Below are 115,343 nucleotides of genomic sequence, written 5' to 3'. Positions count from 1 at the left end.
GACTGGCAGGTGGAAGGGCTGGAGGCACTGTCGCGCAAAGACTGGTACTTGCTGTTGGCCAACCATCAATCCTGGGCCGATATTCTGGTGCTGCAGAACCTGTTTAATCGCCGTATTCCTTTTCTGAAGTTTTTCCTGAAAAAAGAGCTGCTGTACGTGCCCTTTATGGGGCTGGCCTGGTGGGCGCTGGATTTCCCTTTTATGAAGCGCTACAGCAAGGCCGAGTTGGCAAGAAAACCAGAGCTGCAGGGCAAAGACATCGAAACCACCCGCAAGGCCTGCGCTAAATTCCGCTTTAAGCCGGTGACGGTGATGAACTTTGTCGAAGGCACCCGCTTTACCAAGGGGAAACACGACAAACAGCAATCGCCCTATCAGCATTTGCTGAAGCCTAAAGCCGGTGGCGTGGCTTTTGTGCTGGGCGCTATGGGCCAGCAACTGCATAAAATTCTTGATGTCACCATTCATTACCCGGAGCGGATCCCGACTTTCTGGGATTACATTTCCGGCGCCGTTCATGCTATAAGGGTGCAGGTACGGGTATTGCCCATTACCGAGCAGCTGCTCGGAGACTATCAGGACCCCGCGTTTCGCGCTTCTTTTCAGCAATGGGTCAATGAACTCTGGCAGTACAAAGATCAGCAATTGCAGCAAATGGCCGCAAAGCAGGAGCCCTGAGTCATGTCGACCTTACCAGCCTGGGTACTGGCCCCCATCAGTTTTGCTTTGTTCGCCTTAAATCTGGCGTTCTGGGGGAGCATTGTGCTGGTGCTCAGTCTGCTGCGTTTGCTGCCGCTGGCACCCTGGCAGCGCTTTTGTGGCAAGGTCGTGCACGGCTGCTACCATCAGTGGATTGGCATCAATACTTTTTTAATCAAGCTGGTAAATAATCTGGATTGGCAGGAGCAGCTGCCAGCAGAAGGCCTCAGTCACGAGCAATGGTATCTGATGATTGCCAACCATCAAAGCTGGCTGGATGTGGTGTTATTAATGCAATTTACCCATGGCCGGATGCCGCTGCCGAAGTTTTTCTTAAAAGAAGAGCTGCGCTGGGTGCCTTTTGTCGGCATTGGCGCTTGGGCATTGGATATGCCTTTTATGAAGCGTTACAGCCAGGCCTACCTGGCCAAGCATCCGGAGCTGAAAGGGCAGGATATCGACAGCACCAAACGTAGCTGTGAGAAGTTCCGCCACCAGCCGACCACCATCATCAACTTTGTTGAAGGCACCCGCTGCAGCAAAGCCAAACAGCAGCAAAAGCAAAGTCCGTTTACACATTTGCTGCCACCTAAAGCCGGAGGCATAGCCTTCACCCTGGCCAGCATGGGCGAGCAGTTTGATGCCATCCTCGATGTAACCCTGATTTACCCCGACAATCCGAAGCACATCGTGCTGGCGATGCTATCCGGTAAGTTAAAGCGGGTGGTGCTGCAGGTCGAGCGCTTGCCGGTTACCGAGCAGCTAATCGGTGATTATTTTCATGACGAGGCCTTTCGTCAGCAGTTCCAGCAGTGGCTCAACCAGCGCTGGCAGCGTAAAGACCAGTTGATCACCGACTTTCATCGCTCGGGTCAGTGCTTAACTACGCTGGCCGAGTCGCGCGCCGGCTCCGGTTAAGGCTTCAGTCGTTCGGCGCGCAGCATCAAATTTCGCGGTGTTTGCGTCATCTCACAGAAAGTCCCTACCTCCACTTGATAGCCTTGTTGCTCTAAGAACAAGGCTCTGTCGAACAGCAGCCAGAGTTCCAGCGGCCGCTGAAACAGATGCCGGACCAGCTCAATGCGGCGTACCAGTCGGGCATGTTGGCGCCCTTGCTCCAGAAAGCGGGAGAAATCCAGATCACCTGGCAGCGTCAGTTGATGCTGCTGCGCGGCCCAGGCAGCAAAGTCTTTAAACTGTTGGCTAAAAATCTGTTTGCTGACCGAGGCCAGTGGTCGGTAAGTTGCATCACCGGTCAGTGTTGCCCGCAGTGCCTGCCAGCTTAAACGCCACTCCACTTCCTGCTGCCTGAGCCTGGCAATGCGGGCACCGGCAGTGACCTGGCCTTGTACCGCCAGCTTTAAATCGTGCTGGCTCAACACCAGATCGTGCTGCTGCGCCAGCTGACTGAGAGGTTGATACCGTGGTGTCGGGATCAAATGGTAGCAGCAAGGTACCAGTTGCAGTTGCTGACAGCCCCGGCTGCTGGCCGAGCGCAACAGTTGCAGGTGCAGCTCGCCACAGGCATGCAGCGCCAGTACCTGATGTTCAGGTTGCAGCATCGCCAGGCCTTGTGCGGAGAGTGCATCGGCGGTAACAAAGCGCTGCGGTAGCTGGTACTGATCTGCCAGGGCCTGGCCTTGCTGGCACAAGGCCTCTTGCCACTCCAGGCTGAGCACCTGACGCCGTTGACTAAAAGCTAGCATCCGGCCCAAGTGGCCTTTGCCTGCGCACCACTCCACCACTTCAGCATTACTTTCTGGTACCAGCGCACAAAATTGCTGAATTTGGCCAATTTTGCGGCCGGGAATGCCATTGCTTAGCCAAAATGGTAGCTCAGGCTCTGGCCGTAACGCGCTAAAAGCAGGCAGTGGCGCTATGCTGGCAAGCTCAGGAAAAAGATCGGCGAAAAACTCACCTCTGGCTGCTGGATCGCTGTCGAGCGTGGCCACTTCTGCATCAGACAGGCTGGTCAGACGGCTGCTAAGTTCAGGCGCTTGCCAAGGCAACGCATTGCAGGCAAAAGGCATCAGTTGCCAATAGGCCTGATAACGGCTCAGCAGCTGATGCAGCTGAAGAAAATGAGCCTGATGCGACATAATGGGTCCTTGCGATTGGGGCGGCTTTGCCTGCAGCTAAGAACTGCATTATAGTGGCTGGAAAGATGCACTCAACCGGAATTGCCCTCGATGACCGAATTGGTTCGAATTCTTCATGTGGAAGATGATCCTTCCATTCAGCAAGTCGCAAAAATTGCCCTTGAGGCTGTGGGTGGCTTTGAGGTTTGCAGCTGCAGTGGCGGCCAGCAGGCACTGCAGCAATTCGCAGATTTTAGCCCGCAGCTGATCCTGCTGGATGTGATGATGCCGGGCATGGATGGGCCAGAAACGCTGCGCCAGTTGCAACAGCGCTTTGATTTAAGTGCGATCCCGGTGGTCTTTATGACGGCCAAGGTGCAAAGCCACGAAGTGCAATCCTACAAAGACCTGGGAGCGGTCGATGTGGTGGTTAAACCCTTCGACCCGATGACCTTATCGGATCGTATTCGTCAAATCTGGTCTGAATCATTCAAGTAGCATTTAAATCTCTTTGACTTTCCGTGTTTTTCATTTATAAAATCGCTCGCTTTTTATCATCTTTAAAAAAGGGAGCTTTACTATGATGCAAAAAATAACAATTTCGGTCTTAGCGTTCTGCGTATTGGGAGCTGCTCAGGCTGAGGAAGTTAAAAATTTTAGTGTGAGCGCAGTTTCTGCTGCGACAGTTTTATCCTACAAAGGTGGCGCCGATGATGACTTTAGTGGTTTTGGTGCCAGCTTTTTCTTTACCATTCATGATGATGGCAGCAAGCAGTGGGCTGGTCGTGCATCCTATGCTTACATGAGTCATGATAATTTTTCATCGGTTAGATTGCATGCAACGGATTTTAGTGCAGTCTGGGGCTCAAACTTGAACCGCGTTGGCTTTAAGTGGGGGATTGGTGGCGGTTTGTTTAATGATAAAGTATCTGGTCCTGCACGAAGCTTCACCTTTAATGGTCTGCAGTTAACCGGTGGTTTGGGCTATAACTGGGATAGCGTTAGCCTGGCACTTTGGATGAACTTACGTCCAGGCTCTGCCTACAAAGGCGATGGCTTTAAAGCAGAATCTGCTGCCAATGTAGGCCTGGAGCTGGGCTTCCGCTTTTAACGCCACAGCGGATTGAATGCTACCTGGTGATCAAGCCAGGTAGCAAAACCATTAATACAACAAGCTGTACAGCTTGCGCCGGTACTGGCTGGCAATCGCATCGCCTTTGGGTAAAGCAGCCAGGATATCCAGATACAGTTTCTTGCTTTCCGAAAAGTTTAAGTCCTGCTGCAAAATACCATAGAGCAGCTCCAGCGCTTCAGCCGAGCGTTTGACTTGCTGGTATTGCACTGCCAACTGCTCCTTTAACTGCATATCGTCCGGCGCTTTGGCCAGAGCGCTTTCAAGCGCCTGAATTTCCGGGGTATCGGCCGCCTCTTTAGTCAGGGTTAGCTTGGATTGGACGGCTTTAAAGTCAGCATTCTGATCCTGCAGTAGCACGGTCGCAAGCAAAGCTTCAGCTTGCTCCAGTTGGCCCAACTCGACCGCACAATCGGCCAGCAGCAATTTGATGTCCGGCCGCTCCGGTGCCAGTTGCAGGGCTTCACTTAGCAGTGGAAAGGCGTCTTGCTGTTTGGCCTCACTCAACAACGCCAAGGCTTGCTGCACCAGCTCGTCTTCTGGTTTGGGCAGGTAAGCCGCTAACTTGTCGTCCAACTCAGCGTCATTCAATGGTCCGGCAAAACCATCGACCGGTTGACCATCTTTGATGATTAAGGTGGTGGGCAGGGCCTGAATGCCGAATTGCATCGCCATTTGCTGCTGCTCATCGCAATTGACCCGTGCCAGTAGCAGCTGGCCGTTGGCCTTACCAATACGCTGGCTCAATTGCTGATCCAGTTGCAAGGATTCCTGGCTTTGCGCCGACCAGAATAAAAACACCACCGGTTGCTGCTGGGAGGCTGTTAGCAGCTCTCGGACATTGTCGATATTGACATCAAAAATCACACTGGTAGACACGGTTGTTCCTTGGTAACAGGCAATGACTTTACTATGAGGACAAGACCTGCATTTTACAAGGTCAGAGCCTGCCGCAATTGCTGGAAAAAACCAGCAAAAGGCATCGACATCGGGCCAGTGATCACGTACATTAAAGCCATACCCGTCGTCTTTCAAAATGCACGGGTGTTGGCTGCGCCTGTTCACCCCAATCACTTAGTACAGCTAAGCTCATGGGGATTCACAGGCTTGCCGCCTACGTGCATTTCGAAATCCATAGGGTAATACAGACGGCTTAAAACAATACAAGCAGCCGCAGCCGCCAACGAAGCGGCACCTCCAACCAGCCACGTTCAATAACAACTTTGCCGCCACAGGCAAGGTTAGACTCAATCGCCTGCTGCATGCAGGTCGTTTTGCTTTGCATTACACAGAACCAAAAGAGAATGAAGCGATGACAAGCCAGAATACCAAACCTGAGATGCTGTCTGGCGCCGCCATGGTAATCCGTGCCCTGGCCGATGAAGGGGTAGAGTACCTGTATGGCTACCCGGGTGGCGCTGTCCTGCATATTTACGATGCGCTGTTTCAGCAAAGCAAAGTCAAGCATGTGCTGGTGCGCCACGAACAGGCCGCGACCCATATGGCCGATGCGTACGCCCGTGCCAGTGGCAAAGCCGGCGTGGTACTGGTCACCTCTGGCCCTGGTGCCACCAATGCGGTGACCGGCATTGCTACTGCCTACATGGATTCGATCCCGATGGTGGTGCTGACCGGTCAGGTGATGAGTCACCTGATTGGTGAAGATGCTTTTCAGGAAACCGACATGCTGGGCATTTCCCGCCCCATTGTAAAACACAACATGTCGGTACGACGGCCGGAAGATATCCCCTACCTGATCAAAAAAGCCTTTTACATCGCGCAAAGTGGCCGGCCAGGCCCTGTGGTGCTGGATATTCCGAAAGACATGACCATGCCCAACGAGCGCTACCCATACCAGTATCCGGAGTCGATTAAGCTGCGTTCTTACAACCCGACCGCCGCTGGTCATCCGGGGCAAATCAAAAAAGCGGTCACTGCGTTATTAAAAGCCAAGCGGCCAGTCATTTATGCTGGCGGCGGGGTCATCATGGGCCAAGCAGCCGAAGAACTGACGGAGCTGGCGCGCAAGCTGAACTACCCGGTGACCAATACCCTGATGGGCCTGGGCGCTTACCCGGCCGCCGATCGGCAGTTCGTGGGCATGCTGGGCATGCACGGCAGCTACGAAGCCAACATGACCATGCACCATGCCGATGTGATTTTGGCGGTTGGTGCCCGTTTTGATGATCGGGTCACCAACAACACCAAAAAATTCTGCCCGGATGCCACCATCATCCATATCGATATCGATCCGGCCAGCATTTCCAAAACCATCAATGCCCATATTCCGATTGTTGGTCTGGTAAAACCGGTGCTGGCAGCCATGCTGGCACAGTTGGAGCAAAAGAAAGCCCAGCCGGACGCGCCTGCGCTGGCGACCTGGTGGCAGCAGATTGATGAGTGGCGCGCTGTGCATGGCGGTCGTTACGACAACGATACGCCAGTGTTAAAGCCTCAGGCGGTGATTGAGGCGGTCAGCCGCATTACCAAAGGCGAAGCCTATGTCACCAGCGATGTAGGGCAGCACCAGATGTTTGCCGCTCAGTATTATCAGTTCAACAAACCAAACCGTTGGATCAACTCGGGGGGCCTTGGCACCATGGGCTTTGGCTTGCCAGCCGCGATGGGCGTGAAGCTGAATTACCCCGATGCCGATGTGGTCTGTGTCACCGGCGAAGGCTCGATTCAGATGAACATTCAGGAGCTGTCCACCTGCAAGCAGTACGGCCTCGGTGTGAAAATCATCAACCTTAACAACGGTTACCTTGGGATGGTGAAGCAGTGGCAGGACATGAACTACGAGTCGCGCTATGCCAGCTCGTACATGGACTCGTTGCCGGACTTTGTCAAACTGGCTGAAGCTTACGGTCATGTCGGCATTCGGGTCACCAAACCGGAAGAGCTGCAGCCGGCGCTGGAGCGCGCCTTTGCCAGCAAGGATCAACTGGTGTTTTTAGACATTCATGTCGATCCAAAGGAGCATGTGTATCCCATGCAGGTTCCCGGTGGAGCCATCAATGAGATGTTCTTAAGCAAAACAAAGAGGACTTAATCATGCGACATATTATTTCTGTTTTGCTGGAAAACGAGCCGGGCTCATTGGCGCGGGTGGTGGGCCTGTTTGCGCAGCGGGGTTACAACATCGACTCGTTGACGGTAGCACCGACCGAGGATGCCACCATGTCGCGGCTGACGCTGGTGACCCATGGCAACGATCAGGTTATTGAGCAAATTACCAAGCAACTGCACAAGCTGATCGAGGTGGTGAAGCTGCAGGATTTAAGCGAAAGCGCCCATGTCGAGCGCGAGCTGATGCTGATTAAGGTTAAAGCCACTTCAGGCGAGCATCGCGATGAAGTCAAACGCTGCGCCGATATCTTCCGCGGCCAGATCATCGATGTCACCGCTAAAACCTACACCATTCAGGTGGTCGGTACTTCTGACAAGCTGGATGCCTTTATCGAGGCATTGAAAGGGGCCAGCATTATCGAGGTAGTGCGCTCCGGTGTTTCCGGCATTGCCAGGGGTGAGAAGACACTGGCGCTTTAACTGGTCGGGTGTGGTTTCGTTGGGCCGGCAGGATAGATGTGATCCCCGGCCTTTAATTAACTGCTTGTAACATTGTTTCATGATATTTTTAAATAAATAGTCTATGATGATGCCATCGATTATTTTTTGGTTGCATCAATGCTATGATTAGACAACTTCTGCCTATTGCTGCCCTGGTATTAACCGCTTGCAACAGCAGCAAAGACCCCGCTGAGCAAGTACAGATTACCTACACTGCCTATGGTGTGCCCCATATTGAAGCCAGCAGTTATCGTGGTTTGGGCTATGGTGTTGGCTACAGTCAGGCTGCTGAGAATCTATGCACCTTGTCTGAGCAGGTTTTGAAATTACAAGGCCAGCAGGCACGTTATTTTGGACCGGGTCCCAATCAACACTTTGTGCTGATGGATGTGGGTTACCGTGGACTGAATTTGCCAGAGATGGCGGCGGAGCGGTTAGCGGATTTGCCGGAAGATGCCCGGGCTGCTCTGAGCGGTTATGTTGCAGGCTTTAATCAACGTTTGAGTGAGTTTGACACTCCGGCAGCCTATCCCAGTCCTTGTCGGGGTGCCGACTGGGTGCAGCCAATTTCGGAGGTTGAGCTGTTGGCTTATCACATGGATCTGGCCCTGCTTGCCAGCAGCCGTAACTTTTTAACTGCCATGGCCGCTGCCCAGCCACCGGCAAGTGATGCAGGGATTGAGCTGGCCCTGAATCCATCGCAGCTGTTTAGTGCCAATGGCCTTGGCAGCAACGGCTGGGCATTGGGGGCTGAGCGCAGTGCTGGTGCCAAAGCCAGTTTGCTAGCCAATCCGCACTTTCCCTGGGACGGGGAGCTGCGCTTCTTCGAGCAACACCTGACCATTCCCGGCACCCTGGATGTAATCGGTGCCAGCATGATTGGCATGCCGGCGGTTTTGATTGGTTTTAACCAGCAGCTTGGCTGGACTCACACAGTGTCGCAGGGCAAGCGTTTTACCCTGTATCAACTGGAGTTGGAGCCCGGCAACCCGATGCGCTACCGTTATGGCGACGAGTACCGGGACATCACGCCACAACAGGTTTCCGTTGAGATTCTGCAAGCCGATGGCAGCCTGGTCAGTCATGAGCACACCCTGTACCACAGTCACTTTGGTCCTTTGGTCAATTTAGCCAGTCTGGATCCCAGCCTGGGCTGGACCAGCCAAAGTGCGGTGGCGATTAAAGACGCCAACCTTGGCAACAGCCGGATGCTGCAGCAGTGGCTGGCGCTGAATAAAGCCACTACTACCGCTGAATTCTTTGATGCCTTGGCGGAGCACCAGGGCATCCCTTGGGTCAATACCCTGCTGGCCAGCCGTGAAGGCACCGCCAGTTACGTTGATGCTTCTCAGGTACCGCGTTTACGCCCGGAAGCAGAGCAGGTGATGCGTCAGGCAATCAATGAGCCGCCACTTTCGGTTTTGTGGCAAGATGGTGCCGGTAGTTTGTTGTTGCCTGGCAATAACCCTGTGTTTGCCTGGGATGACAGCGGTGAGACCCGCACTCCTGGCCTGGTACCTCTGTCGGAAGCACCGAAGCTGACACGTAACGATTATGTGTTTAATGCCAACAGCAGCCACTGGCTTAGCCATCTCACGGAGCGGCTGGAAGGTTACAGCCTGGTGTACGGACCAGAGCAAAGCATTCGCAGCCCGCGGACCCGTTACAACGCCCTCTTACTGACAAGCCCTTTGGTCAGTGGCAACGATGGCCAGTTTGATCTGACGGCTTTGCAGCAGTTGCTGGATCACAATGGTTCCCTCTTTGGCCAGACGTTGCATCAACCGTTGTTGCAACGTTGTCAGGCCGCCCCTGTGCTGCAATTGGAAGAGGCGGTGGATTTGACGCCCGCTTGCCAGGCACTGGCACAATGGGATGGCCAGTATCAGCTAACCAGTCAGGGAGCGCTCATAATGCGTGAGTTTTTAGCTGAGTTTCGGGTACCTGGCCATCGGAAATTGGCCGATACCTTGTTTGCGGTACCCTTTGATCCTGCGCAGCCGGTAGAGACGCCAGCCGGGCTGGCGCCGGCGGTAGAGCCCGCCGAGCAGGACCCGGTTTTACTGGCACTGGCCTCAGCGCAGCTGCGCTTGCAACAAGCCAACATCAACCCGCAGGCGGCACTTGCCGATGTACAACACTTGGTGAAGGCCAGCGGTCAGCAGCCGATTTCGATGCATGGCGGCTATTCGTATGAAGGCGTCTTTAATATGGTGGAAGGGGTGGCACAATCACGCAGCACCTCGCGCCTGGTCACCATCGTCACCGGTCAAGCCCGGCCAGATCGTTCGCCTATGATGCAATTGGAGGACGGTGCATACGGTTACCGCACCAACTACGGTAGTAGCTATGTGCTGGCATTGCAGTTTACTGAGCAAGGCCCTCAAGCCAAGATGCTGCTGGCCTACAGCCAGTCACACGACCCTGAGTCGGTGCACTTTGATGATCAAACCCAGGCATTTAGCCAGCTGCAATGGCGGCCGGTGCTGTTTCGGGCTGAGGACATTGCCGCCAATCAGGTAAAGCAACTGCTGCTTACCTTGCCGCAGCAAGATACGCAATAGCAGGGGTTAGCCCAGCAACTTGCTGTACCACAACAAAAACAGCAGCGCGAAGCCAAGCAGATACAAGAGGCCGAGCCGGCTCCACCACACCAGCAGCGCCGGCAGTGGCTGGCTGCTGTGGCGGCGCATCAGCCGGTAATTCAGCCAGGCAAAGACTGGGGTGGTTAAAAAGGCCAGCGTCATGGCAAAGGTGAGCATGGGGCCAAGTGCTGAGCGAAAGAACAGCACAACCGCCATCCCGGCCAGCGCTTGCGCCAACAGCCAGCCCTGGTAGCTACGCCTTTGGCCACGCGGATGCCAACCAAGCAAAGTAAAAGATTCATTCAGGGTGCGGGCATAGCCATCCAATACCGTAATGGTGGTGCCAAACATGCACAAAAATGCAACCGCTGCCACCAAAGGCCTGGCCCAATCCCCGATGGTACTGCCATACATCCCAATCAATTGCTGAGCAAAGGCCGCCCCCGCCAGCGCAATGGGCTGATCGCTGCCGTATTGCACCAAGGCCCCCAAGGATACAAACACCAATGCCAGCGCAGCCGTCAGCCAGTAACCAAGGTTAAAATCAAACAGCCCTTGTTCCCGGCTGATTGGCTGCTGCCGCTGCTTGGCTGTGAGCCACAAGGAGTTAATGGCCGATATTTCTATCGGGGCTGGCATCCAACCCATCAGCGCCACTAAAAAACCCAGCATCGCCAGTTGCCAGGGGCTTGGTCCCTGAAAATCGGCGGGTGCCATGGCACCATTCAGCGCGGCGATGACGGCTGCCGTGATGGTGCCAAGCGTCAGCAAGACCATAATCAGCTTGGCGACTTTATCCAGCGCCCGGTAATGTCCCAGCAATAAAATCAGCAAACAAACAGCCAGAATCAGCCAGCAGAGCAAGGTTACTGAGACGGACCAGGGCAATGCATAGTGCAGCAAACTGGCAGTGAGCAGCAAAACGCCTGCGGTATTGACCACAGCCGCTATCAGATTCAGCACGATAAAGCTGTAAAAGTAACCGCGGCCTTTGCGCTGATAGCCTTGCAGCAAGCTTTCGCCCTGCTCCAGAGTGTACTGCACACCAAAGCGAAAAAAGGGGTATTTCAGCAGATTGACCAGCAAAATCAGCCCCAATAACTGCCAGCCAAAGAGTGCGCCAGCCTGGGTGGAAGCCACCAGATGCGAGCCACCAATCGCAGCGGTGGCCATCAGCAAGCCGGGGCCGAGAGCCGACATTTTGTGTTTGAGTGTCAAGAGCATAGCGCAGCAGTAATCTGATTTTAAAGAAAACATCTTAGCAGTATACCGGGCTGTACGTCAGTGGCATTTTCCAATCTTTCTGGCCTGACAAGGACTGTCGGATCCGTCATACTAAGGTCACTCAATCGAATCTAGGATCCCGCGATGGACGATGCTCAGCTTGATCAAAGCCTGTTGTTCGAAGTGATTGAAAATCAATTGGCCGATCGTTACCCGAAAGAAACCACTGAAACCCTGATGCGGCTGCAGCTGACCGGGCATAGCCGGGAGCAAGCCATTGAGCTGATTGCCTGCGCCCTGGCGCCTGAGATGGAAGCGGTGATTGAGCGCAAAGAGTCATTCAATCTGACCCGTTATTGCCAGCACCTGGCGCTGCTGCCCGATACCCCCTGGCTGGTATAACCCATTCTTTGTTCGCGTCAACCTGAGGTTGGCGCATTCCAGTTCCGCTGTCTATAGTTGTATAGCTACCTCACTACAATGTCTTGCACCCATGTTGGTGCGTCTAGAGTTACAAAAAACTGGTCGGGAGTCGTTATGATACGTTCAATTAAATTGGGCCTGCGCTCAGCTTTGGCATTTGGCCTGGTTGCCGCTTTGACACTGCTATTGGGAATCAATGCCATTATGCAGATGGAGCGGGTTGAGGGATACACTGAACAATTGGTGGCAGTCGACTTTCAGGCGGCCAATGAAGCAGGCAATTTACGCCGGGACCTGATGGCCCTGGTGATTCAGTCGCATCGTATTCGCACCGCGGAGGACGCTGCTGAGCTGCGGGACTTGATCGCAGAAGCAGAGACCTTGACCCAGCATTATCAGCGAGACAGTCAGCGTTTGGCGTCTTTGCTGCCAGATAACCAGGCGCAAGGGGCGCTTAGGACCGCAGATCAGCAATTTGAGCGCTACCAGAACAGCTTTCAGCAGCTGGTGCAGCATGTGCAAGCCGGTCGTGCTGCTGAGGCGCGGCAGCTGCAGACCGATGGTTTACGCGAGCAGGCGGATGATTTAATGGCTGCCATCGACACTCTGGTTGATCGTATTCTGGCCAATGCGGCAGCGACAGAGCACGAGGTTGAGCGAGTCTCCGATCAGGCACAACTGCTGTTAGGGCTTGGTCTGGTAATAGTCTTGCTGCTAAGCGGCCTTTTTGCCTGGTTGTACACCCGTAGTGTCACGGCACCGATGCAGCAGGCGGTGCAGCTGGCCGAAACCATCGCTCAGAACGATCTCACCCAAAGCTTTGAGGTGGAAGGAAAGGACGAGCCGGCAGCCATGTTGCAGGCGTTGCTGAATATGCAGCAAAGTTTAAAGGAGAACTTGCGTCACATTGCACAATCGGCCAGCCAGCTAGCAGCAACCTCGGAAGAGCTGAGTGTGGTAACCGAACAGTCCACCGCCAACTTGCATACGCAAAGCAGTGAGTTGGAGCAGGCGGCGACTGCGGTCAATGAACTGACCGCCGCCATCGATAATGTAGCGCAAAGTGCTGCCGAGACCTCTCAAGAGTCCGATGCGGCCGAAGTTGCCAGTAAGCAGGGGCAGCAAAAAGTGCAGCAAACCATGCAGACACTGAATACGCTGGTTTCAGGCATTGAAAACAGCCTGAGTGGCGTCGAGTCCCTGGCGAGCCGGGTGCAGGATATTGGCTCTTTGCTGGATGTCATCCGCGCCATTGCCGAGCAAACCAATTTATTGGCGCTCAATGCTGCCATTGAGGCAGCCCGGGCAGGCGAAAGCGGCCGGGGTTTTGCGGTGGTCGCCGATGAGGTCAGAGCCCTGGCTCACCGGACTCAGGACTCGACCAAGCAAATTGAAGCCATGATCGATGCGGTGCAGCAAGAAACCAACAGCACGGTAACGGCCATCACGCAAAGCAATGAGTATGCAACGAGCACAATGCAGGCGGCTTCGGAAACGGAGGAAGCCATCCAGCAGGTGACGGAGGTAATCGACAATATTAATCAGCAGAATGCCGCCATTGCTGCTGCCGTTGAGCAGCAATCCATGGTATCGAAAGAAGTCGACTCCAACTTGACCACCATTCAGGATTTGTCGACACAAACCGCTGCCGGTGCCAATGAAACCAGTGCTTCAAGTCAGGAACTGGCCCGGGTTGCTGAAGAGTTGAATGGCCTGGTGGCGAACTTTAAAGTAGCCTGATTATTTTTGGGTGTGCAAATCCACCATTTTTTGGTGGGTTTGCGCATTTTAATTGGCAGCCCTGTTTTTTTAAATTAGTAAGCCCATTATTTTTAAGGGATTTTTACTTTGGCCTGAATTTTGCCTTTGGTAAGTGGCAGGATAGACTTCACTACCAACACGAGGATTTAGTTATGTGGAAAGCAACAATCGCCATATTGGCACTGAGCTCTGCTTTGGCGCTTGGCTCCAATGTGGCGCAGGCTTCAGAGCGCTGTGCATACAGCTCAGAGCAGCAGTTGACGCTGGCGGATGTTCAGCGTTTGCAGTTGGTGCTGGCGTCCGATCAGCTGACTCTTACTGGTGGAGCGAACCAGGAAGTGCAGGTGCATGCCAGGCTTTGCGCGTCATCGCAAAAACGCTTGGATGAATTGAAGCTGGAAAGCCGTCAGCAAGGGAATTCGATCCGGCTGCAGCTGTTGCCAGAGCGGCGCTCCAATCAATTTAGTTCAGGCCTCTTTCGGCGGGGTGGTAACTACGGCTGGTTCGATTTGACGGTGCAGGTGCCGGCAGCCATGCTGCTTGATCTGACGCTGAGCTCTGGCTCGGCCACGATAGACAATATCGCCGGCTTGGATTTGGTGCTGAGCTCGGGCCGGGTTCGGGCCACTCAGGTTGCTGGTCCTGTCAGCAGTACCGTCTCCAGCGGTCAACTGACTCTGAGCGATGCCGGTCCGGTTCAGCTGAATGCACTGTCGTCTGGTCAGGTGACATTGCGTCAGGTGGGCGCCGTGCAGGCCAGCAGCGTCAGTTCAGGCCAGCTCAGTATTGAACGCGCAGCGGGTGATGTAACACTGAACAGTCTGAGCTCTGGTCAGCTCCGGGTCAGTGATGTGCAGGGCTCTGTTCGGGTGGATCGCATCAGCTCCGGCTCGGCCCGGGTCAGCGATGTGCGTGGCAATGCAGCCTTTGGCTCCATCGGCTCCGGCAGTATTCGGGCAGAGCGCATTGGTGGCGATCTCAGCCTGGATCGCAAAGGCAGTGGCTCGGTGCGGCATCAGGGCGTTCAGGGTCAGGTACGTTTGCCGTAGTGCCCATGAGTGCAGAGCCGTCGGTCGTTGTGCTGAAGGCTCTGGCATTTTATCGGGCTATTATCCATACTCAAAAACCGTTCCTGCTTGAGAATTGCCATGCCATTGCTGCGCTGGGTTTTGTTGTGCTGTGGTTTGCTGCCTTTGCAGCTGCAAGCCTGTTTGCTGCAAATGCAAGCTCAGCATTTTCCGCCCCGTTTTATCAAGCAGGAAACAGAGCAGGGTGAGGTGCGTTGGCAAGGCTTTAATGCCGAGCTGTACCACGCCTTAGCACGACGACTGGATTGCCAGGCCGAGCTGCTCGAAATCCCCTGGGGAAGAGCCCTGCAGATGCTGGCAGAAGGCGAGCTGAGCATGATGAGCAATGCCTCCTGGAATGAAGAGCGAGCAGCCTTTGCCCATTTCATAGGTCCGGTGAGCATGGAGCGCACCCTGGTGGTGGGCCCGGTAGCACTGCAAGGCAAGGTTACGGATTTAAGGCAATTGACTCAGGTCCCCGGGCAGATCAGCCTGATGCAAGGGGTCTATTATGGCTCGGATTTTGCGCGCGAGGTCGAGCAAAACCCAGCCTTGCAGCAGCGGCTGGCTTACGTCAGCACCAGTCAGCAAAAACTGGAGCTCTTGCTGCGTGGCCGGGTTCAGCTGACTTTCGAAGACAGCCTGACTTTGCAGCAGCTGTATCAGCAGCAGGTGCTGGACCCGCACGATTTTATCGCACTTTTTACCCTGCACGAAAACCCGGTTTATCTGCTGGTCAGCAAAGCTCAGTTTGATCCGTCACAGCTGGCGCAGCTGGAAGCTGCCTGGCAGCAGCTGGTCGATGATGGCACTTTGGCCGAGCTGAAACAGCGCTATTTCGACACCTCTCCATAACCAGCCACCTTTGATTGGGCTCTGTCCTTAGGCGGCCTGCGGACAGCCAAACTTTCCCGATTTTGGTGCAAATGACAGGTTAATTTGAGGCTGCATACGTATTCATCTTGTTTACCTGCACCAACTTGGCCATAACAGAATGGCTCTGCAGGCATGACCTCGCAGAGCTGGGTGGTCTGTTCGGTATGGATGATCGCGTCTGGAGACGCAGGGGGTAGCAGCAAGGACAAAGTCGTAGGACGGCAGGGCATGATGCCGCACCAATACAACTACAGGCCGAAAATACACCGATTATTTTCAGGTGCTCCAATGCAAACAAACAAGAAATCCTTCCTGGCGCATTGCCTTCGCCAAAGTCTGGTCGCCCTTGGCGCCTTCTCACTATCCTGTAGCCTGCAAGCCAATTCATTGCCGCAGATCCCGGCAGAGCAGGTCAACAATACCATGTATCAGATGTTCTACTGGGATGCCTATCCCGGACTTTGGGCCGATCTGCCAGCCATGGCGGAACCATTGGCTGAACGGGGGATCACCTCCATGTGGCTGCCGCCGGCGGCAAAAGGCATGAATGGCACCAACAGCGTTGGCTACGATGTCTATGACTTCTGGGATCTGGGCGAATTCTACCAAAAAGGGACCATCGCCACCCGTTACGGCACCCGCCAGCAGCTGGACCAGGCGCTGAGTGCTCTGGATCAACTGGGTGTTCAGGCCTATTTTGATGTGGTCTTTAACCACCGCATGGGCGCCGATGCCCAGGAATACATTCCTGGCTATGGACTGGCCTGGACCGAGTACCAGCTGCAGGGTCGGCAGGTGCATTATACCCAGCAAAACTGGGGCTATTTGTGGCACGACTTTGACTGGAACTGGACCGCGTTTAATGGCTCCGACAATCAGTTGTATCCTGGTAAATGGTGGGGCAATACCTTCCACTTCCCTTATTTGATGGGCGAGGATGTCGATTACAACCGCTTTGAAGTGCAGCAGGAAATGAAAGCCTGGGGGGAGTGGATCATCAACAGCGTTGGCTTTAGCGGCTTTCGGATGGATGCCATCGCCCATGTCGATACCGATTTTACCCGTGACTGGATCAATCACGTGCAGTGGGCCACCAGTGAGGATGTGTTCTTTGTCGCTGAAGCCTGGGTCAGCGATATCAACGGCTATCTGGATGCCGTCAATACGCCGCATTTGCGCGCTTTTGATTTCAATTTGCGCGAAGACTTTGTTGCTTTAAGCAGTGGCAGCAAAGACATGCGCTGGTGGGGTGGTCTGGTCAATAGCCAGCACCGTGATCGGGCGGTCACCTTTGTCGATAACCACGATACCAGCCGGGCCGGCAACCCTTATGGCATGCCGCAGGTGATCAACTACAAGAACCAGGCCTACGCTTACATTCTGTTGCGTGAGCATGGGGTGCCGACCGTGTTTGCCCGCGATTACGACGAATTTGGCATGGCGCCAACGCTGGATAAACTGATTGAAGCGCGCCGTTACTTTGCCTATGGCCCTGGCCATGAGTACTCCGGCAATACTGAAGCCGTCTATGCCTATGTGCGCGAGGGGCTAAGTACTGTGCCGGGCACCGGTTTGGTGATGCTGATGTCGGGTCGTAACTGGGGTGGTCAGCAGTCGTTCACCATCAACAGCCACCAGCCGAATACCACCTTTTACGATTACACCGGCAATGTCAGTGGCACCGTAACCACCAATGCGCAGGGCTATGGCAGCTTCCCGGTCAATATGACGGAAAGTACCGGTTGGTCAGTCTGGGTACCACAATCCATTGGTGGCACTCAGCCGGGAACCATTACCCTGCGGATGACCAAGGATGTTGGCTATGGCTTTTCACTGTTCTTCACCGGCAGCAGTGCGGAGCTGACCAATTGGGGCGGCGGTGTTGAAGGCACCTGGACATCCGGTAATGTGTGGGAAGTGACCATCCCGGATCCGGGCAACTTTGAATGGAAAACCCGTAAAGGCCCAACCGGTGGCAGTGGTCAGGACTGGGAAAGTGGCAGCAACCACAATCAGAACAATCTGCACCCTAGCTTTAATGGTGGCTTTTGATAGCACAGGTGGGTAAAACAACAAGGGCGTAATCTTTTGAATTACGCCCTTTTCTTGGGAGGCAGGTTGTGCTTTTGTGCTCTTACCCTGCCGTTAAAAAAGTCCGGTAACTCTGATTATCACTGACCAAACGGTATTCATAGCCCAGGGTGTTTAAATGCTCGGCGATGTCATAGTGTTCCGCTACTTCAAAGCCTGCCAGCACATCGCCGGTGGCGGCGCCGTGGTTGCGGTAGTGAAAGAGCGTGATGTTTTGGTGCTCGCCCAGCGTATTCAGGAAATTCATCAACGCGCCCGGGTATTCCGGGAAGCTGAACTGATACACCTGCTCGGTCAGCGGTCGCGGTGGCAGGCCGCCGACCATATGGCGGACATGCAATTTCGCCAGCTCGTCATCGGATAAATCCAGAAAGTCGTAACCTGCCTCGCTAAGAGCTTGCTTCACGGCATTCAGCTCTTGCACTCCATGCCGTAATTTGATGCCGACAAAAATATGGGCTTTGTGATCGCTGGCGTAGCGGTAGTTAAACTCGGTGATGGCCCGCCCGCCCAAAGTCTGGCAAAAGCGGCGGAAGCTGCCGGTCTGCTCCGGGATGGTCACAGCCAGCACGGCTTCTTTTTTCTCGCCCAGCTCGCAGCGCTCCGAGACATAGCGCAGGGTATCAAAGTTCAGGTTGGCGCCGCTTAACACCGCCGCCAGTTGCTGATTGGGCGCGGTACCGGCCTGCTGGCTGTATTTCTTTAACCCCGCCAGTGCCAGCGCACCGGCTGGTTCGGCCACTGCCCGCAAGTCATCAAAGATGTCCTTGATGGCGGCGCAGATTTCATCGCTGCTGACAGTAATAACAGCATCGCAATACTGCTGCGCCAGTTTGAAGTTTTCGCTGCCAATGCGCTTGACCGCTACCCCATCGGCAAAAAGACCAACCCGCTCCAGCGTCACCGGAGCACCGGCTTTTAGCGCGGCCTGCAAACAGTTGGCATCGTCCGGCTCGACTCCGATCACTTTCACATGCGGTAATACCGCCTTGATGTAGACCGCCATGCCGGCCAGTAAACCACCGCCACCGACCGGAATAAAGACTGCATCCAGCTGATTGTGCTGAGTCAGCAGTTCTTTCGCGACCGTGCCCTGACCAGCAATGACATCGGGATCGTCAAACGGTGGAATGTAGCAGGCCCCTTCGGTTTCGGCCAGCTCCATGGCAAAGCGGTTGGCCTCATCAAAGCCGGTGCCGTGTTGCACCACCTTACCGCCTAATGCTTTGACCGCCGCCACTTTGATTTCCGGCGTGGTGATTGGCATCACGATGGTGGCCTGCAGGCCCAGCTTGCTGGCCGACAGCGCCACCCCCTGTGCATGATTACCGGCCGAGGCACAGACTACCCTTGCGTCCGGGCTGTGCTGCTTCACTTTGTGCAGCTTGTGAAAGGCACCACGCAGTTTAAAGGAATACACTGGTTGCTTGTCTTCGCGCTTAAGCCACACCTGTTGCCCCAGCCGCTGGCTTAGCTTGGCCATCGGCTGGGTCGGGGTTTCCACCGCCGCCTGATACACCGGCGACAGCAAAATCTCGCGCAGATACTGCTGCATCACATCGGTATCTGTCGGGGCGGGTTGTGCTGTTGCCAGGTTATTCATTGCTACTCCGTTGACTTAATAACTGCTAACTACTTTTTGACCTGTTTTTTCTAGCCGCTGCATCCATGTCTCGAGCGGAGACAGGGAGCAACTAAGCGGGGCCTGTACGGCATGGATGCCGGACAAGAGGGTACAGGGAAGTATTTACCCCGTCCCCGCGTGTTGCTGCCTGTCTCCGCTATGCTGCGTACTAGCCTTCCAGTTTCGACAAATCCCGCACCGCGCCCTTATCGGCGCTGCTGGCCAGCATGGCGTAGGCTTTCAGCGCATTGCTGACCACGCGCTGCCGATCCAGCGGTTTCCAGGCCTTAGCACCTTTGGCTTCCATCGTGGCGCGGCGCTCAGCCAGTTCGTCATCGCTGATGGCAATGGCAATTTTGCGACCCGGAATATCAATCTCAATCCGATCGCCTTCCTGAACCAGGGCTATGGCACCACCACTGGCGGCCTCTGGCGAGACGTGGCCAATGGACAAGCCGGAGGTGCCACCGGAAAAACGGCCATCGGTGATCAGCGCGCAGGACTTGCCCAGCCCCATCGACTTCAGATAACTGGTCGGGTACAGCATTTCCTGCATGCCAGGCCCGCCTTTCGGGCCTTCGTAGCGAATAATCACCGCATCACCGGCCACGACCTTGCCAGCCAGAATGGCGGCAACGGCGTCGTCCTGACTTTCAAAGATCCGCGCCCGGCCATTGAATACCAGACATTCTTCATCCACCCCGGCAGTTTTCACAATGCAGCCATTGGGTGCCAGATTGCCGCTCAGTACCGCCAGGCCACCATCTTGTGAATAGGCGTGCTCTTTGCTGCGAATGCAGCCTTGTTCGCGGTCATCATCCAGGCTGGGGTAACGGCAATTCTGTGAAAAAGCCTGGGTGGTGCGGATGCCGGCCGGGCCGGCCATGTAGAATTGCTTCACCTGTTCGTGCTGGCTGGTTTTGATGTCCCACTTGGCCAGCACCTCACCCATGCTGCCACCACAAACATGGCCGGTGCTTGGGTCCAGCAAACCGGCGCGGTTTAGCTCGGCCAGAATGCCCATCACGCCCCCGGCGCGATGCACGTCTTCCATATGGTATTTCTGGGTCGAGGGTGCGACCTTGCACAGGTGCGGCACTATCCGCGATAACCGGTCAATATCGGCCATGCTGAAATCCACCTCGCCTTCCAGCGCTGCGGCCAGCAAATGCAGTACGGTGTTGGTGGAGCCGCCCATGGCGATATCCAGCATCATGGCATTTTCAAAGGCAGCCTTGCTGGCAATGCTGCGAGGCAAAGCGCCGGCATCGTCGTTTCGGTACCAGCGGTTGCACAGCTCCATAATGCGGTAACCGGCTTGAACAAACAGCTCTTTGCGATCGGCATGGGTGGCCAATAGGGAACCATTGCCGGGCTGGCCCAAGCCCAGCGCTTCGACCAGGCAGTTCATCGAGTTGGCGGTAAACATGCCGGAGCATGAGCCGCAGGTTGGACAGGCGCTGCGCTCGATTGCTTCGCTGTCGCTGTCGCTGACCTTGGGATCGGCCGCCGATACCATGGCATCGACCAGATCGAGCTTGATGATTTGATCCGACAACTTGGTTTTGCCGGCTTCCATTGGGCCGCCGGACACAAAGATCACCGGCACATTCAGCCGCATGGCAGCCATCAGCATGCCGGGGGTGATTTTATCGCAGTTGGAGATGCACACCATGGCATCGGCGCAGTGGGCATTGACCATGTACTCGACCGAATCAGCAATCAGCTCGCGCGATGGCAAACTGTACAGCATGCCGCCATGGCCCATGGCAATGCCATCGTCCACCGCTATGGTATTGAACTCTTTGGCGATGCCGCCGGCCTCATTGATGCTGGCAGCGACCAGCTTGCCTAAATCGCGCAGATGCACATGACCGGGTACAAACTCACAAAATGAATTCACCACCGCGATAATGGGCTTGCCGAAGTCGGTGTCTTTGACGCCGGTGGCACGCCACAGCGCTCTGGCTCCGGCCATGTTTCTGCCTTCGGTGACGGTGGCGGATCGTAATTTTGGCATTGCGTGGATACTCCCTGATGCCGCTGGGCATCGTTAACATTAGCAAACAAGTTGAAATCAGGCCCGCAGCGACGCCAGTTGCTCGCTGTGCAGCTCCAGTTGTTCGACATCGACCAGCTTATTCAGTTGGCTGGTCAGCAGATGGATTGGCTTGTCACTGGCAATCGACAAGGTCAGCAGCAAACCGGCCTGGCTGCTTTGTGGTTTCATCTCCAGGCCGGTTAACTGAAAGCCGCGGTAACGGGTGACTTGCAGCACACGCTCCAGCACTACCGTCTGGTTTTTGGTTTGGATGGTCAGTACATGGTTCATTGCGGTCTCTCCGTTAACATGTCTTCATTAGCGGCTCCTGGTGGTACCAGGGGCCAGACGTTGTCTTGCTCATCAATCCGTACATGCAGCAAATAAGGGCCGGGCCAGGTCAGCATGGCCTCTATGGCATCGGCCACTTCGTCTTTGCGGCTGATGGTGTGGCCCGGTATCGCAAAAGCGGCGGCCAAGGCGACAAAATCGGGATTGTCCGATAAATCGGTTTCGCTGTAGCGCTCGTTGAAGAACAGCTGCTGCCATTGCTTCACCATGCCAAGGCGTTGATTGTCGATGATTACGATCTTGACCGGCAGCCGAAAACGTTTGATGGTGCCCAGCTCCTGCACATTCATCATAAAGGAGCCATCGCCACTGACGGCCAGCACTGTATCTTCTGGCCGGGCCAGCTTGGCACCGATGGCGGCCGGCAGGCCAAAACCCATGGTACCCAAACCACCACTGCTTAAATGATTGCGTGGGTGATTAAAGCGCATGTGCTGCGCCACCCACATCTGATGCTGGCCGACATCGCAACAGACCACGCTGTTATCCGGCAGGCGGTCGCTGAGCTGCTTTAACATCAGCGGCGCATAAATCCGCTCGCCCGGATGATCGTAGCGCCAGCCGTGCTGCTGCTTCAGCGCCAGGCAGTGCTCCAACCAGGGTTGGCACTGGGTCGCGACCGTCATCGCAGGCAGCAATTGCTGCATTGGGCCCAGCATGGCGCAATCGGGTTGGCGCAGCTTGTTGATTTCGGCCGGGTCGATATCCAGCTGGATCACCTTGGCATCTGGGGCAAAGCTGTCCAGCTTGCCGGTGACCCGATCATCAAAGCGGGCCCCCAGACAGATCAGCAAATCGCATTGCTGCACCGCCAGATTAGCCGCTTGAGTGCCATGCATGCCCAGCATGCCCAGATAATAGGGGTTGTCCTTAGCCACCGAGCCCATGGCTTTTAAGGTGGTGACCGATGGCATGGTGCTTTTGGTTAAAAACTGCTGCAATTCAGCGATGGCTCCGGCCATGTGCACGCCACCGCCGATGTAAGCCATCGGTTTTTTCGCCGCAGCGATCAGCGTTCTGGCCCGTTGCAGCTGCTCAGTGGGCAGATTGGCAACTGTGCTGGCGGTGGGTGCGGCGACCGGTTTCAATGCACTGCCAACGTCGGCCAGCTGAATGTTTTTTGGAATGTCCACCAGTACCGGGCCGGGGCGGCCACTTTGCGCCAGGGCAAAGGCCTGGTGCAGGGTGTCTTCCAGTGCATCGATGTGCTCCACCAAAAAGCTGTGTTTGGTGACCGGCAGGCTCAGCCCCAGCACATCAATTTCCTGGAAGGCATCGGTACCCATCACGCCCTGTGCTACCTGACCGGTGATCGCTACCAGCGGCACCGAGTCCAGCAAGGCATCGGCCAGCGAGGTGATTAGATTGGTCGCGCCAGGGCCCGAAGTCGCCAGACAGACACCCACCTTGCCGGAGCTGCGGGCATAGCCTATGGCCGAGAAAGCACCACCTTGCTCATGCCGACACAAATAGTGCTTAATTGGGCTTTGGTAGATGGCATCGTAAATCGGCATGATGGCCCCACCGGGGTAGCCGAAGATGCTGTCTACCCCGTGTTGCTGCAACACCTTCATGACCAAATCTGCGCCTTTCATCGTTGTTCCTCTGGACTTATTCAGCCCGCTTTTTTAAGGCCCGGAAACGAAAAAACCCCCGGTCCTTGCGGAGCGGGGGTTTTCTGGAATCTGGTTATTTAGCTGGTAAATTCCAAACGCAAGCCCCCGCAGCGACTAATAATCACCACGACTACGAGGACAATAATGTTCAGAACGGTTGCTAAACGCATTTTGTAATTCTTCACTAACTCTAACGGTTAATTGGGGCTGTGGTGAAAAACCACGCCAGTTGCTTATATAAATAGCCGTCTATCAGTCTGAAGTCAACGATTTTTTCTGTTGACAGGCAATTTATCGCAAAAAAGCCGCTTTAGAGCGATTTGCACAGCTTCTGTCTGGCGGAGTACACTGCAGTTATCGGCCATTGCCAGCGAGCCCGGATGGATCAGTTAGAGCTGTTTGATTTGCCCAACCCCTGCATTGGGGTCTGCGAAAGCGATAACCGCGGTTATTGCAAAGGCTGCCTGCGCTCTCGCGAAGAACGCTTTAACTGGCCACAAAAGCCGGTAGCGGAAAAAGCTCGAATTTTAAAGTTGCTGGCACAGCGGAAAAAACGACGGCAGCAAATCAGTATGCATTCGCAACAAGATAACAAGACTCAGCAAGTAGAGGAGGCTCTGGCATCCGATCTCTTTGCTAACCCACAACGAAAGTCATGAGCAAGCCGTTTGAATATGTCACTAAGCCTGTAATTTTTCCATCGCATTAAAATTACAATTTACCTATTGCTTATTTTGCATTAATTCTTGTATAAGAATTTGTATGAACGGATCATTTCGTTCAATGAGGATTTTTATTTTATTAGAATTCCTGTCCGAACCGTATCTGTGACCAAAGATTTATATATTATTTAAGGGGTTATTGTGAACAATCGAACCTTCCGCTCAGCTCGAGCGGTTTTTGTGGTTGGTATCATGGCGGCGGTAATGGCAGGCTGTGCCACAACGTCATCGCAAGTTATTGAGACACCCAGAGTGGCCAGCTATGGCACTCACTACAGTGGTACAAAAAGCAATTTGGTGGTTGGGCAGTTTGTTAACCGCTCAAGCTTTCAGAATGGCCTGTTCTCAAATGGTGTTGACCGACTGGGCAACCAGGCGAAAACCTCGCTAATGAGCCATCTGCAACAGACGAACCGTTTTACTGTGATGGACCGAGACAACATGCAGTTGCTGTCCGGCGAGGCAGAGTTGACGGGAGTTCAGCAATCGTTGAAAGGTGCCCGTTATGTGGTGACGGGTGATGTGACCGAGTTTGGGCGAAAATCCATTGGTGACAGACAGCTTTTCGGCATTCTGGGCCGGGGTAAATCGCAAATTGCCTATTCAAAGGTCACTTTAAACGTGGTGGATGTGACCACTTCGGAAGTCGTTTATTCCGTGCAGGGTGCAGGCGAATACAGTTTATCTGAGCGCGAAGTTATCGGTTTTGGTAGCACGGCCAGTTATGATGCAACTTTGAATGGCAAAGTTCTCGACTTGGCTATTCGTGAAGTGGTCAATAAGCTGGTTGCAGGGTTAGAATCGGGACAGTGGCAGGCTGAATAAGGACATTTGGTATGAAAAAATTGATAGTAATAATCGGCGTACTTGTGCTGCTATCGGCATGCAAGACAACCGATACACTCTACTACCATGGTGAATACAACAAGCTGGTTTATACCTATTTCAAAGGGGATAGCGCGGCACCTCAAGAACAAATTGCAGCCCTGCACAACATCATTCAAACGGCTGAATCAAAAGGTAAGCCCGTAGCTCCTGGCGTGCATGCTCACTTGGGATTGCTTTACTTCGAGTCAGGGGATGATGCAATGGGACAGCAGCATTTTGAGTATGAAAAAACGCTATTTCCAGAGTCCGCTCAATACCTGGATTTTTTATTAAGCTCACGGAAAGGAGTCTGAGATGCAATGGTTGAAGTTCGCCCTTGTGGGTGCTGTTTTGGTTTTGTCTGGCTGCGTGAGTATGCCGCCTGCCCATGATTACAGCGCTTTTCGCAGTGCCGATCCCCACTCGGTTTTGGTGCTGCCACCTATCAACAATAGCGTTGAAGTAATTGCCCCCTACAGCTTGATGTCTCAAGTCACGGGGCCTATTGCTGAGTCAGGTTATTACGTTTTTCCGGTCACCCTAGTTGAGCAAACATTCCGCAATAACGGCTTGACTGAAGCTACAGATATCCATGCTGTTGCGTTTGAGAGAGTGCATGAAATCTTTGGCGCGGATACCGGTTTATACCTAACGATTGATCGATATGGTACCAGCTACGCTGTATTGTCGAGTGACACTGTGGTAGCCATTTCGGCCACCTTGGTGGATTTACGGACTGGCACGGTTTTGTGGCAAGACAAAGCAACTGCCTCATCAGCCGAAAACCGTGGCAACAGTGGTGGTGGCTTGGTGGGAATGCTGATCGAAGCCGCAATGAATCAAATTATCGAAACCATCACCGATCGTGGTTTTGATATTGCTGCCATGAGCAGTAACCGTTTGTTATTTGCCGAAGGACACAATGGCTTGCTCTATGGGCCTCGCTCTCCCAAATATGGCCAGCCCGCCCCAAGTGAGCGGAAAAATTAACGGTATAAAGCTTCAAGATGGGGTATGTTTGCAAAGAGCCGCTGTGTTTTCACATCGGCTCTTAACTTCTTGTTGAGGTAGCTGTATATACAAACCAGATCGTTTGATAAAGAAGCCGCTTAAGCTTTTTTGTTAATCAAACTCAGTAAAAACAGCAGCACCACAGCACCAATGGTGGCCATAATCAAAGTGCCAAGTAGGTTGGTCGGCCCAAGCCCCAATGCAGAAAACACCAGACCGCCAATAAAAGAGCCCACCACACCGACCACAATATTAACCACCAGACCAAATCCCCGGCCTTTCATCAATTGCCCGGCCAACCAGCCTGCCAAGGCGCCAATCAATAAAAAAATTATAAAGTTCATGCTATCTCCCTGAATACGCTAAGAAACCTACTTAGCATAGCGGATGCTGGCTTCGATTGCCTACGATTATGCTATTTTTTTCCGCTCATCCTCAGTGAGCAAGCGATACTCCCCCTCCGCTAAATCATCCGGCAGCTGAAAATCACCGATTTTTTCGCGGTGCAGCCGCACCACTTTGTTGCCAACAGCAGCAAACATCCGTTTCACCTGATGGTAACGGCCTTCGTGAATAGTCAGCAGAGCTTCGCGCTCAGCGATGACTTCCAGCTCGGCGGGCAGAGTGGGCTCTTTTTCACCGCGCAGCAAAACGCCTTCGGCAAACTGTGCTGCCACATCGGCTGGAATGGGATCGGCCAGCCAGACCCGGTAGGTTTTGGCGACATGGTGTTTGGGCGAGGTGATGCGGTGCAGCCACTGGCCATCGTCGGTAATCAGCAGCAAGCCAGTGGTATCGAGATCCAGTCGCCCCACCGGATTGAGTGACTCCAGCGCCGGCTCATCCAGCAGCATCATCACCGTGGGATGCTCCGGATCATCGCTGGAGCAGACATAGCCAGCCGGCTTGTGCAGCACCAGATAACGGGGACCAATCAGTGCCAGCGGCTCGTCATCCAGCGTAACGACAGCGTCCGCCTTGAGCTGGGTGGCTCCTTGCTTGCAAGGCTCGCCATGGACCCCGACCCGCCCCTGACGGATCACTTTGGTGGCCTGAGAGCGGGTCAGGCCGGTGCAATTGCTGATAAATTTATCCAGGCGCATACATCTTTATCATGATAGAGAATCATCGGTGTAGTGTAATGAATTGGGAAGAAAAATGCTTGTTCAGCTTCAATTAAGCCCAGGCCGCTAGGCTAAAAGCTGTTCAATGATGAGGAGTGTGAGCTATGCGTGTCACTTTGTTGTTATCAGCGGTTGTCACCGCGTTCAGCTTGTCGGCAGCTGCCGGCGATTGGCCGGGCCACCGTTTTGTTGAAGCAAGCTTTGTATCCTTTGAAGATAAGTTTGATGGGCAGCGTAATGACTTCAGTGGTTATGACTTAAAAGGCTCCTTTTTAATTAACCAGCATCTGTTTGTTGCTGGCGAGTACAGTCGGGTGGAAGATACGGTGCGTTTTTCCGATGGCTACGACAATTATCGTATCTACAATCGCGCCATCGGCCTGGGGGTGATCACGCCGGTAGCACCTAATACGGTGCTGGATCTGGCTGGCTACTTTGGCAGTTTCCGGCTGGATGAAAAAATTGTTGATGGCAACGTCACGATTTTGGAAAAGGATAAGTACGACTATTTAAAAGTGGAAGGCACGCTGCGCAGTATGATCACCCCTGATGTCGAGCTTTATGGCCGTTTGGGGTATGTGTATTTGGATGAGCCGGGTATTGTGGATAAAAACCAGTTTACCCAAGCCATCGGCTTGCATTACTTTTTAAGCCGCAATCTGTCCTTTTTGGCTGAGTTTGAGCGCGGCGACTTTCTGGGGGGCACTTACACCCAGGGCCGCCTTGGGGCGCGCTTTAGCTTCTAGAGTTTGGGCGCGCTTTAGCTGCTAAAGCGCGGACACCAGAAAATTAGGGTTCAGCAGTTGTTCCCGATGATAAGGTGCATCATCTAAGCCATCAAAGACAACAGTGGCACCGGCTTCTTCGGCCACAATATGGCCGGCGCCGGTGTCCCACAGCATCGTAGGGCCAAAGCGTGGGTAAAGGTGTGCGTCTCCTTCGGCCACCAGGCAGAATTTTAGCGAACTGCCGACCGGCACCATTTCATATTGTTTGAACTGTGCAAGATAACCTGCCAGCTCCGGGCTGGGGTGGCTGCGACTGCCAACCACTTTGACAACCTCGCCAGGTGCTGGCTTGCTGACATGAATGCGGTACTGCTCACCCTGGTGCTGTACCAGGGCGCCTTCACCTTTCAGTGCTGCCCAGGTTTTTTCCAGCACCGGTGCATGCACCACGCCAAGCACCGGCTTGCCCTGCTCGATCAGCGCAATATTGACGGTAAACTCGCCATTGCGCTTAATAAATTCCTTGGTGCCATCCAAGGGATCAACCAACCAGAAGCGTTGCCAGTGCTGGCGCTCGGGCCAGGGGGTGGCGGCGGCTTCTTCCGACAGCACCGGAATATCTGGCGTCAGCTTTGCCAAGCCTTGGCTGATGACCTGCTGGGCGGCCAGGTCGGCATCGGTCAGTGGCGAGTCGTCGTGCTTGGCCTGAATGCCCTGTGCAGTGCTGTCGCGTTGATAGACTTCTAAAATGGCATCGCCCGCCTGCTCAGCCAGCTGAATGATTTGTTGCAGCAGTAGTTTCATCGATTTGATTCCATCAGACGGCGGTGCGGTCTGCTGCTTTGATCCAACCACGCTCCGCCAACAGTTGCAACAGTTGCTCGATGCTGTCGCTGAGCTCGGTGCTGGAGGTGTCGATCACCAGATCGGGGTTTTCCGGTGCTTCGTAGGGGTCGGAGATGCCGGTAAAGTGGCTGATTTCGCCTTTGCGGGCTTTTTGATACAGGCCTTTGACATCGCGCTGCTCACAGACCGCCAGTGGCGTGGCAATGTACACCTCCAAAAAGGACTGCTCCGGTACCAGGCTGCGCACCAAAGCGCGTTGACTGCGGTAGGGTGAAATAAAGGCGCTTAACACCAGCAAGCCGGCATCGACCATCAGGCCAGAGACGGCGCCAACCCGGCGCAGGTTTTCGGTGCGATCCTCGGCACTAAAGCCCAGGTCGGCACAAAGGCCGTGGCGCACATTGTCGCCATCGAGCAAGTAGGTGTGAAAACCCCGGGCGGCCAGTGCCTGCTCCAGCGCATTGGCCACGGTGGATTTGCCTGAGCCGCTTAGGCCAGTAAACCAGATCACGCCACTGCGGTGACCGAACAGTTCGGCCCGCTGCGCGCGGTTGGTGTGGTGCTGTTGCCATACAATGTTGTCAGTCATCTGTGTTCAGTCCGAGAGTTAAAACGGGTAAAAATACGGCAGGCACAGCAGCACCACTGTCGAGTACACCAGCGCCATCGGAATACCGATGCGGGCATAGTCTTTTAGCTGGTAGTTGCCGGCACTGTAGACCATCAGGTTGGTCTGGTAGCCAAAAGGGGAAATAAAGCTGGCCGAAGCGCCAAAGGCCACCGCCATAAAAAAGGGCAGCGGGCTGGTGCCAAGATCCAGCGCCATCGCGTAAGCGATAGGAAAGGTCAAGGCGGCTGCGGCGTTGTTGGTGACCACTTCGGTAAAGAGCCAGGTGGCAACAAAAATGGCAATTAGCGCGCCGTAGGGGCCGTAACCGGCCACCAGTTGATTGAGGCCTCCGGCAATCATGCCGGCCACGCCGGACTGGATCATCAACTGCGCCAGACCAATGGCCGAGCCAACAATGATAAAGAGCTCCAGTGGAAAACGACGCTTCAGTTCGTTGACGCTAATCACCGAGCTGGCCAGATAGAGCACCAGCAGCACCGGCAGGCTTTTTACCAGCGGTACCAACTCCAGAATGGACAGCACCAGGGTTAGCGCAAAGCTGCCCAGCACCCAGTGGCTGCGTTTGGCCGGCAGCGGCTGGCTGATGGCCAGGCCATTGACGTAAATAAAGTCCTGTCCGAGCTCATTCTGGCCCGGGAAGTCTTTGCCGGTGGCCAGGATCAGCACATCGCCGGCATGCAGCACCAGATTGCCGAGGCCACCGTTTAAGCGCTCATGGCCACGGCGCACGGCGATCACCGCCGCATTGTACTGCTCGCGAAAGCGCACCTGCTTCAGGGTTTTGCCAACCAGTTTGGAGCTGTAGCTAATGGCTGCTTCCATCAACTCGCCGCTGTGCTCGGCTTCACCGGGCACCAGTGTCAGGCCGGGAAAGTTCTGCAGTTTGGATACGGCCTGCAAGTCGCCGACAAAATGCAGTTCATCACCGGGCTCCAACACTGTCTCGGGCTTGACCGGGCAAATCAGCTGCTCGCCACGCTGAATTTCGGCCAAAAACAGCTGCTGCAGCTCACGCAGACCATTGTCGCTGACGCTTTTGCCAATCAGCTGACTGTCGTCGGCAAGCCGGGCACTGACGTAATAAGGCGCGGCCGTCTGTTCGTCTTTGCCGGTGTCGGGCAAAAAATGCGTCCCTACCATCAGCACCAGCAAGCCGGCGCCAAAGGCAATCAAACCCAGCAGGGTAAAATCAAAAAAGCCCAGACTGGCATGGCCGGCTTCTTCAACAAAGCCATTGACAATCAGGTTGGTGGAGGTGCCGATTAAGGTCAGCATGCCACCCAGAATGGCGCTGTAGGACAACGGGATCAGCAATCTGGAGGCGGCAAAGTGCGGGTGCTGGCGCAACGACGCCATCAGGGTGGAGACCACAGCGGTGTTGTTGACAAAGGACGACAAAAAGCCGCTGGCCAGGCTGAGCCTGGCGACTACCAGACTGAGGTTCTGGCCGGAAAAGCTGCGGCTCAGCCAGCTCACCAGCTGGGACTTTTCAATCGCCAGCGAGACCAGCAGCAACAGCATCAAGGTGATCAGCGAGGGGTTGCTGAAGTTGGTCAGCGCTTTTTCCAGCGGCTGCCAGCCAACCAGATAGCTCAGCAGCAAAGCGCCGCCAAACCATAAGGCCGGCGAGCGTTTGCTAAAGATAAGACCTGCGATCAGTGTCAGCAACAGGCCTATCACCCCAAGCTGCTGCAGCGTCATGACCGATCCGGGGCTGACAGCGCCTGACTCAATGCCGATAAATCGGCCGCTTGCCAGTGCGGGAAGTGTTTACGGATCAGGGCGTTGAGCTCCAGCTCAAAGGCAGAGAAATTGGCCGGTACACTGGCTTGCTCGGTGGCCAGCACGGTTTGCACCAGGCCAGCGGCGACCGTGGCATTGCTCAGCCTGTCGACCAGAATAAAGTTTCCGGTACCCGGGTGCTCACTGGCAGTATCCAGTGGCAGCACTTCGGTCAGCTCCAGCTCCACCAGGGCAATGTCGTTCATCTGCACGCTGTCGGCTTCGACCTTTTGCAGCGTATTGATATTCATTTTATGGTCCAGCTTGCTGATGCTGGCCGAACTTTTGCGGCTGGCCAGTTTCAGGTCGTACAAACGGCCTTGTTGCAACGGCTGCTCGTTAAACCACACCAGATAGGCCAGGGCTCGGTTGCTTTGGGTGATGCTTTCTTCCACCGGCACCAGCCAGTCGCCGCGGCTGATGTCGATTTCATCCTGCAGCGTCAGGGTCACGGCTTCACCAGCCTCGGCCGAAGGCTGGGCGCCTGCAAAGGTTTCAATGCTGCGAATGGTGCTTTGCTGACCGGAAGGATAGACTTTCACTGTTTGGCCTACCGCCAGCCGGCCACCGGTAAGGGTACCGGCAAAACCACGGAAGTTCAGATCGGGCCGGATGACGTACTGCACCGGGAAGCGGCTGTGCTGACCGCTGCGATCCGGCACCGGCAGTGTTTCCAGCAAAGGCAGCAGTGGCTGGCCCTGGTACCAGGGCATGCTGGCCGACAGGCTCATGATGTTCTCGCCTTTGAGTGCACTGAGTGGCACCACATCAACCTGTGGTACCTGCAACTGGGTGGTAATGGCCAGAATGTCTTTTTTGATGCGGCTAAACTCGGTTTCTGCGTAGCCAATCAAATCCATCTTGTTGACTGCTACCACAAAATGTTTGATGCCAAGCAAGGCACAGATAAAGCTGTGGCGCTTGGTCTGAGTCAGCACGCCATGGCGGGCATCGACCAGCAAAATAGCAACATCGGCATTGGAAGCGCCGGTGGCCATATTGCGGGTATATTGCTCATGGCCCGGCGTATCGGCCAGAATAAACTTGCGCTGGGTGGTGGAAAAATAGCGGTAGGCCACGTCGATGGTGATGCCTTGTTCACGCTCAGCTTGCAGGCCATCCACCAGCATCGCCAGCTCCAGCTCGCCTTCGCTGTTGCGGCCTTTGTGATCGCGCTTTAACGCATCCAGCTGATCGTCATAGAGTTGCTGACTGTCGTGCAGCAGGCGGCCAATCAGGGTGCTTTTGCCATCATCGACACTGCCACAGGTCAGCACCCGCAGCAGGCTTTTGTCCTGGTGCTGTTGCAGATAGCCGCGAATGCCGAGCTCATTGAGTTGCTGCTCTAAGCTGGTGTTTTCCAAAACGGTGCTGCTCATCAGAAGTACCCCTCGCGTTTTTTCAGCTCCATCCCGGACTGATCCTGATCAATCACCCGTCCCTGACGCTCTGAGGTGCGGGCCCGTAACATTTCTTCGACAATGCCTTCCAGCGTATTGGCGGTGGATTCGATGGCGCCGGTCAGTGGGTAACAACCGAGGGTGCGAAAACGCACCGATTTCTGCTCAATCACTTCACCGGGTTCAATTGGCATGCGATCGTCATCCACCATAATCAGAGTGCCATCACGCTTCACCACAGGGCGCTCTTTTGCCAGGTACAGCGGCACGATGTCGATGTTTTCCTGCAGGATGTAGAGCCAGATATCCAGCTCGGTCCAGTTGGAAAGCGGAAACACCCGGATGCTTTCGCCTTCGTTGATGGCGCTGTTGTAAATATTCCACAGTTCTGGCCGCTGGTTTTTCGGATCCCAGCGGTGGTGTTTATCGCGAAAGGAAAACACCCGCTCCTTGGCGCGGGATTTTTCTTCATCACGACGGGCGCCGCCAAAAGCGGCATCAAAGCCATATTGGTTCAGGGCCTGCTTTAGCGCCTGGGTTTTCATGATGTCGGTGTGCTTGGCGCTGCCGTGTACAAAGGGGTTGATGCCCATCGCCAGTCCTTCCGGGTTTTTGTGCACCCGCAAGTCCAGTTGGTAGTCCTTGGCGATGCGGTCGCGAAATTCAATCATCTCGCGAAACTTCCAGTCGGTGTCGACATGCAGCAAAGGGAAAGGGATCTTGCCCGGTGCGAAGGCCTTGCGGGCCAGGTGCAGCAGCACCGACGAGTCCTTGCCAATCGAATACAGCATCACCGGTTTTTTAAACTCGGCGGCGACTTCGCGGAAAATATGGATGCTCTCGGCTTCCAGTTGTTGTAAATGCGATAAAGCCATCAGTTGCTCCTAGGCTGCCTGGCTGGCGCTTTGCTCAGCCACAAATGTTTGAAACCAGTGTAAATTGGGTGCCAGTGCCACCACTTCGCCGACAATAATCAGCGCCGGGCTTTTCACCTGATGCTCGGCAATCAGCGCTGGCAATTGCGCCAGCGTGCCGGTAATGCTGCGCTGCTCAGGCCGGGTACCGTTTTCAATAATGGCGACCGGCGTATCGCCGCTGCGGCCATGGGCAATCAGCTGCTGGCTCAGAGTGCCGCTATTAATCAGCCCCATATAGACCACCAGGGTTTGCCGGGCTTTGGCCAGCGATGGCCAGTCCGGCTCGTCGCCATTGGCGCGGCAGTGGCCGGTGACCAGTTGCACCGTTTGGGCATAATCGCGGTGGGTCAGCGGAATGCCGGCATAGGCTGCGCAACCTGCGGCGGCGGTCACGCCTGGCACTACGCTGTAACGAATACCGGCGGCCACCAGGGCTTCGCACTCTTCGCCACCACGGCCATAAATAAAGGGATCGCCGCCTTTTAGCCGGCAGACCCGTTTGCCTTGCTGCGCCAGCCGGACAATCAGCGCATTGATTTCATCTTGCGGCAGGCTGTGAAAACCGGCTTGCTTGGCCACGCAGATGCGCTCGGCATCGCGCCGTGCCAAGGCCAGCACATCGGCGCTAACCAGGCCGTCGTACACCAGCACATCGGCCTGCTGCATGCATTGCATCGCCTTGATGGTCAGCAGCTCCGGATCGCCCGGGCCAGCCCCGACCAACCAGACTTCGCCCTGATTGGGCACAAAATCCTGCAGTTGCTGCTGAAACAGCTGTTCGGTTTGCTTGGTTTTGCCTGCCGCCAGTAGTTGCTGGGCCGGGCCGGCAAACCAACGCTCCCAGAAATCCCGCCGCTCACTGATGGACGGTAGCGCAGCTTTGACCCGATGACGGCACTCGGCAGCGAAGCGGGCGATCAGGCTGACCGACTGCGGCAGCAGCTGTTCGATGCGCTCGCGCAAACGACGCGCCAGCACCGGAGCATTGCCGCCGGAGGAGATCGCCACCACAATGGGGCTGCGATCGACAATGGCCGGGAAAATAAAGTTGCCATGCTCGGGATCATCGACAGCATTCACCCAGATATTGGCAGCGTTGGCGGCCTGAAAAATCTCGGCATTAACCGCCGGTTTATCGGTGGCAGCAATAATGAGTTTGTAATGGGCAATGCTGTGCTCGCCAAAGGCTGCTTCAATGCAGCGAAGCTGTTCGCCCTGCAACGCCTGCACGTCGGCACTGATGCGTTTGGCCAGCACCGTGACCTGAGCCCCTGCGGCCAGCAACAGCTGGATTTTGCGGTAGGCCACAGCGCCGCCGCCGACCACCAGCACGGGTTGCTGCTGCAACTGGGTAAAAATTGGTAAAAAATCCATCACACACCTCAGCCCACACTGGCTACTAGCAATTGACGCCCAGCCATGATTAGCAAGGGGACCTTCAGGTTTGCAGAATAGCCGTCTGTATGGCTTTAATAAAATAATGGATCGCGCTCAGATATAACCAAAAGGAATTAGTGTTCTTTTATCTATGCTTTAAGTGTTAGATTTAACGGCAAAGTCGGTCATCGTGCGGTTTCGATGGCACTGACAGCGGTTTTCAGGTATCCTGCCCGACCGCCGTTCTGGCGAATCTTTGTACAACAAGTGAGAATCTATGAGTTTTGCCTCCCTGGGCTTATCGGCCCCTTTGCTTGCAGCCATTCAGGCTGAAGGCTACGACACCCCTTCACCTATTCAGGCTCAGGCTATCCCTGCCGTCTTGGCTGGCCGCGACTTGATGGCCGCCGCCCAAACCGGGACCGGCAAAACGGCTGGTTTTACCTTGCCACTGCTGCAGCGGTTGGCTGAAGGCAAGCCGGCCTCTGCCAATCAGGCACGGGCTTTGATTTTAACCCCTACCCGGGAGCTGGCGGCTCAGGTGGGTGATAGCGTGGTGCGTTATGGCAGCCGCTTGCCGCTGCGCTCGACCATCGTCTTTGGCGGGGTGAAAATTAACCCGCAGATGCAAAAGCTGCGTAAAGGCGTCGATATTCTGATTGCCACCCCAGGCCGCTTGCTCGACTTGTACCAGCAAAATGCAGTGCGCTTTTCCGAGCTGGAAGTGCTGGTGCTGGATGAAGCCGACCGCATGCTGGATATGGGCTTTATCCGTGATATTCGTAAAATTCTGGCGCTGCTGCCCAAGCAGCGGCAAAACCTGCTGTTCTCAGCGACCTTCTCCGACGACATTCGTGCCCTGGCCAAAACCATGGTCAATAACCCACTGGAAGTATCGGTCAGTCCGGCCAACAGCACCGCTGAGCGGGTTGAGCAGCTGGTGTACCCGGTGGATAAAAACCGCAAAGCCCAGCTGTTGATTGACCTGATTGTCGACAACCACTGGCAACAGGTGCTGGTGTTTACCAAAACCAAGCACGGTGCCAACAAATTAACCAAGCAACTGGAAGCCGTGGGTTTGCAGGCAGCTGCCATTCATGGCAATAAAAGCCAGGGCGCTCGTACCAAGGCGTTGGCTGGCTTTAAAAGCGGTGAAGTGCGGGTGCTGGTAGCCACCGACATTGCCGCCCGCGGTCTGGACATCGATCAGCTGCCGCAAGTGGTGAACTTTGATTTGCCCAATGTGCCGGAAGACTATGTACACCGCATTGGCCGCACCGGCCGCGCCGGAGCCAGTGGCCATGCCGTGTCGCTGGTCTGCGCCGATGATGCCAAGTTGCTGCGCGATATTGAGCGTTTAATTCGTCAGGCCATTCCGCGTCAGCAGCAAGCCGGTTACGAGCCGGTGCATCCGCTGCCGGCCTCCGGCCCGCTGCAGCCGTCGAGCAAACCACGACGGCCGAAAAAGCCCAAGCCACAGCGTGAGCACCGCGATGGCCAGCGCGCCGAAGGCTCAGCCCAAGCCAAAGCCCGCAGCCAGCACCGCCGCCCGGCCAGAGGGCCAAACGCCAGCTAAGGTAGTTCATCAACCGATGTATTTCGCTAAGACTACGCTATCCAAGAGCGGAGTCTGGTTTTCAAGCATAAATAAAGGGCCTGGCGGCCCTTTATTGGTATTCGTTGCACAAGAGTTGTGTTGGCTAGCGACCCAAGTTCATGACTTTAGCCCATGCTGCAACAAAGTCATCTACAAACTTTTGCTTGGAAGTATCAAATGCATAGACTTCAGCCACAGCGCGAAGCTCGGAATTGGAACCAAAAATCAAATCAACAGAAGTTGCTGACCAGAGAGGTTGTCCGTTTGCCCGGTCAAATCCCAGGTAAATACCATCTTGATCCGATTTTCTCCACACTGTAGACATATCCAACAGATTAACGAAGAAGTCGTTGTTTAAGGTGCCCGGGCGAGAGGTAAAGACACCGTGCTGCTCGCCTTGGTAGTTGGCATCAAGAGCACGTAAGCCACCAATCAATACGGTCATTTCTGGCACCGATAAATCCAACTGAGCCGCTTTATCCACCAACATTTCAGTAGGTGACTTGTAGCTGGCATCGACATCAAAGTAGTTTCTAAAAGCATCTGAGGTCAATTCAAGCTGATTGAATGAATGTACATCGGTGAACTCTTGAGTTGCGTCCCCACGACCAGGTGTAAAGGGGACTGTAATGCTGTAACCCGCGTCTTTAGCGGCTTTTTCTATTGCCGCAGAGCCACCTAAAACAATCAAGTCAGCCAAAGAAACTTTGCGTCTGCCTTTATTGAAGTCGTTTTGTATGACGGTTAACGCCTGCAGAACTTTGGCGGTTTCCACGGGGTTATTAACAGCCCAATCCTTTTGAGGTGCCAGGGCAATACGGGCACCGTCCGTACCACCGCGCATATCGGAATTGCGGTAGCTGGCTGCAGAGGCCCAGGCAACCCGGATCAGTTCAGGACCTGTCAGCCCAGATTCCAGGATAGCCGTTTTCAGCCGGTTGATATCCCGGTTATTGATGGTGGAGCGAGTACTATCATCAATTGGATCCTGCCATACCTGTACTTCTGCTGGAACTTCTTTACCCAAAAAGTTGCGTGGAGGTCCCATATCACGATGGGTTAGTTTGTACCAGGCCTTAGCAAAGGCTAAGCGGTATTCTTCCGGATTAGCTAAAAAGCGCTCGGCTATTTTTCTGTACTCCGGATCAAATTTAAGTGCTAAATCCGCGGTCGTCATAACCGGTGGGTGAAATTTGCCTTCGATGTGTGCATCCGGAACGGAAGCATGCAATGACTCATCGGTTGGGATCCACTGTATCGCTCCTGCCGGACTGCGGGTTTGCTTCCATTCGAAGTTTAACAGGTTACTTAAGTACAAGGAGGTCCAGCGTGTTGGGGCTTGTGTCCATGCGCCCTCTAAACCACTGGTAATGGTGTCTTCAGAATGACCTTTGCCGCAGGTGTTTTTCCACCCAAACCCTTGCTCTTCAATGCCTGCTGCTCCGGGTTCTGCACCTAAACAATTTTCAGGACTGTGCGCACCATGCATCTTACCAAATGTATGGCCGCCAGCTATAAGTGCCACCGTTTCTTCATCGTTCATGGCCATCCGGTCAAAGGCAATTCGGATATTCTTTGCCGAGCCAACAGGATCGGGTACGCCTCTGGGCCCTTCTGGATTCACGTAAATTAAGCCCATGTGGGTTGCACCTAAAGGACGTTGCAGTTGTCCATCGACATCTTCACGATCGCTGGCCAGCATTTCAACTTCAGGCCCCCAGTAAACTAAGTCCGGCTCCCAATCATCAGCCCGACCACCGGCAAAACCGAAGGTCTCAAACCCCATATTTTCTAACGCAACATTTCCTGCTAACACGATTAGATCGGACCACGACAAGGCCTCACCATACTTTTGTTTAATGGGCCAAAGTAAACGTCGCGCTTTATCTAAGTTGGCATTATCTGGCCAGCTGTTGAGAGGATCAAATCGCATTTGTCCGCCGCCAGCACCACCTCGGCCATCCAAAGTGCGGTAGGTGCCAGCACTGTGCCAGGTCATACGGATAAAGAAAGGGCCGTAGTTGCCAAAGTCTGCTGGCCACCAATCTTGAGAGGTAGTGAGTAATTGATCGATGTCCTTTTTGACTTGATCAAGGTCCAGTTTTTTAAAAGCTTCTGCATAATTGAAGTCTGCACCAAAAGGGTTGGAGCGGACACTGTGAGCACGAAGGGGTGATAGATCGAGTTGATCTGGCCACCAAAACTGGTTATTTCGTATTGCGCCAGCGGCCGCTGTACCAGAACCAGTTGCTCCTTGTGGCTTGCTCATCTCGGCTGCTTGATGATTGTTTGCCAAAGTAGAGCCAGATGCCAGCAGCATACTCATCATGCCAGCGAGGATTGATTTATAAAACAGTCGTTGCTTCATTATTCGTTTCCTAAAGGTTAGTACTTCAAAAATTTGTTTAAGCTAGCTGAACAGCGAGCTTAACGATGGTTCACCCATGAGATTATAGTAAGTTCATTATTGTTTGTTGTGATTAAAATCAATTGTGTTAATCGATGTTTTAGATTGATGGTATGGAGGTTTTTGTCGCGGCCATATCGGATATCCTCACCCGAATATCTAGCTGATTTGGCCCCAGCGGCCAAATCAGCTAGTATGCTGGCCTTGAATGGTTATTTCGAGGCCCGGCATGCATCCCACGCTTTTCACTTCTTACTTTGTCCGTTCCTTGCTGCTGATCAGCCTGGCTGCCTTGGCATTGGCTGGCTGTGCCCTGCACTCCACCAAACCAGATCCATTGGCTGGTCTGGATCACTGTATTGAGCAAGGACGACAGGACTGGCAATTGCCGGGGCTGGCCGTGGCTGTGGTATACCGGGATGAGGTCATTTATGCTCGCGGCTTTGGCACCTTGGGGCTTTCATCCGAACTGCCGGTCAATGAACACACCTTATTTGGCGTGGCCTCGACCACTAAAGCGATGACGGCAACAGCGCTCGGTTTGCTGGTGGATGAAGGCAAGCTGAGCTGGGACGATAGGGTGGTCGATCATCTGCCGTATTTTCAACTGGCTGATGATTGGGTCACCCAGGAAGTGCGCATTCGTGACTTGCTGATTCACAGGGTTGGCCTTGGCCGCATCACCGGCAACCGCATTCAGTTTATGCCCACCGCCAGCCGCGAGCAGGTGATCCGGCAGATGCGCTATCACGACTTTGAGCAGCCCTTTCGCTCGGGTTTTGTCTACCACAATGTGATGTATTCGGTGGCCGGTGAAGTGGTGGCTGCGGTCAGCGGCCAGAGCTGGGATGAGTTTGTGCGTGAGCGCCTGTTCCAACCACTGGGCATGACCCGCAGCAATACCTCCATCACCCAGTTTACGCCGGACGATGCCAATATTGCCCTGCCGCATCAGTACATCGAGGGCGCTGTGGTCGAAATCGCCCGTCGTAACTTTGACAATGTCGGACCTTCGGCGTCGATCAATAGCAGTGTTTATGAGATGGCGCAGTGGATGCGGCTGAATTTGGGTGAGGCTGGTGTTTATCAGGGGCAGCGGTTGGTCAGCGAAGACGTGATGGCCGAGATTTTCAGTCCGCAAATAGCGGTGAGTCGCGCCAGTCGGACCGAGCCGGTACGGGCTTATGGCCTTGGCTGGTATCTGGAAGACTATCGTGGCTACCAAACCGCCAGCCATGGTGGTGCGACCGATGGCTTTAATACGCTGGTGACCCTGGTGCCGGAGCTGGAGCTTGGCATTGTCGTGATAGGCAATACCTTTGAGAACTTCCGCCCGGCAGTGACCCGCACCATCATCGATCGCATCGCCGGTTTGCCACCTCACGATTGGCACAGCGACTATTTGTCGCAGTATCAAAAGAACTTCGCCAACGCCAGCGAAGCCCGTCAGCAGATTGAGCAACAACGTCAGCCCGATGAAGCGGCCAGTTTAAGCGCAGCACAAATCACAGGTCGTTATGAGCACGATTTATACGGCAGCGCCGACGTGCAGCAAAACGAAGATGGCGAGCTGCTGATAAGCTTCTGGGACGATGGCGTTTCGAAACTTACCCTGGAGCACTGGCAGGGCGACAGCTACCGGGCTCATTGGCACAACAAAGCGCAGCGGGAAAAATTTGTCCACTTTGCCAAAAATGAGGATGGCAGCATCGAGCTGAGTGTGGAGTGGACCCTGAGGCCACAACTGTTACAGGTCGGCATTTACCCGACGCCCTACAGTCGTACTGCCGTATTTCAGAAGCTGTAGTAAACCAGGACATATCCGCTTACAAATTGGAGAGCCTGTCAACTGGCTTGCATGACTGGCATTCGGTAGCATTCGGCTAAGTATTTTTACATCGATGTTACCAAGGAATAAGATGATGAAGAAACTGTTCGTGGTGAGCGCCATTGCTCTGGCCGTGATGACCGGTTGTGCCCAGCAATCCTCGGTGCCACAGCAAACCGCTGCCCAGCAGCAAGCAACTGCTGTTGTGGTTAGCCCCAATGATCAACGTGCCTACAAGACACTGACACTGCCAAATCAACTGGAAGTGCTGCTGGTGTCGGATCCTGACACCGAAAAATCCGCGGTATCGCTCAGTGTTGGCGCTGGCATGTTGCAAGATCCAATGACCCAGCAGGGCCTGGCCCACTATCTTGAGCATATGCTGTTTATGGGCACGGAACGTTACCCGGATCCTGCCGAGTACGCGGCTTTTTTCAGTCAGCACAATGGGGCATACAACGCTTACACCTGGCTGGATATCACCAACTACATGTTTGAAATCAATAACAGCGTGTACGATGAAGCGCTGGATCGTTTCTCCGATTTCTTTAAATCGCCGAAGTTTTATCCCGAGTACTCGGACAAAGAGCGCAATGCCGTCAACGCCGAGCACTCGATGCGCCGCGAGCAGGATTTCTTAGCTCAGTTTGAGTTGATGCGCCGGATGTTTGGCGACCACCCGTCCAACCGCTTCCTGGCAGGGAGCCTGGAAAGCTTAAGCGATAAGCCTGGTAGCAAGCTGCATGAGGAAATGCTGGCTTACTACGACCGTTATTACTCGGCCAACAACATGAAGCTGGCGATGATCAGCAATCGGCCACTGGCGGAGATGGAGCTGCTGGCGCGCCAGCATTTTTCCGGCATTGAAAACAAAGAGATTGCCATTCCGACGGTGACGGCTGAGCTGGACAACAGCCTGTTCGGTGGCAAGCGCATTCACTATGTGCCAAATCAGGATGTGAAACAGCTGCGGCTTGATTTCACCATTCGCGATAACTCTGAGCAGTATGCGGTCAAACCCAATGAGTTCATTGCCTACTTGCTGCGCTCGGAAATGCCGGGCACCGCTGCGGCGCAACTGATGTCCTCTGGCCTGGTCTCCAGCTTTAATGTGTCGGTCAATCCGGACCTGTACGGCAACTACGGCAGTCTGAGCATTGACATGAGTCTGACCGATGCCGGCATGCAGCAGCGTGAGGCCATTACCGCGATGGTGATGCAGTACCTGGAACTGATTAAGCAACAAGGCGTGGATGAACAATACTATCAGGAAATCAAAACCAGCCTGGCCAACCAATTTCAGTTTCTGGAGAAAACCGATGGCTTTGGCTATGCCTCTGGGCTGACGGCCAGCATGTTGAAACGCCCGGTGCAGCATGCCATTGCCGCCCCTTTTATTTATGAGCGTTTTGATGCTGAAGCCATTGAGCAGGTGCTGGTGCAGCTGACGCCGGATAACCTTCGGGTCTGGTACATCAGCCAGCAAGAGCCCTACGACAGCAAATTGGTGCATCATGTTGGCAAGTACAAAATTGTCGATATCAGCGCTGAAGAAATGGCGGCCTGGCAGCAGCCGCAGCTGGCGCTGAACTTGCCGCAGGTCAATCGCTTGTTGCCGGAAAGCTTTGCCATTAAAGCCCGGGCCGAGCAGCAAAAGCCTGAGCTGGTGGTCGATCACAACGGCATCGCTGCCTGGTTGTACCCAAGCCAGGTGTTTAGTGACCAGCCACGAGGCCGGTTGGACATTGTGCTGAACAGCCCTGCGGCTCAAAACGACATCAAGGCTCGGGTTGCTTTTGCGCTGTGGCGGGACTTGTACAATCTGGAGCAAAGTGCCCTGCGTACTGAGGCCCGTGTGGCCGGCATCGGCGTCTGGCTTAGCGATGGCAATGGCTTAACATTGAACCTGGATGGCTTTACCGACAAGCAACCCGAGCTGCTGGAGCAATTGCTGGCAGGGCTTACCCCAAGCATCACCGAGACTGGTTTCTCGCAGGCGGTTGATCGTTATGTGCGGGGCCTTGCCAACCAAAGTCGTCAGGTGCCTTTTCGTCAGGCGTTCTGGGCTTTTAACAGCCTGTATCGCGGCGGAAATTACAATCCGGAGCAGCTGATCGCCGCAGCGCAGGCGATGACGCCTGACGATCTGAGAGCTTTTATTGCTGGAACGCTGGAAGCCAATCAGGTGCGGGTCTTTGCCTTTGGCAATTACGATCAGCAGGATGTGCAGACGCTGGTCAACAAGCTGGATGCGGCTTTGCCAGCCAATCGGACCATTACGCCTTACACCCAAAGCCCATTCTGGAAACCAGCCGCAGGTGAGGCACTGGTGCTGACGCGCGATATTCATGTCACCGATGTGGCACTGATTGATATGCATGTGCATCCAGACCAAGGCATGGCGGTGCGTGCTGCCGCCAATGTGTTGGCATCGCACTTTTCCAATCAGGCTTTTGATACCTTGCGCACCGAGGAGCAGTTGGCCTATGCGGTGGGTGGCACCGCCATCGATCTGAATGACTACACCGGTTTTGGTTTGTATATTCAGACCCCGGTCAAAGGCCCGGCCGATATGCAGCAGCGCTTTGAGGATTTTAAGCACCAGTACTGGCAGCGCTTGCAGCAGGTGACGCCAGAGCAATTTGCGGCGCTGCAGCAGAGCTTGCTGATCAGCTTAAAGGAGCCACCGAAAAACCTGCAGGAAGAAATGCGGCCGCTGGTCAGCGACTGGTACCGCGAGCGCTTCGACTTTGATAGCCGTGAGCGCTTGATTGCCGCTGTTGAGCAGGTGACGCTGGCGGACGTGCAAGCCTTCTACCAGCAAACCTTACTGAACCCGGAAGCAGCACGGATTTCGGTGCAGATGCGTGGCACGGCTTTCAGTGAGCAGCCGTTTGCTACCTTGCCTAACCAGCAGCTGGTGACTGATCTGGCCGAATTCCAGCGCCGGATGGCGACGCAGTGAGGAAAGAGTAAGGATGGAGTCAGTTCTTGCACGCAAAAACGCCGGATGCATCCGGCGTTTTTTTATGGTTTAAGGGTACTTAACCGCAGCATCAGCACCATGGGATCGACTGGGGATACCTGAAAGCCGTAGTGCAGGTAAAATGATTTGGCGCGCTCATGCAGCGCATGCACCAGTAGAGCTCTTACGCCGGTGTGCTGTGCTACATGCAGCGCCCGCTTTACTGCATCTTGCAGCAAGGCAGCTCCGAGTTGCATGCCCTGTGCTTGCTTATCCACTGCCAGGCGGGCTAACACCATCACCGGGATAGGATCGGGCATATTCCGGCGCACCGTGCTGCTGGCCGCCTGCAATGCGACAGCACCGGCTGCCATGGCGTAGTAGCCTAACACCGCATCGATCTTATCGGTCACCACAAAGGTACGGCTGGCCCCGCGCAGTTGATTTGCCATCGCCCGACGTTTTAGCCAGGTATCCAGCACGGTCTCACCAGAGGAAAAGTGTTCCAGGCTATGATGTGATGCAAGCGGCTGTGGAGCAGTGAGCTCCAGCATCAGGCGTTATCCCAGGGTGCTCTGAGCGCCATCAAGCGCTTCAGGCCAGGGTTCTGCTCCGGAGGGGCATCCAACAGCTCGACAAAAGCCTGGTATTTACCGGCATCCAACTGAAAATGCACCTGATCCAGCAGCACATTCTGCGCCAGCTCACAGGCAGCTTCCAGCATAAAATCCGAGCGATTTTTACCCAGCAGGCTGGCTGCTTGATCGATCAGATCCCGCTGCTCGGGCAAGGCCCGTAGGTTAATGGCTGCAGCACGCATGGTAACTCCCCCAGCTGCACAATAGATATACAAATTTTAGGTTGGCGTGTAGCTGTTGTCAATACGGTCCAGGTCTATCCAGGCACTGGTAAGAGCAAAAAAAACGGCAACCCGAAGGCTGCCGCAAAGGGGACGCGCTTTAAATTTAGTGACGGATCAGGTAGTCAAAGGCACCTAGCGAGGCGTTGGCGCCGCTGCCCATCGCAATAACAATCTGCTTGTACGGCACGGTAGTCGCATCACCGGCGGCGAACACACCAGGCAGCGAAGTCTGGCCGCGCTCATCGACAATGATCTCACCGCGTGGGCTCAGCTCCACTGCGCCGCGCAGCCATTCGGTGTTTGGCACCAGGCCGATTTGCACAAAGATACCCGCCAGCTCGATGTGATGGCTGTTGCCGGTGTTGCGATCGGTGTACTGAAGGCCATTGACCTTGTTGCCATCACCGGTCACTTCAGTGGTCTGCGCTTCAGTAATGATGGTGATATTGCCCATGGAGTTGGCTTTTTTCACCAGCACCGCATCGGCGCGCAGCTCGGCGGCAAATTCCAGCACCGTGACATGCTCAACAATACCGGCCAGGTCGATGGCCGCTTCAATACCGGAGTTGCCACCGCCAATGACCGCGACTTTCTTGCCTTTAAACAGTGGGCCGTCGCAGTGCGGGCAGTAGGCCACGCCTTTGCCGCGGTATTCCTGCTCGCCTGGTACATTCATTTCGCGCCAGCGGGCACCCGGGGCCAAGATCAGGGTTTTGCTTTTCAGCACAGCGCCGTTGGCCAGCTCCAGCTCGACTTGCTCAGATTTGCTGAGTTTGGTCGCGCGCTGGTTGTTCATAATGTCCACTTCGTATTGGCGGACATGGGCTTCCAATGCGTTGACCAGCTTCGGGCCTTCGGTGTATTGCACCGAGATAAAGTTTTCAATGCCGACGGTATCGGCCACCTGGCCACCAAAACGCTCGGCCAGCACGCCGGTACGCAGGCCTTTACGGGCCGCATAGACTGCAGCAGAAGCACCGGCCGGGCCACCGCCAACGACCAGCACATCAAAGGCATCTTTTTGTTTCAGCGCTTCAGCCTGACGGGCTTCGGCATTGACATCAATTTTCTGGATAATCCGCTCCAGCGTGATGGCGCCTTGCGAGAACTGCTCGCCATTTAAAAACACGGTCGGTACCGCCATCACATTGCGATCGCTGACTTCCTGTTGGAACAGGGCGCCGTCGATCATCACGCTGGTAATGTTGGGGTTAATGGCTGCCATCATATTCAGCGCCTGCACCACTTCCGGGCAGGTCTGGCAGCTTAACGAAATGTAGGTTTCAAATTCAAAACGGCCGGTCAGCTGGCGGATTTGTTCAATCAGCTCTGGCTCAATCTTGATCGGATGGCCACCTGAGTGCAGCAAAGCCAGCACCAAAGAGGTAAATTCGTGGCCCATCGGTACACCGGCAAAGGTGATGACGGTGCCTTTGTCGACCGAGTGCACCTGCATGGCCGGGGCGCGCTTGGACGCGCTGTCGTCACGACGCAGGCTGACCAGATCGGACAAACCAGCAATCTCAGTCGCCAGGGTATTTAATTCCTGAGCTTTGGCGCTATCGTCCAGAGATACGACCAGCTCTACCTGGGATTTCAGGTTCTGCAGATAGCTGCTTAATTGTTGTTTCAGATTGGTATCTAACATTGAGTCTACTCCATCTCTTGACTGTGTTTAGCGCGTTGTTTCAGGCAAAGCCCAGATTTCAGGCAAAGCTTAAGGTAGCCAGCATCCTTTGATGCTGGCTAAGTACCGTTTTTTACGTGCAGGGGGAGAAGCTGAAACCAGCTTCAATAGTGAGGCGTGGTTTCAGCGTCCGCTGCCGGGCAACGGTGGTGTGGCATTTAGATTTTGCCAACCAGGTCCAGTGATGGAGCCAGAGTCGCTTCACCTGGAGTCCATTTGGCTGGGCAAACTTCGCCGTCGTGGTTCGCAACGTACTGAGCCGCTTGTACTTTACGGAACAGCTCAGCAGCGCTACGGCCGATACCCAGGTCATGGATTTCAGCAACTTTGATTTCGCCTTCAGGGTTGATAACGAAAGTACCACGCAGGGCCAGGCCTTCTTCTTCGATCATCACACCGAAGTTGCGGGTGATAGCGCCAGTCGGGTCACCGATCATTGGGTATTCGATTTTCTTGATGGTCTCAGACGCATCGTGCCATGCTTTGTGGGTGAAGTGGGTGTCGGTAGACACAGAGAACACTTCCACACCGATGTCACGGAACTGCGGGTAGAAATCAGCCAGGTCGCCCAGCTCAGTTGGGCAAACGAAGGTGAAATCCGCCGGGTAGAAACACACAACAGACCACTTACCCAGTAAGTCCTGCTCGGTTACTTCGATAAATTTACCATTTTGAAAAGCAGTGGCTTTAAAAGGTTTGATCTTGGTATTGATAATTGAAGACATCGTCTTCCTCCATTTCAGTTAATAACATTGGGTGTTTCGACGGGTGCTACTCTAACAAGTGGCACCCATTATGCAAAATGAATAAAACAAATGGCTTTAATCAATTTAATCGATAAAGCGTTGCTGTACTCCAGCCGTTCCATCAATCCCTCTCAACAATGGGGGCTGTGGCGATAAATTCAACCAGTGAACCCACTTAACGCCGGAAAAACCATGACCGGACCGTGTTCCTTAATGCTATCCTGACATAAGATAATGACCAGAGCATGAATTCAACCACAGAGGCCGATGGCATTGAATGCAGTTTCAAATCAACTGGTGTTGCCCTGGTGGCGTTGGCCACTGGCAATGTTGCTGGGCATGGTACTGGGTGCTGCCAGCCTGAATTACAGTGCCGATGGCCGCGTTAATGTGCTGTTGCTCTGGTTGCTGTGGGCCGGCCTGCCCTTGCTGGGTAGCCTGTTGGCGTTGGGGTTGATGCTGCGCCCTGGCCGGCCCTGGTTGGCCCGGTTGAGCCAGCAACCGCTGTACTGGCAGCCGCAGCACCATCAGCAGTGGTGGCTTCTGGCCCAGCTGAACTGGCTGTGGTGCTGGTTTGGACTGGGGATCGGGCTGGTATTCTTGCTGTTGTTGCTGCTGTCGGATCTGGCCTTTGGCTGGAGCTCGACCTTGCTGCTGGAACAAAGGGCCGTGCTTCAGTTAACCCAGTGGCTTAGCTGGCCCTGGCACAGCCTTTGGCCTGCTGCGGTGCCAGATAATACGTTAATTGAGCAGAGCCGCTTTGCCCGCATTGAGCAGCAATCGGCGCTGCTTGCGCAAACCAGTGGCTGGTGGCCCTTCTTGGCCATGAGCCTGCTGTGTTACAACCTGCTGCCACGGCTGGCGCTGGCGCTTTTTTGTCATTGGCAAAGCCGGCGCAGTCAACCGGAGTTGCAAATCCAGCAAGCCAGCACGGCGTCATCACCCACCACATCGTCCGCTGCCGAACTTACCACCACTTCGTTGGCACAGTGGCAACAGGCCAGTTTGCTGCAGTGGCAATTGCCAGCCAGCGCTGAGGCGCTGACCCTGGGGCAGGACGACTGGCAGCAGGATAACGATGCCTTTGGTGCACTGCTGGCAACCAGGCCTAAGCAACTGCTGTGGCGGGTGCCGGCCAGTCGCAGCCCGGTGGCGGAGCTTTCCGACTGGATGGCGCTGGCCCGCAAGCAGGGCATTGCACAGGCGCTTTGGCTGCAACAGGATGACAGCAACGCGCGGCACAGCGCCAGTTGGCAGGCCTTTGCCAAAGCCGAGCAGCTGGCCTGGCTGGAGGAGAATGCATGACAACAGCGCCGCAATTTTGTGTGGTCGGCCATCCGAATCAGGGCAAGTCGTCGATAGTATCGACCCTGGTAGAAAACGACGCGGTGCGGGTTGGGGTAGAATCTGGCACCACCCGTGAAGCCGAGCGCTTTGAATTCGTGTTAAATGGCAAGGTGCTGCTGGCGCTGACCGATACCCCGGGGTTTCAGCGTGCCCGTCAGGTGCTGGCCTGGTTGCAGCAGGTGCCGGTAGCGCCAGCCGAACGGCCGGCCCGGGTACGGGCTTTTTTGGCCGAGCCTTCGCACCAGCAGCAGTTTCCGGATGAGGTAGCGCTGTTAAGCCCGATTATGGCCGGTAGCGGTATTTTGTTTGTCACCGATGCCAGCAGCCCGGTCAGTACCACCGACGAGGCGGAAATGGAAATTCTACGCTGGACCGGGCAACCACGGATGGCGCTGATCAATCCGATAGCCCCCAGCAATCACAGCCAAAGCTGGCAGCTCACATTGAACCAAAGCTTTCAGTGGGTGCGGGTTTTTAACCCGATGACCGCTACCTTGCCGGCCCGCCAGGCACTGTTTCAGGCCATGGCGGAGCTCACTCCGGACTGGACCGCTGCTTTGACCGAACTCAACCGCCAGTTGCTGCACCGTGAGCAGCAGCGGCTGCAGCAGGTCAGCATCGAACTGGCAGATTATTGGTGTGCCCAGCTGAGTTTTCGCCAGCCGTTGTCGTTGCTGCCGCCTTCGTTGTTAAAACAGCCGGAAGTCTGGCTGCAGCAACAACTGGATCAGGCCGAAAGCCAGTTGTTCGAACAGTTGGCGCAAAGCTGGGGGCATGGTCAGAGCGAGTTGGCCCGTCAGCTCGACTGGCCGATTGAGCGCGACCGGTTGATGAATACCGAAACCTGGTACCTGTGGGGGCTGCAGCAAAAGGAGTTGTTGCTGGTCAGCGGGGGCGCCGGCATGGCCACCGGGGCTGTGCTGGATCTGGGCCTTGGCGGCAGCTCGCTGATGCTGGGCGCTTTATCCGGCGGCGTGCTGGGCTCGGCGGCCGGTTGGCTGGCCAGCAAGCAGTTACCGGGTAAAAAACTGGGCTGGTTGCCGCTGAGCCAAGAGCGGCACTATATTGGCCCGGTGCAGCACCCAAATTTTCCGCTGGTGCTGATGGCCCGGGCACTGACCTTTGTGCAGTTGTTGTGGCTAAGGCCACACGCCGAGCGCAGCCGGCTGGCACTAACGACTCAGGCCAGCGATTGGGACAAGAAGGCGCAGGTGCAGCTGCTGCAATGGAGCAAGCAGTTGCAGCAGGGTAAGTGGAAAGCCACTCAGAGTCACGCGCTAAGCGATTGGATCCGTGAACAATTGCAGCAACGACTGCACAGCACCCTGATGCAAGAACAACAACAGAGCCTGATCTGATGCAAGCGTGATGCCAAGGAAAACGCGCTGCTGTTTAACTGGCTGTCACATCCTCTTTTAACACCAGGGCCGCCAGGTAAATCAGGCCCAGAGGGGGAACAATCGCCAGTAAGACGCCAATGAGGGTAGCCAGGATGGGCGTATTGGTCTTCCTACGTGCCAAAAAGTAACTGGTGATACCAACGAACACCAGAAAGAAGAACATAAATTGACCCAGCACAGCGGCATTAATATCCATATTGATTCCTTTGTATGCTTGATGACCGTAAAGCGCTTCTGTGAGCATTGGCCCAGACTCTGTTTTGCAGAATAACACAATGAGCTAACTGGTGTTAGTCTGCGCTGGTCGTGAAGCCTTCTACCCGTAGTTGGCGCAAATCCAGCCCGCTGGGGTGCTGGTACATGCGTAGGCCAAACTCCGGCAAAATCGCAAACAAATGATCAAAAATATCCGATTGAATGCTTTCGTACTCGACCCAGGCCACGGTATTGGTAAAGCAGTAGACTTCCAGTGGCAGACCATCCGGTGTTGGTGGCATTTGCCGTACCATCTGGATCATGCCCTGATGCACCCGCGGATGGCTTTGCAAATAGCGCTGCACATAGGCGCGAAAAGTCCCGAGGTTGGTAATACGCCGGGTATTAACCGGTTCTTTGCCCTGCTCTTTCAGTGCCTCGTTCCAGGCTTTGATATCGCGATCCTTTTCCGCCAGATAGTCTTTCAGCAGCCGGAACCGATCCAGATGTGCCCGCTCTTCCGCTGTTAAAAAACGCACACTTTGCTGATCGATCATCAGGCTGCGCTTTATGCGCCGGCCACCGGACTGCTGCATGCCGCGCCAGTTTTTAAAGGGATCGGTCATAAAACGGCGGGTTGGGATGGTGGTGATGGTGCGATCCCAGTTCTGGATTTTCACCGTATGGAGTGCAATGTCAATCACATCACCATCAGCATTCAGCTGTGGCATCTCGACCCAGTCACCGACCCGGATCACATCGTTGGAAGCAATCTGCACACTGGCCACCACCGATAAAATGGTGTCCTGAAAAATCAGCAGCAGTACTGCCATCATGGCGCCCATGCCCGATAACAAGATCAGCGGCGAGCGGTCAATCAGCATCGCCACCATCAGCACAAAGGCGACGGTGTAGACAATGATTTTCAGCAGCTGAATGTAGCCTTTAATCGGCTTGGTTTTTGAATCGGGCCGGCGCTCGTACAGACTGTTGACCATGGTCAGCACATTGCTGAGCGACATAGCAATGGTCAGCACAATAAAGGCATTGCTGACATTGCGCACCACTTCCACCACCAGATGCGGCAAGCCTTCAATCAAGCCAACCCCGGCTGCCAAAACCAGTGCCGGCACCACATTGGCCAGGCGGGCAATGATGCCAAAATCCCGCTGCAGCTTGTTTTGGGCAAAAGGGGTGGCGTTAAAGGCTTTGGCAACCGCCTGTACCAGAATGTTTTTGGTTAGCCAGTTGGCCAGCCAGGACAGCAGCACCAGCAGCAGCAAGCTGCCAGCCATAAAGAGCTCGGGGGAGAGTTCGCGCCAGTGATCCAGGGTTGCAAGCCAGTCGCTCATGGTCGTTCTTTAAAAAAGAAGAAGATGCAGCTAGTGTAACCTATCCTTGAGGATGAAAACATCATGGGATTGGAGCAAGCACATCGATGAGCCTTGGCTTGCTCTGGTCTGCAAAAGCAGTTGCTTTTGAGCGGTGTTATAAGTGGCAATCCAGCCTCATGCTGCACTCGGCAGTACCGTCCTTGTCGGGCAAGCCGCAGCGCTGTTCGGTAGCGCACTGATAGGGCTTTGGGTGCCCACTGAGCCAACCATGCAGCCATGTTGATACGCCAGTATTGAATCGACTGCCCAAATGATGATTGAGCTCGACCCGGGCTGCAGTGTCACCACGAAAAATTCGGCCAGCAAGCGGCTGACAGCCGCTGTCTTGTTCGATGCAAAGCTCAAACTGATGCTCTGACACTTGCAGCAGCACCAGCATCGGCGCTTGCTGATTCAGCCTTAGCAACTCTCTGAACTCTGCTTTGCTCTGGCTGCTTTTGGCCATGTTCTGAAGCTCCAGCATCGGGCTTATCTTGACCAAGTCATCTTGATCATAGTTGGGTGCCGGACGGGCTTCGCCACAGGAGTCATCCTCTTCGTTGCAGTAACGGTAACCAAAAAATGCATCTGCAATCAGGGCGGACCTAAAATCCCACAGTGCCGCATTGAGAAACCTTTCCCTGTCCTCAAGGCAGTCGGAGTGGCAAAAAAGTCGGAAATGTAAGTCCAGTTGAACAAGGCCAGGGGATTGAGGCGATACCTTTGAAATGACATGCCAAGTCACATCTTGTGGTTCGTTGTACCTGTCACGAAAATGTTTTGTCAGAGTAGCGTACCGGTACTCCGCAGCACAGGAGCCGCTGATATGGTTCAGATAATTCAGGCATGGGTTTGCAACTGCTTTGAAAGAAAACAGCATTAAAATGGCGAACAGAAACCAAAGAATGCGATGCATGTTGAAGTCTCCCTAAACGTTCAGGCTGTAGCACGACTGGTCTAAATGTATATATAAAGTTTTAAATGTCAAATAAATAAGTTGTTTTGTTGTCGCTGGAGAGCTTGACTTGGATTTTTGATGCACCAGTTGAAATGGCAGTTGCTCTGATTCCAACCAGCGCAGCGTTTCTTGACGGATTTCTGGCCAGGGATGCAGCAGGGACTCGTGGAATTGATAAGGAAGTTGAATATGCGTGAAAGATGCGCCGGCCTCAAGATTGGCAGGCGGGGAAATCCAGTCGAGCTCGCCACTAATCACCAATAATGGCGTAGGCAGCCTGCTGGCGCTGTGGTTGAAATCCAGCTGATCTGCTGTCAGCTGAATTTTATTCAGGATATTGGCAAGCGCTTGCTCAATGGCAGCTTCTGGCAGTAAACGTAGCAGCACTCTACGTTGCCGGGCCCGCTCAAAAACCGCTCTGCCGGTGGCCTGAAAGTCTTGCATCGGGGCAATGGCAATGGCGCCTAGTACCTTTTGATGCTGGCTAATGAAAGGCTCCAGGCTGCTGGCACCCATTGAGAAGCCAAGCAAGAGTACGGGGCGATCCGGGTAGCGCGTCGAGAGTGCCAGAGCCAGTTGGCTGGCATAGCCCTGACCAAAATCGAATGGGGTTTGGTAGGTTGGCCCATCGGCGATGATGGGAAAAAATCCCAGATCATTTAGCCAGCTGGCATAAAAAACCATGTCTGTCGCATGCATGCTGTAGCCGGGGAAAATCACTGCCAATGGCGCCTGATCTGGTGGGGCTTTCAAGCTAAAGGTGATTTGGTCTGTAAGCTGCATACCCTCTTTATCGAAGTTTAACTCCATGTTTGAAGCAAAGCTTGCTATCCGCTCAGTCACATCCAGATCAAAGTAACGCAGGCAAGGCTCAGAGTTATGTGGGCTATCTGGATGGCAAAAGCGCTGTTGCTGGAAAATATGTTCAAGCACGAATGGCTGCATCATTGGTGCCCCCTGAGCCTGGGTAAGTTTGTGTTCAAGCAGAGACGAGCAAGCCAGCAATTGGCTCATCAAGCCAACAATAAAAATAATACGAATATAAAACATATGCTTACTCAAGGGAGGCAGGGGCTTGCTCGGTCGCAATCTATTCGCTAATGTCAATGGATGCGTCATTTTCAAACCACAAGGTTAAGGTATTGTCGCCCAGCTCGATGGCACTGTATAGATCCAGCAAATCGCTGCCCACAATGATATCGCACTGCATAAAACCATCGTGCGGCAGTACCCTGACTTTACGTTGCGCTCCTAAAATGGGCAGCAGCACCCGGCGGGGGAATGCACTCACCTCCTCTTCCGGCTCTAACCGTGACGCCAGGTAACGGGGGGTGAGCTGGTAGCGCTCACGATAACGGCGGGTGATGTACGACAGCGGGCTGCCCGTATCCAGGCAAAGGTTTAACCGTACCTGATGATCCATCTGCTGAAATACCACAAAGCCATTCTGAAACACATAGGGGACGCTAACGCTGTAATTCATCGCGCCCTGATCACGTATTAGCTTCGCTTGCTGCGCCACCAGCGCAGGCAGGCCAATCACCTGCTCGGTTTGGCCGTCTTTGCGCCATAGCACGCCCAGGCCATCCTCGAACCGGCAGCGCTGCAAGGGCACTGTTTGACCTGCCAGGGTAGTGACCAGCTGCTCACCGCTGAGCTCACAATCTGTATCGCCCGGCCAGACATTTAAACCGGCACCGGTATCGGCTACCTGCTGTTGTGAGTTACGAAAGCGGCCATCCTGAGCCAGCAGGTAATCGACTTTATTGGCCAGTGGCAAGGGGGTGGAAGACAAAAGTTTGGTATCTTCCAGCCAGGCCGACAGCCGTGGCTGCAACGCCTTGGCAGACTCAGGCAAGCTAAGTCCGGTCCATGAAACTTCCGCTAAACTCAGCTGCCGCCAGAACAGGGTATCCATCACCAGGGCCGCGCAAGTTTGCTGCACTTCGGCATCATTGGCCAAGGCTTCACAGGCACTAAACGGATTGCCGCTATCCGATGGTTGCAGCCACAAGGTACGCAGCAGCGTCTCGAAGCCGGTGAATGCGTCTGCATCGTTGGGTGCTTCAACAAACAGGGTGCTAAAGTCATAATCCAGCAGTCGCTGTTTAAAAGCATGCACCGGCAGGACTTTATCGGGGTTGCAGGCAGGTATGCGGGCAATCAGATCGTTAAAACCCTGGCCTGGCTCTGCCAATGACGTTAGTTCGTAAAAAGCGTAAATAGGCGCTAAGTGTGGATCCTGGTGCAATGATTGCAAATAACGAAGCATGTTGCCACTTTGACTCTTGATCGCGTTCTTACGCTGCTTTCTATGCTCTGACCACTGCTTTAGCCATTGTCGCTCAGTGCGCTGTCGCTGGCAGAACGTACTATCAAAGTCATAGCTTTCATTAAAACCACCAAGATCAAAAGTATTCTGGACTGGGCCATCAATAAAATAGAGCAAGGTTTTAAACGTGTTCATTTCCATATTACGCTGCAGTGTGAAGCTAAGATATTCATTTACCCAAATATCATAGAACGGCCCCACCGGCTCTGGCCGCCATGGCCTTAACTTTTTGAGAGGTAAGGTTTGATAATGAAAATATTCATGCAACATTATCGGGTAGAAATCGTCCACAATGTCCATGTACAACACTTTTAATGCAAATACAGCGGAATAACGTTCTTCAGATTCTGTAAAGGCAACAAGCTCAGGTGCAGGATCCCAGCTAATACCGGCATTGTGTAATTGGGTTTTTACCGCTTGAAATCGCTCGGCTGCAAGAGCGGGTCGATACAAATAAACGCAATCCGTTACCGGCTCACCGATCCGAAAAGTTGTTTCCCGGTGTACGACTGCAAAGCAAAGCGGTTTATCAAGTTTAATGAAGTTCGATAGCAGGGAGGCATTAAAGTGCTCAATAATAAAAGGGTGATAGAGCGCAAAGGCGCGCTGATAGAGTTGCACTTTCTCTTCAGACAGCAAACAATCAAAGCGCAGCGTCAGTAACAAAGGTTCGGTCAGTTGATAAGTGCTGCAAAACTCGATGGGCCTTGAGACAGTGCCTTGATAGTTGGAGTAAAGCTTTTGGTCCCAAGGGTTGATGGATGCTGTAGCGGTACTGGGAGTGGTGCTGCAATTGACTATAAAAAAAACCACTGTTAATACAAAAAAGACTCGAAAAATCATAGTGACCTAACTTAAAAGCCGGACTGATAATACAACCCGGCATAAAATTATTAGCAATGGCTTTATTGCATAACGCAAGTGTCGCAATCATTGCCTGCATACCCTTGCCAGTTGAAGGTGGCAAGGTGTTGATTGCCAAATTTAGCGGTGGCGTGCATAGAGTGCTGTCCAACGGCTTGACTAAGCTGAAGGCCTGTTACGCTAACGGCATAGCCATCGGCTATGCCTTCAAAACCAGCAACCCAATGCTGTACTGCCTGAGGATTTGCTAGTGTCAGTGTGTTGCCAGAAGCGTTGTAGGCAAATTGCTTTTCTGCAAGACTATGGTCACCATTAAACAATGTTATGGAAAGATTGCCTGGCTGGTTTTGGAATTGAGCGTTATGAGTACTGATGTCCATTCTAAACTGACTAAAATCCAGATTGTAGGACTGGAAACCGGTATAAGCATAAACTGTTCTTAATACTCGTTGCAAAAAGGCTTGTACACCACCACTGCCACCTCCACAGTTTCGCCCTTCAGTTGTAGTTGTTCTACTTGCTCCACTTGTTCCAATTGACTCAGTAACCGTTTGCGATCTATCTCTACAGCTCTCAAGATCAATAGGCTCAACTGAACTACAGCCCTGTAATATTGCTGTGGAAGCTATTAGGGAAACGATAAAAATTGATTTTGAGATTTTGAGATTTTGAGATTTTGAGATTTTGAGATTTTGAGATTTTGAGATTTTGAGATTTTCATATTTCTCCCCTTGAAATTGGATTGCAACATAATAGGCATATACCCACATATGCTGTAAATATGTAAGCAACAAAGCAAGTGTATATCAATATGGTGAGTTATCGTAGCGTTATGATATCAGTAAAAAATCATTTTTTTATCATTTTCGTGTTTGTTTTGAGTGTTGGTTAACAACTGATGGCGATGGCTAGATGCCATCGCCATTGATATGCAGGCCGCACTCGCGGCCACAGCCGTTAAAGCGGGTTCATGCTGAGCTCAAATTTGACGGTGGAGTGGGTATCGCCGACCGACAAATAGCCTTGCTCCCATTGGGGGTGGTAGCTCAGGCCGTGCTCTTTTAAGTCATAGAACACATCCTTATTCCTCCAGTCGATGATCGGCTGCACCTTGACCACTGTCAACAACAATCGAAAAGTGATCCACTACTCTTTGGGTTTATCCATTAATCCGGCTTGCTTCTTTTCTCTGATCCGATAGCTTTCTCCTTTAATGTGTAAAATATGAGAGTGATGTAAAACTCGATCCAGCATGGCAGAAGTGAGTGCAGTATCGTTAGCAAAGTTGTTTACGATTTAATCATGTATATGCTTGACATATCCAGTCTGTTATTTATACTGACATATGCAAGCGATATGCTTTGGAGGTTGACATGAAAACAGCATCATTATTTATCAACGGTCGCAGTCAGGCTGTTCGCATACCAAAAGAGTTCGAATTTGAAGGCGTTGCCGAAGTTGAAATAAGTCGTGAGGGTGATGCTCTTATATTGCGCCCAGCTCGAAAAACGTGGACAAGTTTTGCTGATGCCCCTATGGCTGATGCCGATTTCCTAGCTGATCGCGGTGATGTTATTGAAGATGGGCGGGTTGTGCTTTGAAAAAGACTTACATGCTCGATACCAATATCTGTTCTTTCATCATGCGTGAACGACCTGAAACACTGCTGAAGGTGCTGCAAGGGCATGTTGAAAATAAAGATCGCCTGGTTATTTCTGCAATTACCTATGCAGAGCTGCGCTTTGGTGCCATCGGTAAAAAGGCTTCGCCAAAGCACAACTTGATAGTAGATCAGTTTATGGAGCGTGTTGACGCGGTGCTGCCGTGGGATAAAGCAGCTGTAGAGACCACAGCGACAATAAAGCGCTATCTGGCCGAACGTGGTACGCCTATCGGTGCAAATGATGCTGCGATAGCTGGCAATGCGATTGCCGCGGGGTGCGTTCTGGTAACGAATAACACCAGAGAATTTGAGCGAGTGCCTGACCTTCGCATTGAAGATTGGTCAGCATAAGAGGATACAGTGTGCCGAACGATATTGACGTATTAAACATTTCTATCGGCGATGGCTAGATGCCATCGCCATCGATATGCAAGCCGCATTCGCGGCCAAAGCCGTTAAAGCGGGTGTCTTCTTCGCTCATGCCGGGCTCAAACTTGACGGTGGAGTGGGTATCACCGACCGACAAATAGCCTTGCTCCCATAGCGGGTGGTAGCTCAGGCCGTGCTCTTTTAGGTAATAGAACACCTCCTTATTGCTCCAGTCGATGATCGGCTGCACCTTGACCACGCCGCGGCTGATTTCCACCACCTGCTTGTCGGCCCGGGTGCTGCTTTGACTGCGGCGCAGGCCGGTAAACCAGCAACCGACATTGAGCTCACGCAAGGCACGCTGCATCGGTTCCACTTTGTTCAGCCGGTTGTACTCCTTAATGCCGTCGGCGCTGTGCCACAGCTGGCCGTAACGCGCTTCCTGCCAGGCCGGCGAGAGCGCTGCGCGGTAGACTTTCAGGTTTAATCCCAGTTGCTCGGTCAGCTGATCGATAAACTGATAGGTTTCCGGGAATAAATAGCCGGTATCGGTCAGCACCACCGGGATATCGGCTTGCTGCTGCGTCACCAAATGCAGCATTACCGCTGCCTGAATACCAAAACTGGAGCTCAGCATCGGTTGCTGTGGCAAATGCGCCAGCGCCCAGCGCACCCGCTCTGCAGCGCTAAGCGGGGTCAGGATGCTGTTGATTTCAGCCAGCCAGTCTTGCCGGGTGGCTTCATCCTGCGTCAGGATCTGTCGAAATTTGCTCATTCTGGCCTCACTCAGGCATGAAAATCGGTTTTGGAAACTTTGACTTCCGCCACCACACCGGCGCGGATAACAAAATCGCCAAAGCACTCATCGGCCAGCCGCTCTTTGGCCCAGCGGCCAATCAGCTGATCGAGCGCGGTTAAAATCTCGGCTTCCCCGACATTGTCCAGATACAACTTCGGTACCCGGCTGCCGACCCGGTCGCCGCCGAGGTACAGGTTGTACTTGCCCGGCGCCCGGCCGACCAAACCGGCTTCGGCCAGCATGGCGCGGCCACAGCCGTTAGGGCAGCCGGTGACCCGAAGCACAATATGCTCATCGGCCAGTTGGTGTTTGCCAAGCAGGCCTTCCACCTTGGTCACCAGCTCTGGCAAATAGCGCTCGGCTTCAGCCATCGCCAGCGGGCAGGTGGGGAAGGCAACACAGGCCATCGAGTTCTTGCGCTGCTCGCTGTGGCCATCATCAATCAGGCCGTATTTTCGGGCCAGCTGTTCAATCTGGGCTTTTTGCTCGCTCGGCACACCGGCGACAATCAGATTCTGATTGGCGGTCATGCGGAAATCGCCCTGATGCACTTTGGCGATCTCGGCCAGGCCGGTTTTCAGCGGCTTGCCGGGGAAATCCAGCACCCGGCCGTTTTCGATAAAGAGGGTTAAATGGTGCTTGCCATCGATGCCTTCGACCCAGCCAATGCGATCGCCACGGTTGGTAAAGGTATAGGGCCGTACCGGCTCGAACGGCACACCCACCCGCTGTTCGACTTCGCGGCGGAAATTATCCAGCCCGATGCGATCAAGGGTGTATTTGGTTTTGGCGTTTTTGCGGTTGACCCGATCGCCATAATCGCGCTGCACCGTCACCACATGCTCAGCCACTTGTAAGGTGTGCTCCAGCGGAATAAAGCCCAGTTCATCGGCCCGGCGCGGGTAGGTCGAGGTATCGCCAAAGGTCATGGCCAGGCCACCACCCACCAGCACGTTAAAACCGACCAGCTGGCCGTTTTCGGCAATGGCGACAAAGTTCAGATCGTTGGCATGCACGTCGATGTCGTTGTCCGGCGGGATCACCACCGTGGTTTTGAATTTACGCGGCAAGTAGCTATCGCCCAGTATGGGTTCCTGCTCGGTGGTTTCGACCTTTTCCTCATCCAGCCAGATCTCGGCGTAGGCGCGGGTTTTTGGCAGCAAATGCTCGCTGATTTTCACCGCCCACTGATAGGCCTGCTGATGCAATTCCGACTGCACCGGGTTGGAGGTACAGAGCACGTTACGGTTGACATCGCCGGCGGTGGCGATGGAGTCAATGCCAATGTCATGCAGGAACTGGTGCATCGGTTTAATGTTGGGTTTCAGCACGCCATGAAACTGGAAGGTCTGGCGGGTGGTCAGCCGGATACTGCCGTACATGGTTTTCTCGGCAGCAAAGCGGTCGATGGCCAGCCACTGGGTTGGGGTGATAATACCGCCCGGCATCCGGGCCCGCAGCATCACATTGTGCAGTGGCTCCAGTTTTTGCGCGGCCCGCTCGGCGCGGATATCGCGGTCATCCTGCTGGTACATGCCGTGAAAACGGATCAGCATAAAGTTATCGCCGTTAAAACCGCCGGTGATTTCGTCCTGCAAGTCGGTGGTAATGGTACCACGCAGGTGATCGCTGTCGGCCTTTAACCGTTCGTTATCAGACAGCTTGCCCTCGGCAACAAAAGCTGGATTGATCGGATACTGGCTCATTAATACACATCCTTCTGATAACGTTTGGCTTGCTTCAATTCATCTAAATACTGTTCGGCCTGCTCCGGGCTTTTGCCGCCGTGCTGCTGAATAATGGTCAGCAGGGCCTGGTGCACATCTTTCGCCATCCGGTTGCCATCGCCACAGATGTACAGGTGAGCACCGCGCTCCAGCCAGGCAAAGATGTCGCTGCCTTGTTTTTGCAGCTTGTGCTGCACGTAGATTTTCTCGGCCTGATCGCGGCTAAAGGCCACATCCAGCCGGCTCAGCAGCCCTTGTTTCAGATACCGCTGCAACTCAACTTGATACAAGAAATCTTGGGTAAAGTGCGGGTTGCCAAAGAGCAGCCAGTTGTCGCCGCTGGCGCCGCGCTGCTCACGCTCTTGCAAAAAGGCGCGGAAAGGGGCGATGCCGGTGCCGGGGCCCACCATGATGATCGGGGTGTCGTCGTTGACCGGCAAGCGGAAGTTGTCGTTTTTCTCGACAAAAACCCGCACCTGGTCGCCTTCGGCCAGCCGCTCAGCCAAAAAGCCGGACGCGCCGCCTAAGTGGGTGCTGCCAAAGGCATCGTAGCGGACCACGCCAACGGTTAAATGCACTTCGTCCTCCACCTCGGCCTGCGATGAGGCAATCGAATAAAGCCGGGGCTGTTGTTTGCGCAGTGCATCCACCAGCTGCTGGGCACTTGGCATGCCTGGGTATTCGCGCACGATGTCGATGATTTGCCGCACTGCCAGATAATCCCGCAGCGCCGCTTTATCCGCGGCAAGCGCCTGTAAGGCCTCGCTGCCAATGGCGGCGGCGTACTTGTCGACAAAAGCCGGGTACGACTGGGTCAGCTCCAGCTGGCTAGTTAAGGCTTCGACAACTGTCAGACGCTGCTCGCCAAGGCGAACCGGTGCGGTGCTGGCAATGGCGGTGATTTGCAGCAGCTCGCGTACCAGCGCCGGATCATTGTCGAAATAGACGCCGAGCGCATCGCCCGGCTGGTAGCTCAGATCCGAGCCAGCCAGTGAAATTTCGATATGACGCACGTCTTTGCTTGAATCACGACCGGTGATTTTCTGATTGGTGTACAGCTCAGCGGCAAACGGCTGTTGCTTGCTGTAGCTGCTGGCAGCGGCGGCGGTTTGGCCTGGCCAGGCAATGACCTGGGCGCCACTGGCTGGCGTCGCACTTTCTTTAAACTCGGGTTCGAGCACTTCAATTAACGCCTGATTCCAGCTGTTGGCAGCGCTTTCGTAATCGACATCCAGATCCTGTCGGCCTTGCAGGGCTGTCGCGCCCAGCTCGGCCAGTCGCTGGTCAAAATCCTGCGCTGTTTTGCAGAAAAATTCGTAACTGGTGTCACCCAGGCCAAGCACGGCGTATTTCAGCTGTGGCAACTTAGGCGCTTTTTTACTGAACAGGAATTTGTAGAAGGCTTCGGCATTCTCCGGCGGCTCACCCTCACCGTAGGTGGAGGTGACGATGGTTAGGAATTGCTCGTTCTTCAGCTGATTGGCTTTGTAATCGGCCATATCCAGCAGGTTCACCGCCCACTGTTTGGCTTTGGCCTGTGCCGCCAATTGTTCGGCGACATGGCGGGCATTGCCGGTCTGGGAGCCATACAAAATGGTCAGGGTCGCCGCCGGGGCCGCACTGGCAGCTGGCTGCTGCGGCAAAGTGCCACCGGCCAGCTGGGCACTGGCCGCCAAATAGCCACTGACCCAGGCTTGCTGAATGGGATTAAGCTGGCTAACCAGCCCCTGCAACTGCTGCACCTGCTGTTCCGACAACGGGCTGGCCTGCGCGACAAGAGAAGACAAAAGCATAACGACACCTGTTCGATGATAAGGCCGCTAGCATAGCCGTCTATATGGATACGCGTAAAAGAATAGATCTCTCTTTTTTATTCCTTTATGGAATTACAAAGCGGGTAAGTCGGTTTAGTAAAAGGACTACTTTTTGGTCAATTTCCTTATTTGCGCCAATGGTGCAATCAGAGGCTTATGTAAAATAGCATTAAAAACAATCAGATAAAAGTTGGCATTGCGGTTGCAGAAGTCCGTTCACTTAAAAAGTAATTTGCATTAGCAACACCCAACAAGAAGGAACAGCATGATGAGCAGCCTCGTATTTACCACCGCCCTGGCATTCACTCTGAGCAGCGGCACGGTGCAGCACCAGCAATTCAACTTTCAGTTGCAGCATGATTTAACCCTATCGCCGCAGCAGCTGACCCTGTCTTCGGCCGGCACCGAGTTATGGCGTATCGACCAAGATGGCAACTTCTGGTTGCAGCAAGAAGCGCAGCAAACCACCCCGGCCCAGCGTGCGCAGCTGATGCAGTACCGCGAGGGAGTCTATCAGCAAGGCCAAAGCACGGTGCGTATTGTGGTCGAAGCGATGGACCTGGCCTACAGCGCCGTCGATCAGGTGCTGACCGAATTAACCGGCCGGCCGCTGGCGCAGCACAAGGCGATGCAGAGCGCGATGCAAAACGTTGATGAGGCCAGAAGCCGGATTATTTCTGAGCAGGGCGATACCCTGGTGATCCGCGGCAGTCAGTTCGATGCGCTGAATGAAGCTTTTGGCCCCGAGTTTGAAGCGGCGATTGAAGAAGTGGTGAAAAGCTCGATGGGCAGTATTTTCTGGCAACTGGGCAAAGCCTTTTTCAGCGGCGAAGGCAACTTCGAGCAGCGGATGGAAGCCTTTGGTGAGCGGATGGAAAAGTTTGGTGAAGAGCTCGAAGCCAGCATGAACTTAAAAGCCGAAGCGCTGGAGCAACGTGGTGATGCTTTATGCGAGCAAATTCAGCAACTGACCCTGCTGGAACAAAATCTGATCAGCGAACTGCCGCAGCTGGCCCCTTATGCGCTGTTTCAGCAGGATGCCCAGGCTAAGCGCCACTAAACCAATCTTAGCCAAAACACAGTTTCCAACCACAGCCTTGGCGCCTTACTCCTGATGGATGAGGCGTCTTTTTTATGCATCAATGCGGTTGCTCTACCCGTTGTCCGCGCTCCAGCGCCACCGGACTGGTTTTTTGTTCGCCATCGACCAAGGTGTCTTGAAACCGTATTGGCAAGCCCATTGAGCTAAAAAGACTGATCCCATCCTGCAAATGGAAGTGCAGGTGTGGTTCGGTGGAGTGACCTGTATGACCACAGCGACCAATCTGTTGCCCTTGTTGCACTTTTTCCCCAAGTTTGCACGTTATGGAGCCTTTGATTAAATGCGCATAAACACCAAACTCGCCATCTGCGTGCTGAATGACCAGATAATTGCCGGCAAAGTGTCGACACAGAAAGTCGCAGACAGCAAAGCCAACCAAAGGTGCTGGGTTTATACCGTCTTGAATATCCACCACAACGCCATCTGCAGCAGCCAGTATGGGTGCATCATAACAAAAGTAGTCTGCTAGTCGGGTCCCTTGATTGCGGTGGCGACGAAATGAGACGTCAGCCACTACAAAGTCATAGGCATAGCGCTGCGCCAATACATCCCAGGAGTGGGAGGTGCCTGGTGTCAGGCCACCATTGAAAATAAGCCATTCGCCGGCAAATGGAAGGCGGTAAACAGCTTTATTTTGGTAGCTATCCAGCTCGTCGTAATGTCCACGCATACGGCGATGCACTTTGGCCTGGCCAGCCAATTGCTTCAACTGCTGTGTGAGTTGCCATGGGTTTAGGATCGACAGCAAGGAGCTGGGTAGGAAAGTAAACAGCACTGAATAGCGGCCCAAATAGCGAATTGGCCCAGAAACAGGCCAAGCGCTGGCGGGGTGAACAGGCGTTTTTTCCGTTTTATGTTCGGTAGCAAGACGGCCCAACACTGAGCTCAGGCCAGCGGCAAAAGCCAGATAAAGAACAATGACAAGCCAAAACGGCAGTGACCATTGCCAAAGCGCTTGCACACCGAACTGCAGTAGCAAGACCATAGCAAGGCCACCCAGCATCGGCCAATACCATGCGGTAAGCTCCTGGCGCCAGCCTGTGCTTGTTGGGTTCGGTGTTTCAGTCATCTGCTTTTCCTTTGTGGTGACTTTAGGCGCTTGATGCAACAGCGGGAGCGCACTGATGGTTCGTAATTTAGTCAGCCAGGCTGGCACGGACAAGCAAAAACCAGACGTTGCACGAAAAGCATCAAGTAATGGTACCCTAATGGTCAATTTATGAGTCTGAATGGTTAGCGCCATGCACAAAACCCACTTCAACCCCTTGGTAATTCAACGAGCTTTGCAGCAGATAAAAGCAGGGTTGCGCCAGCAAAAAATCAGTTATGCTGAGCTGGCAAGCCGGCTAAATGTTTCACTGAATACGGTAAAACGGCTGCTGAATGGTCAGGATATCTCGCTGCAACGCCTGCTGCAGTTGGTCGATATCTGCCAGCTGGACTGGACGTCTTTGCTGCAGACTGCTGTGGAAGAGCACGCTGAGCATCACTTTTTTTCCGAGGAGCAAGATCAGGCGTTTGCCGCAGAGCCTGCATTGCTGGATTTTTTTGTGGGGCTGTTTTATCAACAACGCCCGCTCAATGTCTTGGCTGACGCCATGGGATTGGATGACATTGCTTGCTATCAGCGACTTCGCAAATTGGAAATGCTGGGGCTGTTGGAGCTGGAGCCGGGTAATCGCTTTCGCTTCAAGGTGAAGCCTCCTCTTGGTTTCGCGCCAGGCAGCCGGGTGTTGCAGCAGCAATTAAGCTGCTATTTTCAGCGTGCGGAAGCGGCTGTACTCAATCAGGCTGTATCCGAGGAGACGCTGGTGATGGTCAAACCCTTGCGTTTGCCACCTCAGGCATTCCGCCAACTGAGCTCAGAGCTGAAGCGGGTGATCGATAAGTATGCCGAAGCTTCTGAACTGATGTACGGTCCTGCGGATGGGTTGCCCGAGTACCAGCTGACTCTGGTGGCACAACCCCTGATGCCGTCGGATCATGTGCTGTCAGCATGCAACCCGACCAGCCTTGGCTAAGAGGGTATTGTCAGGATGCTGTGGCTCAGGGAAAAAACAGTTATGATGCGGTTGGTCTACCCATAAGGTGATTGTATGAGAGTTTTTTGGAAGTCGTTGCTGGTCACTGTCGGTATCGGCGTGCTTTTGGCCGGAGCCGGCTATTGGTGGGGATATCCGGCCTGGCAGGCTTGGCTAACCGAGCAGGAAGCGGCCCGGATAGAGGCAAAAAAAACAGCGCCCGTTGCTACGCAGGCGCTGCCCGAGCGGCTCAATCATCAGCGTATGCTGGCCGATCTAAGCTGGATGGCGCATCCTGATCGGGAGGGGCGTGAGTCCGGCCAGCCCGGAGCTTTAGCGACCCGGCACTGGTTGCTGGAGCACTACCAGCAGATTGGCTTGCTGCCAGCCGGTTTAGAGGGCTATCTGCACGAGTACGAAGTGCAGGAACACATTCAATTCAGCGGGCTCTTTCGGCAGCGTCAGCGGCAGATTGAAGCCATCAGCAATGCTGCCAATGTGTTGGGCAGCCTGCCGGGCAAACAACCTGACTTGCCAGCCATTGCCATTACAGCGCATTACGACCATCTTGGGGTGCGTGACGGCCAGATTTTTCATGGTGCCGACGACAATGCTTCGGGTGTAGCTGCCATGTTGGAGCTGGCGCGCTACTTTGCGCAGTATCCGACGGAGCATCCGCTGCTCTTTATCGCCCTTGATAGCGAAGAAAAAGGCCTGCAAGGGGCGGTTGCCCTGTTTCGCGATCAGGCGGTAAAGCCTTCGCAGCTGGCCTTTAACGTCAATCTGGATATGTTAAGCCGGGATAGCGAGCGTCAGCTGTTTGCGGTGGGCACTTACCAACATCCCTGGCTGCACCCTATTCTGGATCAGGTGCAGCAACAGAGCTCGGTACGGCTGATGCGGGCGCACGACAGGCCTTGGTGGCGGGCAGGACGCACCGAGAACTGGGTGAACAGCTCGGATCATGGAGTTTTCCACCGCCATGGTGTGCCTTTTATCTATTTTGGCGTGGCCGACCATCCGGATTACCACACGCCACGGGATACCAGTGACCGGGTCGATGCCGCCTTTTATCAGGCGGTTACTGAAACCGTGCTGGATTTTATTGTAAAACTTGATCAGCAGCTGACCGCGCTTTAATGCGTGACTGCTTCAGGCACAGGTGACAAGTCAGCGGCTATGAGTATACTGAGCAGATTGAAACAACTGAGCATGCAGTATGAGTGAATCGGTAACCCCAGCCAAACCAGCCCGCAAAAAAGGCGGCTTTTTTAGCAACCTGGTGTTTAATATCATTATTCCGGTGGTGATTTTAAGTAAGTTCAGTGGCGATGCGCACTTAGGGCCGATGTGGGCTTTGGTAGTGGCACTGGCATTTCCGGTGGTCTATGGCTGCTGGGACTTTGTTCAAAGCGACAAAGTGAATTTCTTCTCGGTGCTTGGGGTGATCAGTGTGCTGCTGACCGGTGGCATTGGCTTGTTGCAGCTTGATCCGGCCTACATAGCCATCAAAGAAGCAGCCGTACCGGCGGTGCTGGGCATTGCGGTGATCCTGACCCACAATACTCGCTATTCGTTGGTGCGCAAGCTGCTATTGAACGACGATCTGATCCGCACCGACAAGCTGGCTGCTGCCCTAGCCGCCAAACAGGCAACCCAGCAGTTTGAGCAGAAAGTCCAAATCAGCACTTACCTGCTGGCCAGCTCCTTTGCACTGTCGGCCGTGCTTAACTATGTGCTGGCTAAGTGGATCGTGGTTAGTCCGGCCGGCACAGAAGCCTTCAATGCTGAGATTGGCCGCATGACCGCGCTCAGCTTTCCGGTGATTGCCATCCCCTGTACCATCATTATGATGGGCGCTGTGCTCTATCTGTTTAGCCAGATTGGCAAATTGACCGGCGAAGAGCTGGATCAGTTTTTGGTGGGGGCGCCGGAAAGTTAATTGTTCAGACTGCTGTGACTTCTTTTAGCCGCCAGGAAAACAGCACCCCCAGGCCACTCATGGCGGCGAATAACACCAGCACAGCAAACAGCGACCAGCTGGCCACCACAGCGCTGACCAAACCGGTCAGCAACAACAAGGCCCCAATCACGGTATTGCTGACCGAGACGTAATCGGTGCGTTTGTTGCCGCCGGCCATATCCAGCAAATAGGTTTTACGCCCCACCCGCACTCCGGCATGGGCAATGCTCAGCAGCATAAACAGCAGCGGGTAAAACCAGATGCTGGCCACCAGCGCGCCATCGAGCTGACTGGCGATGGCGGCGATAAAACAGAACAGCGAGGCCAGTGCCGCCGCCAGCAAAAGCACCCGACGGCTGGACCAATCGGCCAGCCAGCCCCAGATGCTGGAACTGAGCAAACTGGCCAGGCTGCTCGCCAGCAAAAAAGCCCCCAATAAAGCGCCCGAGCTGCTGTGCTGCTGCGCCAGCACAATCAAAAAAGGCGTGGCCAGCGCCGAGCTGAGCAGCAGTGCCCGGGTAATGACAAAATGGCGAAACAGCACATCGTCGCGCAGCAGCGCTAAGTTGGCAAAGGCTTGCTGCATGGCATTGCCTCCACCGCTGGTTTCACCGGGCTCTTCATCAATCTGACTGAATAGGGTGGCTGCGCCAAACCACAGCATGGCTGCCCCGAGCAGCAACAGCACATAGATCAGCACGCCGGCTTCTTTGGCGCTGCTCAGCAGCCAGATGGATACGCCGGTAGTCAGCAAGCCTGATACGGTGCTGGCCAGGCCGGTTAACCGGCCGCGCCGCTGCTTGGGGATGGTTTTGCCCTGCACATCTTTCATCGCCACCGAGTTCAGGCCCCGGCCCAGGCTAAAAACCACTAGCAAGCCGAGTATCGCCAGGCCAGCGCTTAACCCCTGCAGCCAGAGCACCGCCAGCACCATGCCAAACAGGCTAAGTGCCTGGATGATGGCGCCAAGTACTAAGAAGGGTTTGCGCAGCGCGTGCTGGCGCACCCAGGCGCCAATCAGCAGCTGCGGCAGCAAAGATCCCGACTCACGAATAGGCACCAGCCAGGCAATCAAGGCTGCCGGTGCGCCCACTGCGGTCATCAGCCAGGTCAGCACGGTTTTCGGGCTGGTCAGTAAATCGCCCAAACTGGTCAGGGTTTGGCTGATTAAGATTAAGAAAAAATTGCGCGGCACTTCGGTACAGGCTTGCTCCGAGATATCCTTGCAGGCACGGGCATCTTCTTCGTTGGCAATCAGGCTGTACAGCTTGTCTACTTTTTCCTGGGATGGGGTCACGCTACCTCCAGTTGGTGATTCTGACGAAAAAAGTCGCCTTTAGACTTCAATAGCCTTAGTCTAGCAGGCTAGTGTATTGAATTTTAGTCATTTTTATTCTGGCTCTGATATTGCTGTACTTGTTGTGTCTTTTCTGTGCCAAGGAGTTCGTATGCATCTACCCGCCTGGTCCCAACTCTGGCTGCTTAGCCAGATCGAATGGCAACGACTTTTCTTAACCCGCAGAGGTTGGTTAACCCTGGCCGCATCTTGTCTGCTGTGGTTTGTGTTGCTGCGTTACCTGGTGATGCCACTCAGTCAATGGATGCTGGATCCGGCCATTCTGGAAGGGGCTGAAATGGTTGCGGGCTGGGTCGATGTGCGACAGCTATTGCTCTGGCCTCGACCGGAGCTGAGTCTGTATTGGCTGTTGGCTTTGGTGTTAAGTCCCATGGCGGCCGTGCTCTTTAGTGCCGGACAGATTTGCCGTGACCGCAGCCGGGGTACCTTGCGCTTGTACTGCCTGCGTATCAGTCGCAGTAGCCTGCTGCTGGGGCGTTTCCTTGGCCAGTTGCTGGTGCAGGGGACTTTGCTGGCACTTACTCTGGTAGCCAGCCTGGCGCTGGCTTTTTGGCAGGGGGCGGTTTTGAGCCTTGAGCTGTTAAGTGCGGCCTTGTTTTGCTGGGTTTTCGTGATGCTGTGCTTGCTGCCTTTTACTGCCTTGATGAGCCTGATGTCGGTGTGGCTGAACTCCAGTCGGGCTGCCGTTAGTCTGGCCATCGTCGTACTGAGTGTCTTGCCAGTGGTGTTAGGAGTGCTGGCCTATTACTGGCCCGGTGTGCTGCCGCTGTTTGGCTGGTTGCCTGGTGCTCAGATCCCTGCACTGATGAACAGCCTGCCCTGGCAATCCTGGGCACCCTTGGCCCTGCCGGTTGGGCAAGCGCTGATGCTGTTGGCACTTTCACTGTATAGCTTTGAACGGAGGGGCATATGACAGTACTGGTCGATTGTCAGGGGCTGACTAAGCGCTTTGGTCACAAGGCCGTATTGCAGCAGTTGGATCTGCAGATCCACGCCGGCGCTGCGGTTGCGCTGGTTGGCGCCAATGGAGCCGGCAAGACCACCTTGCTGAGTTTGCTTTGTGGCTACATTCAACCCGATCATGGCAGAGTGGAAGTGCTGGGGCATCAGGCTGGCAGCCCTGCGCTGAATGGCCGTTTAGGTGCTCTGCCACAGGATGCGCAGTTTGATCCGGACTTTGGCCTGGCCATGCAGTTGCATTGGTTGGCGCGCTTGCAAGGAATGTCAGTGGCAAAATCCCGGCAGGAAACTGAGCGGGTGTTGGCGCTGGTGGATTTAACGGCAGAAGCGGGCTCCAAGGTAGCCCAGCTAAGCCACGGCATGCGCAAGCGGCTGGCAATTGCCCAGTCCCTGCTGGGTGAGCCTGAGTTGGTGTTGCTGGATGAGCCAACTGCCGGGCTGGATCCGCTGCATGCCAAAGCCTTGCGCGATTGCATTCAGCGGTTAAGTGCCCACTGCACCTTTGTGATCAGTTCGCACAACCTGTTTGAGCTGGAGCAGCTCTGCGGCACTGTGCTGATGCTGGAACAAGGCCGGATCCGGCAGCAAGTCGCTCAAGTCAGTGAGACCGCTGTCCTGCGTCTGCAGTTGTGTCAGGAAAATTATCAATCACTGCTGCCTTTGCTGGAGCAATTGCCTGGCTTTGTCAGTTGGCAGTGCACCAGTCCTCTGCAGCTGGAGCTGCAGTACGATGCAGTCACAGCGTCTGACTTTGACGTTCAATTGTTGCAAGTGCTGCATCAACAGGGCATTGGCTATCGGCAGTTAAGCCGGGGACAATCGCTGGAGCAACAACTATTTCAATCAGGTGGCTAAGCCAACAAGCTGAAAAGTGTCGGTTTTTTTGCCATAGATTGGGTTGCTCTAACCCGGCCAATAGTTAGAACGATAGCGTATAAAAAATAAACGCTGATAAAACAGTAGGTAATGTTGGCGTGTAAATTTTGGGCACATCTTTTGCTATTGCTGAGGAGTCAATGATCACACAACTCCAAAAAACGGATCCGTTGTTTGGCTTACTGGATGCTTTAGGGATGAAATTTATGAAAACATCGTTGTTTGCAGGGGCTGTTGCCATGATGGCAGGTTTGGCTTTCTCTGCGCAGGCCGCTTTGATTGGTACTATCACCCATGATTATGGACAAAGTTATGCTGCGCCAAGTCTTGGTAGTGGCACTTGCGATGCCTTGAACCTGAACTCCATTACGGTAACCAATGGTGAAGGCTGCCAGCGCTTTTACGATATTTTTGATTTTAGCCATCTAAATTTTGCTTCTATAGATAAGTTTGAATTGACTCTGTCGTATGATCTCGCTGCGGACATCGTGTGTCTAGTGCGTTTTTGTCTTGATAGGAATAATTGGAATGCCCGCCCGGCGTTTGACGCAATCGAAGGGAGTGGAAGTAGAAACTTTGGGGTTATTAATCCACGCTTACGTTCTGGTGAACAAACAGTAACTATCATGTTCGACAGTTCATTGGACGTTTTTACACAAATCGTGGACTCAGAAAGTTTTTATTTATGGTTCTCTCGTAGTACTGGCCGCACCTCATTTGATTTATATTCAGCTTCTTTGAGTGTTTTTGGCACACCGGCAAGCGATACCACACCGGTACCAGCGCCAGCCACTTTGGCATTGCTTGGTCTGGGCTTGCTAGGCTTGCGTCTGCGTCGTCGCTAAACCAAGCGTCACTCCGATTGCTTTAAAAAGGCCTGCTGCAACAGGCCTTTTTGCTGCTTACTTGACCTGCTGCCCGCCTTTCACCACCACCGGAATGGCTTCCAGCAGGCGGATATTTTGCAAGGGATTGCCTGCAACGGCGACCAGATCAGCATAGGCACCCGGCTCTAACAGGCCTACATTGAGCTGGCCCTGCTCATTGCGCCAGTCCAGTAGGGTAGCGGCATGCAGGGTGGCGCTTTGAATGGCCTGCAGCGGCGTCATGCCCCAATCCACCATGTAGGCAAACTGCCGGGCATTCTGGCCGTGGGTATATACACCGGCATCGGTGCCATAAGCCATATTGACACCGGCGGCGACAGCGCGGCGGAAGTTCTCGCGCTGCAGCTGACCGACCTGACGCTCTTTTTCCAGTGACTCTGGTAAGATGCCGGCGGCTTCGCCTTCACCTAAGATAAAATCACTGACATAAATGTCCATCACCAGATAAGTGCCCCGTTCGGCCACCATCGCCAGCACCTCGTCGTTTAAGAAGCTGGCGTGTTCAATCGAATCGACGCCGGCCTCAATGGCGCGTTTCATGCCATGCAAACCATGGGCATGCGCAGCGACTTTGGCACCCCGATCATGGGCCTCAGCCACCAACGCCTGCATCTCCGCCAGGCTGAACTGACTGGCATTGACATCGGTGTTGCGCGATAAGACACCGCCGGTGGCAGTGAATTTGATCAGGTTGGCGCCGTATTTCATGTTTTGCCGTACCCGGGTGCGGACTTCATCCGGGCTGTTGGCGACACCAAAGCTGCGGGCGGCGTAAGTATGCGGCAGAAAGTTGTTGTCGCAATGACCACCGGTGATGCAAATGGAATGGCCGGCCACCCGCATTCTGGGCCCGACAATCTCGCCCTCATCAATGGCATTGCGCAAATCCACATCGGCAAAGCCAGAGGCACCGACATTGCGCACCGTGGTAAAGCCGGCTTGCAAGGTCACTTCGGCCGCTGTGACACCAAAAATGGCCTGACGCGCAGGGGTGGCATTTAAACGGCGCAAACCATGCTGCTGTGGATTGGAGGTCAAATGGACATGCATATCAAGCAGGCCGGGCAGCACGGTGTAATTGGATAAATCCAGCGTCGGCAATGCGCGTTGTTCGGACGTCAGCTGTCGAGCTGGCAGCACCTGCTCGATACGCTGCTCTTGCACCAAAATGGCTTGATTGGCTCTGAGCTCGCCGCTGCGAACATCAAGCAATTGGCCCGCCAAAATCAACTGATCCGCGGCGATGGCCAGACTGCTGCCAAGCAGCAAGGCGCATGCACTGACACAGGTGGCGATAGAGGGAAGAGCATTCATACGGTGATCTCCTGATAAGGCTTGTCCTGACTGGCCGCGACATGCAGCCATGCGACCCGTTTTACTGTTGATCGGAACTTGGCGGTACCGAAGGTGGTTGGTTGCTCTGGTTATTTTGTGCCATCAGCTGGGCTACCTGTTGTTCCAAAGCGTCTAATTTTTCACGGGTCCGCGCCAGCACTTGACGCTGCACATCAAACTCTTCCCGGCTAATGACATCCAAATCGGCCAGTTTTTGTTGCAAAACCACTTTGATTTTACTTTCGACATCATCAGCAGCCTGGCGAACCCGGGCTGGGATCACAGCACCAATTTGCTTGGCTAAGTCTTCAATTTTTTTTGGATCGATCATAACAGTCCGGCTCCGGTTGCGGTGGCTTTTGCATTTCCTTCAGTATAACAAAGCTTGCGCTGCTCTTTTAGCGGATTTTCCGGTAAACTGTCCGGTCGCAACCGAAAGACAACGCAGGCGTTACTCCAGGCCATGAGACTCAATCCCCAGCAAAATGAAGCCGTGCACTACATCTCCGGACCTTGTCTGGTACTGGCTGGTGCCGGCAGTGGTAAAACCCGGGTGATTATTAATAAAATTGCGTACCTGATAGAGCAATGCCAGTTGCCGGCCCGTCATATTGCTGCTGTGACCTTTACCAACAAAGCGGCGCGCGAGATGAAAGAGCGCATTGGCTTGCAGTTGCCAAAACCGGCTTGTCGCGGCCTGACCATTTCAACTTTTCACACCTTGGGACTCAGCATCCTGAAAAAAGAGTATCGGGCCCTGGGGTACAAAGCCAGCTTCAGTTTGTTTGACGATCAGGATTCGCTGGCCTTGCTAAAAGAGCTGACCCAGAGCGACTACCTGGGTGACAAAGACTTGCTGAAGCAACTGCAGCAGAAAATTTCCAACTGGAAGAATGATCTGATGCTGCCTGAGTTGGCACTAAAGCGGGCCATGGAGCCGGAAGAACAGCTGCAGGCGCAGTTTTACCTAAGGTACAATCAGTTGTTGAAAGCCTGCAATGCCTTTGATTTCGACGATTTGATTTTATTGCCCACCTTGTTGCTGCAACACCAGGACGAGGTGCGGCAGCGCTGGCAGCAGAAAATTCGCTATTTGCTGGTTGATGAGTATCAGGATACCAACACCAGTCAGTATCAGCTGGTGAAGCTGTTGGTTGGCGAGCGCCAGCGTTTTACCGTGGTGGGCGATGACGACCAGTCGATCTACTCCTGGCGCGGTGCCAAGCCGCAGAATCTGGCGTTGCTGCAACAGGACTTTCCAAATCTGAGACTGATTAAGCTGGAACAAAACTACCGCTCATCCGAACGCATTCTAAAAGCAGCCAATATTCTGATTGCCAACAATCCCCATGTGTTTGACAAGCAGCTGTTTAGTGAGATTGGTTATGGCATGCCGCTGAAAGTCCTGCCCTGCAAACACGAAGAAGATGAAGCCGAAAAAGTGGTGGCTGAAATTATCTCGCACCGTTTTAGCAACCGCACTCAGTACAAAGATTACGCTTTGCTGTACCGCAGCAACCACCAGGCCCGGATCTTTGAAAAGGCGCTGATGAATAACCGTATTCCGTATCGGATTTCGGGGGGCACCTCCTTTTTTTCCCGGGCAGAGATTAAGGATGTGATGGCGTATTTGCGTCTTTTGGTCAATCCGGATGACGACAATGCCCTGTTGCGTATTATCAATGTCCCCCGGCGGGAAATTGGCGCGGCCACGCTGGAAAAAGTGGGGACGCTCGCCCACGAACACCAGGTGAGCTTGTTTGCCAGTTGTTTTTTACAGGAGCTGATGCAGCGCTTGCCGGCCCGAAGCTATCAGGCGGTTCAGGGATTTGCCAACTGGATGCTGGCACTTGGCGAGCAGGTGAAGCGCTCGGAGCCGACTGAAGCCATTCGCGATCTAATCCGGCAAAGCCACTACGAAGCCTGGCTGTTCGAAAACAGCAACAGCCCCAAAGCAGCCGAAATGGCGATGAAGAACGTCAACGAGTTGTTCCGCTGGATTGTCGACATGCTGGAGGGTAAAGATGATGAGGAACCGATGACCTTGCCTGAGGTGGTCAGTCGTTTAACGCTGCGCGATATGATGGAGCGGCAGGAGCAGGATGAACAATCCGATCAGGTACAGTTGCTGACGTTGCATGCCTCCAAAGGCCTTGAGTTTCCCTATGTCTTTATGGTCGGGATGGAGGAAGGCATTTTGCCGCATCAGGGCAGTATCGATGAAGACAACATTGAAGAAGAGCGGCGTCTGGCTTATGTGGGGATAACCAGGGCACAGCGAGAGTTGTATTTTACCTACGCCAAGGAGCGTCGCCAGTATGGCGAGGTGATGCGGCCAGAGCCCAGTCGGTTTTTGTACGAGCTACCGCAGGATGATTTGGAGTGGCAAGCCAGCGTGAAGCCCAAGACCGCCGAGCAGCGTCAGCAGACGGGCAAAGCCAACATTGATCGCCTGCGACAATTGCTGAAAAAGTCTTAACTTGCCTGAGCAGTGGCTGTGGGTGCCTGAGCCTGGTCCTCAGGTTGTGGCTTTGGGTCGCTTGACACCAGCATTTCCGGACTGAACAACACAAAACGATTGCTGCCAAGGGATTTTGCCTGGTACATGGCAGCATCGGCGTCACGCAGCATTTCGTCCGGGCTCTGGTAGTCGGCATGGTACAGAGCAATGCCAATGCTGGCACCGGACCGCACCTGATGATGGTCGAGTGTGACCGGTTGGCGGACTGCTTCGATGATGCGATCGGCCACATCTTCGACATCCAGCTGCTGATGAATATCAGTCAGCATCACCACAAATTCGTCGCCACCGAGTCGGGCGACCACATCGTGCTCCCGAATCGCCTGTTGTAAGCGCTTGCTGGTTTCGACGAGATAGTGATCGCCAATGGCATGGCCAAGATTGTCGTTAATGGCTTTAAAGCGATCCAAATCAATAAATAACAAGGCCAACTTGCCATCGCTTTGACGTTTGCGCTGTCGAAACTGTTGTTGCAGCAACTGCAAAAAGCGGGGGCGGTTTGCCAGGCCAGTTAGGGCGTCGTGGTTGGCTTCATGGAACAGCCGCTCTTCGATTTTCTTGCGCTCTTCGACTTGCAACCTTAAGAACAAATTGGTTTGACGCAGTTCCCGGGTGCGTTCAAATACCTTGCGCTCCAGCTCTTCTTGTTGCTTGCGTTGTTGCTCGGTTGCAAGTTTACGCTGAATCGCCACTGCAATGTGCCGGGAGACGAAGCGCAGAACTCTGAGCTCTTGCTCACTGTAATCGTACTGGTAATCGTAAGCTTGGAGCGCTATCACACCGATGACTTCATCCTCCAAAATCAAAGGTGCCCCTAACCAACTGGTGGAGTGCCGGGTGGTGCGTAAAGAGGTGACCATACCGCGGGTGATTTCACCGTCCTTTGTCAGCTGGATGGCTGCTGCACTATCAATCAGGGCGGCTTCACCATGGCGAATAATGTACTCGGTAAAGCCTTTACCCAGCGGCCTTTTCGGTGCTGCTGGCGTGTATTGATCACGGTAAAATGGAAAGCTCAGGCTGTTGTCACTGCTATCCAGCAAGGCGATGTAGCAGTTTTCAGCGTACATCAGCTCCGATAGAACCTGGTGAATATCGCGGTAAAAACTAGGCATGTTGCGGCTGCAGGCCGAAAGCTCTGAAATACGGTACAAAGCAGACTGCAATTTCTCCGCTGCGGTGCGCTCTTTAATTTCTTTTTGCAGCTCCAGATTGGTTTGCTGCAATTGGCGAGTGCGCTCACGCACAGTCTGTTCGAGCAGTTCACGACTGCGAACCCGATCAATGGCGGTGACGGTATGGTGCCCAAGATGACAAAAAACATCCAGATCATCTGCGGTATAGTGTTTATCTGGATCGTAGCTCTGGATGGCCATCACCCCGATAACTTGTTGCCCCCGTTGCAACGGGATGCCCATCCAATGGGTAGGCATGCTGCCCTGAGGCTGGATGTCCCCTTGGGCAATTAATTGCTCAAACAGAGTCTGGTTGCACAACAGAGGCTTGGCAGTACGAAAAACGTACCCGGTCAGGCCGCTGCTGAAGGCTTCGGAGGGGACCTGTAGAATGACTTGCTGGTCTTTTTCGTCGGAAAAGTACTCCAGCGAAAATTGATCTTGCTGTTGATTGTGCAGCACCACGTAGAAGTTTTTTGCGTGCAACAACTCGGCCACCATCTGGTGAATGGCGGGATAAAACTCTTCCATATCCGCAACAGTGCTTGCCAGCTCTGATAACCGAAGCAAGGCACCCTGAATGGTAAATGCCTGGCGGTATCGATCGGCCAGTTGCCGCAGCCGATGCTGATTGCTTTTTGTCCGTTGCAGCGCACGCCCTTGGTTCGTTAAGTCCTTCAACTTGTTCTCTTATAATGGTTGTGGATTTGCAGCACAAAGCGATTTTATTATGCACAAAGTTTGCACAGAGGGGAATCGTTGACGGAATAAAACTATCGCGTGTTTATATTAATTTGATATAAGAATAACCAAGTATCGCATGTTTGGTTATTTGAAGGGGCCAGCTCGCTGTGAGCGAGCTGGCTAGGGGCAAGCCAAAGTTAAATGTCTTTGATCATAAAGCGAATGGCTTCTGCGATTTCTTCTTCAGAGCAGTTCATGCAGGTGCCCATGGCTGGCATGTTGCCAAAACCATCAATGGACTTCTGCAGCATGACGTCAAAACCTTGATCCATCCGTGCTTGCCAGGCTGCGGCATCACCCGGTTTAGGGGCATCAAGTGCGCCAGTGCCGTGACAGGCAAAGCAAGCGGTTTGATAAACCTGCTCACCACTGCGAGGGCCCGTATCAGCCACCGCCTGAGCTGGCGCGTCACCATCCAGGTAGACCTGCCCGACCGGCGCAATGCGTTTACGCAGCTCGTCATCGGCAGCATAACTTGTGGCCAGGCCAGTGAACAGCAAAGCACATGCAGCCGTTGCTACAAGATGAATTTTTCTCATTGTAATGGGTCCTGTGTCAAATTTGTACAAATCTTGCGCCATTATAGCGAGCCTGCAGAGAATGGGGAAGACCCGATCGGCAGGGCTCTGCTGTGTTTAAGCCAAGCGCAGTACTGCAGCGACCAGCTTCTCGATGCCTGCATTGGCCTCAGCGACCGATTGCGCCAACATATAGGCTGGGGTTGAGACTACCTTGGCTTGATGATCTATCACGATGTCCTGCACCTGGCAGTGCACATGCTGGGCTCCCATCTGCTCGATGGCAGTAGCGGTCGTGGCATCGGTGCCAATGGTCAGACTCACCGGGGCAGGATAGATCCGTGGGATTAAAGCTGGTGCAATGCAGATAAAACCAACCGGCTTGCCTGCGCTGGCAAAAGCGGCAAGTTTTTGCTGAAGCTCTGGTAGCACCGTGGCTTCGGCACCTTTAAAGGCAAAATCCGACAAATTTTTTGCTGCGCCAAAGCCGCCGGGCAAGATCACTGCATCAAAGTCGGCTACCTGCAATTCGGTTAAGGGAGCAATGGCTCCCCGGGCAATACGGGCAGCTTCTGTTAGGACGTTACGCTGTTCAGGCATTTCGTCCCCAGTTCTGTGATTGATCACATGGTGCTGCAGACAATCCGGTGCAAAGCACTGGTAGCTGGCCTGTTGCAGCTCCAAATGCAATAAGGTGAGCACGGATTCATGGATCTCTGCACCGTCATACACACCACAGCCACTTAAGATAACAGCAACTTTTTTCATCATCGACTCCTTCTCAAACCGTTGTCTGGATTAGCTTATAGCAAAGCATTCTTAAAGCGGTTTTTTTAAGCTAAAAACATTTAAAAAAATGACTGGCCTCATGCTGGTTCTGTGATAGTCTACACAACCGCTGACATTACGTCCGCTGGTTTTTTTCTGAGCGAAACCCTAGGAAGCCAGAAAATTTTCCACACAATGGAATAATAAAAACAACAAAGGCCACAGCAGTTTCTTCCTTTGTATAAATTAAGTATAAACAACCACTTAGCCGATTTGGGTAAAGCTCATCTTGGTCCTTTCTGATGCGCGCCGATTATTCTTTGCACAAAGTTATCCACAGCTTGATGGTCGGTGTTGTTAGCCAACCAGCTAGGCCCTTGGTACTGCCTGTAGTATGATTCCTGGTTGAAACCCACTTTGCAAACCAACAGGATGATTATGGCTGCTGATCCGACCTCGCCCCTTGTTCTTGTCGATGGCTCTTCCTATTTATTCAGGGCATACCATGCACCACCACATTTAACCAATTCCCGTGGTGAGGCGACTGGCGCGATTTATGGGGTTGTCAATATGCTGAAAAGCTTGTTGAAGCGCTATCGTCCTGAGCAGATGGCAGTGGTGTTTGATGCCAAAGGGCCGACCTTTCGCAACGACTTGTATGCTGAGTACAAAGCGCATCGCCCGCCTATGCCAGAAGACTTACGCAGCCAAATCGAGCCATTGCACCGAATTATTGAAGCCATGGGCCTGCCACTGCTTTGCGTCCCGGGTGTAGAGGCGGATGATGTAATTGGTACTCTGGCAAGGGCTGCCAGTGCAGCGGGTCGCGAGACCGTGATTTCGACCGGCGATAAAGACATGGCGCAGCTGGTGGATCAGCATGTCACCCTGATCAACACCATGACCGATACGGTGCTGGATACCGCAGGGGTTGAAGCCAAGTTTGGTGTACCACCAAGGCTTATCATTGATTACCTGGCCCTGGTCGGCGACAAGTCCGACAACATTCCGGGGTTGCCCGGTGTCGGTGAAAAAACCGCGATGGCCATGCTGCAGGGCATTGGCGGAGTTGATGACTTATTTGCCAAAGCCGATCAATTGGCGACGCTCAATTTCCGCGGTGCCAAAAGCATGGCGGACAAGCTGATGGCCCACCGGCAACAGGTGGAGTTATCCTATCAGCTTGCCACCATTAAGACCGATGTTGAACTGCCCTATCAACTCGATGACCTGACCATCCAACCGGTAGCTACGGCAACACTTGAGCAGCTGTACCGGGAGTGTGAGTTCAATCGTTGGTTAAAAGAGTTGCTGGTGGCCGAGCCGGCAAAAGCCGACAGCGATGCAACCGAGTTGGAGCAAGCCAAACCGGAACAAGACGACGCTGCCAACAGTAAGCTGGATAGCAGTCGGTATCTGACGGTGTTGACCGAGGATGATTTTCAGCGGCTGCTGCAGGCCATCACGACAAGCGAGCTGACCGCGCTGGATACGGAAACCACCAGTCTGGATTACATGGAGGCCGAGCTGGTTGGTTTGTCCTTTGCGACAGCGCCGGGTCAAGCCTGGTACCTGCCAGTGGCGCACGATTATGCCGGGGCCCCCGAGCAATTGGATCGCGACTGGGTGCTGGCTCAGCTAACACCCTGGCTGGAAGATGCGGCCAAGGCCAAAGTTGGCCAAAATCTGAAATACGACCAAAGTGTGCTGGCAAGATACGGCATCGCTTTGCAGGGCATTGCCTTTGATACCATGCTGGAGTCCTATGTACTGAACAGTGTCGGCTCCCGCCACGATATGGATAATCTGGCCCTGAAGTACCTGGGCCATAATACCGTCAGTTTTACCGATATCGCTGGCAAAGGGGTGAAACAGCTTCGTTTTAATCAGATTGCGTTGGAAACCGCCAGTCATTACGCTGCCGAAGATGCCGATGTGACACTGCGGTTGCATCAAACTCTGTGGCCACAGCTGCAGCAAACGTCATCGCTGGTTCAGGTGTTGCAGACCATCGAAATGCCGCTGGTGTCTATTTTGTCGTCGATGGAACGGCACGGTGTGCTGATCGATGCCAGCTTGCTGCAGCAGCAAAGCAGTGAATTGGGCAAACGCCTGCTGGAGCTGGAACAGCAAGCGCACCAACTGGCCGGGCAAGTCTTTAATCTGGCATCGCCGAAACAATTGCAACAAATTTTGTTTGAGCAACAAGGGTTGCCGGTGCTGAAAAAAACGCCTAAAGGCACCCCATCGACCGCAGAAGAAGTGTTGCAGGAGTTGGCGCATGAATACGAGTTGCCGCGTTTGTTGATGGAACACCGCACGCTGAGTAAGCTGAAATCGACCTACACCGATAAATTACCGGGCATGATGAAAACGTCTGGCCGGGTCCATACCTCTTACCATCAAGCGGTTGCCGCTACTGGCCGCCTGAGCTCGACCGAGCCGAATCTGCAGAATATTCCAATCCGCAGTGAGGAGGGGCGTCGGATCCGACAAGCCTTTGTGGCGCCGAAGGGGAAGAAAATTCTCGCCATTGATTACTCGCAAATTGAACTGCGTATCATGGCGCATTTGTCGGGTGATCAAGCTTTGTTGGATGCTTTTGCTGCTGGCCTGGATATTCACAAAGCCACAGCAGCGGAGGTCTTTGGGGTGGCGCTGGATGAAGTCACATCCGAGCAGCGGCGACGGGCCAAGGCGGTGAATTTTGGTCTGATTTACGGCATGTCGGCCTTTGGGTTGGCGCGTCAGCTCGATATCAGCCGACAAGAAGCTCAACAGTATGTGGATCGTTATTTCGAGCGCTTCCCTGGAGTTTTAGCCTATATGGAAGGCACCCGCCAAAAAGCCCATAAACAAGGCTATGTTGAAACCATTTTTGGCCGGCGCCTCTATTTGCCCGAAATTAATGCCCGCAATATGGCCCGCAAAAAAGCGGCCGAGCGGGCGGCCATTAATGCGCCAATGCAAGGGACGGCTGCCGATATTATTAAGCGTGCAATGATTGACGTGGCTGCATTTTTGCAACAGCGCAGCGACTTGCAGGCGGTGATGATCATGCAGGTGCATGATGAACTGGTTTTTGAAGTGGCTAGTGATCAGGTAGAAAAGGCGGCAGCAGAATTGGCAGCGGTGATGGAACAAGCTGCGGAGCTGAATGTGCCTTTGCTGGCTGAAGCCGGTTTCGGCGACAATTGGCAACAAGCGCATTAGGCGCCAGGCTGCTTTTAGTAGTAATAAAATTACCTTAAAGGCAGTAAATCTGCCGAAAGTGGAAATTTTGTAGTTTTCTTACCAAATGTGCTTGATTTTTTAGCAGCAGCCGCTAGACTAGAAATTGTAGGGTACAGAGGTAAGATGTTCTATCTTTCAGCGTCAGAGCTTTGGTTCTGTAGTCGAAAGTAGGCTTACTTTTTTAATCGCCCCACTGCATTGCAGTGGGGCGTTTTTTTTGCGGCTAACAGATGGGTTATTTTTTAGAGCAAATACTTCAAACGAAGTTTTTTTTGTAGTATTATTACATTGTCTCGTTAGGAGACACCCTGTTGATTTGAACTAATAGCTTCTCCCCGTTTGCTATGCCGGCCTCCATTGTGAGGCCGTTTTTTTACTCCGAGTCAGGGTGAAACCAACGACTCAATGCTTGTTCAAGCTCAGGAAGACCTTGTTTGGATAATGAGCTAAACGCCTGCACCTGGACATCCCCCATAAAAGCCAGCACCGCCTCTGAGACTTGCAGTACCGTTTTCTTTCTGGGGCCCGGGCTCAATTTATCGGCTTTGGTCAACAGGATGCGAACAGGCAGCTGACTGGCGACCGCCCAGTGGATCAGATCCTGATCCAAATCCTTTAATGGATGACGAATATCCATCAGCACGACCAGTCCTTTTAAACTTTGGCGCTTTTGCAAGTACTCACTGAGCGAACGTTGCCATTTTTCTTTAACCGCTAAGGGTACTTTGGCAAAGCCGTAGCCGGGCAAGTCAATCAAGCGCTGTTGCTCGGTCAATTGAAACACATTGATCAATTGAGTGCGGCCTGGGGTTTTACTGGTGCGTGCCAGGCTTTTTTGCCGGGTCAGGGTGTTCAAGGCACTGGATTTACCAGCATTGGAGCGGCCAGCGAATGCGACCTCAATGCCGTCATCGGCTGGCAGAGCCCGAATATCCGGCGCACTGGTGAAAAAACGAGCCTGTTGATAATTGATAATTTGAGTGCTCACAGCGGACTCCATAGCAAGCCAATAGTAAGGCTAAGACGATTCAGATAGTGGTATTGTAACGGATCGGATGGATCGGAAGAAGTAAATGCTGCGCAGATGGGATTTTATCTTAGACAGAATCGTGTAAAATAAGCAGCGGAAATGAACAATAACCCGGTGCCACCCAGCTGGCGACCCTATGCGGACAGAGACGGAAACAACATGAAAAGACTTGTACTGCCACTTACGCTGCTATTCAGCATGATTGGGGCGGCCCACGCATTTGATGGTGATGCAGAGGCCGGAAGGGAAAAAGCAGCTACTTGTGCGGCCTGTCACGGCCCGGATGGCAACAGCCCGATGGATATTTATCCAAAGATTGCTGGCCAGCATGCCGAGTATCTGTACAAGCAATTGAAAGATTACCAGCTGGGTATGCAGACCGGTGGTGAGCGTGGCCGCAGCAATGCGGTGATGTTTGGCATGGTTGCCGGTTTGTCGGATCAGGACATGCGTGATTTGGCGGCATTTTACGCCTCGCAGAGCATGTCACCGGGCACCACGCCGGAGCATGCGTTGGAGCGGGGCCAGCAATTGTATCGCGGTGGTGATGCCGAGCGTGGTATTCCAGCTTGTATCGCCTGTCACGGCCCGCGTGGTGCGGGTACCAGCTTGTCTGGCTTTCCTCGTATCTCCTTTCAGCATGCTCCTTACCTGATAGAGACGATGAAAGAGTTCCGCAGCGGTGAACGCGCCAACGATATGAATGGCATGATGCGGGATATTGCTCGCAAAATGACCGATGAAGACATTGAAATGGTCTCACTCTATCTGGGTGGTTTGCACTAAAATCGCCAAAGAGTTCCGTAAAAAACCAGCCAACCGGCTGGTTTTTTTGTCACTTTAACGTGCGCGCTGTGAGATATATCTTACAAACTCTGTGGGATATTCGCCATATACAGGATGGTTCTTGTTAAGGCTACCTGCATGCACATGTATTCAATTTATTGATTATTCAAGCAATAGTGAATAACAGGTCAGGAATTGTGGATTTTTTTCCATCAAGGGGTTGTTATCTGCTCAGATTGGCGTAAATTAACACTTCGTTACATGAGTAACGCGTCGAAAAAACGGAACTAAGGCACGGAAAGCTTAGCAAGTGCGACGACGGATTCAACATCGCTGCGATGTTCGTGCGCTATTGAAGGACGACTTAAAAAGCATCAGGACGAGCACCAACAATAAAAGCTGCAAAGGGATATTTGATAACAACATCAGGACTATTTCGGACGCGCTGTCCAACCAAGTCATTATGACTGCAGCAGATGATAGAAGTGTCCATGACTGACACCTAGCAGAGGCGATAAGGCAACTTATCGCCTTTTCTTTATGCTGTGAGCTTGGACCGCTGCTCGCAAGCCATCCGTTGTGTTAAAATACTCCACAATCAACCGTTGTCTGCCAGGCGATGCCATGGTGACACCAAGCAGGTAGCTAAACATGACTCGACGTAAGAAAACCCGCAACAGTGGCGAAAATGGGCCGCGCTTTTTACCTGCCGCAGAAGTACGAAAACTGCGGGAGCGTAAAGAAGAAGGCAAAAAGTCCGGCGCCGGTGGTAAGGCGGGGCAACGTAATTCGCAATTGCTGCGCAAACAGGCTGAAAACTCCGGCAGCCCGCGGGACAAAGACCCCAGAGTGGGCAGTAAAAAGCCGATCCCACTGCTGCCAGAGTCTGGCCAGGGCGGTGATTCCACGCTTAAGCCGGTACAACCTAAAGCTACGCTTACCAAGGCGGTCGCCTCTGCCTTGTTGACACCGGAACAGGAGTTGGCGCAGCTGGAGCAAGACAGCCGTTTGCAGCAGTTGCTGGAACGGGTGGAAAAGGATGAGGTGCTGACCGGCAAAGATGCCAAGTATTTTAATCGCATGACCGAGCGTTACGAGCAGTTGCTGCAGCAGCTTGGGCTTGCGGATGAGGCTGAGGCCGAGGCTCAGGAAAGCGATCCGCTGGCAGAGTTTGAGCGTACCGACTGGCGTGCGCAATTGCTGCAAGAGGATGAGGATAAAGGATGAGTGGATTGTTGCTAGCTCTGGTGTTGATTGGTGTGGCGATTGTTGCTGCGCTGGCATTTTATGCCGGTAAGTTGTTGTTGATGGTTCGTGTTCAGCAGCAACAGCAGGAGCAAGCCAGGGAAAAAAAGAATCAGTATCTGATTGACAGCATTGTGCTGATCAGCAGGGCCATGCAATCGGAGCAATGCGAGCTGTCGGAAGGCGCTTTGCGGGTGTGGGTGCTGCTTGATCATCTGGAGCTGGCTGACAAACCCGATCCGGTCGCCAGTTATCCGGGGATCCATCAGATGTATGAGGTGGTCAAGGATATGCCGACGCACAAAGCTCGGCAGCAGCACGACAAAAAACACATTCGGCAGCTGGATCGGATCCGCGAAAAAGCGGAGCAGGACTTAAAAGACTTTATTCTGGCCGATGTGGAGTCCCTGCTGCAACAATACCGCTCACAGGCGACTCAATCTACAGTATCCTGAAAGTGATGGCAGCGCATCACTGCGCTGCCTCAGTCCTGACGGTAAATCACGCCATCTTTCATCACAAAACTGACTTGCCCCATCAACTCAATGTGCTCCAGTGGGTTGCCGGGTACTGCAATGATGTCGGCTTTTTTACCGGCGGTAAGGGTGCCGAGCTGATCGCTGACGCCCAACAACTGTGCACCGTGGAAGGTGGCCGATCGGATGGCCTCCATCGCGGGCATGCCGGCTTCGGTCATGTAAACAAACTCTTTCCAGTTATCACCATGCGGTCCTACTCCGGCATCGGTACCAAACGCAATTTTAACGCCGGCCTGCCAGGCCCTGCCAAAGGTATCCTGAATTAAAGGCCCGATCTCTTGTGCTTTGGGGCGGACCAGCTCCGGAAAAAAGCCGGGCATCACTGCCATCTCAGCGACAAACTTGCCTGCGCTGATGGTGGGCACGTAATAGGTGCCGTGTTGTTTCATCAGCGCCATGGTGGCATCGTCCATGTAGGTGCCGTGTTCAATGGAGTCTACTCCGGCACGAATGGCCCGCTCCATGCCTTCTTTGCCATGGGCGTGCGCCGCTACTTTAAAGCCATAGTCGCGTGCGGTGGCCACTACCGCCTTAATTTCTTCTTCGGTAAATTGGGCATTCATGCCGCTGGCTGCCACGCTCAGTACACCACCTGTGGCAGTAATTTTGATCAAATCGGAGCCTTCTTTGTAGCGTTGTCGCACGGCTTTGCGGGCGTCTTCAACACTGTTGATTACGCCTTCCACCGGGCCAGGGTCGCCCATACGACGGAAGCTGACACCATTGGTTGGGTCGGCATGGCCACCTGTGGTGGCTAAGGATTTTCCTGCTGCAAAAATGCGGGGCCCTTGCACATAGCCCCGTGCGATGGCATTGCGAAGCGCCACGCTGATTTGGTGACTGTCGCCCAGTTCACGCACAGTGGTAAAGCCAGACATCAGAGTTTTTTCGGCAAAGGTGGCTCCGCGCAGTGCATAATCCGCCTCGTTCAGCCGAAACGCATCCGAGTAGGAGGTGGCACTGATTTGGGTAGAAAAGTGGGTATGCATGTCCATCAAGCCTGGCATGACCGTGTGTTGGCGCAGATCAATCAAGGTGTCGCCCGAAGCTGGCTGGCGAAAGCCAGCTTCAATGCGTTGAATCACACCTTCATCGACCACAATGGTTTGATTGGTCAGCACTCGGTTATCTTCGGCTGTGATTAGGGTCCCGGCGTGAATGAGGGTGGCTGATTGAGCTGTGGTGCATGCCAGCATAACACTGATGGCAAGAAGCGTTCGACAAGGCATAGCGACTCCGAAAGGCAATGAGAAAGAAACTCATCATCTGGCAGCTTTTTGCTTTGGCGCAAGAGCGATGCGACTAACGGTGGCATACAGCAGCTATATGCCGCCATTTTGTAACACTATCACAATCTGGAACAGCAGGCCCTAAAACTTGCCGAGCAAAATATTCGCTTTGGCACTGTACAGCCAGAGCTGATCCGGATGCTGTTGAGGTTGTTGCAGAGCTTCGTCAACCCACTGGTAGTAGACGGATCTGCTGACACGGGCTTGCAAGCCGTGCCAAAGCTGAATGTAGGGGATGTCTTGCTGTTGATAGGTCTGCAGTTCGACCGGGTGATTTGGATCCAATAGCACTTCCTGTTCCAGATTGGTCACAACGATTAAGGCCTGGCCCGCATCCGTGGCTTGCCAGCGCCAACTGGTAATGAGAAAAGGTACATCCTCAACCTGAATCCGCACTTTCTCTACCGGCGTTTTCAGGTAGTACTGCTGCTGCTCTTTCACCAGCACCGAGGCAAAGAGTTTGACTAAGGAGAGGCGTCCAATCGGACTGCCCTGATACAACCAGAGCCCATCCGCAGTGATGCGCAAATCCAAATCGCCGCAAAAGGGCGGATCCCACTGCTCGACAGGAGCGTGCGTCTGTTTCAGTTGGTGTTGTAGCTGTTGCAAGCTAAGCATTGGCATCAGGGCTCAAAGGGTTCTGAGTTTAGCTTAGCGGAAATCGTGGGGAAGAAAAAGAAGTGGGGTGACTGATGGGGCTCGAACCCACGACAACCGGAATCACAATCCGGGGCTCTACCAACTGAGCTACAGTCACCATCCTGAGTATTGCGGGCGGTATTTTAACGAAAATTGCTCGCAGCACCAAATTTTTTTTCTGCCATAAAAAAAGCCGGGCCTTACCAGCACTTTTTTTCGGTACTGAGAACGCCTTATGCTATGATTTGAACCGGACTATCCAGCGCCAACCTTGCTGGATGTGCGCTATCCAACCAACAGCCTGGAGACTTTTATGGATGAAGTAACGAGTTTTGTGGCAGAGAATCAGGATCTGGTGTTTCACCATCTGATTAGCATTGCCGTTGCCCTGGTGATCTTTGTAATAGGTCGCTGGATTGCGAAAGGAATTACCGGTGTGCTGGAGCGGGCTTTGCTTGCCCGTGCTATTGATAAAGCCGTGGTCAGCTTTTTAGGCAGTATCGTCTATACCTTGATTATGGTGGCGGTGCTGTTGATGGCGTTGTCGCATGTCGGAGTTCAAACGACGTCATTTATCGCTATTTTGGGTGCTGCAGGTTTGGCTGTTGGTTTGGCGTTGCAGGGCTCCCTGGCCAACTTTGCCTCTGGTGTGCTTATTATTATTTTCCGCCCGTTCAAAGCCGGTCACTTTGTGGATGCCGGTGGGGTAATGGGCACAGTCGATAAAATTGAAATCTTCCAAACCATTTTGAAAACACCGGACAACAAGCGAGTGTTGATCCCGAACGCTCAGATCACCGGCAGCGCCATTACCAACTTTTCTGCCGAGCCGACTCGCCGGGTCGACCTCGTCATTGGCATCAGCTACGACTCGGATTTACGCAAAGCCAAGCAGATTCTGGCTGACATTCTGGCAGCCGATGAGCGCATTCTGCCGGAGCCTGCACCGGTGATTGCTATCGGTGAGCTGGCCGATTCCTCGGTCAATATTCTGGTGCGGCCTTGGGTCAATGCCGCTGATTATTGGGGCGTGTACTGGGATACCCTGGAAAAAGTTAAACTGACCTTTGATGAACAGGGGATCGGCATTCCATTCCCACAAATGGATGTGCACCTTCATTCCAACAAGCAGGAGAACTGATGAAGTATTCAATGACAGCCGCAGCCCTGATGCTTGCTGTGGCTGGTTTTAACAGCCATGCCGATGAACTGGGATGGAGTTCGTCGGCCGAGCTTGGCGCCATTACCACCACCGGCAATACCGAGGGCACTTCCGTCACCGGTCGCTTGAATTCACTGCAACGACTGGAGCGCTTTGATAACGAGTACCAGTTCAGTGCTTTTTTTAAAGAAGACAAAAAGCGGCTGGAGGATGGCAGCTCTGAACGGGAGCGTACCGCCGAACGCTACAGTGCCTCGGTGAAAAGTGCTTACAAGCTGGAAAAAGAACACGACACCTTGTTTGTACTGGGGCGCCATACCGACGATAAATTCGGTGCTTATCGCAAATACTCCACCCTGGCTGTTGGTTACGGTACCCGCTTGCTCAATCTGACCGACCACAGTCTGAATGTTGAGATTGGTCCGGGTTATTTCCGTGGCAAAACAGCATTGGGCGAAACAGAAAATGGCCTGTTGGCCCGTGCTGGCGCCATTTACCGCTGGCAAATCAGCGAAAATGCCAAGTTCCGTCAGGAAGTGGTGGTGGAATACGGTGATGACAACACCCGGACCACCGCTGAAACCTCGTTGACGGCACGGATCAATGGACGGATGCAGATGAAAGCGGCCTTTACCGTGCAAAACGATACCGACGTGCCGCTGGATAAAAAACGCACCGACACCCAAACCTCGCTGACTCTGGTGTATTCGTTCTGATCGCCGGCTCCCTCTTGGTCTAGACCCCGCAAGCCGGGGTCTGTTTTTTAGTACCTGCGTCAAAATAGTCTATGCTTATCAGGCTGTAAGTTATCACAAAGCACAGACAAGGAAGATGACGCATGCATGGTGTCCACGGCAACCAATACGGCCCGTTCAAAAAACACTTTAGTCAACGGCCATGGTTTGGTGCCGTCTTGTACCTGGCTTTCGGTCTATTGTGGATCAGCAGCAGCGACTACCTGTTGGGTGTGGTGGTGACCGATCCGGATTTGTACAGCCAATATCAAACCTACAAAGGCTGGCTTTATGTCGGCTTTACCGCAGCCATTGCCTGGTTGCTGTTGGCGCAGCGCCAGTCGGCTGCGCAGCAATCTGCCAGGGCTCGGCAACTTTATGAGCAAACCTTTGAGCTGGCCAATGTTGGTATTGCGCATGTGAGTCCGGATGGACAGTGGTTAAGGACCAATGAGCGGATGCAACAGCTCCTCGGTTACAGCCAACTGGAACTGCAGAGCAAGACCTTTCAGCAGTTGACTCATCCGGATGATCTAAGCCGGGATTTGGTGCAGTTGGAGCAATTGCAAACCGGTGTCAGGCGTGAGTACAGCATGGAAAAGCGCTATCGCCATAAAGAAGGACATTATCTCTGGTGTCGGCTTGGGGTCCGCAAAGTCGATAATCCGGCTTTTGGGCAGCCATTTTATATTTCGATCGTTGAAGACATTGATGCTTTGAAGAAAATTGAGGCAGAGCTTCGGGCTGCCAATTTGAAATTCCAGACGTTGTTGGACAGTGAGGCAGCGATTTCCATTCAGGGGTATGAAGCTGATGGCACCACCATCTACTGGAACAGAGCCAGTGAGCGTATTTACGGTTACAGCGCTGAGGAAGCGGTCGGGAACAATCTGCTCGATTTGATCATTCCTGAAGCGATGGCGGAGGATGTGAAGGCTGCCACCCAACAGATGATGACGACGGGACAAGCCATCCCATCTTCGGAGTTGGTGCTCAAACGCAAGGACGGAAGCCCGGTGACGGTGTACTCTTCCCATGCTTTTTTGCAGTTACCGGATCAAACGCCGCAAATGTTTTGTATCGATATCGATTTGACCGAGTTGAAACTCAAAGAGCAGCAACTGTCCTATTTGGCTGAATTCGATGCTCTGACGGATTTACCCAATCGCTCAAGCTTCTTAAATCAACTGCAACAGGCAATTGAACGCGCCGATCGACACCGTCAGTTGATAGCGGTGATTATTCTGGATATTGATCACTTTAAAAATATCAATGACAGCTATGGACACAGCATTGGTGATGAGTTGCTGCAGCAGGTCAGTGTGAAGCTGGCTGCGGTGCTCAGGCCGACCGATCTGTTGTCGAGATTGGGTGGAGATGAGTTTGCCGTTCAGGCTGAAGGGATTGCAGAGCCGGAAGATGCCGCCCGTATCGCCGATAAGTTGCTGCAATGCATCCATCGGGTATGGACGCTTCGAAATGGCATGGAAGTCAAGCTCAGTGCCAGTGCTGGCATTAGTCTGTACCCGCTGCATGAGCAAAGTGCTGAGGCATTGCTGCAGGGAGCCGATGCCGCCCTGTACAAAGCCAAAAGTGAAGGGCGCAACAACAGCGCTTATTACACCGATGGTCTGACCCGCAGTGCCAGAGAGCGTTTGGCGCTGGAATCCCGTTTACGGCGTGCACTGTTGCAAGAGCAGTTTGTGCTGCACTATCAGCCGCAGGTGGATACCCAAAGTGGCAAGGTGGTAGGGGCTGAGGCTTTGATTCGCTGGCAAGACCCTGATGAGGGATTGATTGCGCCTAATCGTTTTATTGCGGTGGCAGAAAGTACCGGGCTGATTCATGAAATTGGGCTCTGGGTCATTCAACAGTGCTGCCGTCAGGGCGCAATCTGGCTGCAACAAGGGTTACCACCAGTCCGGATCTCATTCAATGTCTCAGCCCATCAATTTCAGCGGGAAGATTTGCTGCAGCAGATCACCGATATTTTGCTGACCACTGGTTTCGATGCCGCTATGCTGGAGTTGGAGATGACGGAAAGTGCGCTGATGTCACAACACGATGATGTGGTGCACCGGTTGCAACAACTTAAGCAGTTGGGTGTACGCTTGGCGATTGATGACTTTGGTACCGGTTACTCCTCACTCGCTTACCTGAAAGCCTTCCCACTGGATGTGCTGAAGCTGGATAAAAGCTTTGTCGATCAGCTGCCTTCGCATCAGCAAGATGCGGCCATTTGCCGGGCCATCGTCACTCTGGCGCATACGCTGGGGTTTGAAGTGTTAGCCGAGGGCGTGGAGTACGAAGCGCAGCGCGATTTCCTACAGCAGATTGGTTGCGATGCATACCAGGGCTACTTGTTTTCAAAACCTATCCCGCCAGAGGACTTTGCCAGTCTGCTGCAAAGCAGCATGGTGGATGTTAGGGGCTAATGCAGACCTGGTTGCGTCCATTGGCTTTGGCTTGATACAGGGCTTTGTCGGCAAGGCCCAATAAGTGCTCGGCTGCCAACTGTTCTTTGCACTCCGCGATGCCAATGCTGACGGTGATGTGCAGATCCTTGGCGAGATCGGAAAAATCAAGCTGACTTACCTCATGGCGCAAGCGCTCACACAGCTGCAGCACCTCTGGCAAGCGGGTTTCCGGCAGCAGCAACGCAAACTCCTCGCCGCCCCAGCGGGATACCGTATCACTGCTACGGCATTGTTGGAGCAAAGATTGGCCAACCCGGATCAACACCTGATCGCCCACGGCATGAGACCACTCATCATTCACTTGTTTGAAAAAGTCGATGTCAATGAGAGCCAGGCACAACGGATGTTGGTGACGCTGGCTGCGGCTGACCTCCTGCGATAAGACCTCATCGAACACCCGGCGATTGGCCAGGCCAGTCAGAGGATCCTGGCGTGCTTGGCGGGCAAAGGCCTCGGATTGCAGGCGCAATTGTTCCAGCAGCTCCGTCTTTTCCCGGTTACTTTGTTGCAAATGGTCCGCTTTTTGCTGCAACTGCGCTGTTTTCTCAGCGACTTGTCGCTTCAGTTCTGAAGCGGCTTGTTCCAGCCGTTGGATACGCCAGCGAATCAACCAAAGCAGTGTGGCGGCGATGGCAAAAAAGAGCAGCAGCCAAAAGGTGGGACGTTGCCATAGGTGAGGCTGAATGTAGAAGCTGAATACCGCGGGCTCCGAGCTCCAGTCTCCGCCCGGGTAGGCGGCAATGACCTCAAAATCATACTGGCCTGGTGGCAGGTTGGTGAGTTCAGTATAAGGCTGGTGACCACGTTCGACCCAGTCCTGGTCAAAGCCCAACAAACGGGTACGGTACTGGATATGCTGCGGCATGACAAAACCCAGGCCTGCATAGAACAGCTCTATACGCTGGGTACCAGCAGGCAATTCCCTGCGATGCTGTGGTGCAACCCAGTCACCATCAATACGAACTTGCTCAATCACTACCGGTGGGATAAAGGTAGAAAAACTCTTCAAGCGTTCTGGTTGTGAGAATACCACCCCGCCAGCTGTGGCTATCCAGATGGAGCCATCCGGGTGACGGGCGGCTGCTGGATTCGAGCCACCATTGGCTTGCGCACTCAGCATGCCATCGCCTTCAGCGAAGTGCTCGAATGGAAGCTGGGCTTTGCGGCCGGCCATAACAGCTCGGGCATCATTGAGCGAAAATTGCAGGATACCGCGATTGCTGCTAAGCCAAAGGTTATTGCTGGTGTCGGCAACGACCTGGAAGTATTTATCAAAAGGCAGCCCGGACTCACGTCCCAGCACGCCCAGGCTATTGTCTTGCAGGTTCAAGCGTACAAGGCCCCGGTCTGTCGCCATCCAGAGGTATTGTTCCTCAGGGAGTTCCAGAAAGCCAAAAGCAAATTCGGCACCATCCTGCCTGTACAAATCAACCGCAGAGATGGTGCCATCTTGCCACCAGGCTACGCCGGTACCGGTGCCAATCCAGATGCGGCCATCACTGCTTTGAAACAGCGCCATAATGTAGTTGCCAGGCAAACCGGAGCTGGTATCCAATTGCTGCATGGTTCCATCAACCCAACGATTCAGCCCGCGGGATGTGCCAATCCATAGGCTGCCATCCTTTGCTGGTAAGATTGCCCGCACTTCATTGCTCCAGAGGCCATCGTCGCGATCAAACAACTGGCTGCTGCCATCTGAAGCGACAGCGAGCAAACCATGGGCATAACTACCAAACCAAAGTGTTCCTTCTGCATCTTGCGCCAGGCTCAGAATGGATTCTCGCAAGAGCGGCGCCGGATGCTCAAAAGGACTGGCAAGCTGTTGACGGATATGAGCGACACCACGGCTGGTGCCTGCCAGCACACTGCCATCAGCCAACGGCAGTACAGTTCGCACAAAGTTATCTGCCAGCCCGTGCTGGGTCGTGATGCTGGTAAAGGGGGCATGTCGCAGGCGGAACAAACCACCATTGGTGCCAATCCATAAACTGTTTTCCCGGTCCTTGTGCAGAGACAAAATTCGGTTGGATGGTTTGTTGCTGTCGGTCCCCAGGGCTTCCAGGCCCTGTTGGTTGTAACGGAACAGACCATCGCTTAAGGTGCCTATCCATAGTGTCGCATCATCCACCAGTAAGGCTGAGGATGGCATGGTGAGATTGCTATCCAGCAGCTGGAAACCGTCATTAGCATTGCCAACAAAGACACCTTGTTCGGTTGATGCGACAACACCCAGCTCCCGGTGATGGGCGATGCTGAAGACCGGGCCTGCGGGCAGGCCGTCGTTGTTACGGAAATGCCGAACACCTTGCCCGCTGATTTGGAATAATCCTTCGGCGGTGCCAGCCCAGACACTGCCATCCGGGTGCGCTGCCAGGCCGTACATGGCTTCATTCGCCAGGCCGGTATCACCACGGATGCGATAGCGTTGACCATCAGGCTCTTGCCGCCACAAACCTGCACTTTCTGTCGCTATCCAAAGCCGCTGTTGTTGATCGAGCAAAACAGCCCGGACCAGCGCACCTGCAGCAGGCAGCGGTTGCCATTGATGATCCTGGTACCGGATCAGGCCTCCACGGGAACCTCCGGCATACAAGGTGTTGCTATGGCTGGCATGCAGCGCAAAGATGCCGGAGTCGGGCAAGCCAGTGGCACGGCTGCGATCAAAGAGGGTAAATTCACGGCCATTAAAGCGGGCAATGCCTTCCCAGGTGGCAAACCAAAGGTAGCCATCATCCGTTTGGACGATGCTGTTGATGGTATTGTGTGGTAAGCCATCCCGAGTCGTCCATCGCTCCAGAAAAGCATGTTGCAATGAGTCGGTGTCAGCTTTGGTCAGAAAAGGCAGAAAACAAAGGAAAAACAAGCAGCCCAGTAGCAAGGTACGGACTGAAAAGAGAGCCCTCAACTCGGGTTGAGGGCCGGGTAGCATGGCTTGATTAGAAAGGGATGTCATCGTCAAAGTCGATAGGGGGTTCCATCGGCGGACGCTGTTGCTGATTTTGAGGCCGCTGCTGGGCGGGCTGGCTTTGCGAGTAGCCACTTTGCTGTTGCTGGTAACCCCCGGCAGGCGCTTGCTGCTGAAAGTTATTTTGAGCAGGTTGTTGCGGCGCGCGTTGCTGCATAGGCTGTTGGTTCTGGTAGCCACCCGCTGCACCCTGACCTTCATTACGGCTATCCAGCATTTGCATTTCGTTGGCAACAATTTCGGTGGTGTAACGCTCGATGTTGTCTTTATCGGTCCACTTGCGGGTTTTCAGTTTGCCTTCCAGGTAGACTTTGGAACCTTTACGCAGGTATTCACCGGCAATCTCCGCCAGACGCTGATAAATCACCACCCGGTGCCACTCGGTTTGCTCTTTCATTTCACCGGTGTTTTTGTCTTTCCAGCTTTCTGAGGTCGCCACGCTCAAGTTGGCGACAGCACCGCCCTGCGGCATGTAGCGAACCTCCGGGTCATTGCCCAGATTCCCGATCAAAATAACTTTATTTACACCACGTGCCATGAATGTTTTCTCCTCGCTCGATCACTGGCGCTGAATTTGTCAGACCTGTTCGTCATTTTGCTCAGAGTATACCATGCCCAAAGGGCATTCAAGCAGCGATGGGGGTAAAAGTCTTAGCTGGTTGCTGATGATTGCAGCAGCTGCAGTTGCTGGTAATCAAACTGACCGGCTTCTACCTTGAGGTAACAGCGCTGCTCTTGCGGTACCAGGGTCGCTTCCAGCACGCCCGGCAAGGCACTGACCTGCTGCAGCAGGGCGTTGACTTCACTGCTGCTTTTGGATTGCAGGTCCAGACTGAGACGTTCGGCTTTGGCCGGCACCGTCATGCCAATCGACAGCAGCAACCAGCCCAGTACCAGCAAAGCGCTCAGTACATAAACTGCGGTCAAGCCAAACCAGCTGGCAACCAGGCCGCCGGCCAGGCCACCCAAAAAGGCACCAAAAAACTGGGCGCTGGAATAAAGCCCCATGGCGGTGCCTTTTTGCCCGGCAGGAGCTTGTCGGGACAAGAGCGCTGGCAAGCTGGCTTCCAGATAATTAAAGCCGGTAAAAAACAGCAGCAGCGCAAGCGCTAAGGCGGGCAGCTGCAAAGGGCCCAACCAAAATAGCAAGGCGGCCGCGACCAGCAGCAACAAGGCCAGCCGGAAAAAGCCAATCTCTTGTTGTTTACGGACACTTAAGATAATCATCGGCACCATCAGCATGAAAGAGCCAAACAGCACTGGCAGGTACAATTGCCAATGCGCCTCACTGCCGAAATCCAGTGCCAGCAGCTGCTGCGGCAAGGCAATAAAAAGCGCGGTCAGTAAAAAGTGCAGCAGCATCACACCCAGATTCAATCGCATCAGCTGGGGCGAGCGCAGCAGCTTGCCAAGCAAAGCAGGTACTGCCAACGTTTCGCGCTGTGGCGCCTGAGAAATGGCTTTAGGAGTGCGCAGCACCAGTCCCATCGCCAGAATGGCCGTGGCGGCGGTAAACCAGAACACACCACTTAAACCGGCACGGGCGGCGATCATCGGTCCCAGCACCATGGCGACAGCAAAGGACAAACCGATGCTCATGCCGATAATGGCCATCACTTTGGGGCGCTGCTCTTCACGGGTGAGATCTGCGGCCAGGGCCAGTACAGCACCGGCAATGGCACCGGCCCCTTGCAGTACCCGACCCAAAGTCACCATGTAGACCGAGTCGGCCAGCGCTGCGACCACTGAGCCGAGCGCAAACAGGCCAAGGCCAAGCAGCATCACCTGATGGCGACCGATTTTATCGGACAACCAGCCCATCGGAATTTGCAGCAGCGCCTGGGTAAAGCCATAGGCACCAATGGCCAACCCAATCCACAGTGGCGAGAAACCGACCAGCTCGCTGCCATAAATGGCAAATACCGGTAGCAGCATAAACAGGCCCAGCATCCGGCTGGAAAAAACCAGCGCCAGCGCTGTGGCCGCTTTTTTCTCGGCAGAAGTTAACTGATGCGATGTCGGTTGCATAAGCCTTTGAGTGGTTGTGATAGCAGCGCCGGAGTATACCACAGCCAACTCACAAGGTGCATCGGTCCTGATCTTTGCTAGGCCGTTGCTGGTACTGAACCCTGGCGGTGCCAGCGATACAGCAGCGCCAGACTCAGCAGCAGCAGGCTAAGAGGGACTAACGACAGGTAAAAGGCGGTCTGGCCATCAAAGCGGGCGAAGGTCAGGCCGGTGATCATTGAGCCGGTGGTGCCGCCAAGGGCGGAAAACACCACAATAAGACCGGTCATGGCGGCATGGCGGGCTTTGGGCAGTGCGCTTAACATCACCGAGCTGATAATGGGGTAGACCGGCGCCATAAAAAGACCAATCAGCGGAAATAAATAAGCAGCCAGCGGCGCATTCCACAAATGCACTGTTTCAGGCACCACCACATTCCGGGTCATCGGCAGGATCAGCAGCATCAGGGCCGCCATCCCAACCAGGCAAAGATTGACCAGGGCATACCAGGACAGATGACGCAGTACGACACCCGCCAACAACCGGCCCAGCGCCAGGCTGGCAGCAAAAATGCTGGTAAGCTGCACACTCAGCTGATTCGGCAGTTGCAACACCTGGTTATTAAAGGTCGGCAGCCAGGTGCCGATGCCCTGCTCCAGCACCACGTACAGGAAGGCCGAAACAATAAACACCAGCACCAGAGGCAGCGCCAGCAGCTGCAGCATACCGACGAAGTCCTGCCGGGCGCTGCGTGTTGGCTCGAGGTGTACTTTCGGAATGGGGGTGCTGGCCAGCAACAGCAAATTCAGCAAACAGAGCGCGGCTAAAAGCCAGTACACCTGCAGCCAGCTGAGCGACTCCGGCTCGGCCGGATCCATAAAGGCCGCGAACACCCAGTAACCGGATAATACCCCCAGCATAAAGAAACCTTCGATAAAATTCAGCAAGGAGGCATGCTGCTCGCGGCTGTCGGTAATCAGGCCAATGCTGGCGTAGACCGAGACCTTGACCAGGGCAAAAGCGGAGCCGACGGTAAAAAACAGCAGCTTGGTGGTCCAGAATGCCGGCAACAGCGGCATGGCGATACAAGCCAGCATTACCATGGCCACACCAATCATCATGGCGCGCTGGTAGCCCAGCCGCGGCAGCCAGGATGCCAGTAAGAATGACACCACCGCAATCGGAATGTCTTTAAACCCCTCCAGCAAACTGGCGCTTTCCTTACTGACCTGAAAGCTGTGGATCACCTGCAAAATCACAGTGCCAACGCTGTTTAACAAGATGGCAAAGACAAAATAGGTCAGCAGTAATGCCAGTTTAATGCGTAGATGGTTCATGGTGGTCGTCTCTTTTTATGCTGCGGCAGTGCTGCTGCCTGCTGCTTTTTTACCCTGTTTTGTCACTATACACCCAAAACATTTGCTTTTGCAATCGATTGCAATTGCAATTTAATTCATTGTATAGTGGCGACAGCATTGCACAAAAGGTAAGCATTATGGCATCACGTACCCCTTTCGCCGGCCCGTTACAGGTAGATCCCTGGCGTCTGACCGAGCAGGCACTGCTACCGGCTCAGCCGCTGCTGTGTGAAACCCTGCTGAGCCTGGCCAATGGTTACATCGGAACCCGCGGTACGCTTGAAGAAGGCCTGGCTGGCCAATCAAGCTGCGAGGGCACTTACTTAAATGGCGTCTACAGCTCCGAGCCAATCCAGTACGGTGAGTCGGCCTGTGGTTTTGCCCGCAACAACCACACCATGCTGCAGGTTGCCAATGGCAAGCGCATCTACTGCGAGCTGGATGGCGAACGCATTGAGCTTGGCGGTGCGCTCGAACATCAGCGTAGCCTGGATATGCGCCAGGGTCTGTTGCAGCGGCAATGGCAATGGCAGAGCAAAAACGGTAAACGGCTGCTGATCAGCAGCCAGCGCCTGGTGTCGATGCAACACCCTGAGCTGATGTGTATCACCTATCAGCTGACAGCACTGAATTTCACCGGGGAGGTGCAGGTGTTCTCCGAGCTGGATGCCTGTTATGCCCCCTTTAGTAAAAAAGACGACCCCAGGGTCGGAGTGTTTTCAATTGCCGATACACTGAATTTGCAGCAACAAGGCTTTGCCGGCCAGCAGGGCTGGATGCTGCACCGGGTGCACGGCAGTGACTTTGCCGTCTGCGCCATGATGCAGCATGAATGGCCGGCTGTCGCGGGCGGGATCCGTCAACTGCAGCAACAGCCAGGCGTGCTGTGTGAGCAGGCGAGCTGGACTTTGCAACAGGGCGAAGCAGCCAGCCTGACCAAATGGGTACTGTATCGCCATCAGACCAGCCAGCATAGCAGCGATCTCACTGCCTGGTGCCACCAGCAACTGGCCACACTGAGTCAGCACAGCTTTGCCGATTTGGCGGCAGCGCAGGCTCAGGCCTGTCAGCAGTTTTGGCAACAGGCCGATGTGCAGATCGAGGGGGATGCGGCGATGCAGCAGGGCATTCGCTTTAATTTGTTCAGCTTGTGGCAGTCGGCCGGTAAGGATGGCCATAGCAACATTGGCGCCAAAGGCCTGACCGGTCCGGGCTACGATGGCCACTATTTCTGGGATACTGAAATTTATGTCATCCCCTGTCTGAGCTTTACCCAGCCGGTGGTAGCGCGGCAGCTGCTTGGGTTTCGTTACCGGCAGCTGGATGCCGCAAGGCTTAGGGCCCGTGAAATGGCGCACAGCAAAGGGGCATTGTACCCGTGGCGTACCATCGGCGGCGAAGAGTGCTCGGCTTACTTTCCGGCCGGCACGGCACAGTACCACATCAATGCGGCCATTGCCTATGCCATTCGTAGCTATTATCTGGCGACGGCAGACTGGGACTTTATGCGCGAGCAGGGCATTGAAATGCTGGTAGAAACGGCCCGGCTCTGGCTTGAGCTTGGTTTTTTCAATCCGCGCCGCGATGGGGCTTTCGAGATCCACGCTGTAACCGGGCCGGATGAATACACCGCCATCGTCAACAACAACTTTTACACCAATGCCATGGCGCAGCTGCATTTGCGCTTTGCCATCGAGATGGTGGCTAAGCTCGAAGCAGAAGCACCGGAGCGACTGAAGGACTGGCAGCTTAGCGCCGCCGAGCTGGCACTGTGGCAGCAGGCCGCCGAGCAGATGTATTTGCCACTGGATAAGCGGCTTGGGGTGCATCCGCAGGATGACAGCTTTCTGGAGAAACAACGCTGGGACTTTGCTGCCACTCCGAAAGACAAGTACCCGCTGCTGCTGCATTACCACCCGCTGGTGATTTATCGCCATCAGGTGCTCAAGCAAGCCGATGTGGTGCTGGCGATGGTGCTGCTGGATGATGCCATTAGCCCGGCACAAAAGGCCCGCAATCTGGCGTATTACGAGCCTTTGACCACCCATGACTCCAGTTTGTCGGCCTGCATTCACAGCATTGCCTGCGCTGAGCTTGGCCAGCTGGAACAAGCCCTGACCTTCTTTGGTGATTCGGCGCGGATGGATCTCGACAACCAGCACGGCAACACCGAGCACGGAGTCCATATCGCCTGCATGGCCGGCACCTGGCAAGCGCTGGTGTTTGGTTTTGCCGGCCTGCGCAGCCGGCCTGATGGGCTGCATTTTGCGCCCCGCTTGCCGGCGCAACTACCCGGCTTGAGTTTCCGGCTCAATTATCGCGGCCGGATCCTTGAATTCAGTGTGCAGCAAGGCAAAGCGCAGTACCAGCTGCAGCAAGGTGAGCCGCTGACGATTTACCACGACGGTGAGGCCTTGCAGCTGATACCGCAGCAACCACAGCAACGGCCGTTATTGGCTGGGGAGGTGCTATGAACCAGCCAATGACCATCCGGGCGATTATTTTTGATCTTGATGGTGTGCTGACCGACACTGCCTGGTACCACTACCGTGCCTGGAAAGCGCTGGCCGATGAACTGGCCGTGCCCTTTACCGAGCAGGATAACGAGCAGCTAAAAGGCGTCGACCGGCTGAATTCGTTGCGCTGGATTGCCCACAAGGGCGGTTTGGTGCTCAGTGCGGCGGAAGAAGAGCGGCTGATGGCGCAAAAAAATGCCCATTACCTGGAGTTGATCCAGCATATGAGCCCAGCTGATTTGTATCCTGGGGTACAGCCACTCTTTGCCGCCATCAAAGCCAAAGGCTGGAAGATTGGCCTGGCTTCAGCCAGTAAGAATGCCGCTTTTGTGCTGGATCGGCTGGGGATTGCCGCCGATTTTGATTACGTCGCTGATGCCAATCAGGTAAAAAACAGCAAGCCCGATCCGGAAGTGTTTTTACTGGCCGCCGCCGGCCTTGGCGTGGTGCCGGCGCACTGCATTGGGGTGGAAGATGCGGTGGCGGGGATTGAGGCCATTTGCGCCGCAGGTATGCGGCCGGTTGGTATTGGTGAACCCGCGCTGCTGGCTCAGGCCAGCCTGGTGGTGCCGCAGATAGCGGCGCTATCGATAGCCCAGTTGCAGGCGCTGGCTTGAATCAAGCCCCGGTTGGTGGCTGTTACAGCCGCCGTAAACTGGACTGACGGCACAACAGCTTGACCGCCAGTTGCTCTGACAAAGGTTGCTGCCCTTGCATCCGCGTCAGCAACTGGTTCACCAGGGCTTTGCCGCCGCTCTGGGTGTTTTGTTTCACCGTACTGAGTGATGGTGTGCAATAGGCCGACATGGCAATGTCGTCAAAACCAATTAAGGCAACCTGCTGTGGAATGGCAATATCGTGCTCCAGCAGGGCCTTCATCGCCCCCATGGCAATGGCATCGCTGGCGGCAAAAATGCCGTCCAGCTCTGGCAGGCGGGCGAATAGATGCTGCTGAGTTTTCAGATAGCCGTCCTGCGCGGTGAAATCACAGCTCAGCTGCTGCACGGCGTCGCTGGCAATGCCGGCGGCCTGACAGGCATCCAGCATGCCCAGATGCCGTTGCTCGATTTCGTTGTGACGGATATCGCCCAGAAACACCAGCTGCCGGCAGCCCTGTGCCAGCAAGTGTTCGGCGGCAAGGCGCCCACCCTGACGGTTGTCGCTGCCAATAATCGGATAAGGCTCATCCCCGCTGCGCCCACCCCAGACCACAAAAGGGACCTGGGTCTGGGCCAGTGCTTCCACCCGCGGATCGTGCTCGCCCTGACCGATGATGATCAGACCATCGGCCCGTTTTGAGTCCAGAAAATAACTGCCCCAGTCTTTGTCATCGCGTTTGCTGGTAGAGAGCAGCATGTCGTAGCCATGCTGGCTCAGCTCATCGGCAATCACCCCCAGCAACTCCAGCAAAAAGGGATCCGATACCGATTGCTGGGTTTTGGCGTCAAAAGCAATGATGACCGCAATGGTGTAGCTTTTCTGGGTACGCAGGTTGCGGGCCGTGGCATTGACTTTGAACTGGTGCTCGGCGGCTATCTGCTGGACCTTTTCCCGGGTCGCCTGGTTGATTACCGGGTTGTTGCGCAGCGCGCGTGAGGCGGTGGACTCGGAAACACCGGCCAGTTTGGCGATGTCGGCCAGTGTCATCATTTTTTTGTCGTTCATCCGGGCTGCGGGTCCATTGCGTTGTTCTGGGAGTAAAATACTACTTTGCCATAAGCGACCAGCGGCTGCCAGTCCGGCAGAATGGTGCGCAGAGTTGAGGGTAGCATAAAAATAGTTACAATCGATTGCAAAAAGTGCTTTTTAGCTATTGCAATCGATTGCAGTATCGCCTAAGGTAAAAATGCCCGGCCAGAATGACTACTATTTCGCCAGGTAATGGGCACAAGACCCAGTCAACAGGATAGGAGAACCGCATGAAACCCCAACTCAACACCCGTTTGTCGGCACTGGCGTTGCTCGTCGCCATGCCATCCGCATTGGCCCTGGCCAATGAAAGCGACAACACCGAAGCGCCCAGCCAGATAGAACAAATTGTAGTGACCGGTACCGCCAGTGGTATGTCCGGCTTACGGGTCGATGCCAGCTACGCCATCACCAACGTATCGGATGAAAACATCAGCCGGCTGGCACCCAAAAGTACCGCCGAGCTGCTGACGGCTGTGCCCGGTGTCTGGGCGGAAAGCTCCGGCGGTGTGGCGGGTGCCAATGTGTTTGTACGCGGCTTTCCCAGCACCGGCGATGCGCCTTTTCTCAGCATTCAATTGAACGGGGCTGTGATTTACCCGCCGTCCACCCTGTCGTTTTTAGAGAACTCGTCGATTTTCCGCCTTGATGAAACCATTCACTTTATGGAAGCACTGCGTGGCGGCTCCAATCCGGTGATCAGTCATGGCCAGCCGGGCCTGACCACCAACTTCTTACTGAAAGAAGGCAGCGATGTCACCGAAGGTCTGGTCAAGTACACCACCTCCAGCTACGGCACACAGCGGCTGGATGGCGTGCTGAGTGGTCAGCTGGCCGACCGGCTGTATTTCATGGCCGGTGGCTACATTAATCGTTCCGAAGGGCCACGCAAAACCGGTTTTACCTCAGAGCGGGGCCATCAATTTACCCTGAATCTGACCAAAGAGCTGGATAATGGCATCATCAATCTGTACACCCGTCAGACCGACGATCATGGCGTCTGGCATCTGCCGGTGCCGCTCAATGTCGATGGCATTGATAACTCCTTTACCCAGATTGGCCCGAACAACCGGCTGGCGCGCATTGGTTATGGCCCGGATGGCGATACGCAAAGCTTTGACTTTGGCGATGGCCGTGGCTGGAAAGGTGGCATTACCGGGGGGAGCGTTGATCTGGATTTAAGCCATGACTGGCGGCTGCTGTACCGTTTCAGCCATATCAGCGGCCAGGCCAATACCCTTGGGCTGGTACCGGAAGGGGGCCCGGCGCTGCTTGCTGATGTGGCCGGTATCAATGGCCCGGTGATTGGCGCTGCTACAGGTACAGTCTATGGCGAGGATACCCGGGTGCAACAACTGGGCCGTTGGGTGGTACTGAAAGACATCGATGCCTTTACCAATGATCTGGCGCTGAGCCATACCACCGACAACGGGGTTTACACCCTGGGCTACTTCGACAGCCGCTATTCGGTGAAGGACTGGTGGTCGATTGGTAACCAGGCCTGGCACGTGCTGGCCAAAGGTGGTGAGTTGCTGCAGGGCATTGACTGCAACGACAGCCTTGCAAGCTGCAGCTGGAATTACGACATCGACGCCACCGGCGATGGCCAGACCCGGGCTTTTTATGCCGCTGCCGAGTACCAGTTGACTGACCAGTGGCGGGTCGATGCCGGCATTCGTCATGAAAATCATCAAATCACCTATCTGGTGGATGAAGGGCTGGATGGCAATATCAGCAAAGCGGTGGATTACGATGAAAGCAAGGTGGCCTGGACCGCCGGCGTCAACTGGATGTGGCAACGCAACATGGGGCTGTTCGCCCGGGTGAATCGTGGCCAGAAGATGCCTTACTTTGATGATTTTCGCGATAATTTCGATGCTTTTACCGGCGGTGACAAGCTAATCAACGAAATTACCCAGTACGAGCTGGGCTACAAATGGGCCGAGCAACAGTACAGCCTGTACCTGACCGGCTTTATGAACGAAGCCAAAGGTGAGCTCTTTGTGGCCCGGCCCGGGGCACCGGCCGAAGTGCTGACCACAGAAGCCTACGGCATCGAAATTGATTTCAACTACATGTCCCGAAACGGTCTGGCGCTGAACCTGAACTCAACCCTGCAAAACACCGAGATCACCAATCACCCGGACGAGCTGGTGCTGGGCAACCGCGCCATGCGTCAACCACGTTGGCAGGCGCGTCTGACACCAAGCTATGGCTTTGACATCGGCGACATGTTTGCCACTGTCTACGGCACTCTGGCCGCAGTGTCCGACAGATACGCCGATAATGGCAACAGCGTGACCTTAAAAGGCTACAGCAAAATTGATCTGGGCATGCAACTGGAAATCAGCGACCAGTTGACGGCGCAATTGTCCATCGCCAACCTGACCGACAAAGCTGGTCTGACCGAAGGCGACCCGCGCAACCCAACAGCCCCGAACGGCCGCTACATCATGCCGCGCAGCGCTGAGTTTAGTATCAGTTACCGCTTCTAAGGTGCTTCTCCCCCGTACCTGGCGCCCTTCGGGGCGCTTTTTTATTGGCTTGCCCGGGCAAACCAAAGCGGCCTTTGGCACGTTCTGTCTGGATGGCAACTTTGCCGCTTTGCAAAGTTAGTGTATATTTGTACAGTTTTTATCATTAGCCAACCCGGCTGCCCGCTGCAGGTAACAGAACGCATGGATAAAATTTCAATTCGTGGAGCCCGAACCCACAACCTGAAGAACTTTTCGCTGGATCTTCCGCGCGATAAGCTGATTGTGATCACCGGTTTGTCCGGCTCCGGCAAGTCGTCGCTGGCGTTCGATACCCTCTATGCCGAAGGGCAGCGCCGTTACGTCGAGTCGCTGTCGGCCTATGCCCGTCAGTTTTTGAGTATGATGGAAAAGCCGGATGTCGATCTGATTGAAGGCCTGTCACCGGCCATTTCGATTGAGCAAAAGTCCACCTCGCACAACCCGCGCTCGACGGTCGGCACCATTACCGAGATTTACGATTACCTGCGGCTGTTGTTTGCCCGGGTGGGTGAGCCACGCTGTCCGGAGCATGATTTGCCATTGGCGGCTCAGACCATCAGCGAAATGGTCGATAAAGTGCTGTCGCTGCCGGAGGGTAGCAAAATGATGGTGCTGGCGCCTGTGGTACAGGACCGCAAGGGCGAGCACGTCAAGCTGTTGGAAAGCCTGGCGGCGCAGGGGTACATTCGGGCCCGCATCGATGGCGAAATCTGCGATTTAAGCGATCCGCCGACGTTGGAACTGCACAAAAAGCACAGCATTGAGGTGGTGATCGACCGCATTAAGGTGCGGGCCGATATCCAGCAGCGGCTGGCCGAATCGCTGGAAACGGCGCTGCAGCTGTCCGGTGGCGTGGTGCGGGTAGCCGATATGGACGACCCCGGCAAAGAAGAGCTGGTGTTTTCGGCCAACTTTGCCTGCCCCACCTGCGGCTACTCGATGACCGAGCTGGAGCCGCGGATGTTTTCCTTTAACAACCCTGCCGGGGCCTGCCCTAGTTGCGATGGCCTGGGGGTAAAGCAATTCTTTGATCCGGCTAAGGTGGTCAGCAACCCGGCGCTCAGTCTGGCTGGCGGGGCGATTCGGGGCTGGGATAAACGCAGTTTTTATTACCATCAGATGTTGCTGTCGGTGGCCGAGCACTACGGCTTTTCGGTCGACACCCCTTTTGCCGACTTGAGCAAAAAGCAGCAACAGGCGGTGCTTTATGGCAGTGGCAGCACTGCGATTGATTTTCGTTACGTCAATGATCGCGGCGATGCGGTGCGCCGGCGCCATCCGTTTGAGGGCATTCTGCCCAATATGGAGCGACGCTACCGCGATACCGAGTCCAACTCGGTGCGCGATGAGCTGGTGAAATACATGGCCAGCCAGCCCTGCCCCAGCTGCAACGGCAGCCGGCTGCGCGAAGAAGCGCGCCATGTTTTTATTGGCCAGACCAACCTGCCGATGGTGACCGAGCGCTCCATTGGTGATTGCCTGGATTTTTTCCGGCAGCTCAGCTTAACCGGCCAAAAAGCCAAAATTGCCGAAAAGGTGTTAAAAGAAATTCAGGACCGGCTCAGTTTTCTGGTCAATGTCGGCCTGAACTACCTGACGTTATCGCGCAGCGCCGAAACCCTGTCCGGCGGCGAAGCCCAGCGCATCCGGCTGGCCAGCCAGATTGGCGCGGGTTTGGTGGGTGTGATGTATGTGCTGGACGAGCCTTCGATTGGCCTGCATCAGCGCGACAACGATCGCCTGCTCGGTACCCTGACGCACCTGCGCGATTTGGGCAATACGGTGATTGTGGTCGAGCACGACGAAGATGCCATTCGCAGCGCCGATCATATTCTGGATATTGGCCCGGGTGCCGGGGTGCACGGCGGCCAGGTGGTAGCCCAGGGCACGCTGGACGACATCAAAGCCTGCGAACAATCGCTGACCGGTCAGTACCTCAGCAACAAGCGACGGATTGAAGTGCCGAAAACGCGCACGCCGCTGACCGATAAGTGGCTCAAAGTGTTGGGTGCCAGCGGCAACAACCTGAAAAAGGTCGATTTGGCCATTCCCTTTGGTTTGCTGACCTGCGTCACCGGTGTGTCGGGCTCGGGCAAGTCCACCTTAATCAACGACACCCTGTACCGGGTGGCGCACAAGGTGCTGAACAAGGGCGAAGGCAGCGATGCAGCGCCACACCAAGCCATCGAAGGGCTGGAGCATTTTGACAAAGTGATCGACATCGATCAAAGCCCGATCGGCCGTACCCCGCGCTCCAACGCTGCCACCTACACCGGTATTTTCACCGGGGTGCGCGAGCTGTTTGCCGGTACCCAGGAAGCGCGTTCGCGCGGTTATCAGGTCGGGCGTTTCAGCTTTAACGTCAAAGGCGGGCGCTGCGAGGCCTGTCAGGGCGATGGCGTCATTAAGGTGGAAATGCACTTTTTACCCGATGTCTACGTGCCCTGCGATGTCTGTAAGGGCAAGCGTTACAACCGCGAAACGCTGGAAGTGAAATACAAAGGCAAAAGTATTCACGAAGTGCTGGATATGACGGTGGAAGATGCGCTGGAGTTCTTTCAGGCCATTCCGGCCATTAAGCGCAAGCTGCAAACCCTGATGGATGTCGGTCTTTCGTACATCAAACTGGGCCAGTCGGCTACCACCTTATCCGGTGGTGAAGCCCAGCGGGTGAAGTTAGCCCGTGAGCTTAGCAAGCGCGATACCGGCAAAACCCTGTATATTCTGGATGAGCCCACCACCGGCCTGCACTTTTACGATGTGCAGCAACTGCTGAACGTGCTGCACCGGCTGCGCGATCACGGCAATACCGTGGTGGTGATCGAGCACAACCTGGATGTGATCAAAACCGCCGACTGGATTGTCGACTTAGGCCCCGAAGGCGGCAGCGGTGGCGGCGAAATCCTGGTAGCCGGTACGCCGGAGCAGGTTGCCAAGTGCAAGAAGTCTTTTACCGGGCATTATCTGAAGCCGTTGTTGGGTAGTGCGGTATGAGATTTTGTAGAAATATTGCAAAAGTCCCATTTTGGGACTAAGATGATAGCTATGCGGATCATTGCATTGTCGACACTAAAGTCATTTTGGGAGTTAAACCCCGAGTACATAGATGCAAAAGAGCCAGCTTTGTCATGGTATCGATTTGTGCAAAAAGCAAACTGGCATGCGCCGGCAGACGTAAAAAATGACTTTAGACATGCAAGTATTTTAAAAGATGGCAGGGTTGTGTTTAACATTGCCGGTAATAAATATCGGCTTGTGGTCTGGGTAAACTATCACTACCAAGTGGTGTATATACGCTTTATTGGAACTCATGCAGAGTACGATACGATTGATGTTCAACGTATTTAACAACGGGAGGTAGCAACATGGAGATAAAACCCATCAAAAATGATGCTGACTACCGTGCAGCATTGCAAGAAGTTGAGGCCTTGATGTTGGCAGCGCCGGACACGGCTGAGGGTGAAAAATTGGATGTGCTGGTTACCTTGATTGAGGCGTATGAAGCGAAACATTTTCCGATGGAATTACCCGATCCGGTAGAGGCCATTAAATTTGAAATGGAACGAAAAAGCCTATCGGTAAAAGATCTCGAGCCTATGATTGGCAAGAGTAACCGAGTATATGAAATTTTAAATTACAAACGCTCGCTGACGTTAAATATGATCTGGCGTTTACACGAGGGGCTGGGTATACCGGCTGAGTCACTCATTAAACCTTCGGCTAAGTTGCCGACTTAGCACCTGAAATAAAGGGAGCCGTAGTCAAAAAGCAAAATGCTTTTGACTGATCAGTTGCCTAGTGCTGAGCTATCTGGGGTTGGCGGATGCGGTCTATAGTTTTGCAACCACAGGTAACTTGGACCTAACCCTACTGATTAGCCTTATTGTGCTTACCCAACTGCATAAGATTTGGCGGCGTTGGCGTTTGTTTGCGCATAGTGAAGCCCTGCTGACTTCCACTAATCGGTAATCCTTTCTATCAAACCACACAACCGCTCGATTTTCTCATTGCTCAGTTGCCGGTAGTCAAAATAAGGGCAAACCAGCAGCCGTTGCTGTTTATCCATGGCAAATTCGTGATCCAGCCAGTCGAGCTGAGCAATAAGGCCATTAGCCAGCAGCGCTTTGGCGTGGGTGCGGCCGGCGATGATATGCAGGGTGTTGCTGGCCGGCTCCAGCTGCGGCGCGCTGAACAGCAGTGCTGTGCCACTGCCCGCTTGCAGCAGATGCTGGTCACGATAGCTTTGCCAGCTGGTGCTGGCTTGTTTCAGTGGCTGCAGGGCTTCTGGCAATGCTTGCACCAGTTTGGCGTAGACATTAAACAGCTTGCGCCAGCCATTGCCACAGGCCTGATTGATGCTGTCGATTTCGCCGCGGCACAGTGGCTGTATCCCACTCAGCTGCGAATACTCCTGCATCGGTGGACGTTTTGCCACATAAACCCGCAGCATGGCATTGGCATCGCCCAGCCCCCAGCCATGCTTCATGCCGGCCGCTCCTGCAGTTCAAAGCCAGACTCAAAATGCCGGGCCTCGCCATTGGTTGGGTCGGTGAAGCTAAGCTGTTTGGCCAACAGCTGCAACGGTTGACTGAAATTGGGGGCCTGCTTGGGCAACAGTTCGGGGTAATAGCGATCGTACAATATTGGTACGCCCAGGCTGAGCATATGCAGCCGCAGTTGATGGGTTTTGCCGGTGTGCGGCTGCAATTGAAAGAGCCCCAACTCCCCGCTGCGCTCAGTCAGCTCGATGCTGGAGCGGGCATTGGGCTCGCCTTCGGCGATGCGGTTGATAAAGCCCGGAGTGGCTTTTTCAATGCGGTTGTCTATCTGCCAGCGCTGGGGCAAAGCGGCTTGCTGCAACTGAGGTGTCAGCCGGGCCACCGCCTGATACTGCTTCTGAATGCTGCCGTTTACAAACAACTGGTAGTAGCCGGGGCGGCTTTTAGGGTTTAACGAAAACAGCACCAGGCCGGCGGTATCGCGATCCAGCCGGTGCACCGGCACCAGATCGACCAGGCCGGTATCACGCTTTAGCCGGGCCAGCAGGCATTCATTGACGTAATCGCCACCCGGCGTTACTGGCAAAAAGTGCGGCTTGTCGGCAATCAGGATAAGGTCATCCTGATACAGAATACGATGGGCAAAGGGGATCACCGGCTCGGCAGTGACTTCGCGGTAATAACAGACCCGCCGGCTGGGTAAAAATGGCGTCCGCTCGCTGATAAGCTCACCCTGATGCCAGTGCACCTTGCCCGCTGCCATGCGTTCACGCCAGACAGCCTCACCTATTTTTGGAAAGCGCTGGCATAAAAACTCAAACACGGTACGGCAACCATTGTTGGTAGGCGGTAAGGTAATTTCAGAGGCAGTTTTGGCGATTGACACGGCAAGTTCCCAGTTGTACAGCCTGAGTGTACCACAAAGCCGCACTCGCTGCGGTCTGTTGGATATTGGGCTATGAAAATGATTGTATTTCGCATTTAAGCTGGCGATAATCGGTTTTTGCATGCAGGAGTTCACGATGCGTATTCAACGCCACAATCCAAGTCAGCGCTGGTCCGATGCTACCGTCTTTAATGGCATCGCTCATTTTGTCGAAGTACCAGAGGATACCAGTGCCGATATGGCCGGCCAGGCCCGACAGATTTTTCAGCAGGCAGAGCAAACCCTGGCAGCCCTTGGCAGCGATCACAGCAAACTGCTCAGTGCCACCATTTACATTACCGATAGCAGCCTGGTGGATGCCTTTAACCAGTGTTGGGATGCCTGGCTGCCGGCAGGCTGTGCCCCATCGCGCGCCTGCATCAAGGTAGAATTGCTGGATTCAGCCATGCTGGTTGAAATCGCCTTTGTGGCTGCGTGTCCGGAAAAAAGGAGCGTACAATGAACAAAATCATCATCTTGCTGGCCGCTGCCAGCTGTTTAGTGAGCGTTGCACAGGCTGAACCGGTGCAGTTTGGCGGTGAAGTGCAGCAGGAAAAGTTAGTCGCTTTAAGCAGCATCCTGGCTGCCCCGGAGCAGTATCTTGCACAGGAAGTGACCGTAAAGGGCACCATTGCTGCCGTTTGTGAGAAAATGCACTGTTGGATGCGTTTTGAAACAGCAGAGCAGCAGCCGGCGTTTCGGATTAAAGTGCGGGATGGGGATATGGTGTTTCCATTAAGCGCCAGGGGGAAAACTGCATACGCAACCGGGACCCTGCAGCCCTGGGCCGGAGGCGAGACTGCGCGCTATCAATTGGTACCAACAGCCGTAGTGATTGAAACCAGCGAGTAAAATACAGCAGACAGCAAAAAGGGCACCTTAAGTGCCCTTTGAAACATACATCAGCAGTTGGTTTAGAACTGGCCGGTTACACCCAGGTGCCAGACATTCAGGCCTGAGGCATCGCGGTTGCTGCCGTAACCTGCTGCCAGAGCCCAGTTCGGGTTGAAGAAGTGCTTGGCTTTGACGCCGTAGTTCTTGCTGCGATCGTAGTTCACGGCAACAGAGGTCATGCGGCTGAAGTAGTAACCGACTTCTGCAGTCCATTCATCACGGCTGCCATCGAAGCGCTCGTATTCGGCACCCAGAGTGATAAAGCGATCACCGCCTAAAGCTGCAAAGTATTTGCTGCTGATGCTCTGGTAATCGAAGTCGTCATCTGTGCTGACGGTAAAGCCAACGTAGTCGTTGCCCTCCAGCTGCACATTGTAGCTGGCAGAGAACAGGTAAGAGGTGCTGCCGCTGCGCGGACGGTAGGCTTCGGCACGAACGATAAAGTCGTCAGAAATCAGGTAGCCCAGACCCAGGGTGTTCTCGTGGAAATCGCTGCTGCGAAGATGACCAGCGGAAACGACGACGCCTGAATCGGTAAAGTATTCACCACCTAAACCATAGACATTCGTGCCGAAAGCACGGACATAACCAGCCTGAATGTTGGATGTCTTGTTGATGTACTCAAACTGATCCAGTGGGCCTAATACTGTTTTGCTGTCCAGGAAGTAGGTTCCTTCCAGAGCGCGGACATTGGTTGAGTTTCCGCTGTAGCGGATGTGATCCCACTCCAATGAGGTAATCAGTTGGTAGTCGTTGGCGATCACTGAGGTGGATGCCGCAACGGCGATAATGGGCAGTGCGTATTTCAACATCTTGATTGTCCTTGTCCTGTTGGTTGACGGCGGCGGATTTTAGGGACAATACCAGATGATGTAAAGTCACAAAACTGTAATTTTTTGTAATTTAAGGTGTGTTTGCTTGGTTTTTAAACGTTATGAAGATGTTTTATTCAATTGGGCTGGCGGGTAACCAGAGTTACCCGCCTTTGACTCAGCTGCTTTTTTGCAGCAGGTAATTGACCAATTGCTCCAGTTCGGTGGCAAAATTCCGGCTATCGAGGTTGTTGTTGTTGATTTTGTATTTGCCATTCACCACAAAGGTTGGCACCCCTGTCAGTACACGTGAGCGTGATAGCTCATTTTGCTCGTTGCGCATGACGGTAGCGCCCATCCGGACGGAAAAGCTATTGATGCGATTGTCGTACTCTTCGGCACTGATGCCTACGCCGAGTGCAATGGAACGTACGTCACGGTCGTTGCGGATTTGCTGACGCTGGCGATGAATGTGGTTGAAAACTGCAGTTGAAAAAGCATCGCCTCTGTCCAGGGCATCGGCAACCAGATAGGCCCGGGCTAGCGTGTTTTGTACTTCAGGGGAAGCACCGCGTACAAAGTCGACATGCACTTTTTTAAACTGTGCTTCTTCAGGCAGATTGGCGCTAATTTGTTGCACCAGCGGCTCAATGGAGGCACAGCCGCCACAGAAGAATGAAAAGTACTCTTTAAATTCAGGCTTGCTGGTGGCCTGCTCGGCAATCACCTCGTAGTGTTTGCCTTCAATAAAGGTTTGGGCAAACGCCGGCGCCGCCAGGATGGCAGCAGAGAACAGCAAAGCGAACAGCTTTTTCATCATCGACATTCCTTCAAAAAGTTCAATGGTTTTAATCGGTCAAGGGTACCAAAAAATCTGGGGTCTGCCCATCTCGGCACCGACTAAAAACTGGGTTGCAGCGACAAAGGGGGCTGGTGCAGTTGGAACAATTGTTCTTTTAACACCAAGGTTTGCTGCTCCCAGTATTTGTCTGTTGCAAACCAGGGAAAGTTCATTGCAAAAGCAGGATCATCCCAGCGCCGGGCCAACCAGGCCATGTAATGAATAATACGCATGGCACGTAGCGGTTCGATCAGTTTCAGCTCTGTCGGATCAAAGTCGCAGTATTGTTGGTATTCTTCCAACAGGATGTCGAGGTACAGCAATTGCTCGGTCCGCTCGCCGGACAGCATCATCCAGAGATCCTGAATGGCCGGTGCCATGCGGCAGTCATCCAGATCGACAAAGAAGGGCCCTTGCTGATCCATAAATAAGTTTCCGGCATGGCAATCGCCGTGCACCCGGATAAGGTTCTGGGGTTGGTATTGCCGGCTGGCTTCGGCAATCACTTGATCGAGGGCGGTGAAAAAGGCCGTCTGCATGTGTCCAGGGATCTGAGGGCACTGTTGTAGAATCTGCCGGCTTTGCAGTAAGTGGCTGTCTACACTTAAGGTTGGACGATGGTGGAATACCTTGCTTTTGCCCACCTGATGCAGCCGGCCGAGAAAGCGACCCAGTTGGCCCAGTTGCTCTTCGTGGTCGGTTTCCAGCGGTCGCCCTCCCCGGCTGGGGAATAACGCAAAATAGCCGCCGGCGTAAGGCAACACCGAGCAACCATTCAGGCTGACGGGAGCAACGACAGGGACATCGGCAGCCAGCAGCTCTCGGGTGAAGTCATGTTCTTCCTGCAACTGCTGTAGACTCCAGCGCTCTGGCCGGTAAAATTTGACCACCCAACGCTGGATAGCCGGGTATCCGGCCAGCTCGCCCCGAAACTGATAGACCCGGTTTTCATAGCTGTTCAGCGCCGTTAAACCGGAATCAATGACCAGGCCCAGCTCTTCCAGTGCATCCAGCACGGTATCCGGGGTTAAATCGGCAAAACAAAAAGCAGACATAAAGACCCTACAGTCGCTGCATCGAATAGATGCAGCGACTATAGCACGAGTTAACGCCTGGAGAAGAAGCGGTTGGTTTGTGAGACCTCAATATCTGGCTGGCCTTCAATGCGGACGGTAAAGGTCAGATCGCTGATGGGCTGGTCCAACTCCCATGGATCAGCGGCCAGACTGATGGGCAGGCTGGCAGTTTCCCCGCCGGCGACTGTTAGCTCTGTCGGTCCTATCCAGCGTAAGTCATCCAGGCCGGTTACCGAGAATACAAAGGTCTGCTGCTGCTGAGATTTGTTGATAATGCGCAAGGTGTAGGTGTTTTCCACCCAGCCCTCGCTGGTATCGCGGAACAAGGCTCCACGGTCACGCAGAATATCGAACTCCAGTGGCTGCCGGCTGTACAGGGTATAGACGAAAGCGAGGCAAACAACCACCAACACAGCAAAATAGCCGAGCAGTTTAGGCCTGAGGACATGGGCACCCTTGCCCTGCAAGCGGCTTTCGGTGGTGTAGCTGATCAAGCCTTTGGGGTAGCCCATTTTTTCCATGGTGTCGTCGCAGGCGTCGATGCAGGCACCACAGTTGATGCACTCGTACTGCAAGCCGTTGCGGATATCGATACCGGTCGGACAGACATGGACACAGAGGTTGCAATCAATGCAGTCGCCCAAGCCTTTTGCTTTGTAGTCGGTGTCTTTGCGGCTGCGGGGTCCCCGGTTTTCACCGCGCGCAGCATCGTAAGTCACAGTAAAGGTATCTTTGTCGAACATGGCCGACTGAAAGCGGGCATAGGGACACATGTGGGTGCACATGATTTCCCGCATCCAACCGGCATTGCCGTATGTACAAACCGTAAAAAACAACACTGCCAGCGTGGCCCAGAAGCCGGCTTGCAGGGTAAAGAAGTTCAGGAACAGCCGGTCAATCGGTGTAAAGTAGCCAACAAAGATCAGCGCGGTCAGTAAAGCAAAGCCGACCCAGCACAAGTGGGTGAGGAACTTTTTGCCAAACTTGTGCCAGCTCCAGCCTTGTTGATCCAGTTTCATTCGCTGATTTCGGCTGCCTTGAATTTTCTCTTCAAACCACATGAAAATAAAGGTCCAGACCGATTGCGGGCAGAGGTAGCCACACCAAACCCGCCCATAAAAGGTGGTGACAAAAAATAGGGCGTAGGCGGCAATGATAAAAATCCAGGCCAGAATGGTGAAATCCTGTGGCCACAATGTCAGCGCAAAAATAGTGAACTTCTGTTCCGCTATGTTCAGTAAAATAGCTTGCTCACCATTGAACCGCAGCCAGGGCAACAGCATAAAGAGGCCCATAAAAAAGAAGCCCATGTAACGACGGATCGCCTGATGTACCCCTTTCATGGCACGGACATAGATGCGATCCCGTGATGGATAACGATCTTGCGGATTCTTTGCAGGCTGATGCAGCTTAACCTCGACCGGAATATTCTTCACATCGATTTTATCAGTCACAGGCACCTCGGGCATGGTTGCTGAAGCGGGTATGGAGTCGGCAGTATATCATTGAATTGTCTTTTCTTCATGGACCGTATTTTTCCCTGGCGCCTTGCAGACAAGGCTGTGATGGATCAGGTATCATCGGCTTTTACCTCTTTTGGAGCGAGATCTCGGTGAAAGCATTGATCGTTATTTTGCTGGTTATTTTGCTGCTGGCTACTTTTTCGGATCATCCACGAATCAGTCCCTACAAAGAACAGCTGATTGATCAGCTGCATCGCCTTGGTGGCTCATCAGTCCGCTCCGGCGAGGCTCAGGCCATGCGCAATATCGAGCGCTTGTTTACCGAGCTCGGTCAGGAGCTGGGTGAGGGGCAGCGAGCGCAATTGCAACGTGCAGCCTCCTCCAAGCAGGAATTGCTGTTGTTCCGGCAGCGTTACTGCATCGACGGTGATTTTAACCCCTTGCTCTTTGGTGAGCCTCTACGCAAGGTGTGCAGCATCATCGCCAGTCAGTATGACATTCTGATGCGGAATTAAGTTTGCGGTACATCAAACTAAGTAGATTAGGAGATACTTATGCGTGTTTGCGGCGTTGAGATTAAAAGCAATGAAGCCATTATTTGTCTGATGACGCTGGAACAGGGGTTATTCCAGTTGCCGGATTGTCGCCAACAACGTTTTGTGTTGCAGCATGACAAAGATGCTGAGGCTATGCGTAAGTTTCAGTTTTCGTTGCAGAAATTTTTTCAGGACTATCAGGTCAGCCAGGTGGTGATTAAAGAGCGGCCACAAAAAGGAAAGTTTGCCGGTGGTGCTATTGGTTTTAAAATTGAAGCAGCACTGCAATTGCTGCCTGCCATCGAAGTGACCCTGGTATCCAGCCAACAGATTAAAGAGCAGTTAAGCCGCAACCCGCTGCTAATTGACTTTAAAGCCACCGGACTGAAAGGGTTTCAACAAACTGCT

Annotated in this window: 99 protein-coding genes, 1 tRNA gene and 2 pseudogenes (2 of these 102 cut by a window edge); 49 read left to right on the top strand and 53 right to left on the bottom strand. The window is 54.0% G+C overall.

Going from position 1 to position 115,343, the window contains the following annotated elements:
* A protein-coding gene (gene yihG, locus Q3O59_RS13905) for a 1-acylglycerol-3-phosphate O-acyltransferase, YihG family (protein WP_305946158.1) crosses the window boundary here: on the top strand, positions 1-678 show its 3' portion. Its footprint begins 216 nt before the window's first position; the window shows 678 of its 894 coding nt (coding positions 217-894); the start codon falls outside the window, past its left edge; the stop codon is at positions 676-678.
* A gap of 3 nt (positions 679-681) precedes the next feature.
* The gene (gene yihG / locus Q3O59_RS13900; RefSeq protein WP_305946157.1) at positions 682-1,617 is read left to right on the top strand and encodes a 1-acylglycerol-3-phosphate O-acyltransferase, YihG family; all 936 of its coding nucleotides are present in this window, start codon (positions 682-684) and stop codon (positions 1,615-1,617) included.
* Here the strand turns inward: yihG (Q3O59_RS13900) and Q3O59_RS13895 are convergent.
* Positions 1,614-2,798: a class I SAM-dependent methyltransferase gene (locus tag Q3O59_RS13895; RefSeq protein ID WP_305946156.1), complete on the bottom strand. Its 1,185-nt coding sequence runs from the start codon at positions 2,796-2,798 to the stop codon at positions 1,614-1,616. The two genes, yihG (Q3O59_RS13900) and Q3O59_RS13895, sit on opposite strands and share 4 nt — an antisense overlap.
* A 90-nt stretch (positions 2,799-2,888) precedes the next feature.
* On the opposite strand from Q3O59_RS13895, the gene Q3O59_RS13890 reads away from it, so the two are divergent.
* A complete protein-coding gene (locus Q3O59_RS13890; RefSeq protein WP_305946155.1) occupies positions 2,889-3,275 on the top strand; it encodes a response regulator in 387 nt (128 codons plus the stop codon).
* 82 nt (positions 3,276-3,357) lie between these two features.
* Positions 3,358-3,888 (top strand): hypothetical protein, encoded by a 531-nt coding sequence (locus Q3O59_RS13885; RefSeq protein WP_305946154.1) that lies wholly within the window; start codon positions 3,358-3,360, stop codon positions 3,886-3,888.
* A 51-nt stretch (positions 3,889-3,939) separates the two neighbouring features.
* On the opposite strand, the gene Q3O59_RS13880 is transcribed toward Q3O59_RS13885, so the two are convergent.
* Positions 3,940-4,788 carry a co-chaperone YbbN gene (locus Q3O59_RS13880; RefSeq protein ID WP_305946153.1) on the bottom strand — a complete coding sequence of 283 codons (849 nt, stop codon included), beginning with the start codon at positions 4,786-4,788 and terminating at the stop codon, positions 3,940-3,942.
* A gap of 433 nt (positions 4,789-5,221) precedes the next feature.
* On the opposite strand from Q3O59_RS13880, the gene Q3O59_RS13875 reads away from it, so the two are divergent.
* From Q3O59_RS13875 to Q3O59_RS13865, 3 genes are all read left to right on the top strand, one after another.
* Positions 5,222-6,961 carry an acetolactate synthase 3 large subunit gene (locus Q3O59_RS13875; protein ID WP_305946152.1) on the top strand — a complete coding sequence of 580 codons (1,740 nt, stop codon included), beginning with the start codon at positions 5,222-5,224 and terminating at the stop codon, positions 6,959-6,961.
* A gap of 2 nt (positions 6,962-6,963) precedes the next feature.
* Positions 6,964-7,458 (top strand): acetolactate synthase small subunit, encoded by a 495-nt coding sequence (gene ilvN / locus Q3O59_RS13870; RefSeq protein ID WP_305946151.1) that lies wholly within the window; start codon positions 6,964-6,966, stop codon positions 7,456-7,458.
* Positions 7,459-7,601: 143 nt separating this feature from the next.
* Positions 7,602-10,043: a penicillin acylase family protein gene (locus Q3O59_RS13865; protein WP_305946150.1), complete on the top strand. Its 2,442-nt coding sequence runs from the start codon at positions 7,602-7,604 to the stop codon at positions 10,041-10,043.
* A 6-nt stretch (positions 10,044-10,049) separates the two neighbouring features.
* On the opposite strand, the gene Q3O59_RS13860 is transcribed toward Q3O59_RS13865, so the two are convergent.
* Positions 10,050-11,264 carry an NRAMP family divalent metal transporter gene (locus Q3O59_RS13860; protein ID WP_305946149.1) on the bottom strand — a complete coding sequence of 405 codons (1,215 nt, stop codon included), beginning with the start codon at positions 11,262-11,264 and terminating at the stop codon, positions 10,050-10,052.
* A gap of 168 nt (positions 11,265-11,432) precedes the next feature.
* On the opposite strand from Q3O59_RS13860, the gene Q3O59_RS13855 reads away from it, so the two are divergent.
* The 5 genes from Q3O59_RS13855 (at position 11,433) to Q3O59_RS13835 (ending at position 17,467) form a co-directional block, all read left to right on the top strand.
* Entirely contained in the window at positions 11,433-11,690 is a 258-nt protein-coding gene (locus Q3O59_RS13855) for a hypothetical protein (RefSeq protein ID WP_305946148.1), read from the top strand.
* Between the two features lie 135 nt (positions 11,691-11,825).
* Entirely contained in the window at positions 11,826-13,451 is a 1,626-nt protein-coding gene (locus Q3O59_RS13850) for a methyl-accepting chemotaxis protein (protein WP_305946147.1), read from the top strand.
* Positions 13,452-13,624: 173 nt separating this feature from the next.
* Entirely contained in the window at positions 13,625-14,521 is an 897-nt protein-coding gene (locus Q3O59_RS13845; protein WP_305946146.1) for a DUF4097 family beta strand repeat-containing protein, read from the top strand.
* 99 nt (positions 14,522-14,620) lie between these two features.
* Positions 14,621-15,394, top strand: a complete 774-nt coding sequence (locus tag Q3O59_RS13840) for a substrate-binding periplasmic protein (RefSeq protein ID WP_305946145.1) — start codon at positions 14,621-14,623, stop codon at positions 15,392-15,394.
* 309 nt (positions 15,395-15,703) lie between these two features.
* Positions 15,704-17,467 carry an alpha-amylase domain-containing protein gene (locus tag Q3O59_RS13835; RefSeq protein ID WP_305946144.1) on the top strand — a complete coding sequence of 588 codons (1,764 nt, stop codon included), beginning with the start codon at positions 15,704-15,706 and terminating at the stop codon, positions 17,465-17,467.
* Between the two features lie 82 nt (positions 17,468-17,549).
* Here the strand turns inward: Q3O59_RS13835 and ilvA are convergent, their stop codons facing one another.
* The 4 genes from ilvA to ilvG all read right to left on the bottom strand — a co-directional run bounded on the left by ilvA (position 17,550) and on the right by ilvG (position 23,117).
* Positions 17,550-19,109 (bottom strand): threonine ammonia-lyase, biosynthetic, encoded by a 1,560-nt coding sequence (gene ilvA, locus Q3O59_RS13830; RefSeq protein WP_305946143.1) that lies wholly within the window; start codon positions 19,107-19,109, stop codon positions 17,550-17,552.
* 190 nt (positions 19,110-19,299) lie between these two features.
* Positions 19,300-21,150 (bottom strand): dihydroxy-acid dehydratase, encoded by a 1,851-nt coding sequence (gene ilvD, locus Q3O59_RS13825; RefSeq protein WP_305946142.1) that lies wholly within the window; start codon positions 21,148-21,150, stop codon positions 19,300-19,302.
* Positions 21,151-21,207: 57 nt separating this feature from the next.
* The gene (gene ilvM, locus Q3O59_RS13820; protein ID WP_305946141.1) at positions 21,208-21,462 is read right to left on the bottom strand and encodes an acetolactate synthase 2 small subunit; all 255 of its coding nucleotides are present in this window, start codon (positions 21,460-21,462) and stop codon (positions 21,208-21,210) included.
* Entirely contained in the window at positions 21,459-23,117 is a 1,659-nt protein-coding gene (ilvG, locus tag Q3O59_RS13815; RefSeq protein WP_305946140.1) for an acetolactate synthase 2 catalytic subunit, read from the bottom strand. Before ilvG ends, ilvM begins: the two co-directional genes overlap by 4 nt.
* Positions 23,118-23,518: 401 nt before the next feature.
* Here ilvG and Q3O59_RS13810 point away from each other — a divergent pair, with 401 nt between their 5' ends.
* From Q3O59_RS13810 to Q3O59_RS13795, 4 genes are all read left to right on the top strand, one after another.
* Complete coding sequence (locus tag Q3O59_RS13810; RefSeq protein ID WP_305946139.1) at positions 23,519-23,797, top strand: DUF1289 domain-containing protein; 279 nt, start codon at positions 23,519-23,521, stop codon at positions 23,795-23,797.
* Between the two features lie 255 nt (positions 23,798-24,052).
* Positions 24,053-24,685, top strand: coding sequence for a CsgG/HfaB family protein (locus Q3O59_RS13805; protein ID WP_305946261.1), 633 nt, complete (start codon positions 24,053-24,055; stop codon positions 24,683-24,685).
* Between the two features lie 11 nt (positions 24,686-24,696).
* Positions 24,697-25,041, top strand: a complete 345-nt coding sequence (locus Q3O59_RS13800) for a DUF4810 domain-containing protein (protein ID WP_305946138.1) — start codon at positions 24,697-24,699, stop codon at positions 25,039-25,041.
* A gap of 1 nt (position 25,042) precedes the next feature.
* Complete coding sequence (locus Q3O59_RS13795; RefSeq protein ID WP_305946137.1) at positions 25,043-25,717, top strand: DUF799 domain-containing protein; 675 nt, start codon at positions 25,043-25,045, stop codon at positions 25,715-25,717.
* Between the two features lie 119 nt (positions 25,718-25,836).
* On the opposite strand, the gene Q3O59_RS13790 is transcribed toward Q3O59_RS13795, so the two are convergent.
* Positions 25,837-26,082: a GlsB/YeaQ/YmgE family stress response membrane protein gene (locus Q3O59_RS13790; RefSeq protein ID WP_228592997.1), complete on the bottom strand. Its 246-nt coding sequence runs from the start codon at positions 26,080-26,082 to the stop codon at positions 25,837-25,839.
* A 66-nt stretch (positions 26,083-26,148) separates the two neighbouring features.
* A complete protein-coding gene (gene rsuA, locus Q3O59_RS13785; protein ID WP_305946136.1) occupies positions 26,149-26,841 on the bottom strand; it encodes a 16S rRNA pseudouridine(516) synthase RsuA in 693 nt (230 codons plus the stop codon).
* A gap of 125 nt (positions 26,842-26,966) precedes the next feature.
* Here rsuA and Q3O59_RS13780 point away from each other — a divergent pair, with 125 nt between their 5' ends.
* On the top strand, positions 26,967-27,608 hold the full coding sequence (locus tag Q3O59_RS13780) for a hypothetical protein (protein ID WP_305946135.1): 642 nt from the start codon (positions 26,967-26,969) through the stop codon (positions 27,606-27,608).
* A gap of 21 nt (positions 27,609-27,629) precedes the next feature.
* Here Q3O59_RS13780 and cysQ read toward each other — a convergent pair whose 3' ends face one another.
* The 6 genes from cysQ to cysG are packed head-to-tail and all read right to left on the bottom strand — an operon-like array spanning position 27,630 to position 34,540.
* Complete coding sequence (gene cysQ / locus Q3O59_RS13775) at positions 27,630-28,394, bottom strand: 3'(2'),5'-bisphosphate nucleotidase CysQ (protein ID WP_305946134.1); 765 nt, start codon at positions 28,392-28,394, stop codon at positions 27,630-27,632.
* 13 nt (positions 28,395-28,407) lie between these two features.
* Complete coding sequence (gene cysC / locus Q3O59_RS13770) at positions 28,408-29,025, bottom strand: adenylyl-sulfate kinase (protein WP_305946133.1); 618 nt, start codon at positions 29,023-29,025, stop codon at positions 28,408-28,410.
* 18 nt (positions 29,026-29,043) lie between these two features.
* Positions 29,044-30,768 (bottom strand): SLC13 family permease, encoded by a 1,725-nt coding sequence (locus Q3O59_RS13765; RefSeq protein ID WP_305946132.1) that lies wholly within the window; start codon positions 30,766-30,768, stop codon positions 29,044-29,046.
* A complete protein-coding gene (cysN, locus tag Q3O59_RS13760) occupies positions 30,765-32,228 on the bottom strand; it encodes a sulfate adenylyltransferase subunit CysN (RefSeq protein ID WP_305946131.1) in 1,464 nt (487 codons plus the stop codon). The genes Q3O59_RS13765 and cysN overlap by 4 nt, the downstream gene beginning before the upstream one ends.
* Complete coding sequence (gene cysD, locus Q3O59_RS13755) at positions 32,228-33,124, bottom strand: sulfate adenylyltransferase subunit CysD (RefSeq protein ID WP_305946130.1); 897 nt, start codon at positions 33,122-33,124, stop codon at positions 32,228-32,230. Before cysD ends, cysN begins: the two co-directional genes overlap by 1 nt.
* A 9-nt stretch (positions 33,125-33,133) precedes the next feature.
* Positions 33,134-34,540, bottom strand: coding sequence for a siroheme synthase CysG (gene cysG, locus Q3O59_RS13750; RefSeq protein WP_305946129.1), 1,407 nt, complete (start codon positions 34,538-34,540; stop codon positions 33,134-33,136).
* A gap of 280 nt (positions 34,541-34,820) precedes the next feature.
* Here cysG and Q3O59_RS13745 point away from each other — a divergent pair, with 280 nt between their 5' ends.
* Positions 34,821-36,119 carry a DEAD/DEAH box helicase gene (locus tag Q3O59_RS13745; protein ID WP_305946128.1) on the top strand — a complete coding sequence of 433 codons (1,299 nt, stop codon included), beginning with the start codon at positions 34,821-34,823 and terminating at the stop codon, positions 36,117-36,119.
* Positions 36,120-36,243: 124 nt separating this feature from the next.
* On the opposite strand, the gene katG is transcribed toward Q3O59_RS13745, so the two are convergent.
* A complete protein-coding gene (gene katG, locus Q3O59_RS13740; RefSeq protein WP_305946127.1) occupies positions 36,244-38,508 on the bottom strand; it encodes a catalase/peroxidase HPI in 2,265 nt (754 codons plus the stop codon).
* Positions 38,509-38,776: 268 nt separating this feature from the next.
* On the opposite strand from katG, the gene Q3O59_RS13735 reads away from it, so the two are divergent.
* Positions 38,777-40,354, top strand: a complete 1,578-nt coding sequence (locus Q3O59_RS13735; protein WP_305946126.1) for a serine hydrolase — start codon at positions 38,777-38,779, stop codon at positions 40,352-40,354.
* A 115-nt stretch (positions 40,355-40,469) separates the two neighbouring features.
* Entirely contained in the window at positions 40,470-43,340 is a 2,871-nt protein-coding gene (locus Q3O59_RS13730) for an insulinase family protein (RefSeq protein ID WP_305946260.1), read from the top strand.
* Positions 43,341-43,402: 62 nt separating this feature from the next.
* Here the strand turns inward: Q3O59_RS13730 and Q3O59_RS13725 are convergent, their stop codons facing one another.
* From Q3O59_RS13725 to ahpC, 4 genes are all read right to left on the bottom strand, one after another.
* On the bottom strand, positions 43,403-43,897 hold the full coding sequence (locus tag Q3O59_RS13725; protein WP_305946259.1) for a GNAT family N-acetyltransferase: 495 nt from the start codon (positions 43,895-43,897) through the stop codon (positions 43,403-43,405).
* Positions 43,894-44,160: a type II toxin-antitoxin system TacA family antitoxin gene (locus tag Q3O59_RS13720; protein WP_305946125.1), complete on the bottom strand. Its 267-nt coding sequence runs from the start codon at positions 44,158-44,160 to the stop codon at positions 43,894-43,896. Before Q3O59_RS13720 ends, Q3O59_RS13725 begins: the two co-directional genes overlap by 4 nt.
* Before the next feature lie 145 nt (positions 44,161-44,305).
* Complete coding sequence (gene ahpF / locus Q3O59_RS13715) at positions 44,306-45,850, bottom strand: alkyl hydroperoxide reductase subunit F (RefSeq protein ID WP_305946124.1); 1,545 nt, start codon at positions 45,848-45,850, stop codon at positions 44,306-44,308.
* Positions 45,851-46,047: 197 nt separating this feature from the next.
* Entirely contained in the window at positions 46,048-46,614 is a 567-nt protein-coding gene (gene ahpC, locus Q3O59_RS13710) for an alkyl hydroperoxide reductase subunit C (protein WP_305946123.1), read from the bottom strand.
* A gap of 288 nt (positions 46,615-46,902) precedes the next feature.
* Between ahpC and Q3O59_RS13705 the strand changes: the two genes are divergently transcribed.
* Positions 46,903-47,940, top strand: coding sequence for a DUF2868 domain-containing protein (locus tag Q3O59_RS13705; protein ID WP_305946122.1), 1,038 nt, complete (start codon positions 46,903-46,905; stop codon positions 47,938-47,940).
* Positions 47,937-49,340 carry a GTPase/DUF3482 domain-containing protein gene (locus Q3O59_RS13700; RefSeq protein WP_305946121.1) on the top strand — a complete coding sequence of 468 codons (1,404 nt, stop codon included), beginning with the start codon at positions 47,937-47,939 and terminating at the stop codon, positions 49,338-49,340. The genes Q3O59_RS13705 and Q3O59_RS13700 overlap by 4 nt, the downstream gene beginning before the upstream one ends.
* Before the next feature lie 34 nt (positions 49,341-49,374).
* Here Q3O59_RS13700 and Q3O59_RS13695 read toward each other — a convergent pair whose 3' ends face one another.
* The 8 genes and pseudogenes from Q3O59_RS13695 to Q3O59_RS13660 all read right to left on the bottom strand — a co-directional run.
* Positions 49,375-49,578, bottom strand: a complete 204-nt coding sequence (locus Q3O59_RS13695) for a hypothetical protein (RefSeq protein ID WP_305946120.1) — start codon at positions 49,576-49,578, stop codon at positions 49,375-49,377.
* A gap of 94 nt (positions 49,579-49,672) precedes the next feature.
* Positions 49,673-50,929, bottom strand: coding sequence for a mechanosensitive ion channel family protein (locus Q3O59_RS13690; RefSeq protein WP_369812394.1), 1,257 nt, complete (start codon positions 50,927-50,929; stop codon positions 49,673-49,675).
* A 136-nt stretch (positions 50,930-51,065) separates the two neighbouring features.
* Entirely contained in the window at positions 51,066-51,416 is a 351-nt protein-coding gene (locus Q3O59_RS13685) for a hypothetical protein (protein WP_305946119.1), read from the bottom strand.
* A 462-nt stretch (positions 51,417-51,878) separates the two neighbouring features.
* Positions 51,879-52,856 carry an alpha/beta hydrolase gene (locus tag Q3O59_RS13680; RefSeq protein WP_305946118.1) on the bottom strand — a complete coding sequence of 326 codons (978 nt, stop codon included), beginning with the start codon at positions 52,854-52,856 and terminating at the stop codon, positions 51,879-51,881.
* A 142-nt stretch (positions 52,857-52,998) separates the two neighbouring features.
* On the bottom strand, positions 52,999-54,180 hold the full coding sequence (locus Q3O59_RS13675; RefSeq protein ID WP_305946117.1) for a hypothetical protein: 1,182 nt from the start codon (positions 54,178-54,180) through the stop codon (positions 52,999-53,001).
* 965 nt (positions 54,181-55,145) lie between these two features.
* Positions 55,146-55,874, bottom strand: coding sequence for a hypothetical protein (locus Q3O59_RS13670; protein WP_305946116.1), 729 nt, complete (start codon positions 55,872-55,874; stop codon positions 55,146-55,148).
* A gap of 138 nt (positions 55,875-56,012) precedes the next feature.
* A pseudogene (locus Q3O59_RS13665) lies at positions 56,013-56,220 on the bottom strand (phosphoadenosine phosphosulfate reductase domain-containing protein); the annotation flags it as partial.
* 30 nt (positions 56,221-56,250) lie between these two features.
* Positions 56,251-56,388 (bottom strand): annotated as a pseudogene (locus Q3O59_RS13660) (ATP-binding protein); the annotation flags it as partial.
* An 89-nt stretch (positions 56,389-56,477) separates the two neighbouring features.
* Here Q3O59_RS13660 and vapB point away from each other — a divergent pair.
* Complete coding sequence (gene vapB, locus Q3O59_RS13655; protein WP_305946115.1) at positions 56,478-56,705, top strand: type II toxin-antitoxin system VapB family antitoxin; 228 nt, start codon at positions 56,478-56,480, stop codon at positions 56,703-56,705.
* Complete coding sequence (locus Q3O59_RS13650) at positions 56,702-57,118, top strand: PIN domain-containing protein (RefSeq protein WP_305946114.1); 417 nt, start codon at positions 56,702-56,704, stop codon at positions 57,116-57,118. Before vapB ends, Q3O59_RS13650 begins: the two co-directional genes overlap by 4 nt.
* A gap of 55 nt (positions 57,119-57,173) precedes the next feature.
* Here the strand turns inward: Q3O59_RS13650 and Q3O59_RS13645 are convergent, their stop codons facing one another.
* The 3 genes from Q3O59_RS13645 to Q3O59_RS13635 are packed head-to-tail and all read right to left on the bottom strand — an operon-like array spanning position 57,174 to position 61,455.
* On the bottom strand, positions 57,174-57,911 hold the full coding sequence (locus Q3O59_RS13645) for a phosphoadenylyl-sulfate reductase (RefSeq protein WP_305946113.1): 738 nt from the start codon (positions 57,909-57,911) through the stop codon (positions 57,174-57,176).
* Positions 57,912-57,922: 11 nt separating this feature from the next.
* Positions 57,923-59,641, bottom strand: a complete 1,719-nt coding sequence (gene cysI, locus Q3O59_RS13640; protein ID WP_305946112.1) for an assimilatory sulfite reductase (NADPH) hemoprotein subunit — start codon at positions 59,639-59,641, stop codon at positions 57,923-57,925.
* Positions 59,641-61,455 carry an assimilatory sulfite reductase (NADPH) flavoprotein subunit gene (locus Q3O59_RS13635; protein ID WP_305946111.1) on the bottom strand — a complete coding sequence of 605 codons (1,815 nt, stop codon included), beginning with the start codon at positions 61,453-61,455 and terminating at the stop codon, positions 59,641-59,643. The genes cysI and Q3O59_RS13635 overlap by 1 nt, the downstream gene beginning before the upstream one ends.
* A gap of 289 nt (positions 61,456-61,744) precedes the next feature.
* Here Q3O59_RS13635 and Q3O59_RS13630 point away from each other — a divergent pair, with 289 nt between their 5' ends.
* Positions 61,745-62,536 carry a DUF2884 family protein gene (locus tag Q3O59_RS13630; RefSeq protein WP_305946110.1) on the top strand — a complete coding sequence of 264 codons (792 nt, stop codon included), beginning with the start codon at positions 61,745-61,747 and terminating at the stop codon, positions 62,534-62,536.
* 79 nt (positions 62,537-62,615) lie between these two features.
* Here Q3O59_RS13630 and Q3O59_RS13625 read toward each other — a convergent pair whose 3' ends face one another.
* Positions 62,616-63,647: a M23 family metallopeptidase gene (locus Q3O59_RS13625; RefSeq protein ID WP_305946109.1), complete on the bottom strand. Its 1,032-nt coding sequence runs from the start codon at positions 63,645-63,647 to the stop codon at positions 62,616-62,618.
* 160 nt (positions 63,648-63,807) lie between these two features.
* Here Q3O59_RS13625 and Q3O59_RS13620 point away from each other — a divergent pair, with 160 nt between their 5' ends.
* The 3 genes from Q3O59_RS13620 to Q3O59_RS13610 all read left to right on the top strand — a co-directional run bounded on the left by Q3O59_RS13620 (position 63,808) and on the right by Q3O59_RS13610 (position 66,541).
* Positions 63,808-64,599 carry a helix-turn-helix domain-containing protein gene (locus tag Q3O59_RS13620; RefSeq protein WP_305946108.1) on the top strand — a complete coding sequence of 264 codons (792 nt, stop codon included), beginning with the start codon at positions 63,808-63,810 and terminating at the stop codon, positions 64,597-64,599.
* A 75-nt stretch (positions 64,600-64,674) separates the two neighbouring features.
* Positions 64,675-65,739: a M28 family peptidase gene (locus Q3O59_RS13615; protein WP_305946107.1), complete on the top strand. Its 1,065-nt coding sequence runs from the start codon at positions 64,675-64,677 to the stop codon at positions 65,737-65,739.
* A gap of 79 nt (positions 65,740-65,818) precedes the next feature.
* Positions 65,819-66,541 carry a VC0807 family protein gene (locus Q3O59_RS13610; protein ID WP_305946106.1) on the top strand — a complete coding sequence of 241 codons (723 nt, stop codon included), beginning with the start codon at positions 65,819-65,821 and terminating at the stop codon, positions 66,539-66,541.
* Between the two features lie 4 nt (positions 66,542-66,545).
* On the opposite strand, the gene Q3O59_RS13605 is transcribed toward Q3O59_RS13610, so the two are convergent.
* A complete protein-coding gene (locus Q3O59_RS13605; protein ID WP_305946105.1) occupies positions 66,546-67,859 on the bottom strand; it encodes an MFS transporter in 1,314 nt (437 codons plus the stop codon).
* A gap of 151 nt (positions 67,860-68,010) precedes the next feature.
* Between Q3O59_RS13605 and Q3O59_RS13600 the strand changes: the two genes are divergently transcribed.
* The 3 genes from Q3O59_RS13600 to Q3O59_RS13590 all read left to right on the top strand — a co-directional run bounded on the left by Q3O59_RS13600 (position 68,011) and on the right by Q3O59_RS13590 (position 70,600).
* Positions 68,011-68,832, top strand: a complete 822-nt coding sequence (locus Q3O59_RS13600) for an ABC transporter permease subunit (RefSeq protein WP_305946104.1) — start codon at positions 68,011-68,013, stop codon at positions 68,830-68,832.
* A complete protein-coding gene (locus Q3O59_RS13595; protein WP_305946103.1) occupies positions 68,829-69,734 on the top strand; it encodes an ABC transporter ATP-binding protein in 906 nt (301 codons plus the stop codon). Before Q3O59_RS13600 ends, Q3O59_RS13595 begins: the two co-directional genes overlap by 4 nt.
* A 161-nt stretch (positions 69,735-69,895) precedes the next feature.
* A complete protein-coding gene (locus tag Q3O59_RS13590) occupies positions 69,896-70,600 on the top strand; it encodes a PEP-CTERM sorting domain-containing protein (RefSeq protein WP_305946102.1) in 705 nt (234 codons plus the stop codon).
* Between the two features lie 57 nt (positions 70,601-70,657).
* Here Q3O59_RS13590 and Q3O59_RS13585 read toward each other — a convergent pair whose 3' ends face one another.
* Complete coding sequence (locus Q3O59_RS13585) at positions 70,658-71,956, bottom strand: Xaa-Pro dipeptidase (protein WP_305946101.1); 1,299 nt, start codon at positions 71,954-71,956, stop codon at positions 70,658-70,660.
* Positions 71,957-72,017: 61 nt separating this feature from the next.
* Positions 72,018-72,308: a ubiquinone biosynthesis accessory factor UbiK gene (gene ubiK / locus Q3O59_RS13580; RefSeq protein WP_305946100.1), complete on the bottom strand. Its 291-nt coding sequence runs from the start codon at positions 72,306-72,308 to the stop codon at positions 72,018-72,020.
* Between the two features lie 132 nt (positions 72,309-72,440).
* Here ubiK and rep point away from each other — a divergent pair, with 132 nt between their 5' ends.
* Complete coding sequence (gene rep / locus Q3O59_RS13575) at positions 72,441-74,456, top strand: DNA helicase Rep (RefSeq protein ID WP_305946099.1); 2,016 nt, start codon at positions 72,441-72,443, stop codon at positions 74,454-74,456.
* Here the strand turns inward: rep and Q3O59_RS13570 are convergent.
* From Q3O59_RS13570 to elbB, 3 genes are all read right to left on the bottom strand, one after another.
* Complete coding sequence (locus Q3O59_RS13570) at positions 74,453-76,354, bottom strand: sensor domain-containing diguanylate cyclase (protein ID WP_305946098.1); 1,902 nt, start codon at positions 76,352-76,354, stop codon at positions 74,453-74,455. The genes rep and Q3O59_RS13570 overlap by 4 nt on opposite strands.
* Before the next feature lie 200 nt (positions 76,355-76,554).
* Positions 76,555-76,956: a c-type cytochrome gene (locus Q3O59_RS13565; protein ID WP_305946097.1), complete on the bottom strand. Its 402-nt coding sequence runs from the start codon at positions 76,954-76,956 to the stop codon at positions 76,555-76,557.
* A 96-nt stretch (positions 76,957-77,052) separates the two neighbouring features.
* A complete protein-coding gene (gene elbB / locus Q3O59_RS13560) occupies positions 77,053-77,706 on the bottom strand; it encodes an isoprenoid biosynthesis glyoxalase ElbB (RefSeq protein WP_305946096.1) in 654 nt (217 codons plus the stop codon).
* 435 nt (positions 77,707-78,141) lie between these two features.
* Here elbB and polA point away from each other — a divergent pair, with 435 nt between their 5' ends.
* Positions 78,142-80,916, top strand: a complete 2,775-nt coding sequence (gene polA / locus Q3O59_RS13555; protein ID WP_305946095.1) for a DNA polymerase I — start codon at positions 78,142-78,144, stop codon at positions 80,914-80,916.
* Positions 80,917-81,310: 394 nt separating this feature from the next.
* Here polA and yihA read toward each other — a convergent pair whose 3' ends face one another.
* Positions 81,311-81,937 (bottom strand): ribosome biogenesis GTP-binding protein YihA/YsxC, encoded by a 627-nt coding sequence (gene yihA, locus Q3O59_RS13550; RefSeq protein WP_369812393.1) that lies wholly within the window; start codon positions 81,935-81,937, stop codon positions 81,311-81,313.
* A 189-nt stretch (positions 81,938-82,126) separates the two neighbouring features.
* Here yihA and Q3O59_RS13545 point away from each other — a divergent pair, with 189 nt between their 5' ends.
* The 3 genes from Q3O59_RS13545 to Q3O59_RS13535 all read left to right on the top strand — a co-directional run bounded on the left by Q3O59_RS13545 (position 82,127) and on the right by Q3O59_RS13535 (position 84,453).
* The gene (locus Q3O59_RS13545) at positions 82,127-82,753 is read left to right on the top strand and encodes a c-type cytochrome (RefSeq protein ID WP_305946094.1); all 627 of its coding nucleotides are present in this window, start codon (positions 82,127-82,129) and stop codon (positions 82,751-82,753) included.
* Between the two features lie 651 nt (positions 82,754-83,404).
* Positions 83,405-83,980, top strand: coding sequence for a Der GTPase-activating protein YihI (yihI, locus tag Q3O59_RS13540; protein WP_305946093.1), 576 nt, complete (start codon positions 83,405-83,407; stop codon positions 83,978-83,980).
* Entirely contained in the window at positions 83,977-84,453 is a 477-nt protein-coding gene (locus tag Q3O59_RS13535; protein ID WP_305946092.1) for a DUF2489 domain-containing protein, read from the top strand. Before yihI ends, Q3O59_RS13535 begins: the two co-directional genes overlap by 4 nt.
* Before the next feature lie 29 nt (positions 84,454-84,482).
* Here Q3O59_RS13535 and Q3O59_RS13530 read toward each other — a convergent pair whose 3' ends face one another.
* From Q3O59_RS13530 to Q3O59_RS13520, 3 genes are all read right to left on the bottom strand, one after another.
* Positions 84,483-85,766, bottom strand: coding sequence for a metal-dependent hydrolase family protein (locus Q3O59_RS13530; RefSeq protein ID WP_305946091.1), 1,284 nt, complete (start codon positions 85,764-85,766; stop codon positions 84,483-84,485).
* A gap of 141 nt (positions 85,767-85,907) precedes the next feature.
* The gene (locus tag Q3O59_RS13525; protein ID WP_305946090.1) at positions 85,908-86,450 is read right to left on the bottom strand and encodes a DUF1285 domain-containing protein; all 543 of its coding nucleotides are present in this window, start codon (positions 86,448-86,450) and stop codon (positions 85,908-85,910) included.
* 57 nt (positions 86,451-86,507) lie between these two features.
* Positions 86,508-86,583, bottom strand: a tRNA-His gene (locus tag Q3O59_RS13520).
* A 195-nt stretch (positions 86,584-86,778) separates the two neighbouring features.
* Between Q3O59_RS13520 and Q3O59_RS13515 the strand changes: the two genes are divergently transcribed.
* The 3 genes from Q3O59_RS13515 (at position 86,779) to Q3O59_RS13505 (ending at position 90,796) form a co-directional block, all read left to right on the top strand.
* Complete coding sequence (locus Q3O59_RS13515; RefSeq protein ID WP_305946089.1) at positions 86,779-87,606, top strand: mechanosensitive ion channel domain-containing protein; 828 nt, start codon at positions 86,779-86,781, stop codon at positions 87,604-87,606.
* Positions 87,606-88,343: a DUF481 domain-containing protein gene (locus Q3O59_RS13510; RefSeq protein WP_305946088.1), complete on the top strand. Its 738-nt coding sequence runs from the start codon at positions 87,606-87,608 to the stop codon at positions 88,341-88,343. Before Q3O59_RS13515 ends, Q3O59_RS13510 begins: the two co-directional genes overlap by 1 nt.
* Positions 88,344-88,465: 122 nt before the next feature.
* Positions 88,466-90,796, top strand: a complete 2,331-nt coding sequence (locus Q3O59_RS13505) for an EAL domain-containing protein (RefSeq protein ID WP_305946087.1) — start codon at positions 88,466-88,468, stop codon at positions 90,794-90,796.
* On the opposite strand, the gene Q3O59_RS13500 is transcribed toward Q3O59_RS13505, so the two are convergent.
* From Q3O59_RS13500 to Q3O59_RS13485, 4 genes are all read right to left on the bottom strand, one after another.
* A complete protein-coding gene (locus Q3O59_RS13500) occupies positions 90,786-93,791 on the bottom strand; it encodes a diguanylate cyclase (RefSeq protein ID WP_305946086.1) in 3,006 nt (1,001 codons plus the stop codon). The genes Q3O59_RS13505 and Q3O59_RS13500 overlap by 11 nt on opposite strands.
* Positions 93,775-94,341, bottom strand: a complete 567-nt coding sequence (gene ssb, locus Q3O59_RS13495) for a single-stranded DNA-binding protein (protein ID WP_305946085.1) — start codon at positions 94,339-94,341, stop codon at positions 93,775-93,777. Before ssb ends, Q3O59_RS13500 begins: the two co-directional genes overlap by 17 nt.
* Positions 94,342-94,454: 113 nt before the next feature.
* On the bottom strand, positions 94,455-95,873 hold the full coding sequence (locus Q3O59_RS13490; RefSeq protein WP_305946257.1) for an MFS transporter: 1,419 nt from the start codon (positions 95,871-95,873) through the stop codon (positions 94,455-94,457).
* Between the two features lie 35 nt (positions 95,874-95,908).
* On the bottom strand, positions 95,909-97,147 hold the full coding sequence (locus tag Q3O59_RS13485) for an MFS transporter (RefSeq protein ID WP_305946084.1): 1,239 nt from the start codon (positions 97,145-97,147) through the stop codon (positions 95,909-95,911).
* Between the two features lie 158 nt (positions 97,148-97,305).
* Here Q3O59_RS13485 and Q3O59_RS13480 point away from each other — a divergent pair, with 158 nt between their 5' ends.
* Positions 97,306-99,642: a glycoside hydrolase family 65 protein gene (locus tag Q3O59_RS13480; RefSeq protein ID WP_305946083.1), complete on the top strand. Its 2,337-nt coding sequence runs from the start codon at positions 97,306-97,308 to the stop codon at positions 99,640-99,642.
* A complete protein-coding gene (gene pgmB / locus Q3O59_RS13475; RefSeq protein ID WP_305946082.1) occupies positions 99,639-100,301 on the top strand; it encodes a beta-phosphoglucomutase in 663 nt (220 codons plus the stop codon). The genes Q3O59_RS13480 and pgmB overlap by 4 nt, the downstream gene beginning before the upstream one ends.
* A gap of 22 nt (positions 100,302-100,323) precedes the next feature.
* Here the strand turns inward: pgmB and Q3O59_RS13470 are convergent, their stop codons facing one another.
* Positions 100,324-101,349: a LacI family DNA-binding transcriptional regulator gene (locus Q3O59_RS13470; RefSeq protein ID WP_305946081.1), complete on the bottom strand. Its 1,026-nt coding sequence runs from the start codon at positions 101,347-101,349 to the stop codon at positions 100,324-100,326.
* Between the two features lie 254 nt (positions 101,350-101,603).
* On the opposite strand from Q3O59_RS13470, the gene Q3O59_RS13465 reads away from it, so the two are divergent.
* The 4 genes from Q3O59_RS13465 (at position 101,604) to Q3O59_RS13450 (ending at position 107,626) form a co-directional block, all read left to right on the top strand.
* Positions 101,604-103,868, top strand: coding sequence for a TonB-dependent receptor (locus Q3O59_RS13465; protein WP_305946080.1), 2,265 nt, complete (start codon positions 101,604-101,606; stop codon positions 103,866-103,868).
* A 183-nt stretch (positions 103,869-104,051) separates the two neighbouring features.
* Positions 104,052-106,883, top strand: coding sequence for an excinuclease ABC subunit UvrA (uvrA, locus tag Q3O59_RS13460; protein WP_305946079.1), 2,832 nt, complete (start codon positions 104,052-104,054; stop codon positions 106,881-106,883).
* Positions 106,884-106,934: 51 nt separating this feature from the next.
* Positions 106,935-107,237, top strand: coding sequence for a type II toxin-antitoxin system HigB family toxin (locus Q3O59_RS13455; RefSeq protein ID WP_305946078.1), 303 nt, complete (start codon positions 106,935-106,937; stop codon positions 107,235-107,237).
* Between the two features lie 17 nt (positions 107,238-107,254).
* Complete coding sequence (locus tag Q3O59_RS13450; protein ID WP_305946077.1) at positions 107,255-107,626, top strand: helix-turn-helix domain-containing protein; 372 nt, start codon at positions 107,255-107,257, stop codon at positions 107,624-107,626.
* A 221-nt stretch (positions 107,627-107,847) separates the two neighbouring features.
* Here Q3O59_RS13450 and Q3O59_RS13445 read toward each other — a convergent pair whose 3' ends face one another.
* Together Q3O59_RS13445 and Q3O59_RS13440 are read right to left on the bottom strand one after the other, a co-directional pair.
* Positions 107,848-108,375: a DUF6942 family protein gene (locus Q3O59_RS13445; RefSeq protein WP_305946076.1), complete on the bottom strand. Its 528-nt coding sequence runs from the start codon at positions 108,373-108,375 to the stop codon at positions 107,848-107,850.
* On the bottom strand, positions 108,372-109,274 hold the full coding sequence (locus tag Q3O59_RS13440; RefSeq protein WP_305946075.1) for a pseudouridine synthase: 903 nt from the start codon (positions 109,272-109,274) through the stop codon (positions 108,372-108,374). Before Q3O59_RS13440 ends, Q3O59_RS13445 begins: the two co-directional genes overlap by 4 nt.
* A gap of 136 nt (positions 109,275-109,410) precedes the next feature.
* Between Q3O59_RS13440 and Q3O59_RS13435 the strand changes: the two genes are divergently transcribed.
* Positions 109,411-109,776 carry a RidA family protein gene (locus Q3O59_RS13435; protein ID WP_305946074.1) on the top strand — a complete coding sequence of 122 codons (366 nt, stop codon included), beginning with the start codon at positions 109,411-109,413 and terminating at the stop codon, positions 109,774-109,776.
* Complete coding sequence (locus tag Q3O59_RS13430; protein WP_305946073.1) at positions 109,773-110,165, top strand: DUF4920 domain-containing protein; 393 nt, start codon at positions 109,773-109,775, stop codon at positions 110,163-110,165. Before Q3O59_RS13435 ends, Q3O59_RS13430 begins: the two co-directional genes overlap by 4 nt.
* Before the next feature lie 62 nt (positions 110,166-110,227).
* On the opposite strand, the gene Q3O59_RS13425 is transcribed toward Q3O59_RS13430, so the two are convergent.
* From Q3O59_RS13425 to ccoG, 4 genes are all read right to left on the bottom strand, one after another.
* On the bottom strand, positions 110,228-111,019 hold the full coding sequence (locus tag Q3O59_RS13425) for a putative porin (protein ID WP_305946072.1): 792 nt from the start codon (positions 111,017-111,019) through the stop codon (positions 110,228-110,230).
* A gap of 178 nt (positions 111,020-111,197) precedes the next feature.
* The gene (locus Q3O59_RS13420; protein ID WP_305946071.1) at positions 111,198-111,839 is read right to left on the bottom strand and encodes a thiol:disulfide interchange protein DsbA/DsbL; all 642 of its coding nucleotides are present in this window, start codon (positions 111,837-111,839) and stop codon (positions 111,198-111,200) included.
* 80 nt (positions 111,840-111,919) lie between these two features.
* Positions 111,920-112,915: a serine/threonine protein kinase gene (locus Q3O59_RS13415; RefSeq protein ID WP_305946070.1), complete on the bottom strand. Its 996-nt coding sequence runs from the start codon at positions 112,913-112,915 to the stop codon at positions 111,920-111,922.
* Between the two features lie 50 nt (positions 112,916-112,965).
* Positions 112,966-114,390 carry a cytochrome c oxidase accessory protein CcoG gene (gene ccoG / locus Q3O59_RS13410; protein WP_305946069.1) on the bottom strand — a complete coding sequence of 475 codons (1,425 nt, stop codon included), beginning with the start codon at positions 114,388-114,390 and terminating at the stop codon, positions 112,966-112,968.
* A 158-nt stretch (positions 114,391-114,548) separates the two neighbouring features.
* On the opposite strand from ccoG, the gene Q3O59_RS13405 reads away from it, so the two are divergent.
* Both Q3O59_RS13405 and Q3O59_RS13400 read left to right on the top strand, forming a co-directional pair.
* The gene (locus Q3O59_RS13405; protein ID WP_305946068.1) at positions 114,549-114,914 is read left to right on the top strand and encodes a hypothetical protein; all 366 of its coding nucleotides are present in this window, start codon (positions 114,549-114,551) and stop codon (positions 114,912-114,914) included.
* Positions 114,915-114,953: 39 nt separating this feature from the next.
* Positions 114,954-115,343: the 5' portion of a DUF3010 family protein gene (locus Q3O59_RS13400; RefSeq protein ID WP_305946067.1), read on the top strand. The gene runs 39 nt beyond the window's last position; the window shows 390 of its 429 coding nt (coding positions 1-390); the start codon lies at positions 114,954-114,956; its stop codon lies beyond the right edge, outside the window.

The sequence above is a fragment of the Alkalimonas delamerensis genome, assembly GCF_030717955.1.
Taxonomy (GTDB): domain Bacteria; phylum Pseudomonadota; class Gammaproteobacteria; order Enterobacterales; family Alteromonadaceae; genus Alkalimonas; species Alkalimonas delamerensis.
This window is presented reverse-complemented; position numbering and strand designations above follow the sequence as displayed.

Bases quoted from the DNA above. Each gene is read 5' to 3' on its own strand.
- yihG (WP_305946157.1), top strand. From the start codon at position 682: ATGTCGACCTTACCAGCCTGGGTACTGGCCCCCATCAGTTTTGCTTTG.
- Q3O59_RS13895 (WP_305946156.1), bottom strand. From the start codon at position 2,798: ATGTCGCATCAGGCTCATTTTCTTCAGCTGCATCAGCTGCTGAGCCGT.
- Q3O59_RS13890 (WP_305946155.1), top strand. From the start codon at position 2,889: ATGACCGAATTGGTTCGAATTCTTCATGTGGAAGATGATCCTTCCATT.
- Q3O59_RS13885 (WP_305946154.1), top strand. From the start codon at position 3,358: ATGATGCAAAAAATAACAATTTCGGTCTTAGCGTTCTGCGTATTGGGA.
- Q3O59_RS13875 (WP_305946152.1), top strand. From the start codon at position 5,222: ATGACAAGCCAGAATACCAAACCTGAGATGCTGTCTGGCGCCGCCATG.
- ilvN (WP_305946151.1), top strand. From the start codon at position 6,964: ATGCGACATATTATTTCTGTTTTGCTGGAAAACGAGCCGGGCTCATTG.
- Q3O59_RS13865 (WP_305946150.1), top strand. From the start codon at position 7,602: ATGATTAGACAACTTCTGCCTATTGCTGCCCTGGTATTAACCGCTTGC.
- Q3O59_RS13860 (WP_305946149.1), bottom strand. From the start codon at position 11,264: ATGTCGGCTCTCGGCCCCGGCTTGCTGATGGCCACCGCTGCGATTGGT.
- Q3O59_RS13855 (WP_305946148.1), top strand. From the start codon at position 11,433: ATGGACGATGCTCAGCTTGATCAAAGCCTGTTGTTCGAAGTGATTGAA.
- Q3O59_RS13850 (WP_305946147.1), top strand. From the start codon at position 11,826: ATGATACGTTCAATTAAATTGGGCCTGCGCTCAGCTTTGGCATTTGGC.
- Q3O59_RS13845 (WP_305946146.1), top strand. From the start codon at position 13,625: ATGTGGAAAGCAACAATCGCCATATTGGCACTGAGCTCTGCTTTGGCG.
- Q3O59_RS13840 (WP_305946145.1), top strand. From the start codon at position 14,621: ATGCCATTGCTGCGCTGGGTTTTGTTGTGCTGTGGTTTGCTGCCTTTG.
- Q3O59_RS13835 (WP_305946144.1), top strand. From the start codon at position 15,704: ATGCAAACAAACAAGAAATCCTTCCTGGCGCATTGCCTTCGCCAAAGT.
- ilvA (WP_305946143.1), bottom strand. From the start codon at position 19,109: ATGAATAACCTGGCAACAGCACAACCCGCCCCGACAGATACCGATGTG.
- ilvD (WP_305946142.1), bottom strand. From the start codon at position 21,150: ATGCCAAAATTACGATCCGCCACCGTCACCGAAGGCAGAAACATGGCC.
- ilvM (WP_305946141.1), bottom strand. From the start codon at position 21,462: ATGAACCATGTACTGACCATCCAAACCAAAAACCAGACGGTAGTGCTG.
- ilvG (WP_305946140.1), bottom strand. From the start codon at position 23,117: ATGAAAGGCGCAGATTTGGTCATGAAGGTGTTGCAGCAACACGGGGTA.
- Q3O59_RS13810 (WP_305946139.1), top strand. From the start codon at position 23,519: ATGGATCAGTTAGAGCTGTTTGATTTGCCCAACCCCTGCATTGGGGTC.
- Q3O59_RS13805 (WP_305946261.1), top strand. From the start codon at position 24,053: ATGGCGGCGGTAATGGCAGGCTGTGCCACAACGTCATCGCAAGTTATT.
- Q3O59_RS13800 (WP_305946138.1), top strand. From the start codon at position 24,697: ATGAAAAAATTGATAGTAATAATCGGCGTACTTGTGCTGCTATCGGCA.
- Q3O59_RS13795 (WP_305946137.1), top strand. From the start codon at position 25,043: ATGCAATGGTTGAAGTTCGCCCTTGTGGGTGCTGTTTTGGTTTTGTCT.
- Q3O59_RS13790 (WP_228592997.1), bottom strand. From the start codon at position 26,082: ATGAACTTTATAATTTTTTTATTGATTGGCGCCTTGGCAGGCTGGTTG.
- rsuA (WP_305946136.1), bottom strand. From the start codon at position 26,841: ATGCGCCTGGATAAATTTATCAGCAATTGCACCGGCCTGACCCGCTCT.
- Q3O59_RS13780 (WP_305946135.1), top strand. From the start codon at position 26,967: ATGCGTGTCACTTTGTTGTTATCAGCGGTTGTCACCGCGTTCAGCTTG.
- cysQ (WP_305946134.1), bottom strand. From the start codon at position 28,394: ATGAAACTACTGCTGCAACAAATCATTCAGCTGGCTGAGCAGGCGGGC.
- cysC (WP_305946133.1), bottom strand. From the start codon at position 29,025: ATGACTGACAACATTGTATGGCAACAGCACCACACCAACCGCGCGCAG.
- Q3O59_RS13765 (WP_305946132.1), bottom strand. From the start codon at position 30,768: ATGACGCTGCAGCAGCTTGGGGTGATAGGCCTGTTGCTGACACTGATC.
- cysN (WP_305946131.1), bottom strand. From the start codon at position 32,228: ATGAGCAGCACCGTTTTGGAAAACACCAGCTTAGAGCAGCAACTCAAT.
- cysD (WP_305946130.1), bottom strand. From the start codon at position 33,124: ATGGCTTTATCGCATTTACAACAACTGGAAGCCGAGAGCATCCATATT.
- cysG (WP_305946129.1), bottom strand. From the start codon at position 34,540: ATGGATTTTTTACCAATTTTTACCCAGTTGCAGCAGCAACCCGTGCTG.
- Q3O59_RS13745 (WP_305946128.1), top strand. From the start codon at position 34,821: ATGAGTTTTGCCTCCCTGGGCTTATCGGCCCCTTTGCTTGCAGCCATT.
- katG (WP_305946127.1), bottom strand. From the start codon at position 38,508: ATGAAGCAACGACTGTTTTATAAATCAATCCTCGCTGGCATGATGAGT.
- Q3O59_RS13735 (WP_305946126.1), top strand. From the start codon at position 38,777: ATGCATCCCACGCTTTTCACTTCTTACTTTGTCCGTTCCTTGCTGCTG.
- Q3O59_RS13730 (WP_305946260.1), top strand. From the start codon at position 40,470: ATGAAGAAACTGTTCGTGGTGAGCGCCATTGCTCTGGCCGTGATGACC.
- Q3O59_RS13720 (WP_305946125.1), bottom strand. From the start codon at position 44,160: ATGCGTGCTGCAGCCATTAACCTACGGGCCTTGCCCGAGCAGCGGGAT.
- ahpF (WP_305946124.1), bottom strand. From the start codon at position 45,850: ATGTTAGATACCAATCTGAAACAACAATTAAGCAGCTATCTGCAGAAC.
- ahpC (WP_305946123.1), bottom strand. From the start codon at position 46,614: ATGTCTTCAATTATCAATACCAAGATCAAACCTTTTAAAGCCACTGCT.
- Q3O59_RS13705 (WP_305946122.1), top strand. From the start codon at position 46,903: ATGGCATTGAATGCAGTTTCAAATCAACTGGTGTTGCCCTGGTGGCGT.
- Q3O59_RS13700 (WP_305946121.1), top strand. From the start codon at position 47,937: ATGACAACAGCGCCGCAATTTTGTGTGGTCGGCCATCCGAATCAGGGC.
- Q3O59_RS13695 (WP_305946120.1), bottom strand. From the start codon at position 49,578: ATGGATATTAATGCCGCTGTGCTGGGTCAATTTATGTTCTTCTTTCTG.
- Q3O59_RS13690 (WP_369812394.1), bottom strand. From the start codon at position 50,929: ATGAGCGACTGGCTTGCAACCCTGGATCACTGGCGCGAACTCTCCCCC.
- Q3O59_RS13685 (WP_305946119.1), bottom strand. From the start codon at position 51,416: ATGGCCAAAAGCAGCCAGAGCAAAGCAGAGTTCAGAGAGTTGCTAAGG.
- Q3O59_RS13680 (WP_305946118.1), bottom strand. From the start codon at position 52,856: ATGATGCAGCCATTCGTGCTTGAACATATTTTCCAGCAACAGCGCTTT.
- Q3O59_RS13675 (WP_305946117.1), bottom strand. From the start codon at position 54,180: ATGCTTCGTTATTTGCAATCATTGCACCAGGATCCACACTTAGCGCCT.
- Q3O59_RS13670 (WP_305946116.1), bottom strand. From the start codon at position 55,874: ATGTGGGTATATGCCTATTATGTTGCAATCCAATTTCAAGGGGAGAAA.
- vapB (WP_305946115.1), top strand. From the start codon at position 56,478: ATGAAAACAGCATCATTATTTATCAACGGTCGCAGTCAGGCTGTTCGC.
- Q3O59_RS13645 (WP_305946113.1), bottom strand. From the start codon at position 57,911: ATGAGCAAATTTCGACAGATCCTGACGCAGGATGAAGCCACCCGGCAA.
- cysI (WP_305946112.1), bottom strand. From the start codon at position 59,641: ATGAGCCAGTATCCGATCAATCCAGCTTTTGTTGCCGAGGGCAAGCTG.
- Q3O59_RS13635 (WP_305946111.1), bottom strand. From the start codon at position 61,455: ATGCTTTTGTCTTCTCTTGTCGCGCAGGCCAGCCCGTTGTCGGAACAG.
- Q3O59_RS13630 (WP_305946110.1), top strand. From the start codon at position 61,745: ATGAGCAGCCTCGTATTTACCACCGCCCTGGCATTCACTCTGAGCAGC.
- Q3O59_RS13625 (WP_305946109.1), bottom strand. From the start codon at position 63,647: ATGACTGAAACACCGAACCCAACAAGCACAGGCTGGCGCCAGGAGCTT.
- Q3O59_RS13620 (WP_305946108.1), top strand. From the start codon at position 63,808: ATGGTTAGCGCCATGCACAAAACCCACTTCAACCCCTTGGTAATTCAA.
- Q3O59_RS13615 (WP_305946107.1), top strand. From the start codon at position 64,675: ATGAGAGTTTTTTGGAAGTCGTTGCTGGTCACTGTCGGTATCGGCGTG.
- Q3O59_RS13610 (WP_305946106.1), top strand. From the start codon at position 65,819: ATGAGTGAATCGGTAACCCCAGCCAAACCAGCCCGCAAAAAAGGCGGC.
- Q3O59_RS13600 (WP_305946104.1), top strand. From the start codon at position 68,011: ATGCATCTACCCGCCTGGTCCCAACTCTGGCTGCTTAGCCAGATCGAA.
- Q3O59_RS13595 (WP_305946103.1), top strand. From the start codon at position 68,829: ATGACAGTACTGGTCGATTGTCAGGGGCTGACTAAGCGCTTTGGTCAC.
- Q3O59_RS13590 (WP_305946102.1), top strand. From the start codon at position 69,896: ATGATCACACAACTCCAAAAAACGGATCCGTTGTTTGGCTTACTGGAT.
- Q3O59_RS13585 (WP_305946101.1), bottom strand. From the start codon at position 71,956: ATGAATGCTCTTCCCTCTATCGCCACCTGTGTCAGTGCATGCGCCTTG.
- ubiK (WP_305946100.1), bottom strand. From the start codon at position 72,308: ATGATCGATCCAAAAAAAATTGAAGACTTAGCCAAGCAAATTGGTGCT.
- rep (WP_305946099.1), top strand. From the start codon at position 72,441: ATGAGACTCAATCCCCAGCAAAATGAAGCCGTGCACTACATCTCCGGA.
- Q3O59_RS13565 (WP_305946097.1), bottom strand. From the start codon at position 76,956: ATGAGAAAAATTCATCTTGTAGCAACGGCTGCATGTGCTTTGCTGTTC.
- elbB (WP_305946096.1), bottom strand. From the start codon at position 77,706: ATGATGAAAAAAGTTGCTGTTATCTTAAGTGGCTGTGGTGTGTATGAC.
- polA (WP_305946095.1), top strand. From the start codon at position 78,142: ATGGCTGCTGATCCGACCTCGCCCCTTGTTCTTGTCGATGGCTCTTCC.
- yihA (WP_369812393.1), bottom strand. From the start codon at position 81,937: ATGGAGTCCGCTGTGAGCACTCAAATTATCAATTATCAACAGGCTCGT.
- Q3O59_RS13545 (WP_305946094.1), top strand. From the start codon at position 82,127: ATGAAAAGACTTGTACTGCCACTTACGCTGCTATTCAGCATGATTGGG.
- yihI (WP_305946093.1), top strand. From the start codon at position 83,405: ATGACTCGACGTAAGAAAACCCGCAACAGTGGCGAAAATGGGCCGCGC.
- Q3O59_RS13535 (WP_305946092.1), top strand. From the start codon at position 83,977: ATGAGTGGATTGTTGCTAGCTCTGGTGTTGATTGGTGTGGCGATTGTT.
- Q3O59_RS13530 (WP_305946091.1), bottom strand. From the start codon at position 85,766: ATGCCTTGTCGAACGCTTCTTGCCATCAGTGTTATGCTGGCATGCACC.
- Q3O59_RS13525 (WP_305946090.1), bottom strand. From the start codon at position 86,450: ATGCCAATGCTTAGCTTGCAACAGCTACAACACCAACTGAAACAGACG.
- Q3O59_RS13515 (WP_305946089.1), top strand. From the start codon at position 86,779: ATGGATGAAGTAACGAGTTTTGTGGCAGAGAATCAGGATCTGGTGTTT.
- Q3O59_RS13510 (WP_305946088.1), top strand. From the start codon at position 87,606: ATGAAGTATTCAATGACAGCCGCAGCCCTGATGCTTGCTGTGGCTGGT.
- Q3O59_RS13505 (WP_305946087.1), top strand. From the start codon at position 88,466: ATGCATGGTGTCCACGGCAACCAATACGGCCCGTTCAAAAAACACTTT.
- Q3O59_RS13500 (WP_305946086.1), bottom strand. From the start codon at position 93,791: ATGACATCCCTTTCTAATCAAGCCATGCTACCCGGCCCTCAACCCGAG.
- ssb (WP_305946085.1), bottom strand. From the start codon at position 94,341: ATGGCACGTGGTGTAAATAAAGTTATTTTGATCGGGAATCTGGGCAAT.
- Q3O59_RS13485 (WP_305946084.1), bottom strand. From the start codon at position 97,147: ATGAACCATCTACGCATTAAACTGGCATTACTGCTGACCTATTTTGTC.
- Q3O59_RS13480 (WP_305946083.1), top strand. From the start codon at position 97,306: ATGGCATCACGTACCCCTTTCGCCGGCCCGTTACAGGTAGATCCCTGG.
- pgmB (WP_305946082.1), top strand. From the start codon at position 99,639: ATGAACCAGCCAATGACCATCCGGGCGATTATTTTTGATCTTGATGGT.
- Q3O59_RS13470 (WP_305946081.1), bottom strand. From the start codon at position 101,349: ATGAACGACAAAAAAATGATGACACTGGCCGACATCGCCAAACTGGCC.
- Q3O59_RS13465 (WP_305946080.1), top strand. From the start codon at position 101,604: ATGAAACCCCAACTCAACACCCGTTTGTCGGCACTGGCGTTGCTCGTC.
- uvrA (WP_305946079.1), top strand. From the start codon at position 104,052: ATGGATAAAATTTCAATTCGTGGAGCCCGAACCCACAACCTGAAGAAC.
- Q3O59_RS13455 (WP_305946078.1), top strand. From the start codon at position 106,935: ATGCGGATCATTGCATTGTCGACACTAAAGTCATTTTGGGAGTTAAAC.
- Q3O59_RS13450 (WP_305946077.1), top strand. From the start codon at position 107,255: ATGGAGATAAAACCCATCAAAAATGATGCTGACTACCGTGCAGCATTG.
- Q3O59_RS13445 (WP_305946076.1), bottom strand. From the start codon at position 108,375: ATGAAGCATGGCTGGGGGCTGGGCGATGCCAATGCCATGCTGCGGGTT.
- Q3O59_RS13435 (WP_305946074.1), top strand. From the start codon at position 109,411: ATGCGTATTCAACGCCACAATCCAAGTCAGCGCTGGTCCGATGCTACC.
- Q3O59_RS13430 (WP_305946073.1), top strand. From the start codon at position 109,773: ATGAACAAAATCATCATCTTGCTGGCCGCTGCCAGCTGTTTAGTGAGC.
- Q3O59_RS13425 (WP_305946072.1), bottom strand. From the start codon at position 111,019: ATGTTGAAATACGCACTGCCCATTATCGCCGTTGCGGCATCCACCTCA.
- Q3O59_RS13420 (WP_305946071.1), bottom strand. From the start codon at position 111,839: ATGATGAAAAAGCTGTTCGCTTTGCTGTTCTCTGCTGCCATCCTGGCG.
- Q3O59_RS13415 (WP_305946070.1), bottom strand. From the start codon at position 112,915: ATGTCTGCTTTTTGTTTTGCCGATTTAACCCCGGATACCGTGCTGGAT.